This is a genomic window from Paenibacillus naphthalenovorans, assembly GCF_001465255.1.
Lineage (GTDB): Bacteria > Bacillota > Bacilli > Paenibacillales > NBRC-103111 > Paenibacillus_G > Paenibacillus_G naphthalenovorans.
Window position 1 is genome coordinate 2,526,293 of the sequence record NZ_CP013652.1, and the last position, 115,343, is coordinate 2,641,635.

Genomic DNA, 115,343 nt, shown 5'->3' on the forward strand with positions numbered 1-115,343 from the left:
ATCATCGGAAGATAACGACTTAGCAGAGAGTTGAATGCGCTCTGGTCGCCTTGAATTACACAAGCGGCCAACTCGGCATCCGTGAATTCATCCATAATTGAAGTCATCCTCCTGTTCTTTTGTTGATTTTATTTGCAACCGGATATCATGATCATTGGACGAACCGCCGGAGAGAAGAGAGATTTTCTCTAGCGCTTACGAGGTCGTCCTTTTGGTCTTGAATGTCGGAAATGGATAAAAAAGGACCCCAAAGGGTCCTGTGCTACCCATTGGCAACCCGGCTGTCATAGCTTATGCCTTAGACCCGTGGCTTTGCGTCCTTATCTTTCGATAAGTATGCCTTTATCAATGTCAATATATATGAAAACATTTTTCCCGAATAAAAACCGGATAGGGAATTAATACCATGTCCAAAGTAACATGTTATCAAAATAATTGTCAATAAAAACAAATTATCTTTTTAAAAATTATACAAATTTCTTATCCGTCATTTGTCCGGCAACAATTAAATAAGACAAGTTGACGGATCTCATTGCCTTATGTAATATAATCGTAATTAAAACAACCCGGGGAGAACCATGACATGGATCAACACATTGAATTGTTAATTGACTTATTCGACAAATATACGGACGAGCAAATCGCCGATTTATCCGACTTTTCTTATGAAGGCCGGAGCATGACCCGGGAGGAGACTCTGGTTGTCGTTTCTACCTTTCGGGCCTCACGCATCGCAAGAGGATATATCAACGGCGGCCGCACAAGACAAAATCAATCCGGCTAGTTTTAATAAACCGGCAAAGGCTGTTCGCAGCTCGTGTCGGTTTATTTTTTAGCAGAAAAATGTCAGCTTAGTCAGCAAAAAAAAACACTCCGCGGAGTGCTATAAAATTATTGTTGATCTTCCGTTCATATAAGCGATCGGGAATTAGGTTATAACCGTTGTAGTGGAGGTAGATGAAGGGGCGAAATTGACCACTTCCAATACTACGGGAGTAGTCGCCTCAATAGGTTCGGATCCTACCGGTACTTCAATCTCAAGCTGTCCTGCCGCGCCATCCGTATACGTCACCAGGTTGTTCATTACTAAAATACCATTGACAAACACATTGACGTAACTATTGTTCGTAGCGAGTGCCGGCAGCGAGGTAGCAGCTACACCAGCATCGGTCTCAAAATCTCCTACAGCAATCGTCAATGTATTTCCGGCTGTTACCTGTGCCGCGACTTCATAAAAAAACCGCTCCACCGTAGGTACTGTTTCCGTCGTTGTTGTCGTAGTCGCCGAAGCAAAAATTTTCAAAATTCTCAGTGCCATTTCCTCACCTCCCATTCTATGATTATTATATTTCTACTTATCATAAATTTCTTAGATTAATGACCCATTTATTAAAAATCGGGCGCAGGCATGTGGATCATCGTTTAAATCACCCTTTAGTGAATCCGTTTGATCGAGAAGCCTACCGCTTCTAAAATGATTAAAGTACTTGCGTAAATCACTTCTTCATTGGAATATATCGTTAAAGCATTGGGGTTTACGTTATATATCTTTCCTTCTTGTAATACGGCATTCACATATAAATTATAATAACCCTCATCGCCCAGCTCTACGAATTCGTTTACTGGTTCCCCATCATCGTTAATAAATCGATTGGCGGGAATCATTTGGGTATTGGAAAGATCGATGTCTGTATCCGCTACGAAAAAGTATCTCCTTACATCAGGTATGATACGAATGGAAGCGTCCCCCGGAGGACCTTGCTGTCCAGGTGGCCCCTGCTGTCCGGGCGGACCCTGTTTATACACGATTCTTGTTACGATGATCTTTTTCTTGCACTTCCTTTTTCTTTTCCGGCAAGGAACCTTTTGGTTTCGCCTTATCCTTTTTTTCCTTTCCGGCACACAAACAACCGCACTTCTACGTTTACCATGTTTTTTAAATTGTCGTTTGTCGGTATAGTCCAATAAACGCTCCTCCCTCCTCCCTTAAAGCAGTTCGAAAGTATTTTGCTTTATTTTATGTGAAAATGTTACGGAAAGGATGGGTTCTTGACCACGATGGCCTTATAAGTAAAAAATGGACCAATGGTACAGGCAACGGCATAGCTTATAGTTGTATAAAAATAAAATGGATTGTATAATTCATATAATGGATTCAATATTTGTTATAACGATGGGGAGGACTATCTTATCATGCGTGATGTCAACGTAAATTCCGTTCGGGCCATCGATCGGGCTATTGATTTATTAAATGTGTTTTCTGTAGAGCACCCCGTTCTAACAATCGATGAGATCGTAGCCAAGACCAAATTGCCGAAAACAACCGCTTATCGAATATTGTATACGCTGGAGCTTCGGGGGCTTATTCAATACGATCAAAAGAACCAAAATTACCGGTTGGGATTAAAATTGTTAGAATATGCCGGTACGCTTACCACTCTCCTTGACGTCAGGCAAGAGGCGGAGGAAATACTTATCAACCTCCAGACTAATACCAAACAAACGGTGATTATGGCGGTCATCGAGCAGGAAACGTTTGTTTATGTTTTTTTACGGGAAAACCCGGTTGGTTTTAAATATTCCTCTTACATCGGACTGCGCCGCCCTATTAATTTTGGAGTTTTGGGACAAGTCATTATGGCCCATTTGACGGAAGATGAGCTTGAGCGTTTATTGCAAAAGCATCCCCTTGTACGAATGACCTCCAAGACCGTCACCGATCTGGACGTGCTTCGCGTCCGGTTCAAAAAAATCAAAGAGGAACGAGTCTATGCGGATATGGAAGAAACGTATGAAGGCGGCATTGCCATCGGTGCGCCTATATATGATGCGGAAGGCAAGCTGATTGCGGCTTTAGCAATTCTTGGACCTGCCGTGCAGTTGGATGGCGACCGGCTGGAGCCGGCAAAATTAATGGTCAAGGAGGCCGCAAGTCAAATATCCTTAAAAATGGGCTTTAAAGAAGCATTCGGCGGGGTCCGGCTTTAAACCTATGATTCCCATGTCCTGTAGGGAAGTCAAAAAACAAAACGGCCCTGCGGGTTCGCGTGTATATTCTTGGCATACACGGCAAATCCCGCAGCGCCGCAAGGTTTAATGCTTAATCGACCCGTGCGGATCGATGACAAATTTCTTGGAAGCCCCTTTATCAAATTCCGAGTAAGCTTGAGGTGCTTGATCCAGCGAAATCAAAGTGGCGTTTACCGCCTTTGCAATCTGTGCTCTACCGTTCAAAATCGACATCATCAATTCTCTATGATACTGCATCACCGGAGTTTGGCCCGTTACAAACGTATGAGCTTTAGCCCACCCCAATCCGAAGCGGATCTTTAACGTTCCGATCTTCGCATCCTCGTCTACGGCCCCCGGATCACCGGTTACATAAAGACCCGGAATGCCAAGTCGGCCTCCTGCACGGGTTACTTCCATAATGGAATTCAATACGGTAGCCGGTGCTTCACCGTGTGCGTGACCATGGCCATGCGCTTCAAAGCCTACGCAGTCAATGGCGCAATCCACTTCGGGAACACCCAAGATTTGTTCGATTTGTTCCCCTACATTGGGATGCTCTTTCAGATTAACCGTTTCACATCCAAAGCTTCGGGCTTGCGCTAATCGTTCGCCGTTCAAATCGCCGACAATGACGACAGCCGCACCCAGCAATTGAGCCGAATGAGCCGCTGCCAAACCCACAGGACCGGCACCTGCTACATAGACTGTAGAACCGGGCTTCACGCCCGCGCTTACGGCACCGTGGTAACCGGTTGGAAAAATATCGGACAGCATCGTCAGATCGAGAATTTTTTCCATCGCCTGGTCTTTATCCGGGAATTTTAAAAGCTGAAAATCGGCATAAGGCACCATTACATATTCCGACTGTCCTCCGACCCAGCCGCCCATATCCACATAGCCATATGCGGAGCCCGGCCGGTCCGGATTCACGTTTTCACAAACGTTGGTATTGCGTTCTTTACAACTGCGGCAGCGGCCGCACGCGATATTGAACGGAACGGAAACGAGATCGCCTTTTTTAATAAACTCAACGTCACGCCCTACTTCGATGACTTCTCCCGTAATTTCATGACCTAAAACAAGACCGCTTGGAGCCGTGGTTCGGCCTCTGACCATATGTTGGTCACTACCGCAAATGTTCGTCGTGACGACTTTCAATATAACCCCATGATCGCATTTTCTGCCCACATTCAGCGGATTCACTCCGGGTCCATCCCGCAATATCAATTCCGGATAACGGATATCCCGAACCTCTACTTTCCCGGGTTCTACATAGACTACCGCACGATTGTCAGCCATGATTCCCATTCTCCTTTACCCTCTTATTTTTTCTCCCAGAATTTAGGTTCCCATTCCACATGCCAGCTTAAATCCGGATCCAGCTTCAGCATAACGGCGCCATCGTTGGTTGTACCTTGATGATCCTCAGGGGTATAGTTTACAACCGCAGTCGTGACGATAAAGTTATTGAATTGAGTTTCCAGCGCATGTTTGACCGCTTCCGGATCATCGCTGCCGGCTTTCTTTATCGCTTCGATAACGGTAAGTATCGAATCGTAGCCAATCGCCGTCACGTGGTCAATCTCCTTGTTGTATTCCTTCTTAAAGTCATCCGCAAATTTGACCATTAACGGCTTCAGCGGATTTTGCTCGCTAAGTCCTTTCCATGCGATAGGGGCAGTACCTGCGAAATACAGCTGCTCCGGAATATAATCTTTGATCGAGTTGGCAAACGCGTAGGAAACCTGGCTAGCATTAAGGATCAGCGGAATATCGAGACCGATTTGCCCTGCATTCTTGATGGCAATAGCCGGTGGCGCACCCGGGCCAACAATTTCAAGCGCCTCAATGCCCGCGCTCTTTAAGCGGGTCAACTGCGGAGTCACATCGATATCCTGCAGCCCCATTCTTTCAATGACATACTCAATGCCGTCTTTCTTGTTCATGGCCTCGATAATCTTTGCCGAAATGTTGCCGCTCGTATCTGTCGTTGCGATCAAACCCACCTTTTTGATTCCCTTCTGTTTATACCATTCATGCGGAATTTCATGAAACGCATCTTGCTTTAAAGAAGTGACGAAGCCAAAACTGTTCCCGGGAGCCGTATACGTGGGGGATAAAGAAAACATAATGACTTTATTCTTATCGGCAACGGACTGGATAGCGCCGGAGGTTTGAGCTGTGCTTGGCCCCAAAATAATCTTGGCGCCGTCCTTTTTAATCAGCTTTTGTGCATTCTGTACCGCTTTCTCCGGATTATTCTCATCATCGTAATAAATCAGCTTCAACTCGCGGCCGTTAATTCCCCCTTCCGCATTCACCTGTTTGGCCACCATGTCAAAAACCTCTTTCATACTTGACCCGAGAAATCCCGCACCTCCGGTCATAGCCATCGTGGACCCCAAGACAATCGGATTCTTCGCATCCGTCTTTGCCGCTTCGCCGGATTTATTCGGAGCCGAAGCCGGACTGCTCGTCTGATTGCCCGCGCAAGCTGCAAGCAGGACGACAACGAATACCATCATAACGGATAGGGTCAAACTCACTTTTCTCAATTTTACTCTCCCCTTTTACTTTATGTATTCGCTTAACCTTAGATTAATGCAAATAGGCCTCCTTAATATCCTCCCTTGCCAGCAATTGTTTAGCGTCCCCTTCCATCATGATTTCCCCGGACTTGATCACATACGCCCGGTTTGAGATCTGCAGTGCCTGAAATATGTTTTGTTCAACTAAAACAATGGTTCGCCCTTCCTTGCCAAGCTTTTGAATCGCTTCAAAAATTTCCTCCACGATCCTGGGAGCCAGGCCCTGGGACGGTTCGTCCAGGATCATCAGCTTCGGCGACATCATCAGGCCTCTGCCGATGGCAACCATCTGCTGCTCCCCGCCGCTCATCGTACCGGCCTTCTGTGTTTTTCTTTCACGCAGCCGTGGGAACATCTCGTAGACCGATTCCATTCTGGCATCCATCTCTTTCTTTGAGCGGGTAAACTTAAACCCGCCCATGATCAAATTGTCCTCCACACTGAGCTCCCGAAATACTCTGCGGTTCTCCGGAACATGGGATATGCCTTCTTTAACTACGGCATGTGCAGGAAGAGACGTGACGTCCTTTTCCCCAAAATACACCTTTCCCGACGTAACCGTTATCCCTCCTGTTATCGCTTTCAAAACCGATGTTTTCCCGGCTCCGTTCGCGCCTAATATACTAACCACCTCTCCTTTTTCAACATGAATCGAGATTCCTTTCAATACGTTCAGCTGATCATATTTCGCATAAATGTCTTTAAGCGCCAGCATGGGCTTTCTCCTTCCCTAAATAAGCCTCGATGACTTTGGGGTCGTTTTGGACGTCTGCGGGGCTGCCTTCGACCAATTTTTGTCCGTAATTTAATACCACGATCTTGTCGGAAATATTCATCACCAGACCCATATGATGCTCAACCAGAAGAATGGATACACCTTCCTTTTTAATGTTCAGAATCAGATCTGACAGCACTTCGGTTTCCATATCATTTAGCCCGGCTGCAGGTTCATCCAGGATCAGCAGGGAGGGTTTGGCTGCAAGCGCACGCCCCAATTCGACAAGACGCTGAATACCGAACGGCAGCTCCGTAACCGGTGTATAGGCAAAGGGTTCGATCCGAAGAAGAGCAAGGATTTCAAAAGTCTCTCTTCCATCTGTTTCTCGTTGCTTCTTGCTTTTCTCAAGCCGATACCGGCAGAAAATAAACCATGGTCGTATTGATGATGCAAACCCAGCATGACATTTTCCAACACATTCATTTTATGGATTGAAAACAACCGAATATTTTGGAACGTCCTCGCGATTCCCATACCTACAAGCTCATGAGTCCTTCTACTGGCCAGATCCGTATCCTTGAACATAACTCTGCCGCTTGAGAGAGGAAGCACTTGGGTGATTAAATTAAGCAGCGTCGATTTCCCGGCTCCGTTCGGTCCTATAACCGAAACAATTTGCTTTTCCTCCACTTCAAAAGACACATTGGAAACGGCCTTCAAATCACCAAAATGCCTGGATATGCCCTCAACTTGCAGTAAACCCAAATCGTTCACTCCTTCCCCATCGATTCTTGATACACCCTGTTTTCCTTTGGGGTCGTCTTTCTTCCTTTTAACGATAACGATACCTTATCGATCGCCGATTGAACGCCTCCCGGAAGAAAAAGAACAACCAGCAGAAAAATAATCCCCTTGATCAAAATCTCGTAGTCCTCCATCAAGGCTGAGATCTGCGGAATAATTTGAAAAACGAAAGTCCCCGTAATCGGTCCGAGATACGAACCAAGTCCGCCAAGAAAACCCATGATCAACATATTGATCGAATTATGCATACTTACAATGTCCGGAGAAATAAAAACCATATAATGAGCGTAGTATCCGCCGGCTAATGCGCCCAAGGTACAGCCCAGAACAAAGACTTTCATTTTAAATCGGAATACATTGACGCCAAAGGAAGCCGCAGCCCCCTCATCGGAATGGATGGCCTTCATCGCTCTTCCTTCACGGGAATTCGCCAGATTTTTCGTCAGAATGAAGATGATCAGCACCGTAATCCAGATCAGATAAAAATGATCGTGGAACGAATGAAATTGATACGATCCAATAGAAAAGCCCGGAATATTGGCAAGTCCGTTGGGTCCTCCCGTGATTTCACCACCGCTGTTGATTAAAGTGAAGAGTACGACCCCAAGCCCCAATGTCCCCAATGCGAGAAAGTAGCCGGACAATCTTAACAGCGGGAACGCAATAAGAAAGGTAAACATCGCGATCAGGATACAGCTCAGCAGAATCGATAAAAACGGATGCACATTCAAATGAATGGACAGATATGCGGATACATAAGCGCCTAAACCAAAAAAACCCGCATGTCCAAGCGCAATGAGTCCGGCATAGCCCAGAATTAAATTCAGGCCGATCACCGCAATGGCATAAATCCCGGCAATATTGACCGTTTCAAAAAAATACGATTCTCCTAAAAGAAAAGGAGCGATGCTGATAAACAGCACTAAACATGCCAGATCCCAAGAAACCCATTTTTTAGTCACTCTATCCCCTCCTGTCGATTTGTTAACATCACATTAAGAATCAGCCGTTCTTTTTATAGAGTGACTTGACGGATACCAAACCGCTTGGCAGAAACACGAGTAAAACAAGCAGGACGATGAACGAAAACGCGTCTTTTAACAATGAAGAAACAAAGCCGGCGGCATAGGCTTCGAATAGTCCGAGGATTAACCCGCCGATGATAGCCCCTCCATAGCTGCCCAACCCTCCCAGAAGAGCGGCAATAAACGCTTTTATTCCTAACATCGATCCCTGATAATAACTCATCGTAATGAGCGGGCCTGCCAAAATTCCGGCCACAGATCCCATAATGGAACCGATAATAAAAACGACAAGGATCATTCGTTTGACATGAATCCCCATTAATCCGGCCGCATACGGATCTCCCGAGATGGCCGTCAAAGCCCTGCCAAAATAAGTGTTTTTATTCACCCATCTGAAACCAAAATAAATGAGCAGCGACACCGCAATGATCAGAATCGTTTGCGAATCCACATTCGCCGAAAATACGGGGATGGATACACTTTTAAACAAAGCCGGTATCGCAAAGTTATCGCTGCCCCAGACCAGAAACGCGGCACCTTTGAGAATTTCCCCGAACGCAACGGTAACCACAATCATCGTAAGAATATCCGGCTTTTTTAACGGGTTAATGGCCATTTTGACCATGAACCACCCAATCACCGAAGCTAATACGACGGTTAACAATAGACCTACCCAATACGGACTGTTTAACGTCGTGACAAAGGAGTACAAGCTCAAGGCGCCGATCATAGTAAATTCTCCTTGGGCGATATTAAGAATCTTGCTGACATTGAAAATGATCGTGAACCCGAGAGCGATAAGAGCATAAATAAATCCGATGGTGATACCGCTCCAAAAGCTTTGTTGAAATAACATCATCTGTGCGTCCAACCCTATCTTCCCCCTTTCACGTCTTACTCTAAATAAATGATGAATTATAAGAACATGCTGAGATTTTTCAGATTGAGTATCGTTTGATCGGGAATAATCGTTCGGGAACAAATCTTAAACCCATCTCCGGCCTTTCGCAGAACATCCATTCGTTCTCCAAATAGTTGTTCGATTTCGGTTTCAGACGCCCGGCTTCGCATCAATAAAAAGTGACTGCGAACGCTTAGTTCCTGATCCGACTCGCTTTCAACCAGAATATTGGATACGAAATGCCGGGTGCGTGGCGCAGGATTTTCCGCCCATGCCGACGTTGTGCTTAACCTTTTTACGCGCAGGTTTAATGAAGTCTTCGTATCTTCAAAGAAAGTCATGTCATTCACGATGTTGGACCCATCCCTCTCTTCACGGGTAATCCGAACCGGCATCCGGTATACAATATCATCCGCAAGCAGATCCAGCCATTCATTAAAAAGCCTGCGGTCCAGTATAGATGCTTCGCGGGTATAAAAATGAGTCACGCGAAAATACGTTTCCATGTTCATCCTGTTCATCTCCTCCGACTATTCCTTGGTCAACATCTCAAACCAGTAGTCATGATACCCTCTGGTCATAAAATCCACATAGTTGGTTGAATAAGCCACACCCGGCCCTGGAAAGGTTTCATCGGGAGCAACATGGTCATATCCCATTAAATAGTTGGAGAAGTTATTGTAATTCAGCGATTTGTCCCGAACCATGAAGCCTTTGCTGGCCTGCACCACCCGTGCCCATATTTCCGTATCGTCCTGCTCTAACGTTCCCGAAGGGCCAAACGAGCCGATATATCCTTTATAAGCATCTTCCTTGTATTGTTCCGGCGCACTTTGATCAATCAGGAACCATGAAATGACTTCCACTTTATCGGGTCCGAGCGGCCGCCAAACACGCACGTTAAAGTAATTGTATAAATGACCTTCGTTGCCGTGAAGCGGGCAGTTAAACGACATATTCGGAAAGCATGTGCCTACAAGCACTTTTACTTTTTCAAACACTTCCAGTTGTTCTTTGGTTAAATTCCGTTCAAACATAGGCCACATTTCTTGCGGCAACCCCTGATATTTAACCGGTCTGGCTTTGGACTTGGGACTGCTTGTGATGACGCAGATCCCGTGTCCGTGGTTACAGGCTACACCATGACCATAGCTTGCATATAACGGATCTTCGGGACTCATGCCAAGCTCAACCGTTGACCGGTGCGAGGTTTGAACATGATAGGGATCTACAAAATTTTCCGATACCATCTTCCAGTTCGCATGAACGACCCAGCGCTGAGGCACGCCCCGCACCTCCATACCTCCATCGCTCCGTCCCAGCATGATATCCAAATACCATCTAAATTCGCCAAGGAACTCCTCCAAAGGCATCGCCTGAGGGTCCAGATTCGCAAAAATCAGGCCTTTATATACCTCTACTCTTGGAATGGGACGGAGTCCCCAGTCTTTCTTATCCATTTCTTCTCCATAAATTTTATCCCCGGCAACAATACCGATCAGGTCGCCGTCAAGGTTATAGGACCACCCATGGTACGGACATGTAAAGCTTTTCTTTTTACCGGCATCGGCCGTACATAAGTGAACTCCCCGATGTGTACAGGAATTCAAAAACGCTTTAATTTCCCCGCCGCCGTTTCGCACCAACAGTACCGGATCATTCACTATCCAACGAGTGACATATTGCCCTGGTTCCCTGATTTCCGATTCATGTCCCAAAAGCTGCCAGGTACGTAAAAAGATCTGCTCCATTTCAATATTGTAAATATCCGGATCGGTCAATACCCATTGGGGAAACAATCCTCGTTCCAGGCTGTTCTCAATGCTTTTCCTTGTCTCTTCATCCAGATGCTTTTTCATGCTTCCCATCCCCCTTGCCCATTTTTTATTTCAATTTGTAATCGGTTTCAAGATATCCATTTCAAAACTAACGTTCTTGATTTATCGGGACAAACTTTCCGTATAACCAATCGACCACACTGTAGTCATCCGTTTTTCGCTGAGATAATATCGCGTTTCGCAGAAGAATGGCTGTATTGTCCTCCGTATGAAGGATATCGCCAAAGACGCGGGCGGTCTGCTGCACTTTGGCGGCTCTTGGAGCCCGTTCCTGCTGGTAGGCCATAAACGCCTGCTGTATTTGGCTTCCATGCGCTTCGAGTTTCTCGCCTAAAACGAAGGCGTCTTCCAACGCCTGACATGCTCCTTGCGCCAGATACTGCAGCATAGGGTGGCCCGAGTCGCCAAGCAGCGCAATCCGTCCTTCCGTCCATGTATGGATCGGCTGTCTGTCGTACAAAGGCCAACGGCGTTGGCGGTGAATAAAGGAAACGGCGTTGAGAACGGACGGACAGCACACGCTGAACCGCTCATCGAGTTCTGCCGTGGTCCCCCAATCGTCGGAGTCTTCCTTGTATTGATAGCTCCTAAAAACGACGACCTGATTGTAAAGCTCCTTCCGGCGTACAGGGTATTGAACCAAATGCAGATTCGGACCGATCCAGCAGACGACGTCATCCAGATTGGCCTCGGGAATCTCAGAGATCGGAATGGTTCCCCGATAAGCTACATAATGCGAACAGACGGCTTTGTCTTCAACAAATAATTTACGCGTTCTGGACCATAGTCCATCGGCGCCGATTACCGCATCGGCCGTGTAAACCGAGCCGTCTCTGCAACTGACCCGGGCCCGGTCCCCCAAATCCTCGACGGACAGCGCCTCTTTGTTGTTCAACAACGTAATCAGATCATGGGAACGACATGCTGCAAGCAGTGCATCCAGCAAATCCGACCGATGCGTCACAATATAGGGATAGCCGTAACGCCGGAGGAAGGCGCCGCCTAAATCCAGGGCGGTCATTTCTTGGCCGGTGATGGCATCCATCAAAACCAGCCTTCGGGGCGCAACCGCTTTTTCCATGACCGTACCCAATACTCCCAGTTTATCCAATACCGCCAGTGCATTAGGCGCAAGCTGCAAGCCTGCACCAACCTCTGCGAATTCCGGAGCCTGCTCCAGCACTTGAACCGGCCGTCCGGTTTTCGCAATGCTTAAAGCTGCCGCCAATCCGCCAATCCCGCCTCCGATAACCATAAAAGGAATGTTGTTTGTTTTTGTCATCCTCGAGTCCTCCATGCATTAAACAGCATCATCTTTAAAATCGACATTCACGCTAAATTCGCCAATCCGATCAATGCGGATTCGGACGCAATCTCCCTTGGTAATGGGTCCAACTCCCTCTGGCGTTCCCGTTGTAATGATATCTCCCGGATACAGCGTCATCGCTTGCGAGGCCTTCTCCAAGCAGGTGCAGCAATCCCAGATGATCTCGCTGAGATTGGTGTTCTGCCGCAGCTCCTCATTTACCCACAGCTCCATTTGAAGATGATGCGGGTTGTTGATCTCGTCGGATGTGACAATCCATGGGCCCATCGGCGTAAACGTATCAAACGACTTTCGCCACGTTCTTTCCTCCTCGCCTCGAACCGTAATATCCATTAAGGCAAAATAACCAAATATATATTCCCCCGCTTCAGCAGCGGTGATATTCTTCGCTTCCTTTCCAATAACAAACGCGAGCTCCGCTTCGTGGTCATGCCGCCGGTCCTTGTAAGGCAAAAGGACCGTTTCGCCCGGCCCGATAATAGACGACGGTGCTTTTAGAAATAAACCAAGCCTTTCAATCGTATAGGGAGCGTTGTTAAATTTGGCGTTCATTTCGGATTGATGATTTAAATAATTTACCGGAGCTGCTAAAATTTTGCTTGGCTTCGGTACAGGGGCTTGTAATTTCACTTCTGTTAACGGATAAGAATCGGAATTTGTTAAGGCCAGCTCCAGCTTCGGTTTCCATTCGTTAAAGCTGCAAATCAACCGCTCTAACGATTCTTGAGGATTGTGAGCATTCCAGGAGACAGCTTCCGATACATCGTAGATCCGGTCATTTTGGACAATACCTAAACGATGTTGATTAAATAGGGCAATTTTCAACGGGCAGCGCCTCCACATCCATTTCGTTTATGCTCCATGCACATTCATCGGTTTCATTCATTCGGATTCCTGAACCACGGGGGTAAAGATGCCGGTGATGGGTTGATTTCCGTTATGCTCCTCATAGGGCTGTTCCTTTTCCAGATCCAACATTTCCAGGACAGGACGATCGTTAATCGAGAACAGATAGGCATCCCGGGAGCCTGCATTCACATGCTCGTGCCAGCTCCATGGCGGAAGAACGAAAAAGTCCCCTTTCGACCATTCAAACTTTTGACCGTTAATGACGGTATAACCGGTACCTTCCAACACATGATAGACGGCCGTGTGCACATGACGGTGAGCCTGTGTATGCATGCCGGGCGGCAGCTTTTGCATCGTTGTACCGATGCGCGGATCTGCGGAACCTCCAGTCAAAGGATTGATATAATCCACCGCATAACCGTCAAATGGATCTGCCTCCTGCAATTGGGATAAATGATGCAATGTCCCTTTCGTCTTTTCCCATTTATAAGCCAACAGCGGTGAAGGATAGCCTCGCTTCTTTCTTTCCGTTACCGGCCGATAGGAACCGCCGGCGTATCGGAGCGTAGAACCGTTATCCGGCTTCGTGACAGGTTGAGCGTTATCGGGATGAGGCTCATAGAAGGAACCGGCAAGGTTGCGGACAAGACCAACGTCTAACCCATCCATCCAAATCATGGGTTCCTTTCCTTCATGTCCATGATCGTGCCATGTCCATGACGGCGTTAAAATTAAATCCCCTTGCTCCATATAGGTTTTTTCGCCGTCGACCGCCGTGAAAGCCCCGTCCCCTTCAATAATAAACCGGATCGCGGATTGAGTATGACGGTGTGCCGGCGCCACTTCGCCCGGAAGCAATAATTGAATTCCGGCATATAAGGTGTTGGTGGCATAGCCGATCAAGCCTTTTTTCATAAGGGAGGGATTCTGCAAATAAACGACCCGCCGCTCACTGTCTCTTCCCAGTGGCAGCAGCTCCCCAGACCTCAAAAGATGCTTGTGGATCGTTTGCCATTTCCAAAGATAAGGCTCCACATCGTGGGCCGGCTCTTTGGTCACCATATACCTGAGCTTGGTCCACAGCGGTCCCAACTGATCCTGTTCAAGCTCCTCATAATATTGGTTGAAAATCTCTTCTTCGCTAACGGAATTGGCCACTTGACTCTCCTCCTTTTGAATCCATACAGTGGATTTATAATTCCACATTATGGTTTGTTGCTTAGATTTTAATATAAGCCATTTCTCTTGTCAACGCTTTCATAGAATTTTTTGGAATACATTCGCTTTTCGATGGCCTGTCATACGGTCTGCAAAAACCGGAACAGCACAAAAAAGAGGAGACATTTCATCTCCTCTTCATCCTATGGCGTTCCAGTTACCCGCCGATATGAGACATCTCGACTTTTTTCTTTTTCGTGATTTCAGGCGTATTGGAGAGCCTTTCTTCGGAATAACGGTCCGTCCGGTGACGCCAAAACTCCGTGATCAATTCCCGGATCTCCGGATCGCTCTTACCCTCTCGCAAAGGGGCGCGGAGATCGGTTCCGGCTGAAGCGAACAGACAGCTGTACATCTTCCCTTCCGCGGAAAGCCTTACTCTGGTGCAAGTGGAGCAGAAGGCTTGAGTGACGGAAGAGATTAGGCCGATCTCCCCTTTTCCCTCCAGATAGCGATATCTTGAAGCCACCTCTCCATAATGATTGGGCCCGACCGGTTCTAGCGGCATTTCACGATGGATCCGCTCAACGATATCCCGGCTGGGAAGCACTTGGTCCAGCCGCCATCCATTGGAGTTGCCTACGTCCATATATTCAATAAAACGGAGGATGTGCCCTTTCTCGCGAAAATATCTGGCCATGGGAAGTACATCCTGATCGTTCGTCCCCTTTTGAACCACCATATTCACTTTAATTTGCAAGCCTGCAGCCGCGGCCGCTTCGATTCCTTCAAGAACGTGGGATACCTTGAATCCCCGGCCGTTCATTTGGCCAAACCGGTCATCATCCAGGCTGTCAAGACTTACCGTAACCCGGTGCAGCCCCGCTTCCTTCAAAGCTTTCGCGTGCTTGGCCAGTAAAGAGCCGTTGGTTGTCATGGCGATGTCTTTGACTCTGCCGACCTTGCTGATCATGTGAATGAATGTTGGAAGATCCCTGCGCATCAGCGGCTCCCCGCCGGTAATGCGCACCTTCTCCACACCCAGAGAAACGAAAATCCGGGTCAGTCTGGTCAGCTCCTCGAAGGTGAGAAGCTTCTCCTTGGGTAGAAATTTGTAATCGGACCCGAATATTTCTTCGGGCATACAATACCGACAGCGGAAATTGCATTGATCCGTAACGGATATGCGCAAGTCACGGAGGGGGCGTTGTAGCTTGTCGACAATTGAACGGGTTGGTTTCTGCATGCGCTAATCACTCCCTCAACGAGCGAAATTAATTCTCGTAAACGATCTGTCCGGACTCCCGGCAGCTGTACCCTCCCAAGGATTCCATTTCTTTTTTAAACGACTCGGATCGAATCGCTTGTAACAGGGTCTCCCCCTCTAGACTATAGTAAAAATGCTTGCTCATCAAGAGATCATAACGTTCTTCCGCTACAGGGATAAAATCAAGGTCCATCGCCTGGGCCGCAGAATAAATACCCAGACCGACATCCGCCGCGCCACCCGCCACTGCCGCCGCAACGCTGAGGTGATTGATGGCTTCCCTGTCATATCCATATATGGTATTCCGGTCGATGCCTTCTTGTTTTAGCAGGTAGTCAAATAAAATCCTGGTGCCGGCCCCCCGCTGCCGGTTCATATAAGTCAGCCGGGACTTGCCAATATCTGCAGCAGACCTGATCCCCAAAGGGTTCCCTTTCGGAACGATCCAGCCTTGTTCGCGATAAACCAGCTGAACCAGAACGACCTCATGGCCTTTCAGATACTTTTCAATATAAGGAATATTGTAGCTTCCCGTTTCCTCGTCGAATAAATGAACACCGGCCGCATGGGCCTCCCCTTTTTGGATCGCGAGGATTCCGCTCAAACTGCCGACATGAGACGAAACCAGAAAACGATCGGGGTATGTCTTCCGCAGCAGGGTATGCAGAACGTCCACGGACAAATCATGGCTGCCGGTAATCACGATCGTACGGTCGATCTGTTCTTTAGGGCGGTACAGCTCAAGCTCTACCATCTCTCCCTGCTCATAGCCCATATGTCCAGCCGGAATGCGAAGCAAGCCGTCCGCACGCACCATCGACATTGTAACTCCAGCCGCGCGGGTCAAAGGATTGGCAATATAGGCTCCATCAATACAGCCTACCGTCATGCGGACAAAGTCGTCGGCTCCCGCATCGGATACGATTCTTCTTCCGAGCTTCACCTGAAGAAGATTGCGCTTCGGCTCGATCAGACCGTAATAATGATGGACCAAAGGACGCGCAAACCATTCCAACGACAGATAGGCCGAAACCGGATACCCCGGCACGCCGATCACCGGTTTCCCGTTCACAACGCCTGTAATCGTAGGCTTTCCGGGTCTCGTGGCCACTCCATGAGTAAAGACCCGGCCTAATTCAGAGATGACATGAACGGTATAATCCTCCGTTCCCGCAGAAGAGCCCGCATTCAGAATAACGATATCGGCCAGCCGGGTCGCTTCCAGCACTTTATCTTTAATTGTATCATACTCATCCTTAACGATACCGAGATAAATCGGCTCCGCACCCCATTCCTTCAGATACGAGGCAAACACGGTTCCGTTAAACTCCACAATCTCCCCGCGTCCTACCGCATCGCGCGGCTCGATGAGCTCGGTGCCTGTGGGAATGATCGCCACCTTCGGCCTGCACAGCACGGCAACCTCGACCCTTCCGCCTGCCAGAATCGCCCCCAAGTCCACCGCACGCAGGGCATGATGAGCCGGAACGATCATTTCCCCCACCACGACATCCTCCCCTATAGGACGGATATGCTGCCAAGGGGCTACCGGTTCCAAAATTTCTATCGTATCCTCGTCCACCTGATGAATATGCTCAATCATGATCACGGCATCGAACCCGGGCGGGATCGGATCGCCTGTATCCACGATTTCATAATCAACACCCCGCTTCAGTCGAACGGGATTTTGTTCATCCGCCCCATAGGTTTTTGCCGCCGCAACGGCGACTCCATCCATGGCAGAAGCATTGTAATTCGGCATCGATACCTTGGCATACACAGGATCGGCCGTGATTCTGCCTAAAGCCTCGGTCGTTCGGACCCATTCCACCTTTCTGTCAAACGTGATTTTCTCCAGAAATTCACGCTGGGCGTCCTGCAGCGGAGTGTCTTCCAAGTAGATTTTTCGCATGGTATACCCCTTCCAAAGCCTTCTGCATTCATTTATTTCATTTGCCGCTACGGTCAGATCTCCTTGCCAAACAGCTTGATCTTTACATGATCTCCTTCCAAAATGCCTTCTTTATTCGCTGAAATTTCCATAATACCGTCGCTTTCGACCATAGTCGTAACCAAACCCGACTTGCCGAAGACAGGTACCGCCCACAGCCCGTCCTCGCGCTCCTCCAGACGAACCCGAATATAATCGCTCCGTCCTACGGCGGAAGGAACATTACGGGATATGCGCGCCTTAAACCGCTTATCAAAGTCATCTTTCGATTCGCCCTGAAGCTGCTTCAGGATAGGGACGCCGAGTAAATCCAGCATGATAAGTGCGGATACGGGATGTCCGGGCAATCCCATGACAGGTTTTCCCTGCGATTTTCCAATAATTGTCGGTTTTCCCGGCTTTGTAGCCACACCATGTACCAGCACGCCCGGTTCACCCAGCGCCTCAATGACTTGAACGGTGAAATCTCTTGTTCCCACCGAGCTTCCTCCCGACAAAAGAAGAAAATCCACCTTGCCGAAGAGGGCACGCGCACGGGCCAAAAACTCCTCATACTCATCCTGCACTATGCCGCCATAAATCACTTCGGCCCCAAGCTGCATAAGCCGGGAACCTATCATCACACTGTTGATATCACGGATCTCTCCCGGGGAAAGCTCCGTTTTGTCCGGAGGAACAATCTCATCGCCGGTGGAGAGAATCCCGACGACCGGGATGGAGGCGACCGCCACCTCCGTTATGCCTATGGCCGCTAACAAGCCCAAATCCTGCGGACGAAGCCGTATCCCCTTGTGAAGGACATGCTCCCCTATCTCTACGTCGTCGCCGGCCCGGATCACATTTTCCCCCGGAGCGACCTGACGGTAGACATTAAGCAGGTCGCCCACCTCTTCCACATGCTCAATCATCACGATGCTGTCAGCGCCCTCCGGCAGCATCCCCCCTGTAGGAATATATTGAGCCTGCCCTTCCAGAAGCGGAATCTCCGCTCTCTTGCCCATTTGAATTTTTCCCGTAATATCCAGAAAAGCGGGCATGGACTCCGATGCGCCATAGGTTGTTTTCGCCTGAACCGCATAGCCGTCTACCGTAGATCTGGCAAAGGGCGGAACCTGTTCCCTGGAATATACATCCTCGGCAAGGACACGGCCCACCGCCTCCCGGATCGAAACCCGAACAGGTTCGTGAATGGGAGCAAAATGCGTTTCGATGATGTTCACTGTTTCGTCTACGGTTTTTACATTGAAGAATTTCATGCGCTCCTCCTGCGGCTAAAAATGGGATCAACTCTGCATCTACACAAAAAGGAAATAAATCCATTATAATGAAAGATAACAAAAGAAGGGAGCTGTCCATATGAAGGTCAAGCTGTTTGCCAATTTCCGTGAAATTTGCCTGGACAAGGTCGTGGAAGTACCCTCTCCTGACGGAAGCTCTGTCATTCAGGTGCTCGAGGATTTAATCAAGCTTTATCCCGCCATGGATGATGAGGTATTTGATCATGAGCGGAAGCTCAAGCCCTTCGTCCATGTGTTTATTAACGGTAGAAACATCATTCATTTGGACGGATTGAATACTCCCGTCAGCGGGGAAGACCAATTCGCTCTCTTTCCCCCTGTAGCCGGAGGATAATCGATGACGGCAGAGCGGACATTGGAATTTCGCGGCATTCCTCTAGAGCATCTGAAGACTTATTTGATAGAACTGGGGGCGGCAAAACAGACCTTTGAATTTCCTTTTGTTTTTCAAGGACCCGATTGGCAGGCACACATTCTAAGCGAAAATCAACTCCGATTTACACCCGTATTCATCGTAAATGCCGTCTTTATCCGTTTTGAAGCATCGTCCCAGGAAGCTCTTCAACAAGTCATTGCAGCCTTCCGCCGAAAAACATTCAGGGCAGGAGGGTAAAGAAAAGGTGGAATCCGGATTCCACCTTTTTTTATGCTTGTTTAGTTTAGATGATTTGCAATTCTTTCAGCTTTTCCTCCGGAACGACTCCGTCCCTCCAACCGCGAACCTGGTAATACTCATCAAGCATGATATCCATCCGGCTTACCGAGCCCGCGCTGTTCCCGGTGGCAGGCTCTTGCGTAAAGCGTTTAGGCAAGTAATCGTCCTCACGCTTGTTAAAGCCGGCGAGATTGTTATAGTAACGCTCCAGATTGTAGATTCTCTCCCCGATTTTCAATACATCGTCGCCCGTAATGTCAGCACCTGTCATCGCAGAGTACTGCTGCGCATAGTGATCGGCATTTTCGGAGAAGGAGGAGAATTTACATACGTTCATCGAATCCGAGAAGGAGTGAAGATCCTGGAATATTTTCAGCAGCGCCCCTTTTCCTTCCGCTACAAGCCGGTCCGTAGGCTCCGGAATTCCCGCAATTTCACTGGCTACGGTGTAGCCGCGCAGGTGACAGGCTCCGCGGTTGCTTGTGGCAAAGCCAAGACCGATCCCTTGAATGCCGCGGGGATCATAGGCCGGAATCGATTGCCCCTTGACGGCCATTGCCAGGTTCGGATCGCCGAACTTCGCAGCTGCACGGGCAGGCCCTTCGGCCAGGATATCGCCAATGCCTTGGCGGAATACCATCTGCTCTACCAGCTCAATCATCCGATCCGCATCGCCCCAGGAAATATTCTCAGAGATAAGCCCCCGTTCAGCGGCTTCCATGGTCACGGAAAGTACATTCCCCAGCTCGATGGTATCCATGCCGTATTCATTACACATATTGATCATGTAAGAGATCGCTGCCGCATCGCTCAATCCGCAGTTCGCGCCCAGCGCCCAGCCCGATTCATACTCGAAGCTTTCGACCTTTGTCTTGTACTTGCCTTCCTTGACCTCCACTTCCTTCTTACAGGCCACGGGACAGGCGTGACAGGTATTGTCCGCCACGAGCAAAGTCGAATTGACCGTTTCCCCGCTGTGGCCTTCCGCAGCATCCCAATTCGTATATTTGGAGTTCATGGTCGGCAATGCCCCGACTTCATTAATCAGGCTCGTAAGCACGTTGGTGCCGTATACGGAAAGTCCGCCCTTCCTGGGAGCGGTAAGCCCGCCTTCCATCACCGCCTTGAGCCCGCTCTGATTCGCTTTCTTATAATCATCGTCCTTGGCCGGAACGGGCATATTTCCTTTCTGTTCGGCCTTGATCACAATCGCTTTCAAATTTTTGTAGCCTGCGACAGCCCCTGTTCCCCCGCGTCCCGCCGCACGGTCGTTTTCGTTCATGAAGCCGGCATAGCGCACGAGGTTTTCTCCGGCCTGCCCGATACACATGACGCTCAGATTTTCTTTTCCGTATCGGTCTTTCATCACCTGAATCGTATGCCGCGTCCCTTTACCCCATACGTCGCTGGCATCCCGCAACTCGGCTTGACCGTTCTCAATGTACAGGTAGACCGGTTTTGCGCTCTTCCCCGTAAAAATAATATTGTCGACCCCGGACCATTTCAGCCTCGCCGCCGTCCATCCTCCCATATGGGAATCGGTAACGGTACCCGTAAGCGGAGATTTGGTAACGACGCATAATCTGCCGCTCATTACCGTTCTTGAGCCGGATACGGGGCCCGTCATAATACAGAGCATATTTTCGGAAGACAGCGCTTCCACCTGGGGCCCGTTATCCAGCAGATATTTTACTCCAAGCCCCCGGCCTCCGATAAATTTCCTTGCCAGCTCCTCATTAATCTCCCTGTAGCTGACGGTTCCGGATGTTAAATCGACCACTACTTCTTTGTTCTTGAACCCGCCTAAGTTCATGCCGCTCGCCTCCTATTCTAATAAAAACAAATTTTCATTAATATTCATACTATTTCGACATATATTAAATAGTTCCTCCTTTTTTTGCCAATGAATTGATCAAAAAAGATTGCTATGAAAGTAACTTCGTAATACATTATATTTTGAAAGCGTTTATTTTATGAAAATTCACTGTGAAGGAGAAGGGTAGCATGCTATCTAACAGAAAAATTCCGGCGTTTTCTTATTTCTTTATTTCCCTGCTCCTGTTGGGCGTAATTACAGGCTGCGGCAGCCCTGTACAAGAAGCAGCTACCACGACCGCATCCGAAGAAAAAAGATCCATTACACTGGCCACAACGACCAGCACTCAAGACTCAGGTCTATTGGATTCCCTTCTTCCAGCATTCGAGCAAAAATCCGGTATTCAGGTCAAGGTCGTCGCCGTAGGTACAGGACAAGCGATTCAATTAGGGAAGGACGGCAACGCCGACGTTCTCCTCGTTCATGCCAGACCTTCGGAGGATGAATTTGTAGCCTCGGGCTTCGGCATCAATGCTTATGATGTAATGGTGAACCAGTTTCTGATTGTCGGACCCCAAGACGACCCTGCGGGCATTAAAGGAATGGCGACGGCGCCCGAGGCGTTTAAAACGATAGCCGAGAAAAAAGCGGCCTTCATCTCTCGCGGAGATGATTCGGGAACCCACAAAAAGGAGCTGTCCATCTGGGAAGCCGCAGGTCTCAAGCCTGAAGGACCATGGTATTTATCGGCCGGCCAAGGCATGGGGGCGACGCTCCAAATGGCGGATGAAAAGAATGCTTATACACTGACGGATGAAGCGACTTACTTGTCCCGCAAAGGAGATCTTGATCTTGTCGTTTTGAAGGAAGGAGATGCTTCCCTTCTCAATCCTTATGGCGTGATCCAGGTCAAATCTACCGAAAAAGCCAAAGAGGCGGAACAGTTCATTCAATTTTTGACAGGCGATGAAGGCCAAAAGATGATTGAAGAGTTCGGGAAGGCCGAGTATGGGAAAGGATTGTTTGTCCCCGGCGCCAAAAAAAGATAAGAAAAAGGGAGTGTAGGGAATCTTTAGCTTACATGTTCTTGAAATTATAGGATTATCCATCCGGGTTTCCACCCTGGCCATCCTCATCGGGATGCTCATCGGCATCCCTTGCGGCGCTTTTCTGGGACTTTATTCCTTTCCCGGAAAACGCTTGATTGTCATTCTGGTTTTTACGTTCATGGGACTTCCTCCTGTTCTTACCGGCGTGATTGTGTATTTCTTGCTGTCCAAATACGGCCTGCTCGGTTTTCTTCAGCTGTTGTTCACTCCGGAGGCGATGGTCATCGCACAGAGCATCCTGGTTGCTCCGATCATTACGGGGTTGACCATGTCTGCCGTTCAGGCGCGGGAAAGAACGTATTGGGAAACGGCCAAAAGCCTCGGAGCCTCCCCTTTCCAGCTGGTATGGACGATCCTCAGGGAAGCCCGAAGCGGAATAGGGTCGGGAATATCCACGGCCTACGGCCGTGCGATATCGGAAGTCGGCGCGGTCATGCTTGTCGGCGGGAACATCGAGCATGAGACCCGGGTGATGACCACGGCCATTATTCTGGAGACCCGTAAGGGGAATTACGATATCGCCTTGCAAATCGGTATGGTCCTTCTGCTGATCAGCTTTATTTTTAACAGCTTTCTCGTTGCAGGCGCGCTGCGGAACTTAAACGACAGGAGGGACCGGTCCCGATGAAGCCCATTGAAGTCGAGCATCTTACCGTTGCTGCCGGCGATCGGATGCTGTTGTCCATCCCCCATGCCGCCTTTGATGAAGGCGCCGTTTATGGCATTGTAGGTCCCAGCGGCGCAGGCAAGAGCACCTTTTTGCGCGTATTGAACTTTCTGGAGAAGCCTCAATCGGGCAGCTTATTTTTTTCCGGGCACCGGGTGGATTTAACTTCCCTTTCCCATTCGGGAGGGCTTCATTTGCAAAGGCAAATGGCGTTTGTCGCGCAAAAGCCCGTCATGTTTCAGACCACGGTTTTTGAGAATGTAGCGTTGGGGTTAAGCTATAGAGGCGTTCCCCGCAGCGAGAAAGCGCGGCTGGTCATGGAAGCCTTGAGGCTGGTCGGTCTCGAAGCCGCGGAGGGACGTAAAGCGGCATCCCTGTCGGGGGGCGAAGCCCAGAGAATTGCACTGGCGCGGGCGCTTGTCCTGCAGCCCAAGCTCCTGCTTTTGGATGAGCCTACCTCCAATCTCGACCCGCCGAACGTATTGATCATTGAACAGATCATTACCCGGATTCGCCGGGAAAGCCCGATGACGATCCTCATGGTTACCCACCATTTGCAGCAGGCCAGACGCCTGTCCGACCGGTGCCTGTTCCTTTATCAGGGACGGATCGTGGAACAAAACGATACGCAAGCCTTTTTTGAATCCCCCCAAAGCGAAGCCCTTCAGGATTTTATCAGCGGCAAAATGATCTATTAACCCTTGCAGGGGTAGAGGAGGTACCTATGGAACCAAATCAGAACGCCCGCTACTCGCGGCAAATGCTGTTTCCCCCCATCGGCCCGTCGGGACAAGAGAAGCTGTCGGGCAGCAGGGTGGCGATCGTCGGGCTGGGGGCGCTCGGCACGGTGCTGGCCAACCATATGGTTCGCGGCGGGGTCGGGTATTTGCGCTGCATCGACCGCGATTTCGTAGAGACCAGCAATCTTCAAAGACAAATGCTCTATGACGAAGAGGATGCCAGGAATCATATGCCGAAAGCCGTTGCCGCCGCGGACAAATTAAAAAAAGTGAATTCGTCGGTTACCATTGAGCCCATCGTAGGGGACGTCCATGCCTATAATGCGGAAGAGCTGCTCAGCGACGTGGACATCATCCTGGACGGAACCGATAACTTTCAGATACGGTACCTGCTGAATGATGTCGCCGTCAAGCACCGCATTCCATGGGTTTATGGCGGTGCGGTAAGCTCCAGAGGCATGTTTGCGGCGATCCGGCCCTACGTCACTCCATGCTACCGCTGCCTGTTCCCCGATCCCCCTGCCGGCCGAGGGGAAACCTGCGATACGGTAGGCGTGATCGGACCTATCGTTCATATTGTTGCCTCTTATCAAGCGGCGGAAGCTTTAAAGCTTATGGTTGGCGCAGAGCATCACCTTAACCCTTACCTGGAGCAATTCGAGCTGTGGACGAACCGGCATATGCAGATGGATATTCGTCAGGGAAAGCACCCCGATTGCCCGGCCTGCGGCAAAGGGGAATTCGAGTTTCTCTATCCGGCTGCGGACAGCCTGGAGGTGTTTACGGCCTTATGCGGCAGAGATACGGTCCAGATCACCCCGAGAGGCGGACGATCGGTTAACCTGGAAGAAGAGGAGAACGTATTTCGCAGGATCGGGAAGGTCGAGCGGAATCCCTTCCTTCTGCGCTTTCACGTCGGCGATTATGCGCTGGTGCTGTTCAAAGACGGCCGGGTGCTGGTGCAGGGAACGCAGGACATTGACATCGCCAAATCGTTGTACGCCAAGTATATTAGCCATTAAAACAACAAGCCGGTGCGGGGATCCTTTTCCTTTCACCAGCTTGTTCATTTCCGTATATTACTTTTGGATCGTGAACCCATTCATTTGCAGATGAGCATGGAACATGTCGTTGACCGAAGGCAAATCTTTCTTTGCAGGCCGGGACTCCGCTTCCCAGACCTTTGATTTCTTCAGTGCTCTCGGACAGTGAATAAAGCACTCCTCCACCTCTACAATGACACCCAATTGAGGCACTTCACTCCATTGCATCGCTGTTAAAATGTCCTCATTGCGCGTGATCCTTGTCCGGCCATTAATCCTTAACACTTCCTCCAGGCCCGGTATGATGAAAAGCATACCTGCATATGGGTTCTCAAGCATATTCAACAAGGAGTCGACACGCCGGTTTCCCGGCCGTTCGGGATAGATCAGATGCCGGTCGTCTATGACTTTGACGAAGCCCGGTTCATCTCCGCGGGGCGATACATCGCACCTCCCCTCTTGATTGGCTGTGGACAGAAAGAAAAGCGGCGACATCGACACATAATTTCGAACATGAGAATCGATTTGTGCAATGCTTTTTTTAAGTACGGCTTCGTGAGGAGAGCCTACCAAATCCCTCAGTTCATCCGCACGGGTAACGATCCCTTGCGACCATAATTCATGAATCATCCGTATAAAACCTCCTTATCCGAAGAATCCCATGCTGCTTTTCTCTTACTATCCATGTTTTCTCTCGATTTGTCCATACTGATTCTTAACGTGAACAGGGATTCCCCCAAAAAACGAACGACTTCACTCCCGGGATACAGGAATGAAGTCGTTTTTTGGAATGGAGGCTTCGCCGGGAATCAGCTGCGTTCGTGCAGCGGGGCGGATGAATTGAATTCTCTGAGCTTAAAGGCATCCTTCAGCCAAACCGCGACCTCTTCAGACAAAGCATTCAGGATCACTTTGCCGGCGGCAGCATTGGCGCCGCCCGGTGTCCCGAAAACGCCGCTGGGGCTAATGGCCTGCACACCCTTGGTCTCGATGGCTTCCAACCATCCTGCTTCTCCTGCCGTATAGCCTGTGACGGCTTCAAACGCGCGTACACGGTGCTCTCCCATGACATGAAGCGCCAGACTCGTCTCAATCGCGCCGGCATGACTGTCCGTAGACGCAAGCTTGAGCCCTGCCTTCACCCCGGCTTGAAACATGACATGCAGGAAACGCCTGAAATCGGTATAAGCGGCTACCTGCATTCCGGGCCATATACTGCTGCAACCGGCCGCATATTTGCCGAGAAACCGGAAATTCCCGCCATGGAAACTGAACAGACCGATACGGGTCAGCCCCATACGCCTCAATGCCGTGATGTATGCCTGAATTACGGCTCCGAGCGTTACGGGACCAAGGGTCACTGTGCCGGGAAAATCCGCGTGATGCTCCGATAGGCCGGCCATGATCGTGGGTGTTACAACGATGGGTTCTCTGCACCGTGCCGCAACCTCGGCCGCCAACACTTCAGCCAATGCCGAATCCGTCACCAGGGGCAAATGCGGCCCATGCTGCTCGAGCGCACCGATGGGGATCAGACCGACCGCGCCGCGGTCCTGCCCAACCGCCCTGGCCTCGGACGACGTCAAATATTTCAGCTCGACAAAACTCATAACAGCTGCGCTTCACCGGAGACTTCCTGATCCGCCATACCAGAAGGGGGAAGAAACACATCATTGAACGTGATTTTGCCGGCTTTACGTTTCTCTTCAGCGTATGGACCGCGGTCGATCAGCTTCAGAGGAGCCCTCTTTTGATGAATTTCCCGCCTTTTCAGCCGAGTGGCTTCCTCGTCAACGACATACTCGGCGGTGAGTCCCTGCATGCGCTTATGAACCACCACACCGTAATCGCGCTCGGCGCTTTCGATGGAAACCAGCTGCCGCAGCACATCCATGCGTACGGCCTCCACATCCCGCTCCAGCGGGTCCCCCCAACCTCCGCCGCCAGGAGTTGTAACCCGGATGATATCGCCCGCTTTCACCGGGATTCCTTCCTGACAGAACTGGATCAGCCGTTCGTCAGCAGTACCGGGATTAATCCATGTTCCCCCGGGCTTGCCCGGCCCGCCGCCGTTAACGCCGTAACAACCGAACGCCGTGCGGTCGACATACGTAACGTAATACCCGTCGGCCAGCATACGAATGTCCTTCACGTAGCCCATCCCTCCGCGATATTTGCCGCATCCGCCTGAATCGGGATTGAGAGCAACCCGCTCGACAATAACAGGATAGCGCTGCTCGATAAATTCCGCCGGAAGGTTCTTGGCATCGTTCACCATGTCTACTGCATCGGTTCCATCCGCATAGGTCCGCGCTCCGGAGCCGCCGCCGAATACTTCGCGGTACAGCCAAGGCTTTCCTTCCTCGTCGTAACCGTAAACGCCATATACCTGAACGCAGTGCATATCCGCCGATACGTTTCCTCCAAAAGCCTGGGCAAGGGCCGCTCCATAAACGCCGAAGCCGCGGAACCAGCACTGCATACGGTTGATCACAGGCGCCGGATACTCCGACGTGAGCACGGTTCCAGGCGGCAGCTCGCAGCGGAATACTCTGGTCACGCCTTCGTTGATCACCGTCCCCGGTGCAAATCCGGCCAGGAACGAGCCTACCCATTTGGACAAAAAGCGTCCGTCGTTGGGCGAGTTCAGAGGACCTTCGGTTTGCGGATTCGTCCCCGTCCAATCCAGAATGATCTTCTCGGGGTCCTTGCGCAGGGTGACCATGAGCTTGACAGGATCGTCCAGGTTGATTCCATCGTTATCGAGGAAATCCTCCCCCGTAAACTCTCCATTGGGGAACATAGGCAGGATCACATCCCGTACCGCCTCCGCGCAGCGATCCATCAGCTTGTACATGGCGGCCTCGACGATATCGGCTCCAAGACGGTCGCAAAGCTGCTTTACTTGACGCTCAATGAGACGGCAGGCGCCGATGAAAGCATCCAGATCTCCGCGCATCGTATCCGGGAAGCGGGTATTGCGGAGCACAATCTTAAAGATATCGTCCTGTAACCTGCCTTGGTTGTACAGTTTGACCGGAGGGATCTGGATCCCCTCTTCAAATATACTTGTGGAAGTGGTCGGCCAACTGCCTACCGACCGGCCGCCCACATCCTCGGTGTGACCAAAGATCAAGGAGAAAGCAATAAGACGACCGCTGTGAAAAATAGGGACGCACACACAGTAGTCGGGCAAATGCGTAATCGTACCATGGGAGTCGTAAGGATCATTGTAGAGAAATACGTCCCCCTCGTGAATCTCCTCAAGAGGAAAGTGGGCGCGTATAGGGTCCGCACTGGCTCCCCAGGAAACCGATGTTACATTATTGCAGTCTACGGTACAAATCGAAGCCCGATAATCGTGCTGCTCACGAATGATGGTCGAGCGCCCGGCAAGCTCAACAGCCGCTTCACCTTCATCTACCGCAGCCTCCAAACCGCCCTCCACGACGTCCAGAGTAATAGGATCCACTTGGGCCTTGAAGCGTTCAATGCGCGCCCATTCCTCTTCCGAACGGAGCCACTCCTGCTGCCGGAACGGCTTATATAATGGCGGCTGGTAAATGGACGCGTCGAAAATCAAAGGTTTGTCGTTTGACATATTAAGATCCTCCTTTAGCGTATCGTGTGAGGAGCAAGTGCCCGAACTCGTTTACCGTAACGTACCACCCGGGTTCCACAACGGTAGTGGTATCGTACTGTTCAATGACCGCCGGCCCGGCAAGCGGCTCCGGGATGGGTTCTGTGGGGCGTGCGTACACCGGACAATCCACGAAATCTGACGCCTCGTTTACATACATCGGCTGTATAGACTTCAGCAAGTCGCTCCACCGGAGCTCCGAGCTTTGCTTTGCATACTGGCGAGGTGGTGCGAGCAGCCCGAAGCCGGTTACTCCGATATTTACGATTTCGACCAGCGTCTTGTTCTCGTAGGAGTACCCGTACTGGTCTTCATGAGCAGCATGGAAGCTTTTGATGGTACCGACAAGCGATCCGGCAATGGAACCGTCAGGAACAGGCAGGGGTACACGAATTTCAAACGCCTGTCCGACATATCGCATGTCGAGAAACGCCTGCAGACGAATGCCGCTGCTGCTGTCAAACCCTTGACGGGCGAGATCCGCCGAGACCCGGTCGCGCAGCTGCAGGAACTCGTCGTTCAGCCGGTCCACATCGAGCGCGTCTTCGCGCTGCACATCGGTAATCACGTGATCCACACGCACATCCGAATAAAGCAGCCCGGCCGCAGCGGTGGCTCCAGGCGCCGTAGGGATCAGAATCCTGCTCATGTCCAGCGCATTCGCAACAGGGGAAGCCATGAGACCGCCTGCGCCGCCAAAGGCGAACAACGCATAATTGCGGGGATCGCGTCCACGGCGGACAGAGACGACGCGTATTCCTGCAGCAATGTTTTGCGTAGCGATCTCGAGAATGCCTGCGGCCGCTTTCTCGACGGAAAGCCCCAAGGGTTCGGCAATTTTGGCTTGTATGGCGTCATAGGCAGCCTGCCGATCCAATGGAATCGAGCCGCCAAGCAGGTAAGGCGGAATCCGGCCCAGCACCAGGTTCGCATCGGTAATTGTGGGCTCTTGGCCGCCCCTTCCATAGCACACAGGGCCCGGAAACGACCCCGCGCTCTGCGGTCCTACCCGCAGGGCTTTGCTGCCGCTCAGCCAGGCGATGGATCCGCCGCCCGCTCCCACGGTCGTCATATCGATCATTGGAGATTTGATGTCGTAGATATCGATCCTGCCTTCAGATAACAGACGGGGGATTCCGCCTTCAATCAAAGCCATATCCGTGCTGGTCCCACCCATATCCAGGGTCAGCACATCATGGATCCCGGCCGCGCCGGAAATGGCTGCGGCGGCGATGACGCCAGCCGCGGGCCCCGAGAGAGAAGCGGCAATAGGCCGTTTGATTAATTCATTGGCGGTGGCGACACCGCCGCTGGATTTCATCACATATAGCGGGGCTTCTATTCCCGCCCCTTGTGCCCGATCGCCCAGCCGGTCAAGATAAGTGGAAAGAAGAGGCATTAAGCCGGTATTCAAGCACGTGGTCAGTGTCCGTTCATACTCGCGATATTCCCGGATGACATCAGCGGAAATGGATACAAAGCATTCGGGATATTCCTCTTGAATGATCTCCCGGGCACGTTCTTCATGAACAGGATTCTGATAGGAATGAAGGAAGGATACGGCAATCGCTTGAACGCCCAGATCACGGTATTCGCGTGCAGCCAATCGAATCTGCAGCTCGTCCAGCGGGCGCAGCTCCTCGCCTCGATAATTGAGCCGTCCCTCAACCTCGCGAACCAATTCCAACGGTACAACCCGGGGCGGTTTGATCCACCAGGTGATGGCGCCAAATTCTCCGGGCACGTTCTGGCGTGCAACCTCGAGCATATGACGGTACCCGTTCGTAACAATAAGTCCGAGGCGTGAATACTTTGCCTCCAATACGGCATTCGTGGCTACGGTGGTTCCGTGAAGCAGCATGGCAACGTCGGAAGCGGATGCGCCGATCTCTGCCAGAACACCTTCGATGCCGGCAAGGAAGGCGCGGGACGGATCATCGGGAATACTCGATGTCTTGAACACCTTCTCCTCACCAGTCACATCATTGAGAGCTACCACATCTGTAAACGTGCCGCCTGTGTCGATACCAATGCGCCAACTCATTCGGTCCTCCCCTTTCTGAATCTTCCTGATTGTGCATAACGCCACAAGGTTGAGATTCTACCTCATCTGCGTTTGCCTGAACCCAGTATAGCAGGGAGGTGACCTGCCGATCTGTTCATTAGTTACATATCCATCATTTTGCCGGTACGGCCCGATTGCGCCGCGTCCCGCTCACCCAATCTCGAAGGCCGCCAACCGCTCCAGCTCCGGCATATTCGTGATGAACAGAACGCCCTTCCGGAGATCGACCAATCCACGCGCGCGCAATCCGTTGAGCACCCGGGTCACCATCACTCTGGAGGTACCCGCCAAAGCGGAAAGCTCCTGATGGGTCATGGACAGCGCCCGCGTACCCTCGGGTTTGCGGGCAAGGATCTCCACCAAAATCCGGGCCAGCCGAACCTCGGAGGGATCGAAGGTCAGGGTCATCATCTGGTTGCTCAGCATCCATACCTTATGGGCTATCGATTGCATCAATGTGAAGGCGAAGTCCGGACGGATGCGAATAATTTTCTCCATGGTTTCCCTGGAAAATGCACTGACCTTGGTAGATTCTACGGCTTCTCCCGTGTACCAGTGATTAGCGTGCTGAAAGAACGGAACGTCCGCAAAAAACTGCCCGGGCTCCGCAAAGGCCAGCACTTTCTCCGTACCGTCCGGACGAACGATGGTAGCCCTTACATGGCCGGCATGCACATAGAAAAAATACTGTGCGGGTTCGCCTTGCCGGATGATAATGCTCCCTCGCGGGAAATACCGGGGAGTTGCAAGTTCACTGACCTCGGACGGCAGCGATCCAAACGCGCGGGGATGAAACGCTTCTTGAACGACGTGCTGCATTTGCATTAGGTTACTCCTTTCCTATAGGGCATGATTAAGCTGTGAGAAATACGTTAATATCTGAATAATCAAAAAATTTTATCAAATAAAAGTCTATGATGCCCGGCATGATAATCTTATTAACGCGCTGATCATGAAATGTTGAATTTTGGACAATGCTTCACGGATCTTAAGCTTTGTCAGGAAAGGGTATTTGCAAGAGTGATGGAGAAGGAAATTGCGGTGCTTTTGCTTTTGAGGTGAGACTGCACGTCGTACTGAAAATAGAATGATTCCTATAAAACGCTATGTATAGATAATAGCTTAATATTTGGGGAGGAACAAGAAAATTCTGTTACAACATATGCGGCTTTACTTTCATCCTGAATTGAACCATTTCAAAAAAAGTGATGGAAAATAAAAAGTATTTCCAACTTTGAGAAAGTCAGAAATACTTGTCCCAGATCATGAACCGCCTGCATAAAAGAATCTTCCGTTCTCTAACACTCCCTACTTCCACGTGGGGCTGCCCAAAATCCTCCCCCGTCCTTGAATCGCGCCGCCGCGGCTAACGTTTTGTCTGTAGACTGCAATGACTGCACCAGCAGCTTTCATAAATTTCGTGTTACGCCGACGTATCGACATCAAGCATGTCCAATAAAAAGATAAAGATCGGAATTCCCACGATCAGGCCCCATGTGCCCAGGTAATGCTCCGAAAAAATGAGAATAATAAACGTATAGAACATAGGAAGGTTCACTTTGGAAGACATCAGCTTCGGGTTCAGGAAATACCCTTCAAGAAAGTGAAGCACAGCAATCATAGATAACACATAGATGACCATCAGATAACCGCCTATCGCATATCCGATAATACTTAAAGGAATTAATGAAACCAAGAAACCTACTACGGGAACCAGACTAAGCAGGAAGATCATGATGGTTAGCGCAAAAAGGTAAGGATAGCCGAGAATCCATAGGCCGGTAACCGTAAAGATGGTATTGCATGTAGCAATAAGAAGTTGAGCCTCCAGCACTTTGCCAAAAGATAAAACGAATTTCTTCCCGAAATACTCAAGCTCTTCATATAACCAGGAAATTTTGCTGTTTTTCAATCTGGATGTAAAGGCGGCAATTCTGTTTTTTTCGAGGATAAAGACAAAGCTCAGCACGATCGCCAGTACGAACGTCGTCCCCCAATTGCTGATTTTAAGAATATATTCGAAGCCTTGTCTTACGTAGGATTGCAAATCCAGGTCTTTTATGGTTTTGTACACATATTGAGACAGCTCATCCTGAGGAACCGGCAAATGCGACAGCCCGATCAGAGTAGCTTTTAATTGTTTGATTTGAACATAAAGCTTCGGCAAATAATTAATGATACCGATGACGATGGTCGTAACTAAAATAAGATACAGCAATATGATAATGACCTTGCTGTTGACCGGGATGTATTTATTGATTTGCTTCGTTAAAAAATGCTGAAGACTGTTCATAATGTAGATGAATAAAAAGGTTAACAGAATGAGGTTCAGCATGTCCCTTATGCTAAACAACAGCAAACATATTACTAAGATGATCAGAAATCGTCTTACCGTCAGATTTAAAAAGAATCGCTTAATATTCTCCATCCATTCGTCTCCATTCACTAACCCTCGAGTTTGTCCTATTCCTCAGTCTACAACAATGAAAATAGTTAGGGCAATAAAATATACAATATTAACTTCATTTCCTTCCGGAAAAGAAAACAGGAAGCCGCAGCTTCCTGTCCATAATTTGTTCTATTCTATTACAAGACTGATGCCCGCAACCTTTTCATTACCCCTTGAACGAAAATGCCGGAAGCCCTTTAACCTGCGCGGCTACGCTGAATATTCCACCGGCCAACGGCTGTTTATCCAACTCCCGTTCATGGAGTCCATGGCGGGCCGTCGTAATATACAGGACATCGAGATCCTTTCCACCGAAAGCGCATGACGTCACCTGAGAGGCTGGAACCCTTATTTCGTCAAGCTGCTTCCCGTTATCCGGATTCCAGCGGGTAACCCGATATCCGCCCCAATGGGCGATCCAAATCATGCCTTCCGCATCGATGGTCATTCCGTCGGGGAGCGCATGATCTAAGGTCAAATCAATCATCACCCTTTGACGGCTCAGCGTTCCTGAGCTCATTTCGTAATCGAAGGCGACCACCTGCTTTGTCGGTGAATCGATGTAATACATGGTACGGCAATCCAGGCTCCAGACAATACCGTTGGAGATACCGATTCCCGTCAGCATCTTGCGGACGTTCAGATCCGTATCCAAACAATACAAGGCACCCGACCGCCCTGTTTCGTTCAAGTTCATGGTTCCTGCCCAGAATCTTCCGGCGGGGTCGCACTTACCGTCATTAAATCGATTCTCCGGCTGATTTTGTTCCGGATCCATGACAGGGGTCAGCACCTCCGTTTCCAAATCAAGCGAGTAAAACCCATTCTGCAGGGCCAGCATAACACCGCCCGCTTCTCTGGGCACAACGGTTCCAACGAATTGGCCAATGGGAATCGAACGGTCGGTATGGTGCTCCGGGTCGAACACATGCAGCGTTTTTCCCGTAATATCCACCCAGTAAAGCACCTGCTTTTCAGCATCCCATATCGCACCTTCACCCAGATCGGCTTTGGCATCCAATACAAGGCTGCATTCTGTCATGATAGTCCCTCCCCATACCCTTTTTTAACCATTCATCCGGCAGGCGGCATCGCGGCCTGCCGGATCAAGCCTTCCTTACAAATTAACCTGAAATAAAAGCTCCGGATTATCGAACAATTCTTTCAACACAAGAGCGCACGATCCGATAAGGTTGGCCTTCGGCCCCAGTTTGGAAAAAATGACCCGCACCCTTTCCTTCGGTACCGGCAGAGCTCTCTGCTGAATCTGCTTCTCAATTTCGGTGATCAGGCGTTCTCCCAAGTGAATCATTTCGCCATGGATAATGATCAGCTCCGGATTGATTGAATTGACAAGATTGGCGATACCGATCCCGAGATATTTGCCCAAATCCTCAATGGCCAGTTGGTATACGACGTCATCTCCCCGGCGGATCGCTTCCCCGATCAGTTCGAAGGTCAACTCGTCCCGCGTTTGCACCATGTCTTTCAGCAGTAACGTGCGCGATAAGTTTTCGTGAATTCTTGACATGAGGGAATTCGACGAAGCGTACATCTCCCAGCAGCCGTCATTTCCGCATCGGCACTTCAAGCCGTCCATTTGAATGGTCGTATGCCCAATTTCTCCAAAGCTGTCGTCTTTGCCCCTCATAATCCGGTTATCGATAATGATCCCCGCCCCGATGCCAACGTCCGTCATGAGGCTGACAAAGGTATCCACGTCTTGGCCTTCGCCAAACATTTTTTCGGCCAGCACCTGGTTGCGGCATTCGTTGTCCACCCAAACCGGCAGATGAAAGGCCGAAGACAGGCTTTCTCCCAGTGAACAACCGTTTAACACTTCTAAATGGGTTGATGTCAGAATCGTTCCGGTGCTTGTCTCAACCAGTCCCGGGCAGCCTACTCCGATTCCTTTGACAGGAATCCCCAACTCCTTCGCCTTTAGAAGCAAAGCACCCGCCAAATCCTTCACCTTGGCAAGCATCGTTTCCGTCGTATCCTTCGGGGTGATCGATACGCGAAGCTCGTGCAGAAGGTTTGCCGAAAGATCCATGAGCGCCGCCTTTATGGTATTCACGGTAAAATACAAGGCAAGAATGCCTCCGCCCCTGGCATGAAAGGCGATTAATTTGGGGCGCTTGCCTCCCTGGTCCGTGGAACTGCCCATTCCGCTCACTTTGATATATCCTTCCAAAATTAATTCTTCCACCAAAGCGGAAACCGTAGGGCGGCTCAGCCCCAATTCCTTGCTGATTTCCGGCTGGGTCGTTTCGCCCGAATTACGGACCCACTGCAAAATACTGAGTTTATTCGATTGTTTGATATCTGTTTTTCTTGAAATGATAAGCAAATTTCACGCAGCTCCTATCCAAATCTATATATATTTTCACAAAATGCCGTACTTATTAAACGCCTCCACGATCCCCATCCCGTTTTCGAGGGCTTTTCTCATTTGGTTCTCTCCGCTCACCTTGTCCGAAGCCTTTGTTACCGTCTCATGGATGATCTCCTTGGGAACGACGACGACGCCGTCATGATCGCCGAAAATCAAATCCCCCGTACGGATGAGCACACCGCCGCATTGAACAGGTACGTTGCAGGCGATCACGTCGGTCCTGCCCTTGGAATCATACGGACTATAGCCACGGGCAAACACAGGAAACTCCATTTGTTTGATTTGCATACTGTCGCGGATCAACCCGTCAATCACCGCTCCCCTCGATCCTTTGATTTTGGCAGCCGTACTGAGCAGCTCCCCCCAAAATCCGCTGCGGGTCGAACCATTGGTCGCAGCAACAAGGACGTCCCCTTCCTGCAGCGCATCGATCGCTTTAAGCTCCTTTTGATAAGGTGCGGACGGAATTTCGTAAACATCCGCAGCGAGCACGGTTAAAGCCCTGCCTGCAAATTTGGAAAAAGGAATCACCGGTCGTATATCATGAGTCATGCACTGCTGCCTGTAACCCATTTCGTCCAGAATATCCGCCAGGACCGCACTGGTTAAAGTTTTTTCCATTTGAGCATAGTTCAAAAAAATCCCGTTGTCCATTCGTATCCCCCATTTGTTCCGTTCATGGAAAAGGAGCGGATAGAACGTAAATATGCTTTCCAGCCGCTCTTCATTGATTATTGTTCCGCTATTTTTTGCAGATCGTCCAATGCCTGTTTGGGCGATTTTTGGCCGAGCAGCGACTGCTGCACCGCCTTGATGGTTTCCAAACGTATTTGAGTAAATTTAGGATCGTTTAACGGATAAAATTTAGCGATCGGCAGTTGGCTGATGAACTGTGCCGCCAACGGATCCTGCTTGGATAGACTTTCCCCGACACTCTTTGTCGCAGGCAGCATACCTTCATTTTTCATGAACTCTTCGTAACGTTGATCCTCATAGAGGAATTCGAGGAATTTGCCGACGGCCTCCTTGTTTTTGGTCGACTTGAACACCATCAGGAAATCCTGTACCCCCAGGTTGAAAGGCTGCTTGCCTGCATTGACCGGAATCGGCGCCACTCCGTATTTCAGGTTCGGCGCATCCGCCTTCAGAATGGTCGGCAGGAAGTTGGCCGTAATCATCATCCCGACCTTCCCGGCTCCGAACACCTTTTGCAGCTCATCCCGGTTGATGGCGGTCGGCTCGGGGTTGGTCACTTTGTCATTACGTACAAGGTTGGTCAAATACTGCAGTCCCTCCACGTTTTCCGGAGAGTTCAGCACCCATTGATCGCCCTTTTTCCAATCTCCTCCATTCCCCCAAATGAAATAGGAGAAGTAGGCTTGCCCTTCGAAGGTCGTCATCGGTACGCCGAAGCCGTCGACTCCCGTTTGTTCTTTAATGGCTTTGGCCGTTTGCCTCAGTTCATCCCATGTTGCCGGGGGCTCTTTAATGCCTGCTTGTTCAAAGAGATCTTTGTTATAGTACAGACCGCGGATCGATGCGAGAAGCGGAAGGCCGTAGCTTTTGCCGTCCAGCTCACCCGCTTTGTAAAACGACTCGTAAAATTTGCTTTTCAGGTTTGGAGAAATCACTTCGTCCAACGGAAGAAGAAGATCATCAGCGGCAAATGCGGCATAATGGTTCAAGTTCAAAATGTCCGGCGTCTGTTGGGTGCTCACCATCGTATTTATTTTTTGCTCCAGAACGTCCCAACCGACAACCTGCAGGTTCACTTTGATATCCTGATTCGCTTGTTCAAATGCACTGACAACCTTTCTGAGAAAAGGCTCGGTCGCATTGCTGTATTGAGCGGCGATGAAGGTGATTTCTTTTTTCTCCCCGCTGCCGCCGCCGGAAGAAGATGGGCCCGGAGAGGGTGGCGGGCTTCCGTCTGTCGAATTGCCCCCGGTACATGCTCCCAATAGAGAGGACATCAGTAATAACAACGTTAAGAATACCGGCGCCCGTTTTAATGAATTCCTGTTGTTCACTTTGAATCCCTCCAAAAGTTACTTTTTGTGAAGCAAGCGTCTGCAAGAGCACGATGGGTCCGTTACGGGATGCTCTCACCCCCTTTAAGTCCGTTTAACAGGCCGATGGACTCCCGAACGATCAGCTCTCCGGCCTGCGGCGTGAGCTGACTGGTTCTTGCGGTTTTGATTTCATATCCTCCTTCTTCAAAAGCGCGTTCCGTAGGCACATATCCTATATAATCGTTCGCCATCCCCACAATCAGGGTATAGAGATAAGGGGACCGTTCTTTTATAGCCAGACCCAGTTCTGCAAAAAGCTCGCACGGCAGGCTCAGCAGCGCATGGTCTCCGATTTGAACCGCTTGAAGCTCCGTTTGCAGAAACTCGGCTTTATGTTGACTGAGGATCAATATTTCTTTGGCATAAGCTTCATCCGGCACGCCGTCAAGCAGAGAGGGAATGCTCCATCCTGCATTTTCCAGAAGCTGCAGGGCGTGCCGGACCTGTTCCTCCGTAATCCTTCTTCTCGGGAGTAAAACCGGTTTCGAAACGCTTTTCAACCGGAGCGCAGCCGAATACTTCAATGTCGGCAGAACATCGAGCACCCGACCCGCCAACCGGCTTCCGATGCGCTCCGCCTCCCCAAAATCGCGCGCCTGCCCCGGATTGGATATATCGATATGATTGATATCCCCTTCGGCGCCGTTCGCAAAGAGCACAACCGTATCCCGGCCGAACCGGTGCTCCAAGCGTTCGGTCAAGCTGTGCACATAGTCCCTCGATATCAACCCATCCTTACCGACCAGTACAGCGGTATGAAGCGTAAAATGAACCAAGATCGAGCGGATGGCCCGCCGTTCGTCCGCAACCGAAATCACGAATACATCCGGGTCGATCGGCCCGGCCGCAGATTTCACCTGGGAGGGATCCAGCCCTTCCCAGTTCATGCGCAGCGTTCCGTCCTGCATCATGATGCGCCGGTTAAAGCTAAGCGCGTCTTCATATCCTTTGCCGATACCGACCGCCGCTTCCCAGACGTTGTCCGTGCATAGGACGGCCCCTTCGATCACTTTGCGGGTCAGTTCTTCAATATACGAGATGACGAGCGGATCGTATTCGTCCTTGAAGGCTTCCATCACATCAGGCCCGGAATGGGTATGTGTGGCGAACAGGATGATGCTCTCGGGCAGGATTCCCGTTCTTTCGCGGATGCCTTCCTTAATAAGCCTTCCGAACGATGCGAAAATGCCGATCAAATCCAGTCCGATGAACAACAAAGCATGCCTTCCGTCGTTCAAATACAGGAAATTGGCATATAAAGGATCATGTACGCCCTTGGACCGGTTATCCTGACGAATGTTTCCGCCGATAGGAGTACCGGTTTGCGGCGTGATATCGATCTTGCAGCAGCCCGCTTTCACCGTTCGATCACCTCGCCTGTCGGTAAGATTTTCTCCACGCCTCTGTCGGTTTCATAGATAACAACCTTTAATTCCTTGCTGATCTTATCCCCTGCGCGTATTTTCTTCGCCGTTCCGTTGCGGATCGCTTCATTAAGGCCGTCTTCCCCGATCGACGGACGGCTGGTGAAAGGTTCGATGACGACCGTATAAGCGTTACCGTACCACGGATAGCCCTTCGTTCCGCCAAACTCCTGCCAAATCCACAGATGGGGAAAATCGTCCACAGGCCACGCCATCCCTATGCCCAGATTCATGCGGCGGTTGGTCAGGGCATACCAGCCCTCCTTATAGGCCGTCGCATAAAACATATCCGTAGTTTCGGCGCCGATGCCTCCAATTTTACGCAAATCCGCCGGTTTTCCATGTACATCGACAGCGTACGGCCAGTCAAAGCGGTTGCCGTGCGGTAGGCGGTTTGATGGCTCCGCTTTGTCCGAGGTAATAATCGTGCAATCCGGAAGCTCGAGAATGCAGTCCTCGCTTAAGAAAGGAGCTCCATAGCTGGGATGATGACCCCACATGAAGTCAAGCTCCGTCCTGCCGTAATTATGGATCGTCTCACGAAATTGGATGACCGGCCGGCCCGCTTCCAGGCGGATTCTTTTCTCCAGAATAAAGGGCGTTCTTAATGTTTTGGTCGTGAGAAGCACCTCTACTGCCTCCGGCTCGTCGACGAGAACGGCAAACTCCCACGGACATGTCGCCACCTCGCCATGAAAGCCAAGATGGGCGCCCTGGTAATAGGAAGGTCCGCTGGCCGAAGGAAACAGCTCCTGCCAGCCTCCGTGATAATAATCCGTAAAAATGCCCTGGGGATTCTGCATGGAAGCGGGGATAGGCGGATGCCTCAGCCCGATCGGGGATCGCCACATGAAATCGACATCCTTGGGCTTATACAATAATTCGAAAATGTCCGATCCCTTATCGAGCAATATCGACATCCGGATCAATTCGTTCTGCAGCACCAGCGTTCTCATGCCTTTGTAGGTCCCGTAAGGATCGATGCGGCATCCGTAATGGGCTTCCCTCATTTGTTTTTTCCCCTTGCTTCAACCGGAATCACGGTTTCCACCTTTCCGTTTCGGATACCGATCAATTCATCCGCCAGGTTTACCGTCGGGCAAACATGGTTGGGAATGATCTCCAGCCGGCCGCCAATGGAGACAGGAAAATCATGTGCAGTAAGCATGACCCCATGTTCCTCGGAAAGCCGGTCAATCCGGACTTGCGGAGCCGAACGAATGCATCCGTATCCCTCCGTATAAGCCCCTTTATCCGAGGAGAGGGTTTTGGAGCCCGCATCGATGACCGCACGGTCTTCCGAAGGTCTGCTGACTACCGTTGTATGGATCGTCAAGGCGCAATCGACAATCCCGGCGAGCCCTAGCGAGACCATCGTCGCGTCGTTGAAAACGTAGGTGCCCGGCCTGATTTCTGTAATGCCTTCAACCTCCTTGCAGTGAAACGATGTCGGCGTCGAACCCACGCTGATCTCCGGAATATCCAGCCCGAGCTTTTCCTCAATAAGCCGTTTGGTTTCCGCCAGCAGCGCTCCTTCCAGTCGGCTGATGCGAATCCGTTCTTCCTGAGAATCCGCCTTGTAGGAGTGGCCCGCATGGGTCATTAGCCCGGTTATGCGAACAAACGGCAGCTTGGCGATATCCCTGGCGAGCTGAAGCGTTTCTTCCCCCGGCTGTCTTCCGCAGCGCTGCAGCCCCGTATCCACATCAATGTATAAGGACATGGTTTTGCCGAGCCGGCGGCCAACCTCGGAAATCCCGCGCGCCGCTTCCACACTGTCCAAAGCTACGGTTACCTCGGCATGAGCGGCCAGCTTCTCCAGCCGCCGAAGCTTCTGCTCTCCGACGATCGGATAGGCGATCAGAATGTCGGTAATCCCGTGCTTTCGCATCACTTCGGCCTCCCCGATTTTGGCCACGGTAATGCCGAACGCTCCATACTGCAGCTGCTTCAAGGCGATCCAGGGGCTTTTATGGGTTTTTACATGCGGCCGAAGACGCACTCCCGCTTCCTCCGCTCTTAAAGCCATCCGCTTCATATTTCTTTCCATGATGTCCAAATCCACGACCAGCGCCGGGGTGTCTATGGATTCGATTCCTAAAGCTGCTTCACTTTCCATCAATGCTTCACTCCTCCTGCCGTAAGTCCGCTAATTAAATACTTCTCGATGCTGAGAAAAAGAATAACGACCGGCACGATCGCTACCAGCGAGGTGGCGAACACATACTGCCATTGGACGTCATACATGCCGAAGAAAGCGTAAATTCCGACGGTCAGCGGCTTCGACGTTTCCGTCGAAATGAAGGTCAACGCGACGGCGAACTCATTCCATGCGGCAATGAAAACAAAAATGACGGTGGTCATGATCCCCGGAACGGCCAAGGGCAGCGTAATCCTGCGCAGGGCCTGCCATTTCGTACAACCGTCCAGCCAGGCGGCCTGTTCAAGCTCATACGGGATCGTCGAGAAATAACCGCTGAGTATCCACACCGCAAACGCCTGATTGAAGGCGGCATTGGTGAGAACAAGTCCCCAGACCGAATCCATCAGACCTAGCCAATGCATTTCGCGGAACAAGCCGACAAGCAGCACGATCGGCGAGAACATCTGCGTTATCATAATCAGATACAAATACATTTGTTTCCCTTTAAATTTCATCCGTGCCAGCACGTAAGCGGCCGGAATTGCACAGATCAACGCCAAAGCCGTGGCGCCGCCCGCAATCACGACGGTGTTCAGCAAATAATCGGCCAACGGCACCATATGCCAAATATCCGCAAAGTTGGAAAATGTCCAGTTGACCGGAAAGAAGGTCGGGGGGATCGAATAGACCTCGGCCTTGCTTTTTAATGAAACGATCAGCATGATCAGGTAAGGAAAAACCATGACAGCAAAGAGAACATAAGCGAACATGGAAAGGAATGCATTTTGAATTCTCATTGACCTTGGCACGGCTATTCCCTCCTCAAGGCAATGGTCGTGTAAATAATGGAAAACAACAATAGAAGAAGAAAACTGATCACGGATACGGCGGCGGCTTCACCCATCTTATGAGCGGCAAAGGCCAGCTTGTACAGATAGGTAATGATGGTATCCGTCTGATGGACAGGATCCCCTTTGGTCATCGACCAGATGATAGGGAACGAATTGAAAACATAGATGGTGTTGAGCACCGTACTGATGGTCAGAGGCTGTCTTAAAAGCGGCAGGGTGACATGATAAAACTGGCTCCAGGCGTTTGCGCCGTCCACACTGGCGGATTCGTACAATTCGGCGGAGATCGACTGCAGGCCGGAGAGGAGCACAAAGCTCGTAAAAGGAATCGTCACGAATATCCCCACTCCGATCATCGCAGGAAAAGAAGTCGACGGCGAAGCCAGCCAGAAGATATTTTCATTAATCAGGTTGAGCTTAAGCAGAATCAAATTCAAGGCACCGTAGTTGTAATCGAGAATCCATTTCCAAATCACGGAGGTAATAATCAAGGATACCGCCCATGGGATAATCAGGGCGGCACGCACCCATCGCCGCCCGGGAAAATCCCTGTTCAGCAGCTGTGCGATTCCCAGTGACAGCACGGTGCTGATGCCGACTACGCTAACCGTCCAGATCAGCGTGTTTTTTAAAACCGTCAAAAATACGGCGTCGCTCAGGACGTTGGAGAAATTGCGAAATCCGATATATCCTTTCTTCACTCCGGATAAGCTGATTTGGGACACGGAAGCGGAAAATAGCTCGTAAATCGGGAAAACGGTAATGAATACGATGAGGCTGATACTCGGAAGCAGCCAGAGATACGGCGTTGTTTTCCCGATGATCCGGCTGCTGCGGCGAATTTTTTGTTCTTTCTTCTTTATTCCTGATCCGACCGTACCTTTTTCAATTTCCATGGCTCACCCCAATTCCATATGACCTTTGTATCCACTATTCCAACGGTATAACGATTTGCCCGGATGCATCAGATTTTATTTGAGAATGGCCACGGCGTCGATTTCCACTTTGATGCCCAGCAGTTGGCTGCCTACGGTTGTACGAACAGGATAAGGCTCCTTAAAGTAGCGTTTATACACTTCGTTAAAGGCCTGAAAATCCCCCAGGTCGCTTAGATGGACCGTCACTTTCACCACATCGTCAAACGTAGCGCCGGCTTGCTCCAATATGTACTTGAGGTTATCCAGCGTTTTAGCCGTTTGTTCTTCGATCGTATCACCTTGAACCTTTCCCGTTTCGGCATCGATCGGTCCTTGTCCCGCCGTATAGATCGTATTGCCGAATTGGATCCCTTGCGAGTAAGGACCCGCAGGAGCCGGCGCCAGACGGGTCAGCAGTTGTTTTTTCATTGTCTATTCCTCCCTTTTTATCAATGGTCATCGGTTGGTCATTCCGTACTGCCGTCAACTCCGCACCATTCCGTCATGGCCAGCGCATACAGCTTCACCAGCAGGAAAAAGTCCTCCACCTCGATATACTCATCAGGAGCATGGGCATTTCCGCCTTTGGGTCCCCAGATGACCGCCGGTGTCCGGCTGTAAAGATTAAATACGAAGGAGTCGCAGGCAAAGGCCGCTCCTTGTACGGGAAGACCGCCGGGATATACGGTTTGGGCCACCTTGGACAGCACCTCTAAAGAAGGATGATCCTCAGGAATGCCTGTCCCCGGCAGAAAACGGATCAATTTCTCAATGACAGGCGGCATATCGCGGAGAATGTCATCATGGGCAGCCTTTTCCCTGTAATAATTTTCGAAGTCGCGGCGCAGCTCCTCTTCCGTTGTCTCCGGATAACACTGAATCCATACATCGATCGTACAGTGGCTTGGCACCCTGTCGCTTAGAGGCGAGTTAACGGGACCCGCTTTCACGCTTTGTACGTACGCGGGCAGGCCGTGGTCATTCACGAACCAACGGGATTGGGATCTCTTTCTGCGGTGATCGGTTTCAAACTGATGGAAGATCGTAAGGAATCTTGCTGCGGCAAAGACGGGATTGATCAAAGGCTCTCCGCTGAAGGAACGGCCCGGACGCCCCCGGAAGGTGATTCGGAACATACTGCCGCCCTGATTGGCCGGGCAAATGGCGAGATTGGACGGTTCCGGCACGATGGCCAAGTCCGCTTCGTAGCCTTTTAACACGCAGGCCAGCGTGGCGTTTGCGCCTCCATACTCTTCATCGACGACGGTCTCGATGATGACGTCTCCCTTTAAGGCAATCTTCAGATCTTCGAGCAGCTGGAGAGCCATCATAGCCGCCGCCATCCCGCCCTTCATGTCGAACAGGCCCAACCCGTACTGCTTGCCGTCTTTTACTGTTCCGGAGAAGGGATCGACCGACCAGGGGTCTTCTCCTCTGGGTACCGTATCTACATGCCCGGTGAAGATCAGCGACCTTCCGCCGCCCTTTCCCCGCTTTCTTGCCACAACATTAGGACGGTTCTCATACTTCCGATTGCCCAGATAGGCTTGATGTTCCGTCAGGCCCGGTACATCGGTCGGCAGAAACATATCCATGTCACAATTCAACGTGCTTAAAAAATGATAGATAAATTCCTGAATCTGTTTTTCGTCGCCCACAGGATAATGATTTTCGCTCGGGATCGAAACCAGGGACCTGTTAAAATCCAAAATATACTGGCGATGTTCATCTACCCACCGGCTGATGTTAGCGAGCATGAATAGCCCCCTTCCCATTCGCTTATTCTTGACAGATCTGTCCGCCGTCTACGACCAATTCCGTTCCTGTTATAAATGACGCTTCCTCTGAAGCGAGAAAAGCAAATGCGTTGGCGACATCCTCCACCTTGCCGTAACGGTTCAAGGGAATTTTGGAAGTGTAGTTTTGGACTTCCTCCTTGGACATGCCGCCTTCCAGCGCCAATTCGGTCAGTATGAATCCCGGACAGACCGAATTGACCCGAATGTTAAACGGCGCAAGCTCGATCGCCATCGATTTGCCAAGCAGGATAACCCCTGCTTTCGTTGCATTATAATGAGCAAGACCTTTTTCGCCCAATATTCCATTCGTCGAAGCCATGTTCACGATGACCCCTGCATGTTGTTGTTTCATTTCGTGTGCAACCAATTGGGAGCACAGAAAGACACCTGTCAAATTCACATTCAGTGTATCCTGCCAATTTTGATCCGTGATGTCCAAGAACGGTTCGAAACGGGCAATTCCCGCATTATTGGCCAGAATATCAATGGATCCGAATGTCGTTTTCGTAAATTTCACCAGCTCCAAAACCTGCTCCCGCTTCGTCACGTCAACCGTAATACGGTGCACAGTTCCATATTCACTCAATTCTTTGGCCGCGTTATGTAATCTTGTTTCTCCCAGATCACAAATGACCACCTGTGCGCCTTCCTGAAGAAACTTCTTGGCGATAGCCTTTCCGATCCCCCGGCCGGCCCCTGTTACAATGGCCGTTTTGTTCTGTAATTTCACACCATCAACTCCTTTAGCCTTATGTTAGTTAGTTAATGTTCTTTTCTAACTAAATAGTACTTCACACACGCTAATAATTCAATAACAATTTTCTAAATTTTTTAAATATTCTGTTGTTTAATGAGGTTAAATATATTTTGTTTTCCGGGGCATGGTGCGGCACATCAATGCGGCAATGCCTAAAAAGCTTAGTAAAGAAGTTTCAGCTTCTTCACTAAGCTTTTTGGTGTTTTCCATATGCATGATTGTTCCGACACGATACCTTGGAGTCAAATCTCTATCCGGCCGTCCATGCCGGATGATTTATGACACTGTGGAATGAACATCTTCGGCGATGACGGCGTCGCTGCTTTCTTTCCCTTTTTTCTTTGAAGCCAATTTTCCAAGAACGATAACAAGCACAGCCAGTCCGATCGGAAGCACATAGTGGCCCGCCGGGAACACCGATTCCAAATAACCTCCCACGGCCTTGTCGCTTAATACCATTTCTCCCGCTGTATATCCAAGCAGTCCGGCACCCAGCCACACAATGATGGGGAACCGGTTCATGAGGCGCATGAGCAATTGGCTGCCCCAAATAATCAGAGGTATACTGATCGCCAGACCCAGGCCGATCAGAACAAGATTCCCGCCGGCTGCTCCGGCTACTGCAAGCACATTGTCCAAGCTCATGACAAAATCGGCAATGATAATGGTTTTAATCGCCTCGGTTATCGTAGATCCGGACTTCAAGTGTTCTTCATCTTCCCCGCCTTTTAACAGCTTAACGGCAATGTACAACAGCAGAAATCCGCCGGCTACTTGTACAAAAGGAATTTGCAGAAGCCAAACGGCGACGAACGTCAAAATGACTCTTAATGCGATGGCGCCAAAACTCCCCCAAACTACGGCCTTTTTCTGCTGGTTCTGAGGCAAATTACGGCACGCTAAAGCGATTACAACCGCATTATCACCACTTAATACAATATTAATCAAAATAATCTTCAGCAGTCCAACCAGAAATGCCCCTTCCATCCACCTGTCGCTCCTTTTATAAATGAAGAATAGAATCATTACCGTAAGGGCTTACATTCAAGATCTACAAGCCTGTGATGCATTTTTTCATTGCAATCCTCCCAGAAGTCAATATGTGTAGCATATATATTACACAATACTATATTTTCTCCTTTTTCAAAAGAAAAAAATTTCCGCTTCATGGCACAATATGCATCCATGCCAGTTCTATACCGGTAAAATCGGGAACAAAAGTAGACAAAACGAGACTCCATTCTCATTTTGTCTACTTTTTATGGGACATGGGCACAAAACGGCCATTGCTGCGGGAGATTTGGTTTGGCACAGTTTTTGCTTAGTTATTTGGTGTGAAGGCGGCGAAACGGATTGCCGCTGCCGCTTATTCACAAGCTGCAGGCCATGTCATTTCAAATTCAAGAGGAGGTTGAACGTATGGTAGACGTTGTGCAGGACAAGAAGATCACGTTAAGCAGAGAAAAAGCCGGCTGGATCTTTCAAAAAATGCTGGAAATTCGTAAGTTCGAGGATAAGGTTCATGAGTTGTTTGCCCAGGGAAAGCTGCCCGGATTCGTTCATTTGTATGCCGGTGAGGAAGCGGTCGCTGTTGGCGTGTGCGCACACCTTGACGATAAGGACAGTATTACCAGCACACACCGCGGACATGGCCATTGTATTGCCAAAGGCTGCGATTTGGATGGCATGATGGCCGAACTGTTCGGAAAAGCAACCGGGCTCTGCAAAGGAAAAGGCGGGTCCATGCACATCGCCGACTTTAATAAAGGCATGCTGGGCGCAAACGGGATCGTAGGCGGCGGATATCCGCTGGCATGCGGTTCTGCATTAACCGCCAAATATAAGAAAACCAATGCGGTAAGCGTATGCTTTTTCGGCGACGGCGCGAATAATCAGGGAACCTTTCATGAGGGAATCAATTTGGCCTCCATTTGGAAGCTGCCTGTTGTGTTCATAGCGGAAAATAACGGCTATGGGGAAGCAACCCCGTTTCATATGGCCTCTAGCTGCAAAACGATCGCCGAACGTGCAATCGCTTACAACATTCCGGGCATCCGGGTCGACGGAAAGGACGTGCTTGCCGTCTATCAAGCTGCGGAGGAAGCCATACAAAGAGCGCGCAGAGGCGAGGGCCCGACATTAATCGAATGTGTCACCTACCGCAACTACGGACACTTTGAAGGAGATGCTCAAAAATATAAAAAAGAAGAGGAGAAAAAAGAGCATCTAAATGAAAAGGATGCCATTCAGCAATTCAGAGCTTATTTGCTGAATCAGCAGCTGTTTACAGAAGCGGATCTGGCTGAAATCGAAACATCCATAGATCAAGCGGTCGAGGCGGCTATCGAATATTCGGAACAAAGCCCCTTCCCTGACGAATCCGAGCTGCTAACCGATGTTTATGTATCTTATTAAAAGGGGGATACCAAGATGGCCAGAAAATTAAGTATGTCATCGGCAATTAATGAAGCGATGAAGCTTGCCATGCGTAAAGACGAAAATGTCATTTTGCTTGGCGAAGACGTGGCGGGCGGAGGCGGCGTTGACCATTTGCAAAATGATGAAGCCTGGGGCGGTGTATTGGGGGTTACGAAGGGCCTGGTCCAGGAATTCGGCCGCGAACGGGTTCTCGATACGCCCATTACCGAGGCAGGATTCATCGGAGCCGCGATGACGGCAGCCGCTACAGGATTAAGACCGATCGCCGAGCTCATGTTTAATGATTTCATTGGCAGCTGTTTGGATCAAGTCCTTAATCAAGGCGCTAAATTCCGCTATATGTTCGGGGGCAAAACGCAGGTGCCCGTCACGATACGTACGACGTATGGCGCCGGCTTCCGGGCGGCAGCACAGCACTCTCAAAGCCTGTACGCGCTTTTTACGAGCATTCCGGGGCTTAAGGTTGTCGTTCCCTCTACCCCTTACGATGCGAAAGGCCTGCTGCTGGCCGCTATTGAAGATAACGATCCCGTGGTCTTTTTTGAGGATAAGACGCTGTATAATGCGACCGGCGAGGTTCCCGAAGGGTATTATACGATTCCGTTAGGCCAAGCGGACATTAAACGGGCAGGCTCCGACCTGACCATTGTGGCGATCGGCAAACAAGTGCACACGGCATTAAAGGCCGCAGAACAGCTTGCGGGCAAAGGGATCGAGGCGGAAGTCGTCGATCCGCGAAGCTTGTCCCCGCTTGATGAAGATACGATACTGGCCTCGGTAAGCAAAACCAACCGGCTTATTGTCATTGACGAAGCCAATCCCCGATGCAGTATAGCGACGGATATCGCCGCATTGGTCGCGGATAAAGGATTCGATAGTCTGGACGCGCCGATTAAACGGATTACGGCACCCCATACCCCTGTCCCCTTCTCTCCTCCGCTGGAGGATATTTACTTGCCGACACCGCAAAAGGTACTGGCCGTTGTGGCTGAGCTTTTGGGGGACAAATCGCTGCAAAGCGTCTAATTTCAACATGATCGGTGGGAAAACCAATGGCTGTAGACATTGTAATGCCTAAATTAGGAATGGCAATGAAAGAAGGAACGGTTTCCATTTGGCATAAACAAGCCGGAGATACGGTTGCCAAAGGAGAAATCATTGCCGATATCAGTTCGGAGAAAATCGAGATGGAACTGGAATGCCCTGCAGACGGAGTTCTTTTGGAGATCGTTGTACCCGAAGGGCAGGGTGTTCCTCCGGGAGCAGTCATCGGCTATATCGGCCATCCGGATGAAAAAGTGAACAGACCTGCTGCAGCTACGGCCCAACCCGCAGCCCAAAATCAAAACTCTCCCGCTGCAAGTGTAGAAACGGCCGCTTCAGCGGAGGCCGCCGGATCTCAAAAGAAAGGGGAGATCAGGATCTCCCCTATCGCTCGAAAAATGGCGGAGGCCGCCGGATTGGATATCGCTTCTATTTCAGGAACCGGCCCGCAGGGAAGGATTACGAAAGAGGATATCGAACGTGAAATTTCGAACAAATCCTCCGCCACACCGGCCCGGCAGTCCGAACCCGATATATCCGAAGACGAAGAGCAAACCGTGCAATCGCCGGTCACCGGCATCCGCAAGGTCATAGCGACCCGGATGCTTGACAGCTTGCGCCATAGCGCCCAACTCACGCTCAACTTAAAAGCCGATGTCACTGAGCTTTTGGCGCTCCAAAAACAGATCAGCGAATTTATCCGGCAGCAATATGAGGTCAAGCTGACAATAACCGATTTTATCGCCCGCGCAGCCGTCCTTTCTCTGCTGCAGCACAAACAAATGAACAGCGCTTATATCGACGATCGAATTCTTACGTACAGCCACGTTCACCTCGGCATCGCTGTCGCCCTGGATAAAGGCCTGGTCGTCCCTGTCATACGCCATGCCGAAAAACGCTCTTTGCCGGATTTGTCCCGACTCATCAAATCCTTGGCTCAGCAATCGCGCGACGGCCAGTTAGGCAGCGTGCATATGCAGGGTTCAACCTTTACCATTACGAATCTCGGCGCTTACGGCATCGAGCATTTCACTCCTGTATTGAACCCGCCTGAAGCCGGAATCCTCGGGATTGGAGCCGTTCAGGATACGCCTGTCTACCTGGGTGAAGCTTTGCAGCGCAGAAGTCTCCTCCCGCTCAGCCTTACCTTCGACCATCGGGTATTGGATGGGGCGCCGGCTGCTGAGTTTCTTCGAACGCTTAAGAGCTTTTTAGAAAATCCTTTGCGTTTGGTTCTGTAGAAAGAAGGGAAATTTCATGAAAACAATAGCTGTTATTGGAGGGGGACCTGCAGGATATGTGGCGGCGATCGTCGCCGCCAGGCAGGGTAAAGAAGTCACCCTTATCGAGCAAAAGGATTTGGGAGGCACTTGTTTAAACGAGGGATGCATGCCGACAAAGTCTTTGTTAGAGAGCGCGGAAACGGCCGAAAAAATCAAACATGCCGCACAGTTTGGCGTACGCCTCCCCTCCCATGAAGCGGAAATCGATTGGGACGGTGTTCAAGGCTACAAAAACGATATTGTAAAAAAGCTTGTCATGGGGATCGGATATTTGATGAAAAAAAATAAAATCAAGGTCCTCAAAGGAAAAGCAAGCTTTGAAACGGATCGCCGTTTATGTGTAGAGCAGGAAGGCAAACAAGTATTCGTTGAAGCGGATAAAATCATTATTGCCGCCGGCTCAGAGCCCGTTAGCCTGCCGTTTGCGCCATTTGACGGATGGGTGGTTCATAGCGGCCAAGCCATGGCTCTCCCTGCAATCCCCTCTTCCCTGCTCATTGTCGGCGGCGGCGTTATCGGCTGCGAATTTGCAAGCATTTACAGCCGGATGGGCACCAAAGTAACGATGGTTGAGATGGCGGATCAGCTTATTCCGGGCGAAGATGCGGATATTGCCGCTATCCTGCGGCAGCAATTGGAAAACTCGGGTGTGACGATCCATACTTCAACGGTCCTGCATCATTTGGATTCCCATGACAAAAAGGCCAGGCTCGAAAACAGCAGCGGCGTCTATGAGCTAAGCGCCGATTATGTGCTGGTCTCCATTGGAAGAAGGCCCCGGACTTCAGGGCTGGGCCTGGAAAATACCCTGGTTGAATTTTCCAAGCAGGGCATCAAGGTCAATGAACATATGCAAACCAACATTCCTCATATCTATGCATGCGGGGATGTCATCGGCGGCATTCAGCTCGCTCACGTCGCATTTCATGAAGGGACCGTAGCTGCGATGCATGCTTGCGGAGGCGATGCAAAAGTGAATTATCGGGCGGTTCCCCGCTGCATTTATACAGCGCCTGAAATTGCCGGCGTAGGAATGACCGAAAATCAGGCAAGACAGCAATACGGAGATATTCGAATCGGGGAATTCCCTTTCACTGCGAATGGAAAGGCGCTCATTCTAAATGAGCCTGTCGGCAAGGTCAAAGTGCTGGTCGAGCCTGAATTTAACGAAATTATCGGCATGTCTATCGTGGGACCCCGGGCCACGGAACTGATCGGGCAAGGCGCGGTCATGCTGCACGCGGAATTGACTGCGGATGTCATGGAGCATTGGATTGCCGCCCATCCGACATTATCCGAAGCCGTTCACGAGGCTCTGCTCAGCGCCATCGGCCCAGCTTTACATGCTTGAATGCCTTCGACAAATTCATTGCAAGGGCGGGGTTCAAATGAAAGCTGCTTTTTGGTACGGTATCCGTGATGTACGTATCGATGAAATTCCTGCCCCGGTCGTTCAACCGGGAATGGTTAACATCAAGGTGGCGTGGTGCGGCATATGCGGCACGGATTTACACGAATATATGGCGGGCCCCATCTTTATCCCCGATCAACCGCATGCCCTTACCCATCAACAGGCTCCTGTTATTTTGGGCCATGAATTTGCCGGCGAAGTCGTTGAAGTCGGCCAAGGGGTAACCAGGGTCAAGGTTGGGGACCGTGTCACGGTTGAACCGATATTGGCTTGCGGCTCCTGCATTCCTTGTCAAAAAGGATTATACAACGTTTGCGACACATTAGGGTTTCATGGTTTAAGCGGAGGCGGAGGCGGCTTTTCGGAATTTACCATGGTGAAAGAGAGCATGGTTCACCGGCTGCCCGATCCTATGTCTTATGAGCAGGGAGCCCTGGTCGAACCGGCTGCCGTTGCCCTGCATGCCATCCGCACAAGCAAATTAAAAGCCGGCGACAGCTGTGTTGTTTATGGGGCGGGTCCCATCGGACTTCTGGTGATCCAAGCGGCCCGCACGGCAGGAGCCAGCCGTATTATTGCTGTAGAGGTTTCAGAAGAACGCCAACAGATGGCCAAGGCCCTGGGAGCCCATCATATCATCCATCCGTTAAAAGAAAATGCGATCCAGGCCGTTCACCGGCTCACCAACGGCGGTGCCGATATTTGTTTTGAGGTCACAGGGGTTGACCGCTGCTTGAATGATGCCATAGATTGCGCTAAAACCGACGGTCAAATCATCATTGTTAGCATTTGGGAAAAGCAGGCGTCCATTTTTCCAAACAACCTCGTACTAAAGGAACGGGAGATCAAAGGCGTGCTGGCTTACCGCAATATTTTCCCGGCTGTCATCGACCTCATATCGGAAGGAAGATTACAGGTCGATCAATTGATTACAAGGAAGATCTCCCTCAATGATTTAACGCAAAAAGGATTTGAAGAACTGATCCGAAGTAAGGAGCACATCAAAATTCTGGTTTCACCGTCATTGGTTTAGTGAATGCCTGACAGCGATTCGCTTGCCTGAGGCTTCCTTCCGGGAGGCGAATCGTTGTCGGGCGCAGACAGAGGATAAATTTGTAATTCCGGCGTTGTAAGCGAAACCATTTTAAGGTTATAATAGGAGAATACCAACCATGCCTACGTAAACTTTGAAGTTATATGCTGCGACATAATTTCAGAGGAGCGGGTAAAATGTTTGAAAGCGCATTCAACCTTGATATTTGGAATCGCTTCGTTCGGGAAGGTGTGCTTGATTCATCGCGCCTCAATCAAAGGATCGTTGAATCTTGGTACCGTTCCAGGAACGCGCATGTGAATCCTCATCTGGATAAGGGCAGATCGATTTTAAACGATGATCTGCTTCGCTGCCAAATGGCCAAAAATGCACTGCTTCAGGATATCGCTCTGCCTCATCTGCAGCGAATGAATTCCTTTGCGAATGATTTGGGCATGATCGCATTATTGATTGATCCGGAAGGTTATGTTCTATCCATTTCGGGCAATAAAGATGTTCAAATGGCCGCATCCAAAATGAATTTTGTCGAAGGAGTTCGATGGACGGAGGGCGAAGTCGGCACGAATGCCATCGGTACAGCTTTATCGACGGAAGAACCCATCATGGTAACGGGTACGGAACACTATTCGGTGGCTTCCCATCGCTGGAGTTGTTCTGCCGCTCCCATTCGCCACGATGACGGAAAGCTCATCGGCATCCTCGATGTTTCGTGTCCGGTCGACCGTGCCCATCCTTATATGCTCGGGATGGTGACTTCCGTTGCTTATTCGATTGAACGTGAAATCAGTATACGCCATCATAAGGATGAGATGGAGCTCATCCAGCGTTCCATGGATATCATTGAAACGGATCGGCCTGTCGTCATTTGCAACAATAAGCAAGTCGTGGTATGCGCCAGCAAACCGATTCGTCATAACATGCCGGGATGGATAGGGTCAAAACCTCATGACTTCATGGAATATGGATACGCGCTTCAAATGGAGATCCCCATCTATTCCAACGTTCATAACGGAATCATCGGAAGTGCCGTCCATTTTATAGAGGCGAAAATAAAGCCGGCCCCCCTGTGTTTCATCTCTCAGGTTCCCTCTACCCCGTTTGAATTTAAAGGAGAAAAAGGTATAAGCCAAGCTTTTCAACGCACACTGGACGAAATGAAACGGGTGGCCCCCTCCGACACCAGTGTTTATATTTCAGGAGAAACAGGAACTGGAAAAGAAGTCATTGCCCGAACCATCCATGAGAACAGTTCGCGGAAAAACGGACCCTTTGTGGCTGTAAATTGCGGAGCGATTCCAAAGGATCTGATGGAAAGCGAATTGTTTGGCTACGCGGAAGGAGCTTTTACAGGCGCACGGCGCCATGGGTATAAGGGGAAATTTGAACAAGCGAATCAGGGGACCTTATTTCTCGATGAGATTGGAGAAATTCCCCATTCGATGCAAGTTGCACTTTTACGCGTTCTCCAGGAACGAAAAGTCGTTCCTCTTGGAAGCGCCAAAGAGATTCCTGTCGATATCAGAATCATTACAGCTACGCATCGCGACCTTGGCCAGCTTGTTAAGGATGGGAAATTTCGTGAAGACTTGTATTATCGTCTCCATGTTTATCCGATCGATGTCCCGCCTTTGCGTGAAAGGAAAGAAGACATACCGTACCTGGTCCGATATTTTTGCGGCAAGCATCAATGGAACATCCCCTTGCATCCGGCATTATTCGAGCGGTTATTGGAATACCATTGGCCCGGCAATATACGGGAACTGATCAATGTGCTTGAACGTTTGCACATTGTATCCCAGGGTGAAGAGATCGCCCCTTTGGAAACAATGCATGTTCTGGACAGATTAAATATCCGCGGAGCTCTATCTTCAAATCCTTCACTGGAACAAAACAACACCCATATCCCGGCAAATGAACCGGCACCCTGCAGCTTGCGTGATCAAATCCAAAAGGAGCAGATGACGGAAGCTTTACAAAAAACGAAAGGCAATGTAACGATGGCCGCTCAATTATTAGGTATACCCCGGAGCACTTTTTATAAAAGACTTCGGAAGTTTAATATATGATTGGCGCCAAAAACAGATTCGCAGCCGCCTCCGTTTCCATACCAGGGGCGGCTGCTTTGCTTCCCGCCTACCCCTCGAAACGATAGGTCGGCGAGCCTTTGATGCCCAGCTTGACGCGGAAAAGTCCCCCCGCATGCGGCTGCTTCTCCAATTCTTCTTCACTTAAACCTACTCTTGCCGTTGTAATATACAGCTCATCCAGATGCTTTCCCCCGAATACAACGGAAGTGACTTTGGAAGCAGGCAATGCAATCGAGTCCAATCTCTGCCCGGTAGCCGGATTCCAACGCGAAACTCGAGCGCCTTCCCATTGCGCCACCCACAGCATCCCTTCGTCGTCAATCGTCATTCCGTCAGGTATGCCTTCTCCCTCCGGTATGGTGACGACCGTCCGCTTGTTACGAATGGAGCCGCTCTCCAGATCATAATCGAAGGCGGCCACCTGCTTCGTTACCGAATCAATATAAAACATCGTTTTATTTTCTTTATCCCAGGCCAAGCCATTGGAGATCCCCACGCCATCAAGTACTTTTCTTACCTGGAGATTCTGATCCAGACAATAAAGCGCTCCGCTAATTTCTTCCTGGTTATGATCCATCGTGCCGGCCCAAAAACGTCCCTTTGCATCACATTTGCCGTCATTGAAGCGGTTGTTGGGCCGACCGGTTTCCGGCTCGGCGATCGGGATCAATGAGTCCGAAGCCGGGTTCAGCCTGTAGAAGCCATGCTGTGCAGCCACAATGAATCCCCCCGAAGCTTTCGGAACTGCGGCGCCAACCATTCGGTCTACTTCAATGAAACGGCTTTGGTTCGTTTCCGGATCAAAGCTCCAAATCTTGCCTTCAATGATATCTACCCAATACAGAAGTTGTCTGTCATGATCCCAGGCCGGACCTTCTCCCAGCGTATTCTTCCCATCAAGCACCAGTTCTGCTGCATGCATCGTATCCTCTCCCCTCCAGAATGAACATCGGGACACCGATCCCTATCCGAGCCTCCATTCATTTCAGCGTGCCACGTTGAGCACGATTTTTAATATATCCGGGTCCTTATTCTCCATGAGCTGGAATGCTTTTTCCAATTCGTGAAGTTCAAACCGGTGGCTGATGAGCGGCGCCGTATTTATTTTACCGGACTGCAGCAGTTCGATCACGGTTTTCCATACGCCGGGACTGCCTAATGACCCATGCATTTCAAGATCGTAGGTTACGAACTGATCCACGTCAAAAGCAGCCCGTTTACCTCCGCACAATCCAAGCAAACTAATCCGCCCTCCCGGCACGATATAGTCCAATAGCGATTCCACAACGGAAGCATTTCCGGTCGCTTCCACCACCGCCGTAAATAAATCCGTCCTTGTCCCGTCTTTTACATTCATCGTTTCGTCCGCACCGAGGCGTAACCCCATTTCCAAACGGCGGTGGCGGATATCGAAGAGAACCACTTTTTTCGCACCGAACGCCTTCGCCATCTGTACGGCAAGCAGCCCGACAGGGCCCGCCCCGATCACCGCCACCGTATCCTCGGGAGTAATCGATATTTTGCTTACTCCACGGAAGGCCACGGCCGCAGGCTCGATCAGGCAAGCTTCCTCATACGAAAGAGAAGCATCAAAACGGTGAAGCGCATGGGCCGGATAAACCATGTACTCCGCAGCCGCTCCGTCTTTGCCCAGCACTCCGTTTTCCAATCGTTTGGGGCACAGATTATACCTCCCCTTTTGACAATAAGAGCAATGCCCGCACGCTATCGTCGTCTCCCCAACGACCCGGTCGCCTACATTAAAATCCTGTACCTCGCTGCCTAAGGCGATGATTTCCCCCGACCACTCATGACCCGGAATGACGGGAAAGGAGGATTGATTCGTTTGAAAATAGACCATCGTCCCTTGATAGATTTCCAAATCTGTAGCGCAGACGCCTAAACAATGGACTTTGACCAGAACTTCATCCTCCCTGCAGACAGGCACTTCCAGTTCGCCGCAGCGAATGATTCTCGGACCTGTGATTTGCACCGCTTGCATCGTTTTCGCCAATCTCATGCCAAGCTCCTCTCTACCTGCTTATTTCCAAGCCGCTTATTATCCGTTCATCAGCAGGAGATCATATGTTTGCCCAAATTGGCTTCGGCCAGCTCAACCATGTGCTGAACCACCGCCGCATCCTGCAAAGTAGATAACGGAGCCTTCCCCTTGTCGATGCATTCATTAATAAAGTATTCAGACTCATAGAAAAACAATTCCTCATATTTGGGATAGGCTTTGCCAAGCGTACCGATCGCCCGGTTATACAGCACATCTCTCCAGGAATAATTCATTCCTCCCTGGGTACCCAACACCTTGACCAGGTACGTCCACGGACTGCTCGTATCGTCGTCACAAGCAAAGCTTGAAAAGAGAACCGCTTGTGCGCCGCCCGGCATTTCCAGCAGCATAACCGATTGATCCTCGCGTTCCAGTGTTTGATAGTGCAGTTTCGTCGCGGAACAGCTCATCGCCTCAGGCTTCCCCAGCAAATAGAGGGTCGTATACAGGTGATGGGTCATGATTTGCCGGATCACGCCCGGATAGTGTGAAGCCAGCTCCTCGCTATGATGAATGATAAATGTGAACCAGGCGCTGCATATTTGCCCGAGCGCCCCTTCTTCGATGTAGCGCTTCATCTTGATCATTTCCGGATGGTAGATATAATTGTGAGCGGGAAAGCATATACGGTTCATTTCCTGCGCCACCCGACCGATCTCGCGGATCTGCTCTACGGTCATGGCAACGGGCTTTTCGATCAGTACGTGCTTGCCGGCTTTCAAAGCCTGAACAGCCTGTTCATAATGGGCCTCCACCGGAGACAGGATATAGATGATGTCTATTTCATCGGATTCAATCAGCGCACGGGCATCGGGATAAGCCTTGGCCTGCCATTCCTTTTCCCTTCTGCTCAGCCGCTCTTGATTCAAATCCGTTATTCCGGCCAATTCCGCATGCTCCAGCTTATCAACGGACAGCTGATGCAATTCGGCCACCGCCCCTGTCCCAATGAAACCTATCCGATGCTTGCTCATTCGTATCCCTTCCCTATCCTTTAGTTTTGGAGGAGCCCATCACATTGGCCGCCACCGCGACAAACAAGACGATGCCCGTAGCCAGGTTTTGCCCGGCGGACCCAACCCCTAGCAGATTTAATCCGTTGACCAGAACGCCCATTAACAATACGCCGACCAGCGTCCTCCACATGCTGCCCACTCCGCCGAACAGCGAGGTTCCGCCCAGGATGACCGCGGCAATCGGAGGAAGCTGCAAACCGACCCCGGCTGTCACCTGAGCACTCCCGATCCGCCCGAGCATGAGAATGCCGGCGAGAGCAGCCAATATGCCGCTGATGGTTAGCACCAGTACTTTATATTTGGCGACGTTGATCCCCGACATTTTCGCCGCTTCTTCATTGCCCCCGATCGCGTAAACATTTCTTCCGAACACCGTCCTGCTTAAGATGATGTGGCTGATCACAAAGATCACTGCAAAAACAAGGACAATGGACGGAATGCCGAATACTTTGCCCGAACCGAACCATTGGAGACGGTCGGGAATGCCGTACAACGGTTGAGCGCCCGAAAACCATAAGCTGATCCCGTCCACGATAAACATCATCGACAGCGTTGCCATAAAGGTAGGTATTTTTAATTTGGCGTTGGCAAATCCGGAAACCGCCCCGACCATAGCCCCGATGAACAATGTGCAGATGATCGCAAGCCAAACCGGCAGCGCAACGCCTAATCCAAAGCCTCCGGTGCTAAGAGCGCCCGCAACTAAACCGCTGAATGTCATAATGCTCGCGATGCTTAAATCAATTTCAGCCGTAATAATGACAAAGGTTACCCCAATGGCCATAATGCCGATAATCGCCGACTGTCTTAAAATGTTAAGGATATTCGCTACAGAAAGAAAGCTTTCGGCAAGGATGGAAAAGACGATGATAATAAGGAACAAGCCGATTAACGGACCTATCGTTGTCATATCCAGCTGCCGAAGTCCTCTGCTCCCGAGAGGGACTTCCGAAGACCGTTGGAGATGTTGGTTCAGCTTACTTTCTTTGTTCGATACAGCCATCTGTTATCCCCCTTTCCCAGCTAGACCACATCCTTGAAGACATGATTCATTATATTTTCCTTCGTGATCTGTTCATTCCTTAGCTCATGGACGATCTTTCCGTGATTCATGACCAATACGCGATCCGCCATGCCGATCAGCTCCGTAAATTCCGATGAAATAAATATAATGGCGATCCCCTGCTCGGCCAGCTCCCTCATCAGTTGATAGATCTCCGATTTCGCTTTGACATCAATTCCTTTGGTGGGCTCATCCAAAATCATCAGCTTGCAATCCAGCGCCAGCCATTTGGCCAAAATGACCTTTTGCTGGTTGCCTCCGCTCAAATTGCGGACCGGAACATGCTCGGAAAAGGTTTTAATATTGAGCTTGCTTATATACTTTTTGGCCTTTTGTATTTCCAGACGGCGATGAAGCAGCAGATGCCTGACCGTATCGCGGATCGTCGTTAAATTAATATTTTCCTTGACCCCCAGGCAGCCGATGAAGCCTTCTTTTTTACGATCCTCCGTAATCATGGCAATTCCCTGTTTAATCGCATCCATAGGGCTTTTAATGACAATGGGCCGGCCGTTGAGATACGTATTTCCCGAGTCCTTCCTGTCTGCTCCGAAAATCGCACGCGCCAGCTCCGTACGGCCTGCCCCGTTCAAGCCGGCAATCCCCAGGATTTCCCCTTTGCGAACCTCCAGTGAAATATGATGAAAGTTTCGTCCGGTATACTGCTCAATTCGAAAAACAATCTCTTCTTGCACGTTTCCCTTCCCGGGATATATCGTTTCTGCATGATGCTCCGTACCCGTCATTAAAGAAATCAGGTTCTTTTCGAGATCCGGACTTTTAATGGATAAATCCAAGGTTTCGATTTGTTGTCCGTCACGCATAATGGTCACCTTGTCAGATATGGCATAAATTTCTTCCAGCTTATGCGTGATGAATATGATCGCTTTGCCGCTTGCCTTCAGCTGACGGAGCGTTTCAAACAATCGGGTCACTTCTTTGTCGCTTAAAGCGGAGGTCGGTTCGTCCAGCAGCAGGATTTCCGCATTCATGGAAAGCATCTTGGCGATCTCGACCATTTGCCGGTCAGCAATACTTAGCCGGCCGACCAAATCATTGGTAGAGATCGTTAAATTCAGCAGAGCAAGAAGCTGCTGCGCATTTTCGTGCAGCTTTTTGTAATGGACCAAGCCGATCGAATTTCGCGGCAAGCGCCCAAGATAGATGTTCTCAGCCACATTCAGCTGCGGGATCAGGCTTAGCTCCTGATGAACCATGCCGATGCCCAGCAGCCTCGCATCCTCGCTGTTTTTCATCTGGGCCCGCCGGTTGTTGACATAGATTTCCCCTTCGTAATCCGTATAAATCCCGTCGATAATTTTAATCAAAGTGCTTTTCCCGGCGCCATTGGCACCCAATAGTGTATGAATCTCGCCTTTGTATATGGATAAATTGATATCCTGAAGCACCGTTATCCCGTTGAACTGCTTGCCAATATGCTTTGTAAACAGCGCGCATTCCTTTTCTACCCGTCGGGACATTCCCGCTCCCCTTTCCATGATCGTTTTCAATGAAAGCGGAAGCTCTACCATGCCCCCGATAGAGCTCCCCGCATGGATTACCAAGCCTTTGTTTTCAGCATGTCATCCGCATTGGCTTGATCGATAAGATCTGTAGGAACCCATACCTGCTCCTCCACCTTCTCCTGATTTAAATGCTTCACTGCTGTCTTTAACCCGTCCCCGAGCATGCTTGGATATTGCAGTGCCGAACCGTATATTTCTCCCGACTTGATTTTTTCTACGGTCGATTTCTGACCATCCATCCCTACCATAATGAGCTGCGTATCGCGGTTTGCCGCCTTGGCCGCCTGCCATGCCCCTTCAATCATCATGTCGTTATGAGCAATGAAACCGTGCAAAGTTTTATTGGCGGTCAGGATATTCTCTGCAGCCCGCATCGCAGTGGTGGATTGAAATTCTCCGTTTAAGCTGGCTACAATCTTCACCTTGGGATTGTTTTCGAGTATATTGTGAATCCCTTTCCCGCGCTCGATCGCCGCAGACGAACCGGGTGTACCTTGAAGCTCAGCCACATTCCATACCGGCTCGTTCGGATATTTTTCTTCCAATCCCTTGAGGAACAGCTTGGCGGCATTTTCCCCCATATCCTCATGGTTGGTCCCGATATGCGCGACAACCTTGGCATCCTTGGAGGTGACGCTGCGGTCTACCGTAAAGACGGGGATGCCCGCTTCATTGGCCGCTTTGATCGCCGGGGTTACGCCTTCGGTTGTAATCGGAATGAGAACGATGGCATTTACCTTTTTGACAATCATATCCTCCACATCTCTGTTCTGCTTCGCCTGATTATTCTCTGCATTGTAGAAGGGCGCTTCCACGCCTAATTCCTTGGCTGTCTCCTGCCATGACTTCTGGGCGGCTACAAAGAACGTAAATTCGAGCGACGGCACCGACGTTCCGATGACGAGCTTCTTATCCGCAGTACCGCCGCCTTGAGGCGCAGGCGTTGGAGGTTGGTTGGTTGCGCTTCCATTGGATCCGGAAGGAGCGGAACCGGAACAAGCCGTTAGAAATACGAGCAATAAAATGAGCATAGCGGTAAATCCTTTTTTCATGATGGCACACCCCTCATATCATGTTTTCATTGCTGAATTCAATGTAACAAAGCCCGGTCAAAATGACTCTACACGATTGTTCCAATATTCTGACTATTCCAACCCTTTTCTAGCATTTATTTGCTACGCTCTGGATTTTTGTTCCAATAGGAAAAAGCCGCTTACGCGGCTTTAAACGATCTGATAATGCCGATGACGAGGCAAATTCAGCCTGATGCAGGTTCCCGATCCCATTTCACTATGAATGGAGATGACGTCAGACGTTTGGTAAAAGATACGCAAACGCCGGATGACATTTTGAATACCAAGTCCCAAGCCATAGGATTCGGAATTTACATTCAGCAAACGTTCAATGGTTTCGCGGGACATTCCCGCTCCATTGTCATGGATCTCGATCTTTTCGCAGCCCTCGTCCCGATAAATGTGAATTCGGATTCGGGTGATCGTTTCCGCAGATTGAATACCGTGAACAAAAATATTTTCGACAATGGGCTGAAGGGTCAACGACGGCATTTCAATATCCAGACAGGCTTCATCCACTTCGAATTGAATGTCAATCTGATCCTGAAATCTGACTTTTTGAATATAAAGGTACTTATGGATAATATCCAGTTCTTCCCGCAGCGTTACCCGGCTCTCTACTTTTTTCAGATGATATCTCAGCAGCTTGGACAGGTTCATCATCAAATCTTCCGTTTTGTAGGCTTTTTCCATGAAGGCCAGCCGGGATATAATATTTAACGTATTGAACAGAAAGTGAGGATTCATTTGACTTTGCAGCGCTTTTAACTCCATCTCCTGCAGTAGCCTTTTATATTCCTCCTGGCTTTTGACTTCTCTTAGCAGCCGCTCGATATTGTGGCCCATGACCACATAGGCCGCCATCAATTCGCCGATCTCATCCTTTCGTTCCAGAGATATGTCGCTTACATTAAAATCGCCCGACGATATTTTGCGGGAGCGCGCCGCCAATTTTCTCAACGGCAAAGAAACACCGTGAAAAATAAACAGGGAATACAGAATACTAATCACAATGGAAACGAAAAACATGGTTCTTCCCATGATCTGAAACAAATGCTTGCTTTCTGTAATTTTAACAAACTGCTCCCGATAGGAGGTCAATTCAGAGCTTGTTATATTTCTCGTGTTGTCCATAATAAATCCGGCCAGCTTGAACGATTCATCATAATGCGCCGTATAGGCATCAATCTCCTGCCTATCATAGTATGTGACGCTCACTTCCACCTCCTGTTGAAAACGATCCAGCAAATGGGTCAATTGAAGTAGCTGGAATTGGCTGTTGTGCAAAAACGTTTCTTGCTCCATGGTTGCTGCGTAATCGTTCAGCAAACGGAGCCCGGCTGTGAGATCATCACGATCTTTCTCGTAGCCCCTGCTTAAATATTGATTCAAAGAGCTTTGCGTGGCTTCCACCGTATTGGCAATGTCGTTCATTCGGACAAAGCTTCTTAAGATCATTTCATAATTATCGAGATGCTGTGTGAAATTATAATAAATGATAAACATCAGCCCGTTAAAAAAGGCGCTGAAAATAATCACATAGATAAATACCTTTTTGTAAATCCGGATAGGCCTTCACTCCTCTCTTGTCTGCAAATAGGCATCCATGGACGAGCGGTCGATAATGAACGATTCCGTATAGTTCATCGGGGATACCGGCTTCCGATGTATAATTCTTCTCATCAATTCCACGCTTTTAAAGCCCATCAAATATGACTTCTGCTGGACTGCCGCTTGAATCACGCCCTGCTTAATCAGCTCTACGGTTTCCGGCAAATCATCAAAAGCAATGATATCGATCTGGCGTGCCGGAAAGTACTTGTTCACCGCTTGCGCAATTCCCGGACCGTCTAAAGCGCTTACACCGAACATCACATTAATGTCCGGGTGCTCCTTCAACATCTCGTATGCCTTTTTTACCGCTTCCAGCTTGCTGATTTGCGAACCCTCCAAAGCGACAATCGTAAAGTCCCTGCGGTCCTTGATGGCCTCCTTGAACCCTTCGATCCGCAGCTTCATATGCTGCCCTTCGGGATTTCCCGAAATGATGCCGATATGAGCAGGATCATGCCGGTGCGCTTTCAGGTAGTTTCCGATTTGCACGCCCGCCCGATAATTGTCCGTGCCGACAAATGCCAATCGCTTGCTCTGAGGGGCGTCCGTGTCAATCGTAATCAAAGGAATGCCGGCTTCCACCGCTTTATTGATGACGGGAACAAACACGTCATCCAGCCCCTGAGTGATGATGCCATCCACTTTAGAAGCGATCGCTCTCTCAATGAGAAGACGATGCTCTTCGATGCTTGCCCGGTAGGGCCCCTGCAGATCAATCCGCAGATCCTCTCCCGCGGCCGCCTGCGCCCCTTTAAGAACCACATCCCAGTAGGGGTGCTTGGCTTCCTCGGATACCAGTAAAATTTGCTTTTGCTTGACCGGATTCGCATTCTCCGTAAAGTGCCGCCTCGCATCCTTCGCCAATTCCCACGATTGATAAAAGGATATCCCTAACCAGAATGAGCCTGACAACAGCGCCGCGAACAAAACGAAATACAGAAACCAGATCTGTTTCACTTTAATCTCCATCAGACCTCGCTTGGGTTCTTCCCCTTGATTTTTTTAAACACGCGGCTAAAATAATTCGGATCATGAAAGCCTACCTGAAAGCTTACCTCTTTAATACTGGCTCCGTTTTTTAGTCTCAATAAAGCGGCCGCCTGCTCGACCCGGTATGCCGTAAGATATTCGGAAAACGTCTCTCCGAAGCTTTTTTTAAACCACTTGCTGAAATAATTTACGGAGAACCGGGCATACGCCGCCATCTCTTCCACCCTTAAGTCCCGGTGATAGTTTTTCCGGATATAATCCTCCACTTTCAGCTTCAATTGATTGTCTCCCCGCAGCTGAAGCAGCACCCTGCGAAAAGCTTCTCTTACTGCCGACAGCTCAGTTCCGACAGGCTGGATTTCCCATACCAGACCTGGCTGCTTTTGGTTTTGGAAGCGCTTTATATTTTTGTCAAGCTCAGCCGTTACCTGCAAAGGAAGTTCGGATGAGAAGATCAGCGCCAGCTTCATTTCCCCCAAAGCCAATTCCAGCACAACAGGAAACAGCACTTTCCACTTTCGAATGAGCTCTTGGGCCGCCTCCATCCCGCTGTTGCCCATTGGCTTGAACGTTACCAGGTATCCGGGCATTTCATCGATGCCGAGCAGCTGTCTCATTTCCTGAAAATTGGCATCATTTAAGGTTCCTTGGATCAGTCCATTGAATAATTCCTTCTGCAAAAAATGGTTCGTTAACTGGAACCGTTCCCGGTTCAAGATGTGTTCCGTTCGTACTTTCCGTTCCCTTCTGCATTCATCCAATGTGCTTCGAACCGTCCTCACGATTTCTTCCCTGCCGGCCGGCTTGACCAAATAATGTTTGACCTCCAGTTGGATCGCACGCTGGGCATATTCGAATTCTTCGTACGCCGAAATCAGGATCACTTTCAATTTAGGAAACGAATCCTTTAATTCGTAAATCAAGTCCAGGCCATTAATCCCGGGCATCTGGATATCTGCAATCAGCAAGTCCGGTTTACAGGCTTCCGCCAATTCCAGTATCCTTCTTCCGCTTGTTTCCCGATACACTGTAAGCTCAGGAAAGGCATCCTTTAAAATCCATTCGAGTGCCTTTGCTTCGATGGGCTCATCGTCCACAATAAAGCAAGTTTCAGCCATTGCAACCTCCTTAACATACAAGAGTTTTAGGAAATATTTTACTATTCACACTTTGATTATACACCATTTTCTGCAAGCGAAAATAAGAAAAACCTGGCCGCTGGCCAGGTCCTTATCTAAACATATACTACGTGCACAGGGAGGCATGGGTATGAACAGTTAGACTCAAGGCTTGACCGCTGTACCGTCCGGCGTACGTGCTAACGTCCACATTGGAATCGTCCCTTGACAAGGGTATTTGTTCGCCTCTTCCTCGATGATATCTATACCAAGCCCAGGCCGGTCGCTCAAGTAAGCATATCCATTTTTAACAATCGGACAGCCTGGAAAAACGGTTTGCAGCTGCTCATTAAGCGGCGTCCACTCCTGAATACCGAAGTTGGGGGTGCTTATAGACAAGTGCAAGTTTGCCGCTGCGCCAACAGGGGAAATATCTCCTGGTCCGTGCCAAGCTGTTCTAACACCGTAAAACTCCCCAAAAACAGCCAATTTTTTGGCGGGCGTAATTCCCCCTATCGCGCTTACATGGGCACGAATAAAATCAATCTGACGCTTGGCTATTAATGGCTTCCATTCGTTCACGTTTGTAAAAAGCTCCCCGATAGCGATCGGTGTACTGGTCTGCTGACGAATCAGTTCGATCCAATCCAAATTCTCAGGAGATGTCGGATCTTCTAAATAGAACAGATGGTAAGGCTCCAGCTTCTTGGCCAATCGAACCGCTTCAATCGGTGCGATTCTTTCATGAACGTCATGGATCAGTTCAATGTTGTATCCAAGGGTTGCACGCAGATGCGCAAATAAATGTTCAATACTTTTCGCGTAGGCTTCCGGGTCGAAATAAACCCCGGGTTGAACATGTTCCGGCGAATGCTTAGACTGAATATTCGATGCCCGTGAAATGACTTTGGCAATCAAACGTGTGTCTTCCGTCCCGCTTCCGCCGTACATCCCCATCTGAACGCGGAGATATTGATATCCCTCATCCATGAGCTGTCTGGCATTTCGCTCCACTTCCATTTCATTGCTGCCATCAACATGGCGGTACAACGCAACCCCGTCACGGCATTTGCCGCCTAACAATTCATAGACCGGCATATCGGCTATTTTCCCTTTAAGGTCCCATAAAGCCATATCGATTCCAGAAAGAGCATTGTTCATAATCGGTCCATTTCTCCAATAGCCGCTTACGTTTGCACTCTGCCATATATCCTCTATTCTAGATGGGTCTTTACCGATTAAGAAAGGCTTCAAATAATTCTCTATCGCAGATTGAACAGCGTAAATCCGTTGGGTAAACGTAGCGCAGCCGAGCCCATACAAGCCCTTCTTATTCGTTTCGACTTTCACTACTACCAAATCAATGCCGCCGGGAGCGGTTAATATGACTTTTACATCTTCAATTTTCAAATTGAGCATCTTGATGGACCTCCTTTTAACGGGTGTAGTTATCCTGCAGCTCTTCTGAAAAGCAGAGGCGTATTTTTTTCTGCGCAGCTAGCGCCCAAGCCAGCCGCCGTCAACAGCAAGCAAGTGTCCATGAACATATCTGGCCCCCTCTGAAGCAAGGAAAACGGCAGGAGCTTTAAAATCGTCTGGATTTCCCCACCTTCCAGCAGGGATACGTTCGAGAATTTGCCTGCTCCGGACAGGGTCATTCATCAAAGCCTCATTCATGTCCGTGGCAATATAACCCGGCACGATCGCATTCACATTAACCCCGTGCGGGGACCATTCGTTAGCTAACGCTTTTGTTAATTGAGCCACAGCCCCCTTTGCGGAAGCATAAGCCGGAACAAGAATACCTCCTTGGAACGATACGAGGGAAGCGATATTGATGATTTTTCCGCTTTTTTGAGGAACCATATATTTACCCGCTTGTTGACAAAGCAGCCATACCACTTTTAAATTGACTTGTATAACGTCATCCCAATCTTCTTCTGAAAAATCAACGGCAGGCGAGCGCCGTTGAATACCTGCATTGTTAACCAGGATATCGATCTTGCCAAAGGTATTGACTACCGCAGGAATAGCTTCTTTCACTTGACGCAGATCAAATAAATCACATGGAACAATAGAACATTTCACGCCCAACTGTTCAATCTCTTGTTTGACGGAAACCTGATCAGGCGAGCGCTGCAGTAATGCAATATCCGCTCCCGCTTCTGCCATCCCTATAGCAATGGACCGGCCAATGCCGCGGGTTCCACCAGTGATTGCAGCTACTTTTCCTTTTAGACTAAATTCATTCATGGTCATGGGGTTCTCGCTCCTATTTTTACGGGTGAAATAATACTTTCAAAGAAATATCCGTATTTTCCATAGTTGAAAAACCTTGCTGAATATCATCCAGCGGAAGCTTATGGGAAATCAGAGAAGCAACATCAATAATTTTTTTCTCCATAAGTCTAATTGCTATAGCAAAATCGTTTGAATTTGCACATCTTGTCGTTGTCAAAGATATTTCTCTGAAGTGCATGGCGGCTAAATCAATGGTTGGCGCTTGCTTATACACACTTACGACCACGATTTTGCCCTGGTATTTGATACATTGAATCATCTGATTGGCTGTAGCCTGAGTTCCCGCAACCTCAAATACGATATCGGCACCAACACCTTTAGTAAAAGAAAGCACCGCTTCTTTAATGTCCTCTTCTTTCGCATGAACTGCCGTAAAGCCCATTTGTTTTGCGACCTGCAGACGGTAAGGACTGATATCCGAAATAAAGATCTCGCTTGCGCCCGCCTGTTTGGCCACCTGGCCAATAAGCAGCCCGATCGGGCCTGCTCCCAAAATAACTACGCTGTCCCCAACCTTCAGGTCCGATCGCCTAACCGTATGTACGGCAATAGCAAGCGGCTCTGTCAGCGCACCCTCTTCATCAGACACGTTGTTAGGCAGATGATGAAGACGGTGAATGGGTACGGCAACGTATTCGGCGAATCCCCCGTCCTTATCAATACCGATGCATCTTAATGTTGCACATACATGATACTGTCCAGCAAGACAAGCAGCGCATGTTCCGCAAGTTAAATAAGGCTCGACGGTTACGCGATCCCCCCGGTGGAAGTGATCATTGTCCGCAATGGACTCAATCGTTCCGCTAAACTCATGACCCAAAACTACCGGAGCCTTAGCCCGTGGATGTTTCCCTGCAAAAATCATCATATCCGTACCGCAAATCCCTGCATAGGCAACTTTAATCAGTGCTTCGCCTTCCCCTGCAACGGGTTTTTCGATGGATTCCGTTTGAACTTTTTTCTCGGCAATGTACATTCCTGCTTTCATTGCATGCGCCTCCAAATGAGTTTTTACAATAAGAATTTCATTTATTTTAGGTTCTTGGTTACTGATGCAACCACCCTAAAGGAGCCAAAACGATTTGAGGAAAAATGGTTAACAAGAGCAGAACCAACACTTCCGCAATTAAAAAGGGCACTACGCCTTTTATGATATCGTCCATTCCAATTTTCCCTACACCTGCTGCTACGTTGAGCACTGTTCCGACTGGCGGGGTTAGTAGTCCGATACAGTTATTCAGCACAAAGAGCAATCCGAAAAAGACAGGATCTATACCTGCATGTTCAATGATCGGCATCAGCACGGGGGTAAGAATCAAGATCGTAGGCGTTAAATCCATGGCCGTACCGACCAAAAATACTAATGCATTTATAGCGAGCAAAAGAAGTACCTTGTTATCCAGAAAAGGTTCGAGAAGTGCGGTCACTTGCCCCGGTATGTTCGCTATTGTAATTAACCAAGCGGACACCATAGCGGCAGCCGCTAAAAGCATAACCACGCTTGTTGTTTTGGCAGCAGCCAACACTACTTTGTATAGCTGGTCAAACTTTAACTCACGGTAAACCACCATACCAACAAACAAGGCGTACACCGCAGCCACTGCTGCCGCTTCCGTAGGTGTAAAGATTCCCCCGCGCAAACCTCCAATAATAATTGCAGGAAGCATCAAGGCCCAGATGGCAGACCGGGTTGCGAGCCACATTTCTTTGGCTGATTTTCGCGGCTGTGTTTCCACTTTTTCTTTTCGCACAATCCATGCCCAGGTAATGGTCAAAGCCACTGCAAGAAGAATACCGGGCACGATCCCTGCCATGAACAATTTGGAAATGGAAACACCACTCGTTACCCCGAATATAATCATAGGAATACTTGGCGGAATAACAGGTGCGATAATGCCCCCTGCGGCAATTAAGCCAGCCGATCGGTTCCGGTCATACCCCGCCTTTGCCATCATTGGGATTAATATAGCTCCCAGAGCCGCCGTATCGGCCACTGCCGAACCGGACAAACCTGCAAACAAAAGGCTGGCGATAATGGCAACGTATCCAAGCCCACCGCGGACATGGCCAACGAGAGCCATCGCTAACGCGATGATCCGTTTGGAAATGCCTCCTGCGTTCATAACCTCTCCTGCCAGAATAAAAAAGGGGATCGCCATAAGAGCAAAATTGTCGGCACCATCAATCAGGTTGGATGCTAAAATTTGCGTATCGAAATTATCCATAACTAGCATGAGCGTTAAACCGCTAATTAACAGAGCGAACGCAATTGGGGTACCCAATGCCATTATTCCTAGCAGTGAAGCTACAAATACAACCAGAGTCACGATGTTCCGCCTCCTATTCTGTCCCCGGTGTTTCGCCGCTCATTCATATGCCCGAATCCAGCTTGCCCTACCAGTTCTTCCGAGTCTGTCGTCATAATCAAATCTTTCTCGCTATATTTATTGAACAAAATACGATATAGATTCGCGAAAACAATAACCATCATTCCAATGCTTGTAACAAGTCCGATGCCGTAGATGAAAAAATAGGGCAGGCCTGAAGCTGGAGCCGTTTGATTTAAATTAATGATGGTCAGCTTCCAGCTTCCGTCAAACAGGAACACAAGTGTAATTAATATTAATAGATTACTGACCACGAAACATATCTTCTTACCCTTATACGAAAGCTTCTTCACCATCATGTCGACACCCAAATGCTCATTATCCTTAAGGCCAAGAATCGATCCTAAAAAAATCATCCAAATAAACAAAAACCTTGATAGTTCCTCTGACCAAGTGAGCCCTGTATTAAAAACGTACCGTAAAACAACGTTCCCGAACACAAATATGGTCATCAATGATAAAGAACAAACGATAAAAAAATTGAGCAGGCCACTGATTCTGTCGATCAACTTTACCACGGTGATCACTCCTTTCCAGTTGTTTAATCAAGTTGTTAATCAATCGCAGCCGTGACGAAATGGGGAGGACTAATGAAAGATGCTCACGACACCCGCTTCACATCTACCCTAATCCTCCCTTCTAAAAAGCTAGGGCTTTCTTGTTTACTTCTCTCCTCTTACTTTTTGAATCTCATCGAACATTTTCTTTACAAGCTCTTCTCCAAGCTCTTTAGAGTACTTGTCAATCACTGGTTTAACGGCTTCTTGAATCTTTTTTGTTTCCTCATTTGAAAATTCACTTACCTGCATGCCTTTGTTTTTCAAATACTCCAGTGACTTTTTCGTTTCTTCCCGGTTTAGCTCACGCTGAAACTTTCCCGCCTCAATGACCGCATCTTGTAAAATTTTCTTTTCTTGATCATTGAGCTTGTCCCAGAATTTCTTACTGGCCATGAAAATAAATGGTGTATACAAATGCTTGGATAGGCTCAAATGGGATTGGACTTCATAGAATTTACTTGATTGAATAGCAGTCAAGGGATTTTCCTGTCCGTCGATGGTTTTCGACTCCATTGCTGTAAACAACTCCGAGAAAGGCATCGGTGTTGGATTGGCACCTAAAGCTTTAAATACATCGAGATGGACTTGGTTTGGAATCGTCCTAATTTTTAATCCCTTGAAATCCTCTAGAGTAGCTACCGGCTTCTTACTATTCGTCAGGTTACGGAACCCGTTTTCCCAATATCCGAGCCCGATTAAGTTATGGGCCGGCAATTTATCCAGCAAAGTTTTTCCTACCGTACCATCTAACACGGCATCGGCTTCTTTTTCATTGTTGAATATAAACGGCAGGTCGAAAATACCGAATTCTTTCACACTTGCTGTTAGTGGCGAGGTCGAAATAATCCCCAACTCCACGGTTCCTGACTGAAGGGAATCGGAAACCTTTTTGTCATCACCTAATTGGTTGTTAAAGTATACGTTTACTTGAAATTTTCCTCCGCTGTTTTTCTCAACGATTTCTTTGAACTTTTTTCCGCCAACGCCTTCAGGATGATCCTCGGTTAACCCGACAGAAAGTTTAAATTTACGTTCACTGATTCCCTTGTTTTCAGAGGTTCCGGATTGAACTGTAGTATTGTTATTTTGACCTCCCCCGCAGCCAATTACCGAAATAAGAAGACCAAAGACGACCAGACCGGAAATCGCTTTTTTCCATAAACTTTTCACTTGTAATGCTCCTCTCACAAAATTGATCTTGTTAAGATATTGAAATACAAATCATCATTCATGATGGCGGTTACATATTATTGTTTAGACATACACATTTACATGTTTTCTGTTTAGCGGCCGCTTATTCTTACTCTTCTTCCAAGCCTTCTCCCATGAAATGGCAGAGGTTAATATAGCGCTTTCAATCGATTGAAGTGCAGTTTAAATGAAGCATCTCCCCCAAATCATAACTATAGTCAGTCTAGCGTCTGTCTCCCCCGTTTCTTATTCTCAATCCATCTCCTATTTATTATATATATTAATACGGATTATATATAATATAACAAAAATCGTCAAGATATTTATATATAAAATTAAACATTATATATAATGTTTTTTCTTCTAAATAAAAAAATGGCCTTCTCCTTGTGAATTTCAATTTCCTAAAGGAAAAGCCATTTATATCACTCATTTTATTCTTGTTTCATTACAAAAGGACATGATATGTTCTCTAAATGCTGCCTTTGATTTTTCTACATCGCCTTGTTCCAATACTTCAACGAGCTCTAAATGGTATTTATAGACTTCTTCAGGTTTTATTTGTATAGTTGGATGGAGGTATGCAATATACCTTCGAATATGAGTGTTCAAAATTCCCCATACCCTGTTATAAATTTCAATTTGAGACCATTCAATAATTTTAGAATGAAAATCCATATCGAAGCCTGATTGTGTTAAATAGTCCGGAGTTCCGCTTTTCATCTTTTCAACTATATCGTACAGTTCCCCTGTATCCCGTCTTGTTAATTTGGGGACAACAATTTCAAGTACGCTGGTTTCTATTTCGGTACGTAAAGAGAAAATATGATAAAGTTCGACTTGATTGATCTCAGTAACAAAGGCTCCTTTGTATTTAACTGTTTTCACTAATCCTTCCTCTTCCAATCCCCTTAACGCTTCACGGACAGGAACCTGACTAATACCATGATTTTTTGCAATTTCTGTTTCTACTATACGCTGTCCAGGTTTTAATGTATTCGAGATAATGTCCTCTCTCAGTTTCTGTTTGATCTCATCTTTTAGAGAAACCAATCGAGTTGACTGGTTATTAATCGGATTCATCTTCTCACTCCTGTTCAATCATTTTTTATAAAAAATCTGTTATTATATATAATTAATTTTATTATATATAAATACCCGAATGAATTTCAATGTTTATATTTTTTCGGGGTATAAAAAAGCCGTACCCGTTGTAGACGAACTACAATCAGGTACAGCTTCTATGCGTTCAAGCGTTTACATGGTCATTCCGCCATCTATCGTAATCAGACTGCCGGTCATGAAGGCGGACTCATCGCAGCAGGCGAATAAAATCGCATGCGCGATTTCTTCCACCCTGCCGAGACGTCCCATCGGCTGTCTTGCGGTAAACATCGCTTCCATTGCCGCCGGATCGGCGGCATTTCTGATCTTTTCCTCAATAGCCTGCGTATATGTCGTGCCGGGGCAGACACAGTTCACCCGGATGTTGTCATTGATATAATCGGCCGCCATGGCTTTCGTCAACGATACCACGGCTCCTTTCGATGCGGAATAGGCACTTCTGTCGGTGTGGCCTTTCAATGCCGCGACAGAACCGTTATTGACAATCACTCCGCCGCCTTGCTTCTTCATTTGCAGTACGGCATATTTCGAAACCAGAAATGTCCCCTTTACATTGACCTGCATGGTTTTATCGAAATCTTCCTCCGACATGTTGTCTACTCTGCCGGGCAGTACAATCCCCGCATTGTTGACCAGGATGTCGATTCTGCCGAAGGCTTGGACGGTTTCCTTTACAATACGTTCGGCATCGGCCGGATTGGAGACATCGCCTTGGACGAATATCCCTTCAGCCCCCGCCTTTTTCAATAGCTCTACAGCTGCTTCCCCATGGCTGGCCGTACGGGAATTCACTGCCACTTTAGCGCCATATTTGCCAAACTGTACGGCAGCGGCAAGTCCGATCCCCGATCCTGCTCCGGTCACCAGCACCACTTTTTTCGAAAAATCCAATGTTAGAATCCTCCTAATCACGGAAAGACAATATTTACTTGCCGAAGATTAAATTTGGAATGAACAACGTTAAATCCGGAATGAAAATAACCGCAATGACGACCAGCAATACGCTTAGCAGCAGCAGCCAGGATTCTTTTATGAATCTCCAGAAGGAGGTTTCAAAGATGGAGCAAACGATATACATGACCACTCCGACCGGCGGCGTTAAAAGCCCGATCGTCAGCGTCAAAACCATCACAATGCCAAAATGAACGAGGTCGATGTTCAGCTGTACGGCGACCGGAATGAGAATGGAGGTCAACAACAGGATCAAGACCGTCGAGTCCATGAACATGCCCACGATCAGCAGGAACACGATGAGAATAAGCATGATGATCCATGGCGTTTCGGAAATGTTCAGCAGCAAGGCCGCCATTTTTTGCGGGATCTGTTCCCAGGTTAAGCCGTAACTGAAGATCGCCGACAGCGCGATTAACAGCATGATCATGCCGATGTCGAGCGCAGTATCTTCCAACGTCCTCACAAATTTTTTCCAGGTAAATTCTTTGTAAACAAGCAGACCGATCACGATCGCATAAATGGCGGCAAAAGCGCCGGCCTCGGAAGGCGTGAATATGCCCGTTCGCAAACCCGCCAGCAGCAGGATCGGAAAGAGAAACGCCCATATGCAATCGATGAAAGTCGTCCAGATTTCTTTGGGAGGAGCCACTTTTGCCCGTTCCGGCTGATAACCTTTACTCCGTGCGGTAACGGAGACCGCGACCATTAACAATACCATCATGAGGAGACCGGGAAGAATGCCTGCGGCAAACAGCCGGCCGATGGAAACTTCGCCTATGCTTCCGTAAAGAACAAGACCGATTCCCGGCGGTATCATTGTCGTAATCATCGAGCTGGTACCGATAACTCCCGCCGCAAATCCTCTGGAATACCCTTTCTCGATCATGCCCGGTCCCAGAACGCGTCCAAGCATGGTGGCGTCGCCGATCGCCGAGCTCGTAATTCCGCCCAGCATCGTGGCCAGCACCATGTTCACTTGTGCCAACCCCGCACGCATATGTCCCGCCAACACGGACGCCAGCTTCATCAGCCGATGCGTAATGCCGGTTTCGTTCAGCAGGTTGCCCGCGAATACAAATAAAGGAATCGCAAGCAGAACAAAGCTTTGTGTCTGAGTTAGCACAAGCTGGACCGGCATCGTGAACGACAGTGTCGGCTGCTGCAAGAAGAAAACGAACCCCGAAATCCCTATCGCAAAGGCTACCGGCATGCCCAGAATCATCAGTAATAAGAACACGATAGTGACCAATAACACGTTTTATGCCTCCTTTCCATTAAAGTGATTACAGAAATTCTTTATTGCTTTCCGTCGTTTGAACACTCTGATAGCCTCTGGCGATTTGCTCTTTGATTTTCACGATCGTGGTGCTTAACATCAACATGCACCCGACGGGCACGCTCAGCGTAACCCAGGTATAGCTGAAGCCCGGAATTCCCTGATACGTTCTGAGCCGTGTCGTATAGGAGAGCCATAAGCCAAAGCCGATAAGTACCGCCAAAAATAAGATAATCAAGATTTGGTTCATGATTTTAAGGTAAAACTGCGCCTTTACCGGCAGGCGGCTTACAACCAGCTCGATGCTCACCAGCTTGTCGTTTCTCATCGCCATATCGGCGCTTAGAAAGACGCACCACGCAAACAGAAAGGTTGCTACATCCACAGCCCATGAGATAGGGTGACCAATGGTTCTTGCGATGGCTGTGGCAAAAACCAATGCCGTTATGATCGCCAACGCCGTTTTGACGATAAAAACCTCTGCTTTGCCGATGTAATCATACAGTTTTTTCATGGTTCCACACCTCCGCATCACGTTCTTATTTTCCAGCCCTGCCCTTGCGGGCAGGCCGGAAAATAAGAATTACGATTTCAGCTCCTGGTTACTTGCCCATTTCTTTAAAAACGGTATCTCTGGCTTGAACCAGATTTAATTTCGTGTAAGCTGCCTCGCCGGCTTTTTTGAACGCTGCAATGTCGATCTCGTTGGCCGGAATGATCGTTACGCCGTGGGCGGCAATTTCTTTCTTGAGCTGTTCCGTTTCCTGCTCCATCTTTTTGGAAATTTCAAGCCCGGCTTTGTTGCATTCCTCGATGAGAATATCCTGATACTCTTTAGGAAGGCTATCGAAAAATTTCTTGCCGACGACCTGGAAATTGATCAGCATGATGTGTGAAGTCTCGCTTACATATTTGGCGGCCTCATACAGCTTTCCTCCCGTCACATTCCGATACACGAGTTCGGCGCCGTCGATCGCGCCCTGCTGTATGCCGATATAGACTTCACCGAACGGAAGCGCTACCGGAGCCGCGCCAAGCGAGCGTACGGACTCCTGCCAAACCGGTACGCCCGGGGTCCGGATACGGAGACCCTGCAGATCCGCAGGCGATTTGACCGGCTTGTTCGTGACCATGTGCCGCAAGCCTTGAATCCAGTTAAACGACAGCACTTTAATATCGTGCTGGTCTTCCAGATCCTTCAGCCATTGCTTGACTGTTGGAGAATCGTTTAGCTTCTCCACATCTTCAATCGTTTCGGCAAAGTAGGGCGCGTTCATCACCGCGATGTCGGGAACATACATGCCCAGACGCGCGGAGTCGGTATTCTGACCTACATTGACGCCCTGCTTCAACTGCTCGATGATGTCCTCTTCCACACCCAACTGGGCGCTCGGGAACACTTGAATCTCCAGGTTGCCGTTCGTTCTCTCCTTCACCGCCTGCGCCCAATTTAAAAATCCTTGGTGAAAGGGCTCGGACTCCGCCAGCACGTGGTTAAATTTTAAAACAAACTTCTGATTGGAACCTTCTTCCGATTTGCCGCAAGCCGAAGCCAGGAAAACCAACACCATCACCATCATGAGACTGACCCATCTTTTTGCCTTTTTCAAAGAACTTCTCCTCCCTTTTTCACACGAATTGTTTTAATTCATCCATACCGGCAACCATTCCGTAAACCGACTGAGCGACTCACCTCCCGTCTATAGTGATAGCAATTTCAATGCTTCAGCATACGAATCAGATTTTGCGTTGAATACAGCGCCATTCTCTCTACCGCTTCCGCCGTATAAGCGCCCGCATGAGGGGTCAGGATGAAATTGTCCAGTTTCAGGAGCTTTTCATCCGGGGACGGCGGTTCTTTGGAAAAAACATCCTGCGCTGCAACGGCAATCCTTTTCTCCTTCAAGGCGGTGTAGAGACTCTCTTCATCGACCAATTCCCCTCTCGAGGTATTGATTAATATCGATGACGGCTTCATCAGTTTCAGCGTATCGCTGTTGATTATGTATTTGGTCTCCGGCGTAAGCGGAAGGTGAAGAGAGATCAGGTCCGACATGGCCAATACAGCCTTCAAAGAATCGCACAGCACGATCCCATACTGCCTGAGAAATTCCGAATCGTTAAAATAGGGATCATACAGCACGACAAACATGCCGAGTCCTTTGGCGCGTTTGGCCACCTCCCTGCCGATCTGTCCGCCGCCGATAACGCCGATGGTTTTCCCGGTCAGTTCGATCCCCTGAACTCTGTCCCAACCCCCGTTTTTTACATTGGCGCTCAAGACGGAAACTTTGCGGGCGGCTTCAAACATCAGCGCAATGGCCAGCTCCGCGACGGATATATTATTGCTTCCGACAGCACTCTCAACTGAAATCCCCAGCTTCTCGGCAGCTTTTAAGTCGATGTTATCCACGCCGACGCCATACTTCGATACCGCTTTCAAATCCCGGCAGCGGCTCAGCACTTTTTCCGTCAATGGATCCACGCCGACGATTATACCGACCACTTGCTCTCCGGCCAGCCCGATGATCTCCTCTTCGGTAAATGTCTTTCCCGTATCGTTTGCGATGATTTCATAGCCCAACTCTTCCAATAGAGGGAAGGTTTGCGCTTTGTAGTCTTTAAACGACTTTGGCGTAATTAATATTTTCATCGCGAGACCCATCCTTTACTTTATATCGAATACTGATGGTAATATTTCAAGTATTTGTCAAACCGTCTTGCAAAGAACTCCCGGCTGCTGCCGTCCGGCAGCCAGCTTCTTTTCAGCTGCGGCTTGATCTCCTTGACTGTAGCGATTTCGCCTGCCGCCTTCAGAGCCATATAGGCCGTTCCGAGAAGCGAGGCATGCGAAAGACGGTCTGCATAAACCGGCAATTCGAATATGGAAGCGGCCATCTGCAGCCAAAACGGCGACTGCTCGATCCCGCCCGAGATGCTGATCAGCTTGGGCGCTTGTCCTACGATGGGCAGCGTAATCTCATAGCATTGCTTCAAATTGAACAGCACGCCTTCTAACGTCGAGTAGTACAAATCGTAGCTGTCATGGTTGATCTTAATATCGAACATCATGGCACTCTTCGTATCGTCCCAGCCCGGGCAGCGCTCCCCTGCCAGAAATGGAAGGAAAATGGGTGCATCACCTTTTTTTAGCGATTTCACAGCTCCCTGATCCAATTGCTTCAAACTGAGGCCGCCATGGGCTCCAAGAATTTTCTTGCCCATCCAATCGACGGTGTTGCCTGCACCGGCGGTGGCGCATCCGGCGATCCACATGTCTTCAACGCCGACATAGCACCAGGTTGACGGGGAATCGGCAAGCACCGGTTTTTCCGTCGATATGCGTATGGCAGCGCTCGTACCTACGGAGATAGACATAATGTTATCTCCAAAACCGCCGACAGCCACCTGGTTCATGCAGCCGTCCGCGCCTGTGATCAGGACCGGCGTGCCTTCTTTAATTCCCAGCATAGAAGCCGCTCCTTCGGATAAAGGAGACGTATATTCGGAACCGACCAATGTCGGCAGCATGCCCTCGTCGATCCCTGCCAGTCTCAATGCTTCCTCGTCCCACTCCAGCGTATGAAGGTTCAGGAACCCTCCGGCCGATGCGGTGCTCCTGGATACGGCAAACTCCCCGGTAAGCTTCAAATACAGATATTCCGGCATGGAAGCGATATAAGAAACGCGGGCCGCATTGCCCGTTTCTTTCTCGTGCATATATTTCCAAAACGTATAAGTCGTGTGAATCGGACACCCCGTACGCCGGTAAAGAGAGGCGAATAGGTCCGAATCCTTCCTGTATTTGTCCGTCGTTGCGGATGCCGCCGTATCGGCCCAGGTGCTGAGCCGGGAGACGGGTCGTTTGTCTTTATCCAGAAGAACGAGACTGTGGCTCCAAATGCTGCAGGCAGCCACCATATCCACATGATGGATCCCGTTTTGCGCAAGCAGCCGCTTACCCGCCAGCATCGTTTCTTCCATGATTTTGTCCGCATCGAATGTGACCGTATCTCCCGCATCGGCGGAATAGTTGATCGGCAATATATCGACTACGCCTTCACCGTTTCGATAAAGCATAGCTTTGGCCGACGCAGTCGATGCTTCCAAGACTAGAATAAGTATGGTCTTTCACCTCTCACCATCGTTAGCTCTGCTCCGGTCAGCTGTTTTGATCCTTCTGGAACATCTCGTAAATGTTTTTCTTTGCATTCATGATATGCAATTCAATGCACCTTCGAAGCTCCGCCTGATCTCCGGCTGCCAAAGCACGATAAATGGCCTCGTGCTCCCGGACTCCCTCGATCATGCTTTCTCTCGGCTGGCGGCCGTAAACGTAATAGGCATAAGCGTGCGTACCCAAATTATTATATATTTGCAGCAATCGATTATTGCCCGAGCACTTCATGAACAATTGATGAAACTCCTGGTCCAACGAATAGTTTTTAAAATATTCGTTTACGTTGGAGACGTTTTCAATCAGACGCTTATGCTCCGACAGGTTTTCGATAAATTTCTGCCGGATTTTCTCGTCCCGGTTAAAGTTTTCGATCGCTTTCTCGATATAGCGCGTTTCGAACATCAGCCTGATGTCGATCAGTTCCTCGATTTCCTCCAATTTGACTTTTCGTACGTTCACACCCCTTCTGGGTGTATTTTCCACCAAGCCTTCGCTGATCAAACGGTTCAAAGCTTGCTTGATGGGGGTTTCGCTGATTCCGTAGCGTTCGTACATTTCTCTGATAATAATCTTTTGTCCGGGAACCAATACTCTTTGCGTAATATCTTTCTTTATTGCTTTATAGGCGACATCTACAAGCGTTTCGGTTTTATAATCCATCGTATCCAACCCGTAGTTCTCCTTCCAGGACATCCATGTGCGCAATACTTTATCGGATTAAAGTTTTAGATCTAAAATTTAAAATCTGTATATATTTACTATTGTACATAAAAATTCCTTGTAATCAATAAAAATTTTTACGGATTTTGGCATTAGAGGAAGCTGCAAACATAAAAATCCGCCATCCTTTTGCAGTAAAATGCAATTGGACGGCGGATTTTGCCGATATGTTTCAAATCCGATCCATAAACCAGACAGCTCCCATGAAAGCTATGATTCCGGAGATGCCGTACACCATTCGGGGATACCACGATATCCGTGCGGCACAGATCAGGGCGGGCAGCAGCACCGCCAGAACTGCCAATTGGCCGACTTCGACGCCGAGATTGAAGGAGAACAAGGCTAACAAATAATCTTCTCCAAGCGCTCCGTGCAATATGTCTGCGAAGCCGAAGCCGTGAATGAATCCAAAAAGCAGCGCAACCAGCCACCGATAGCCGTGCCGTTTCAACCAAATGTTCTCGATGGCGACAAATACGATGCTGAGCGCAATGAGCGGCTCAATAACCGATAACGGCACCCGTACAATATCCAATGCCGACAGTGCCAACGTTATACTGTGGCCGACCGTGAAGGCCGTTAAGATTTGAACATACGCCTTTGTTTTCTGCTTTACGACCAACAGTCCGAGCAGAAACAGAAGATGATCGTAGCCTGTCCAAATATGCAGCATGCCGGTAACGAGAAAATCTCTGAAGGTAAATAACCAGCCCGGAACCGCTATTTCCATCGTTCTCCTCCCGCTCCCATCGCTAATCTTCTCGCTGATGTCGCGCATTTGAGCGTTCAGCACCATTTGAACGGGCTGATTCCCCGTATGGACGGTCACGAAATTTTGGTGCTGCGGATCATCCAGGTCGAAAAAAAACGCATAGTGGATGCCGTACTCCTGAACCGGCCTGTCAAAGGTGCTGGACAGCTCCATGCGGACAAAATCCATTCCGTTCTTCTTCTCTACCGTATGGCTCTTCAGCATAAACCGGCCCTTTTCACCGTTGCCGGTGACCTCAAGCGATTCGCCGATGAGCCGCTGCAGATCCTGCTCGGTCCAGATGGGTCCTGCCGGAGCGGAAGCTGCCGGATCGAGGACAATCACCTTCCTCGTTCGGATGGTCACCCATTGCTCTACTTCCCTGGCTTCCAAATACAGCGTATAGTTTATTGTTTTACCGGCGGCCCGGATATCCGAATAACCGATCGTGCCTATGTGCGCCTCGGCCATAAGCGGCATGCCCGCAGCCTGCACGGCTATAAGCAGGACAAAGGCTGCAATGATGCGAATAAGCCGCTTGCTCATTCCTTATTCACCAATGTCAATATGAGTTTGGCGCTTTCCGCCCGTGTTGCGCTGCCGCTCGGAACGAACTGCCCGCCGGAGCGGCCTTCAATGATATGAAGCGCGGCTGCTTTGCCTACAGCCGACTGGGCCCAAGCGCTGATTTGTCCCGCATCGATAAAGTCCGCTTTCCCTTCGGCCAGCGGTTTGCCGGATTTTTTCTCCATGGCTCTGACTATCATCACCGCCATTTCCTCACGGCTGATGGTCCGGTCCGGCTCGAAGCTAAGCTCGTTTGTCCCTTGAACGATTCCCGATTCATAGGCCGCATTAACGGCCTCCGTATACCAGGCATCGCCGTTCAAATCCTTGAAATGAGCAGCGCCCGGCGAAGCCTTCAAACCAAGAGCCCGTACCAGCAGCGCCGCAAACTCGGCGCGAGTCACAGGGTTCTCCGGAGCAAATAAGCTGTCGGATATGCCATCGGCAATGCCTTTGAACGAAAGCTCCTGAATCAGCGAGTAAGCCCAATGGCTGGAAGGCACATCCTGATAAGTTTTGACATATTCGAATACGCCATAAACACTGAAGTGATTCACATTCGCCGTATAGCTGCCCTGAGCATAAGTTCCCCCGATAAAATGGAATTTTCCATTATCATCGATATAGTAAATGCCCGCCAGCCTCGGATTGGTTACATGCCCGGCCGGAAGCGTAATCGTAACCGGTTTGGCAAACTCAGTCAAACGGGAAACCGTTCCGGTCGAATCCATAACTTCAATCGTCAAATCATACGTCCGGCCTCGGGATAGGAGATGCTCGCCCCTCTTCTCTGCGGCAGGTTCGATCTTGACCATAATCTGACTGCCGCCTCGTTCCCCGGCGGGCAGCAAATTGGCTGCTTGTACCAGTACATCGGACGGAATGGACAGGTGCACCTCGCTTGTCCGAATCGAAATGGAGCTGTTTTCGCCAATGTATTCAGCCGCATTGGCCGGCAAAGAAACGCCTGTCCGGCCGTCCGCAACAGAGATGCTGACGGGTCCGCTCTGACCCTTCAAGTCATCCGGCTTCACGGCTTGCAGACTGCCGTCCGTCCCCGAATTCCGCCCCGGTAACGCACCGCCTGCGCCACCCCCTGCACCGCCTCCGCTGCTGCCGCTTGAGGAATCACTCCCATTGCTTACAGGACCCGTTCCGGTTGTGAATTCATAAATGTCCGAGGTCGTAAATCCGCCGTACGCATCTTCCAGTGTCGTATACCAGTAATACATGCTTGAGCCCTTGTTCAGCCGCCAAGGAACTTCCGCACGGCTGCCGCTAGGCACATTTTTCCTTTCCCCGATTTTCTCTTTGGTATACACGTTGACGCCGATATAATCGGTCGCCACTTGCTTGGCAATCGGCTTTAGATGGATCGGCAAGCTGAATTCTTCCATCTCCGGCTTGTCTTCAAAGTAAATGTAATCGTCGAGCAGCGGCGAATACGTATTGACCATCAGCTGATTATTTTTCATATCGAATTGCAGCAGGCGCATATACCCCAGACCGCCCTGCGGCCCGGATTGATAATCCGCCAGCATCTCAATAACGGTATTGCCGTTATCCCCGTGCCTCACGTTGTAAGCCACCCCGTGTATATGACCGCACAGCACCATGAACACATTTTGATTTTTGGAAACGAGCTTTTTCCACAAGTCTTCGCCTTGACCGGCATAGAAGCCGCCCGGCGCAATGTATTCGTGGGTCGCAATAATGGCATTGCGGTCAGGATACTTTTTCAGTACCTCATCAGCCCATTGAATCGTTTGGTCGTCAATCTGCCAACCCAGATAAAGAATGATGAAATCATTGCCTTTTGCCGAAATAAGATCGTAGTGGTCGCGGTTGTTTTCCAGGTCTCCCCCATACCACGGATTGTTCTCAAAGCGGTGGCGCCCGAAATATTTCCAATATTCGTTATATACCGCCTCATTATGATTAACGTCATGGTTACCCGCTACCACCCCATACGGAATTTGAGCGTCATCCAGCGTTTTCATGCTGGCGTCTGCCGCCGCCCATTGATCCGGCTGGTCAAAGTCGTCCACAATGTCCCCGGTATGGACGACATATTGGATTTTCTTCTCCTGCGCGTGGTCCGCAATCCATTTGGTCATCGTTTTGTAGGTGTCCGGCCAGCTTTCCGAGTAATATTGGGTGTCACTCATCCAAGCAAACGAGAAATCGTACTGATCCGGAGAAGGGATCAAATCCTGCACAAGAACATGAATTTTTTGATCCTTCACCATATCGGCGACGCTTACGTTCGCTTTCAAGGTGAAATCCTCCGTACCCATGCCCGAAGCTGCGGCCTGCCACTTTCCGGTGGTGTGGTTCCACGTATACAGCGTCACCTGCCGTTCCGGCTTGGAATGTCCTCGCCATTGCACCTCTACTTGCTCAATACCCGTCAAATCGTCCGCAATCGTAAATTCAAAACGCTGATAAGGCAATTTCTCGTCATATTCGGTTGAAAAATATTGTCCGTCGATCGCTTTTACCGCTTCGACGGCCTCGCCGGAGAACGGCGTTTCCCCCGCAGGTTCCAGTTCCAGCGGAGGTTCGCGGTCCGCTCCGTTCGAGAAGGCTTGCTTCGGTGTTTTGTCAGTAAAATCATACTGATAGGCTTTGTAGAATGTCACGTCCAGCGGATCGCCGGTCGGATCATTCACGGTAACGGCCAATGAGGCGTTTAAGTCTACTCCCGCTGCACCCTGCGCCGGAGACGGATTGACCGGCTTGTACGGGTGCTCCTCAACCACGGAGAAAGGAATCTTTTTGACGAGCTCGTTGCCGGCTTTATCCGTTACAATCGCTTCAAACTCATGAGTGCCCGGCGTCAAATTCAAAGCATTCACGACGGCAGGCAAAGACAAATCGTTGCCGTCCAGCTTGCCCTCCACGGCTGCAATACCGGAAAGCGCATCGTCCGCACTGATCGAAAATGAAATGCTGCCTTTATACGTTTTGTTTTCCTCGATGGACAAGGCTGTGATGAAAGGCTTGGTGTTATCTACAATTACTTCCGCGGAAACTTTCTTCAGCGGTTCCGAGCCATCCACCTGGATCGAAACCGTATGCGGACCCTCCGCGACTTGGGTCGTATCCCAGGCATACGTGCGGCCGGTCAGCTTGTCATCCGGAATGGTAAATGTCATGTCTGCGCGTTCTTTGGCCGTTACATCGTTGAACGAGCCGTCGCCGAGTGCGATTTTACCGGTTGGTCCCGCTGCATACGAACCGTCTCCCATCTTGATTTGGGTCGATTCGACCGGAATAATTGTTCCGTCAGGAAGAACAAGGCGTACATTTTGAATGGTGAAATCGTCATTGTTATCGGTCGTATCGAGCGGGTCCACGCGATTACCCGAAGAAACGGAAATGACGTTCGCGCCGGCTTTCAAATCGTCAGCCGGAATTTCTACGGTTACGATTTGATTGCCTGTAATATTGGCGTCAAAAATTTTCAATACTTTATTGCCGACCAGCAATCCGTTTTTGTATCCGGCATTAAAGCCGTCCACTTCCATGACGAACGTAGCCGGGCGCACCATCTTGTTGACGGTCGGCACCTTTACGCCGTCGACAAACAGAGAGGTTGCTTCATTCTCGTCACTGCTTGCTCCCAGCAGCATTTGCGTGCCCGACAAGAAATCGCCTGTTTTGACATTCAGGATCAACGGCTCGACAGCCTCATGCTGAATGGTAATGGCATACGGCTTTCCTCCGTTTTGAGCCATAGACGTAACTACATTGTTACCGTCAGACGCTTCAAAATAATATTCCAGCGCTTCCGTTTTCTGAAGGTCATATAAAGAAATGGTCTTGGCTTCGTAAAATCCTTCACTGTTTTTCTCCAGATTCTCGGCTTTAAAAGTATCCTCTTCCTTGTTCTTATGGTAAAAAGTCACGCGTTTGACTAGGTTGTCGTCTGTAATGCCTGCTTTCAAAGTCAGATCAATCGGCGGTGTCGCCAGCAGCGGCATCGTATGGTCAATGACCGGCACCGTTGTATCGTTCACTGCGGATTTCGCCTGCGGCGGCACTTGACCGGCAATGACAGCGGCAGGAGTAGCCGTTTGTCCATACGCTCTCTTCATCATGACTTTGCTGCCGTCTTTCGGATATTCGTACACAATCCCTTTTTTGCTGACGGCTTCATTAGCCTGCTCGCCATCGTTATAGGAAGCGCGGGAAATTTCCGCACCGGTGTCCGTCATAAGCGCAAGCGTTCTTTTCTCCGAATTGATCATGCCGTCGTTCGGGGCGGTTCGGACCATTTGGTCATCGGTAATACTGGAGCCGAAGTTTGCGTTAAAGTCCGCCGTCGTTTTCCCTTGGCTTGCCGTATTGTTAATCCACAGCACCATAGCGCTTTGAGGCTGTACCAGCTTGTTTTCATCCAAATCCCAATCTTTAAACGTATTGTTCGGATAAATATATTTCAGCTTGTAATCTTTCAAGTTGATCGGGCGGTCTGTTGTATTATACACTTCCACATACTCATAGGTTTGTGGAGAATCGGGATTCGGCACAATTTCGGTAATGAGCAGATCCGGAACCACGTTATAATTTACCTCCGGGTAAACCGACAAGCTGAAGGTTTGATCGGTTTGCTCCGGAAGACGCGTTACATTCGTCCCGTCCGACGCCTCGAAATAGTAATGTAACGAGGAAGCGTCATTCAGCTCCGTCTTAGGAATCGTGGCTGAATAGGTCATTCCGGCGACGGTCATGGGCAGAGATGTAAAGCTGCTCTGCTTGTCCGTTTGATACAACAGCTTTATATATACTAGCTGCGTCTCTTCATAGACGGAAGCAGATACGGTGAAGTTCTGCGCTTCAATTCCTGAAGCGGTTGGCGTATGCTCGATGTACGGAGCCCAATAGTCCGCCGGCAAATGGACAGGCGCTGCCGGAGTTTGCCCGGCTGCTAATGTCCCGGGGGTTGGCGCTACCTTCGAGCCAAGCTTGATCATCGTATGGGTTCCGGCCGCAGGCGGCTGATACGTAACTGTCTTGCCATCTGCGGAATCCGAAGTGTCGGTAGAATTCGGAGCGTTGTAGCTTGCCGTTACGATCCGGTTCAGGCCATGATCCAGCGCAAGGGACAGACTGCGACCTCCCGTATTGGCCATTCCTCCCGAATGAAACCGGGTCACCTGCGATTCGGTCAAGCTCGTTCCATATGCCGTATTAAAGTTGCTCAGGTCATCGGTAATCCCGCCATTATTAGCCGGGTCCGTCACATTCCACAGCACCATCACTGCACCCGGGGCCAGCGGCTTGTCCTCCGTGATATCCCATTCCAGCGGAGCCCGGTTATCATAATAATCATAAATAATCTTGTAATCCTTCAAATTGATCGTCTTGTTGCTGTTATTATAAATCTCTATGTACTCATATGGCTCCGCAGACACCCCGGAAGGCTGTTTGGAGTTAAACATAATTTCCGTAATCAGCACATACGGAGGCGCGGCCGCCGCTTCAACCTTCGGAACCGTACCTGCCATTGGAAGGCCGGATACGGCGACGGCGAAAGCTAAAAACAATTTGATCCATTTCCGTTTCAACACATTCTCCCCATCCTTATCATGATTTACCGCACAATCAGAACATACGATCCCGCATTCAAACGTGTGCGTATTTATGGATTATAGCGAAGGTTTGTAAGCGGAATATCATCTCAATTTTAAGAAAAAGTAAACAGATTCTGATATATTTCAGCCCGCAAAAAAGCCACAATGCGAGGGTTGTCGCATTGTGGCTCAGGACAAGTCGTAGCGAAGCCGTAACGATTTCGGCCAAAGTAATCGGTTTCATTTTTTGCGCGTCATCCAACTCTTCCCGGCCTATTTTTACCCGGATGCGTTCTCGTCTTCCAACGCCTGGTCGGCCGCTTTCCACGCATTGAAAATATGCTCTTCCGCTTTTTTCTGGGCCGTTGTTCCATCCCGCTGCAGAATGGCCGAGGCGATGAGCCGATGCTCGTTCAACGTGCTGTACTTGCGTGTGCTGTTTTTGGTCCAAGCCGTCGACCTGATCAAAGTAATCGGATTTTGTAAGCTCTCCAGCATTTTTCTCAGCACTTCGTTTTTGGATATGTAATAAATTTTAGAATGGAATTCGTTGTTGATTTCGGCAATCACTTTATAATTGGTCAGCTCTTTTTCCTTTTCAAAAACAACCTCCATTTCATTTAAAAACGAGTGAAAGTCCGCCAGTTCCTCCTCGGTTGCATTCTCGGCGGCAAGTTTGGCGGCTAAGCCCTCCATAACCGCTCTCGTTTGATAGAAATCGAGTATATTTTTCCTGGACAGTTTGGTTACGAAAATTCTCCGATGAGGCAGCGTTTCCACTAATCCTTCCGATTCCAGCTTGTTCAGGGCATCGCGAATCGGGGTGCGGCTCACCTCCAAATCCTGCGCAAGATTGGTTTCGATCAATCGTTCTCCCGGCCGGTACACCCCGGCTAAAATGTTATTTTTCAGCTGCTCGTATACAACTTCCCTGATCGTTTTAGGCCGAATCATATCTTTTTGTTCTCTCCCTTTTATCTAAACAAGCTTATTAATGGAATCATAACAATAAGTAGAACGACAATCAATAACGTCAGGGAAAATCTTACATTTCGCTTCTGCTTCATCGCCGCCCTGTTCCTTGATCGGTTTTAGGGCAAATTTCATCCTCTCCAAGCTTTTTTAATCATTCTCATGACGAACGGCATGGCCAGTATGCATAAAATCAGAATGAACAACGTCAGTGAAACAGGACGTGTAACGAAAACATCCAGGCTTCCATGCGAAGAAAGCAGGGACTGCCGCAAGGTATTCTCCGCCATGGGCCCCAGGACTAAAGCCAGGACGGCTGCTGCGGGGGAAAATCCGTTCCGCTTCATAAAGTATCCAATGATTCCGCAGATCAACATAATCCAGGTTTCCACGATACTTGCATGAAGAGTGTAGGTGCCCAGCACGCAAAGGACAACGACCATAGGAAGCAGCAAACGGTAAGGAACCTGCATGACCTTTACAAATAGCGGGATGGCGACAATATTCACCAACAGCAGTACGACATTGCCCAAATACATGCTGGATACCAAGCCCCAGACAAAATCGGGATTGCTGTCCATCAGCAGCGGCCCGGGCTGCAGCCCCCACATCATGAACGCGCCAAGGAGAACCGCAGTGGAACCCGAACCGGGAATCCCAAGGGTCAGCAAAGGCACCATCGCTCCCGCCGAGGCCGCATTGTTGGCCGCTTCCGGACCGACCAGGCCCGGCATGGCGCCCTTCCCGAATTTTTCCGGGGTCCTGGAAAGTTTCTTTTCCATAGAGTAAGACATCAGAGATGCAATCGTAGCCCCCGCACCCGGCAGCACTCCGACAAAAAATCCTAAAAGCGACCCGCGGATAAAGGTATATTTGCTTTCCAGATAATCTTTCGCATTGGGCCAGAAGTTTTTCTTAAAGGAAAAAACAATCATTTCTTTCTTTCCTTCCCGATGGGCTCCTTCATGGACGGAACTTAGAAGTTCCCCGATACCGAAAAGGCCGATGGCGACGGGAATAAAGTCGATGCCATTGATCAGTTCGGCCGATCCGAAGGTAAATCTTTGTTGACCCGATACGACGTCAACGCCTACCATGGAAATGGCGAAACCGAACAAAGCCGAAATGATGCCGTTAATCTTGTTGTCTCCCATCATAAAAGTCAACATCAGCAGACCCATCAACATCAGCATGAAATATTCCGACGGGCCGAATGATACGGCAACATCGGCCAGAAAAGGGGCCATGGAGGAAATCAGGATGACCCCGAGTGTACCGCCTATAAACGAAGCCACCGCCTGCATGACAAGCGCGGGGCCCGCCCGACCTTGTTTGGCGAGCGGATACCCATCTAATGTACTTGCGACGGTTGCCGATTCCCCGGGCGTATTAATCAGAATAGAAGTAATCGTGCCTCCATACATGGAACCGTAGTATATCCCGGCAAGCATAATGATTGCCGTTGTGGGATTCAATGAAAATGTCAGCGGCAAAAGGATGGCGATTCCGGCTGATGGACCGAATCCGGGGATGATCCCTACAATCATGCCGATAAACGCCCCTATGGTTACAAATAATAAATTGGTAGGAGTGACTGCTATTGAAAAACCCAATAGCAAATGATCCCAAAATTCCATACTGCTCGCCTCCCACAGCTTTTACATAAATCCCAGTATTCCCTTTGGCAGCCCCGCATTCAGCCAAAGCTCAAACATAGCAAAGACTAACGCCGGAATCGTGATGCTGATGACCGCATTCTGCACATATCGTTTGCGGTTGAAACGAAACAGAATGAAATAAATGTACAATGCCATTGCGGGTACGGCCCCGATATAAGTCATGAGCAGAACAAGCAGAAATGTAAGAAGAATCACCCACCCTATATCGCCGGCATACCCCTCGCTGCCTTCTTCCGATCGTCTGTTCCGCCAATCGTTCATCACCCGAATGCCTGTAAATATGAGAAGCAAAAGACCAATCGTGATGGGAAACAGACCGGGACCCGGCTTGCCGGAGCTTGTGAAAAATTCGAATTCAAGGCTTAACAGAAAAAATACCCAAGTGAACAAAAAGAGAAATGCGGAAAATCCCAGTTTCATCATGCCCACTATTTTATCGCTCCCGTCTCTTTAAGAAGTGTCTTAAAGGTGTTGGTTGTCTCTTCAAGATATTGGGCAAAATCGTCCCCAAATCGTATATCTTCCGTCAAGCTGTTATCACTGATGTACTTTTTCCATTCCGGTGTTTCCGCGACTTTTTTCATCGTCTCAATCCACCAGTTCTGAACGTCATCTGAAACGCCGCCTGCCAAAACAATTCCGCGCGGCATAGGCAGGTTCACGTTGTAGCCGAGTTCCTTGAAGGTGGGGACGTCCGATAAGGACTGTATCCTGCTATTACCGGAAAATGCAAGCGGTTTCATTTTTTCGGCTTTAATTTGCCCCAATACTTCCGATGGATTTGCCATCATGGCATCGATGCTTTTTGAAAGCAGGCCCGAAGTACTTTCTCCTGCAGATTGGAACGGCACATACTCAAAATCGAATCCGGCTTCTTTCGCCAGCATGCGGGGGATAATGTAATCCACATTCACCGCTCCCAACCCTCCGATACTCATTTTTTTGCCGCTTTTTGCGGTTTGGATGAAATCGTCCAGCGTATTGTACGGAGAGTCGCCGTTTACAATAAACACCATGTCGTCCGTTGCCATCAATGCGACCGGGGTAAAAGATTTGTAGTCAAAGCCCGTATTGGAAAGCAGCGGTGTTGTGATAAAGCTTCCGCTGGTGGAACTGATTTGATAAGGATCCCCTTTGTGGCTGTTCAGATACCCCCAACCCGTGGCCCCGCTGCCGCCCTGACGATTTTCAGCCACAATCGGCGGTGTATACAGTTTGTTTTTTTTCAAAATATCGATAATGGTTCTGGACATGATATCGTTTCCTCCGCCGGGTCCGAAGGCGATCGTCCAGTCAAGCGGCTTTTCTGGATATTTGAATTCCGTTTTCGATTGCGTTTGTGTATTCTCTGAAGCGCCGTTGGCGGGTTGGCCGTTCCCTCCGCCCGCTCCCCCGCAGGCGCTTAATGAAAAAGCCGTCAGAGCAGCCAACATCATTTTCCATACTCCACTTTTCATAATAAACTCACCCTTTCAAAGCAGATAAAAGGTGGCGGTCGCCATGGCGACCGGTTTTCCGTCCTGATTCGTCATTCTCGATTCCATCTGGACGATTTTCTTCCCTTTCTTCAAAAAAGCGGCGGTGCATGTAACGATTCCACCATGGACACCGCTCAGATACTGGGTTTTCATTTCCAGAGTAACCGCCGAACCAAGAAATTTTTTGCACAAATGTCCCATAGACACGTCGAGGATGAAGGAAATAACCCCGCCATGCAAAGTCCCCTGCGGATTGAACATGTAATTTTCGACAGGGGCTTCCACGATGCAAACTTCATCCCCGTACTTGAATTTCAAATCAAAAAAACGCGCCAGAAAAAACGTTTCAAAATCATTTGCCTGGGTGGCCATGGCTTCTTCAAATTTGATCCTAGCCTGTTCCATATTTATACCTTCTTCTCTAGGAATACTTGAAGTCCGGTTTACGTTTCTCCAAAAAAGCCCTGACTCCTTCTCGATAGTCTTCCGTGCTGAAGGAATCCTGCCGGAGTCTTTTCGTCTCCTCCGTATCTTCCGCCACGCCTCTCATAATTTCCGAAATGATATATTTCATGCTGCGTACCGTAAATTGCGCATTTTGGCACAATAGTTCCGCAAATTCGTAAGTTTTGCTTACGATTTCTTCCGGGGAATAGACTTCGTCGATCAGGCCGATTCGAAATGCGCGCTGCACATCGATAATTTTGCCGGATAAAAGAATATACTTTGCGTTGGCCGGACCGACCAGATCAACCAATTGTTTGGTCGCGTTAAGGCTGTATACCAGTCCCAATTTGGCGGGGGTGATCCCAAAACGGCCGGTCGTATCGGAAAAACGGAAATCGCATGCCAACGCCAACTCGCACCCTCCTCCGATACAAGGTCCCTGAATCATCGCAATCGTCGGCTTTTTAAAGTGGGCTAATCTTCTTTCCGCTTTATGACAAGCATCGTTGTAAATTTTCGCCCCTTCCGGAGTCGATCTTAATGTTTTGAATTCGCTGATATCAGCCCCGGCGGCAAACGCCATTTCATCCGCCCCGCGCAAAACGAGCACCTTGATCCCCCTGTCCTGCTCGGCATCTTCCAACAGGGAAGGAATCGTTTTCCACATTTCGTGGGTCAAAGCATTCCTTTTTTCCGGCTGATTAAAATAAATCGTGGCAACTTCACCTTTTTTCTCAAGATAAACATGATTCGTAGACATCAAATGATCATCCTTTCCGGATATTTATTGTATACCACATTTTCATTATACAGCTCCTTGATTTCCTCTTCCTGCAATCCCAGCTCATTCAATACCTCGTTCGTATGCTGCCCAAGCCACGGCGCAGGCGTTCGGATCGAAAGCGGCGTCCCGGAGTATTTGACGGGGAACCCTATGGTTTTCATATCCCCCAGGATGGGATGATGAATTTCCAGAACCATGTCCCTGGCCAAAATGTGCGGATCGTTTAACGCTTGTTCGTAAGTGTAGACCGGTCCTCCCGGTACGCCGGATTCATCCAATTTTTCCACCCAATGCGAGGTCGGTTGCTCTTTCAATATTTCTTCTATCATGCTCTCCAGCAAGTCGATATTTTTCATTCTTGTCTGTAAATCGATGAACCGCGGATCGCCGACCCACTCCGGTTTTCCTAAAACCTTATTGCATAAGTTGGTCCAAAGCTTATCGTTTCCGGCTCCAATCGTGACATACCCGTCTTTCGTTTTGTAGGCTTGATAAGGAGTGGACCGTCTATGACGCGCTCCGGTTGCAGCCGGAATTTCCCCGGCCCCAAAGTAAGCCGCTGATTCCCAGAACGTCCATGCCAACGCGGCATCGACCAAGGACGTTTCCAGATACTGCCCTTCCCCGGTTTTAAGCTTATGGATATAGGCGCCCAAAATTCCATAGGCCGCCGTTATGCCGGCAGAGATATCATTAATGGCAATCCCGACTTTCACGGGACGTCCGCCGGGCTCACCGGTCATTCTCATCAGCCCCGTAACGCCTTGGGCAACGATATCAAAACCTCCTTTCTGGCTGTATGGCCCCGTTTGCCCATACCCGGATATGGAGCAATAGATCACCCCCGGATTAACCGCTTTCACCGCATTGTAATCAATGCCCATTTTCGTTTTGACGTCAGGACGAAAATTTTCGATTACCACATCCGCCTTTTCAGCCAGCTGCATAAAAATGTGTTTCCCTTTTTCATTTTTCAAATCGAGCGCGATGCTTCTTTTGTTTCGGTTAGGCATAGCAAAGCAGTAGCCTTCGCCATTTTTAAAAGGCCCGACTCTCCTCGAATCGTCGCCGCCCGGGAATCGTTCCACTTTGGTCACTTCCGCCCCAAGATCGGCCAAAATCAACGTACAGTAAGGACCTGCCAAAAATTGGGTCAAATCCAACACTTTCATTCCATGCAAAGGCAGCATCAAAATCACCTCTCCTCAAAATGTTAAAAAATTCGTTTTGTATACAGTATTCCGTATCCAAAAAAAATATACTTCTGACTCACAGGTCAGAAGTATATTTTGCAATAAAATAAATTGATTAAATTGATAAAAAAGGCTGCATCCAACAATTAATACTGTATTCAGTTTTCATTATGATGGTAAGACCAATAAAACGAGGCTTGGATAAGGCATCCCGTTAACCGTCCCACTTCCTCCAGTTCCCTATTTGTACGGTTAACGGGATGCCCGTTCCTATTCCCAAATCCAATTGCCCAGTTCATCGAATTGAAGAAACTTGGGCTCATGATTTAACTCGATATTTGGCTGATTTTTGATCTCCTCATAAATGGCTTCGGTTACCCACAGACGTTCGATATGAAGGGTATTCCGGATCACCATCATACGCAGCTTGGCCGCATCATCGACCCGCAGCATTTGTAATGCCCCGTCAACAAGCGCCCGGTCATCGGCAAATGTCATCGGAACAGCCGCCCGAATCACGAAACCGCTTGTTGCGCAATTCAAATAAGTAGCCGTTTTATCCATTTCCTTCACCAGCGCTTCCGTTGTCAAATCGGCAAGCCCAATCCCCGTGGCATTGCCGTGGGACGGTTCGGATAAACGGAGTACTCCGATATAGGTGAAGTAAGGTTTTTGCGGTTCCGGTACGCCCTGAATACGAAGCCGGCCGATGATGTTCGTATCCATCCCGGTACCGCTGAAATTTTTTCCCATTTCTCCGACAATAAGCAAATCTGCCTGATCGGCAGGGAGGCTTGGCATAAAGCTTTTTGCTTGTGCCAAAAGAACCTTCTCCCTTTCAAAGATCCGGTCATAAGGTATGCCTTCCACGATTGCCGTTTGCTCTTTCGCATTCTCTACGACGCCAATCCCGCCGATGATCGGGGCATGCTCCAATATGCGTCCGCCGATCAAAGGAATCATATCGGCCAGGTGACCGGCGCCAAGGCTGTGGAACATGTCGGCTCCCTTCGCCCGTCCCATGCCAACCGTCATCATCTTTAATAAACCGCTTTCGTAGTCACCCCGAAACGAAGTATGCGGTTTGATCCGATTCACGACCACAACCCCGTCCGCCTCGAACGCTTCTTTCGCACAATAAACCGGAATTTGCCGTCCAAACGCTTCAAACTCGTCGATCAACTGCACATCCCTGGAGCAGGAAACCCGACAGCCCAGAGCCTCTTCTTTAATTCCCATGCTGTCCAATACTTCTTTTTGCCCCTCGGCTTCCCCGCGCCCGTGGCTGCCCATGGCCGAAAAGACAAATGGGAGATATCCTTTGGACTGAAGTACGCTCACTACCTTCCGCAAAATGTCTACATAATTGGCAATCCCGCGGCTTCCGGCCGTTACCGCGATCGACGCTCCCGGCTTCAAACGCCGGGAACGGTCGTTTTGCAGTATGTTTTCTACGGCCTGCTCTATCGATTTTGAAATATCGCCGACAACCGGGGTCTGGGAATGAACCTGAATCGGATAAAGTTTAATTGAAGCTGCTTTAATCGACATGCTTTTCTCCTCCTAATATCGTTAGCCTACATTTCAATATCCGACGATAGTGCTTCTTTTTTCTTCTTGAACCCGGCCAGAATACTAAGGATCATAATCACGATGGAAAGAATCAGCAGGGTGCCGGAAAGAGGTCTCGTAAACAAGGCGAAAAAGTCTCCTTTATAGATCGTCAGCGACTGCATCAATGCATCTTCCATAAGTTTCCCCAAAACGAACGTCAGCACGATAGGCGCCAACGGGATATCGACTTTTTTGAAGATGTAGCCTACGATGCCAAAGGCTACCATGACACCCACATCAAACAAACTGTTGCTGACGCTGTATGCCCCTACGGCCGCCACCGCCAAAATGATCGGGAACAGCAGCTTGAACGGTATCATCGTAATTTTGGCCCAAAATCCGGCCATCGGCAGGTTCATGATCAAAAGTATGAAATTTCCGATAAACATGCTGGCAATAACCGCCCATACGAAGTCCGGATTTTTCTGGAAAAGCTGCGGTCCCGGTGTCAGACCATGCATGATAAACGCTCCAAGGAGTACGGCAATCACCGGGGAACTCGGAATCCCCAAGGTAAAGAGGGGAATCAGGGCCCCTCCGCAATACGAGTTGTTCGCCGTTTCCGGACCGGCCACACCTTCGATCGCCCCTTTCCCGAAGCGGCTCGGATCTTTTGCCAGCTTCTGTTCAAGGGAATACGACAAGATCGCCGGAATCACCGAATTCGTCCCCGGGAGCAAACCGATGATGAAGCCAAGTCCGCTTCCACGCAAAATGGCGGCTATCGTCGGCTTCCATTCTTCCCGCCTCGGCAGAAGCCCTTTGACCTTCGGCGGTTTTTCCGCCTTCAAATTTTTTTCCGCGCTGATCAAAATTTCAGAGATCCCAAACAGCCCCATGGCTAAAGGCACAAAATCAAAGCCGTTCATCAATTCCATTCGATCAAAGGAAAAGCGAACGACACCCGTTACCGGATCCAATCCGATCAGGGCAAGATTTAACCCGATGACTGCGGCAATCATGCCGCGGATGACCGATTTGCCCATCAGGCCGATGACCATGGTCATCCCGAGTATCATTAAGGCGAAAAATTCCGGCGGACCGAACTGCAGCGCCAGCCGGGCAATGGGCGGTCCAATGAGCGCGAGACCGATAATGGACAGCGTCCCCCCGATGAAGGAGCCGATTCCGGCCACACCCAAGGCGGTTCCCGCCCTGCCTTGCTTGGCCAACGGATGGCCGTCAAGGCATGTAATGACGGAGGCGGCTTCCCCCGGCGTGTTGATCAATACGGATGTAATCGTCCCGCCATACATCGCCCCGTAATAAATCCCGGACAACATAATAATCGCGGAAATCGGCTCCATGCCAAACGTCAGCGGCAAAAGGACAGCGGTCCCGGTGGTCGGGCCCAGGCCCGGCAGGACACCGACAAGCATCCCGATCGTAACGCCGATGAAACAATACAATAAATTCCACCAACTGAAAGCTGTTTCAAATCCCGAAAGCAAATATTCCATCGCGGCTTCCCCCTTTATAACCCGAATACATTTTCAGGCAGGGGAACGTTTAATAACGATTGGAAGACATAAAAGATCGCCAATGTTACCGCCACCGAAATGCCTAATCCCCAATACCACTTATATTCCCTGAAAAACAATATGAACAGCATGACAATGCTCGCGATGGTATAGCCTGTGTAGGGTATTATAATCAGAAACACGATGAAGGCCGCAAATATCGAAGCCACTTTCCTTAATCCGGCACCTTTAGGAAAAATGTCACTTAATTTGATCCTTTCTTTTCGAATCGATTCCACAATATACAACAAGGAAAGAAGGATTAAAAATCCGCTCAGCCAAAGGGGCAATAATCCGGGACCCGGTCCATAATTGCTGTAATAGTCATAGGATAATGACTGCCAAAAGAGGGTGCCGGCAATAATGAGAATGACCAAACCGACCCAAACGCCTGCATTTTTCAATTCTCTCACGTCCTTTGTCTCCTTTGATTTGGCCAGCGAGGATTGACCTGACAGTGACACTATCGTTCCAACTGAAGGGGGATTACCATCCAAGTAAATCTCTTAATGCAAGCACATCCTGCTCATCTTTTTCCAGCAGATCCATATAATCTTTTCCGTCTTTGTAGTCCACTTGAAGGCCGGATTGGCCTTGCTTATCGATCTGTTCCTGATTTTTGATGCCTTTTTCCAATGCCGCACGTAAAATTTCCAGCTTATGCGGATCGATGTCCTTCGGAGCGGCAATTCCCCGGGCGGAACCGGAAATAATCCCGCTGAATCCGCTTTCCTCCAATGTCGGAATATCGGACAAGAAGGGGGAACGTTTTTCGGCCATCACGGCCACGACCTTGATCTCGCCGCTGTTATGAAGCGACGTGACTTCCCCGACATTCGCGAATAAAACATCCACATGACCGCCGATCACTCCGGTCTGGCTTTCTGCGGCTCCTTTGGTATGCACGGCCGTGAATTTGGTACCCAAGGCCTTATTCATTTTCAATATGGCATAATGATCATCGCTACCCACTCCGGTAGAAGTGGCGGTTAATTCATTATTCCTGGCGTATTCAATTAAACCTTTGATATCCGTAAAACGGTTCTCATCTCTGCGGATGGCGATGGCCCCAGGATCCGTAACATGGTTGGCGATCGGGGCGAAGCTTTTCAGATTCTCCTTGCGTTTTTGCTTTGGATCCAGGTAACCCGTCATCAGGTTTGGGGTATTAATATACCCGATGGTATAGCCGTCCGGCTTGGCATTCGCCAGCTCCGTCCAACCGATCCAACCGCCGCCGCCGGGCTTATTTATGATATTGATCGGCACGCCGAGTTCTTTTTCCACGTAAGGCATAAGCATGCGCGCTCCGACGTCCGTACCGCCGCCGGCCGCATAAGCAATGATCAGATTGATCGGCTTATCCGGCCATTTTTCCTTTTGCGGTTCCGGATCCGGGGATGAACCTTGGACGGAAGATGATTGGCTTCCGCCTCCGCCACAAGATGTAAGCGCTAACGTTAAAATGACCGCCAAAGACAGGTTAATCCATTTTTTCACAGCCATTCACCCTGCTTTCCTAATTTTAAAATTAAGTCATTCTGGTAATGCAAAACTGCTCATCATGCCCCAAAATTTCCGCCTTGACCATTTTTCCGGAGGCCACCTCGAGAATTTCGCGGTAAATTTCTTCTCCCATTTGCTGCAGCGTCTTTTTGCCAAGCAATACTTCACCCGCGTTGATATCTATATTTTCTTTCATCTTTTCATAGGTTTTGGGGTTGCCTGTAATTTTCAGTACGGGAACGCCCGGAAATCCCGTCGGCGTCCCTCTGCCGGTCGGGAATACAATCATCTGCGCTCCCGCCGCTACCTGCCCGGTGCTGACCTCCCCGTCGTGCCCGGGAGAATCCATCAGCAAAAGCCCCTTCACTTTCGGCGTTTCGGCATACTGAATCGTACCGCTAAACGGGGCATTCCCGGACTTTTTCATACTGCCCAATGATTTTTCCACAACACTGGACAATCCTCCGTCATAATTTCCTGTCGAAATAAGATGAGTCCTCTTCACATTGCTGGACTCGCGAGTCTGCCGCTCAAGCTTTTTTTCCGTACGGGAGACGATCTCCTTGATCTCCTGCGCTACTTGCTCATTCACGGCTCTTCTCGCCAAAATATGCTCTGTACCGAGAAGCTCGGTAATTTCAGCAAGAATAGAGGAGCCTCCTTGGGATACCAGCATATCGGAGGCAATGCCTAATGCAGGATTTGCGACCAATCCCGATGTCATATCAGACCCCCCGCAATTCAGACCGATCATCAAATGACTGACATCCGCTTCCTCCCTCTGCTGTCTGGAGGCCATTTGCTGCATCTTCCTGGCGTATTTAACGCCCTGCTGGATCGCTGCCAGAGAGTCTCCTTCCTTTTGGATGACCACGGTCTCCAGCATCTTTTGTGCCGGGGCTATCCCCTCCGCCAACTCGTAGGGACTAAAACGTTCGCAACCCAAACCCACTACAACGACGCCGGAAAAATTAGGATTTCTTCCGATTTGAATCAATGTTCTTGCGGTAATCTCCAAATCCTCGCCAACCTGGCTGCAGCCGACGGGATGACGAAAGTAAACGCTTCCAGGCACCTGATAGGCAATCCTTTCAGCCACTTTCGCGGAGCAGAAGACAGATGGGATGATCGCAATCAAGTTGCGAACCCCTACGGACCCGTCTTTTCTCCAATACCCCATAAACTTATCGGCCATGCTTCATTCCCCTTTCGCAATACATATTGTGGCTGTGTATCCAACCGCCTTTTGGAACCGGAACTTTCATTTTCCCGATTTCCTCGCCGTACTTATAAACGCTTTCGTCCCGGCCAATGGGCTGCAAAGCGATTTTGTGACCAAAGGGGATATCCTCAAGAACAACAATCGATTCCTCCCGGTTCTCTTTTCTGACTATGCAAAGATCTCCTTTGCTCAAATCCGTCAAAGCAACAGCTGTGTTGTCTTTCGGGTCTATGACAAGCGCTGCTTTCTCTTCATGGCTTGCGGCAAGCTTTACATCGTCCATACGCCTACTCCTATCTGAATAATTTATGATGGTCCGACCTATGAATGAACAAAAGAATGACATGTGGGATTAAATCCAATTCAATGGTATTATATTTACATTAATATGACGGGGTAATGTCGATATGAAAAAAAGTTACAATGTCAAAGCTTCACCGCGGATGTTCGAGCAAGTTGCCAGGCAAATAGCCGATTATATTCAGGCAGAGCAGTTGGAGCCGGGATCCAAGCTGCCCACCGAAAGGCAGTTAAGCGAGCTGCTTCAAGTCAGCCGTTCCTCTGTGCGCGAAGGCATACGGGTGCTGGAGCTGCTCCGTTTTCTGGATTCGAAGCAAGGGGAAGGAACTTTTGTATCCGATCCTCCTCCCTTTCTCATCCCTGACCGGGTGATCGGGCAAAAACTTGAACCACAAGCTTTGCGCCATTATTTTGAGATCGCCCTCATGTGCGCGGAAACCGTTCTTATGCTGTCGATTCAACATCACGTCCGCTATAGTAACGTTTTAAGCGGGAAAACATTCTGGGAAAACCTGCTGTTTTTCATTACCGGTTTAGGGGAATCATTGGAAAATCCTTACTTTTTCGTTCTGTTTTCCGAAACCTTCGGGCTCGTCCTGCAATCCGGAGAATTGCCCGAAACAAGCGCGCCTTTTGAAATGCAGGAAATCATCGATGCTTACCATGCTTCCGATATCCATAAACTCAAAAAACTAATAAATTTATTATCTGAACATATATCCTTTCTGTAAACAGCTTCCTAGATCGATTTAATCATTCCGCCGTCAATGAGGATGGAGCTGCCCGTCATGTAGGTGCTGGCGTCAGATACCAGAAAAACAACCACCTTCGCAAATTCTTCCGGGGTACCGTAACGGCCTAATGGAATTTGCTTCTTGGACTGTTCTTCTACCTGCTCCCGAGTTTGTCCGGTCTTTTTCGCCTTCAATTCATCGAGAAAAGCGACGCGATCCGTTGCAATACGCCCAGGCGCAACCGTATTGACGAGAATATGGTAGGGTGCCAGTTCTTCGGCCAGGGTCTTGGTTAATCCGACGATTCCCGTACGGAAAGTATTGGAGAGAATTAATCCCGGAATCGGTATCTTAATGGAAGAGGATGCCAAATTGACAATACGCCCGCCTGCCTGCTTCAAATCGGGCAGCACTTCCCGAATGATCCGGATATAGCTTAGAAGATTGAGTTCAAAGGCTTTCTGCCAGTCTTCATCAGAAAACTGTTCAAACGATCCTCCGGGAGGCCCGCCTGCATTATTGATCAGAATGTCGATTTTTCCGAATGTTTCACGAGTGGCTTGGACAAGATTTTTGATCGATTCGGCACTGGTAATATCGGCAGGTTGCCAGGCCACCTTTCCTTTTCCCAGCTGCTCGAGTTCTTTATGAACCGCCTGCAATTTTTCCGGATTACGGCTTGTCAGCATGACGTGTGCGCCTTCTTTCACCAGTTCGGCGGCGACCGCCTTTCCCAAGCCCTGGCTCGAGGCGACGACCAAAGCGGCTTTTCCTTGTAAATTCAAATCCATGAAGCTCTTCCCCTTCCTATTTAACCTTCAAATCCGTTACCGGATTAACCAATTTTTCAAAACCGTCAATATGGCATTCTACGACATCGCCGTCCCGAATAACGACAGCTCCCGGGGTTCCGGTGGAAATAATGTCTCCAGGCAGCAGCTTCATGACTTTGGAATGGAAGGATACGAGGTACCAGGGACGGAAAGTCATATTGGAAACTACGTTTTTCCGGTGAATTCTGCCATTGATGACAGTCGATACATTCAAATCGAGCACTTCATCCACTTCATCCGGAGTCACCAAATGCGGACCGAAGCTGAAGAAGGTGTCAAAGCTCTTCGAACGAGTAAGATAGCGGGGATTTTGCGCCAATATATCTTCAGCTGTCATATCGATAATGGTCGTAAAACCTGCAATGACGCTTTGCGCTTCCTCTTCGGATACATTCTTACATGCTTTGCCGATAATAATTCCCAATTCCGACTCCGCTGTTGTACGGTCGGATTGGAATGGAATTTCGATGGTATCGCCAGGGCCAATAATCGCGGTATCCGGCTTCATAAAGCTGGCAGGTTCCGTATTTGGCGCTTTTTCATGAAGATCGGCGGCGTGTTCGACATAGTTGAGTCCAATGCCCCAAATTTTTCGCGGGTGGCGATAAAGCGGCCCGTATTCCACCTGATCCGCTGGAATCGCATCGCTTTCTATCCTTTCCAACTGCTGCTTGCCTCCGTTTTGATACCAATGTTTCATTTCGTCCAATTGATTGGTTTGAATGATTTCAAAAAGACTGGTGGACCAATGTTGGTTGAACCTTTGATTTACGGTTTCCACCGGTACAACCCCTGCTTTTGTAACAACCGCAGCCACTTCAGCTCCATTTTTCTTCACTGTTGCAAGACGCATTGCTTATCCTCTCCTTTTTCATCATGCTATTCTGCTAATCTACGATTCTTGCCGTTTCTATGTTATTCACAACAAACCGGGGGGCATCCCCCTCTTCCACCCGCTTTATATTTTGGAACGCGAGATGAAGCACTTTATTCAGCGTATCTCTTGTTCCTGCGCCAAGATGAGGGCTGGCAATCACATTGTCCAATGTTAATAAAGGATTACCGGGATCGGTCGGCTCGAATTCCCACGCATCGATCCCTGCTCCGGCTATGATTCCTTCTTTCAAGGCATGGTATAATTCGTCTTCCTTGACGATTCCCCCGCGTGCTACATTGATCAATACCGCCGACGGCTTCATTAATTGCAATTCCTTTAGACCGATCATCCCCCTGGTTTCGGGCAACAATGGAAGATGCAAACTCAAGATATCCGCCTTTTTCAATACTTCTTCCAGCGGAAGATAGGTTGCCCCCAGCTGCCGTTCGAACTCCTCGGAAACCCGGTATTTATCATAGTATATAATTTCGGTTCCGAAAGCTTTGGAACGCTTGGCCGTCTCTCTGCCGATATTGCCCAGGCCGATAAAACCATGCGTCTTTCCTTCCATCTCGTAAGAGGATGGACGAAGTTCCCACATCAACCATTGCCCGTTTTTGGTGGCTTGATTGACTTGCGGAAGCTTTCGGTATAATGCAAGCGTTAACAAAATGGTTAATTCTGCAACTCCGGTCGAATTGCCGCCCGGCGTATTGGATACTGGCAAGTGGAATTGCGTTGCCGCTTCGATGTCGATATTGTCCACCCCGACCCCCGTTTTCTGAATAAAGCGGGCATTCCTGGCCCCGGATAGAATGGTTTTATCCAATGGGCGGGTAGCGACCAGCAAATAGTCTGCTATAGCCAGCTTATTCTGCTGCTCCTGCGGATTCATTTCCTCCCAGTACCATAATTCAAAGCCTGCCGGCTTGTGTTCCTCCAGGAGCTGCTTGAATTCATCAAACACCTGGTCAAAATAAATAATTTTTTTCTTCGACATCTCTTATCCCCAATCTCAAAGGTATGATAATCATTATTAAAATAATGATTTATTATGGTCAGACCATTTTATGAGGAAAAGAAATATTCGCTCTCAAGTTAGCCCATATTTTTTCCTCATTGCGGATCAGATGATGGCGCATCGCTCTGGAGGCCCCTTCCGAATCCCGCTTAAACAAGGCTTCCATAATATCCTCATGCTCCTGATAAGCCTGCAGGAACAATCCCGGCGTTTTCATCGATTGCATTTTACTGATGCGCATCGCTTCTTTCAATTTTGGCGATACGGCTTTAAAGATATCCCTGTAGATCGAGTTATGGGAAGCAAGGATGATCTCCTCATGGAAATTATAGTCTTCATCCACCCCGATTATGCCCGCTCCGTTTGCTTCGACCATATCTTCATGCGCCTTCCTGATTTTCGCAAATTGCTCTTCCGTACCACGAGTGGCGGCCAACCCGGCGGCTTCCACCTCCAACCCTCTGCGAAAATCAAGGATCTCCTGCAGCTCCCCTTTTTCCATCAAATTGGAGGTTACCCTCACAACGATGGATTCACCATGAATATCCTTCAAATAAATGCCGGAACCCGGTCTGGTTTCGAGAATTCCGTTCGCGTTCAAGACACTCATCGCTTCTCTGACCGCCGTTTTGCTGACGTTAAAAATGGAAGCCAACTCGTTCTCAGATGGAAGCTTTTCACCCGGCTGGATATTTTCTTCCTGTACATATTGTTCAATCGCAACAATAATCTCTTCAAAGAGCCGCTTCTTCTTAATCGGCTTTAAAGCCATAGAATCACCTTTACATTTATGATGGTCTGACCTGTGGATCATATTTATTAAACCCCGAATTCCAAAATGTGTCAACCATTATTTCATCGGACATAGCTTCAGAGATGACCATATTAATAAAACTAGAATAACGAACCAACGTCCATTATAGACTAAACAGGATGTATGTTCGTGTCGACGCACAAGCGCTTTATTTCGTTAAAATCAAAAAGACCTCGATCAAGTTAAAAATAAGACGATAAGCCAAACCGCTTATCGTCAGGAATAACTTCATGATTCCAACACATGCATTAACCTGCTCCGACAAATTTTCATTGTCCTAATAGCTATAATTATATCCTCCACTTTAACGAAACGTTCCAAGTAACATAGTCCGCAATTGCCCAAGCAATCCTTAACGATAGCGAAGTCATTCAATGGATTGCAAACCGATATTCGATGCGATAACACGTTAACACCAGAAAGCAATCTCGCGTTAATTCACATATTTGCAAATGTTTCCCAGCGTATTATATAATACTGCTTAATCAAACATTAACTGAATCTCAGTACAAGCGATGAAGGAAAGAGTAAGCAGATTATCGTTTACAGGGAAGGCGTGCCGCTGACTGGAAGCACCCGAACGAACGTCTGCCGAAGTTCACTCCTGAGCTGGTTCCTGAACGGCTGCCTGTCCTTTGGCATCCCTTAGGGATACCCGTATTCCCTGCGTTATAGGGCTGAAAGTGAGAAATGTACTCCGTTACAGGCGAGAACATTTCTAATAAGGGTGGTACCACGGCTCCTCGTCCCTTGCGATGGGGGGCTTTTTTGTATTTTCATACTCAATTTTGTAAAGGAGCGAATGAAAATGAGCATGGGAAAATTAGAACAGTTACGAGGACAATTGGATTCTATAAATATTCAGCTTTTAGAACTGCTATCGAAAAGGGCGCACATAGTTCAAGAGATCGGGCAGGAGAAAGAAAAGCAAGGGGTGCCCAAATTTGATCCCGTTCGTGAAAAAAATATGCTGGAGGAGCTTGTTTCCCGCAATAACGGACCTTTCGATCATGAGACGGTTCGTCACCTGTTCAAACAAATTTTTCAAGCATCATTAAAGCTACAGCAAACGGAAAACAAAAAGCAGCTGCTGGTCAGCCGCAAAAAGCAAAAGGAAAATACGGTTGTACCCTTAGGAGATATTACCATTGGAGGCGGCAAGCCGTTGATCATTGCGGGCCCATGCTCTGTCGAAAGCTACGAGCAAGTGCGCCAAGTAGCTGCCGCTCTAAAAGCTTCCGGCATCACCGTCTTGCGCGGAGGCTCATTTAAGCCCAGAACATCGCCTTATGATTTCCAAGGCCTGGGGATTGAAGGTCTAAAAATTTTAAAAGAAGTAGCAAGCGAATTCGGCCTTAAAACGATCAGTGAAATCGTAGATCCTGCCCATATCGAGCTAGCCGGCAGCTATATTGACGTCATTCAGATCGGGGCCAGAAATATGCAAAACTTCGAATTGCTGAAAGCGGCGGGCGATGTACGCACACCGATCCTGTTAAAACGCGGAATGGCCGCCACAATCGATGAGTTCCTTCATGCAGCGGAGTACATCGTATCTCGAGGCAACACACAAGTTATGCTGATCGAACGAGGCATCCGCACTTATGAAAAAGCGACCCGCAATACACTCGACATTTCTGCCGTACCGATTCTCAAACAGGAAAGCCATCTACCGGTTCTTGTCGATGTGACCCATTCTACAGGACGAAAAGACATCCTGGCTCCATGCGCAAAAGCGGCGCTGGCCGCAGGAGCCGACGGCGTTATGGTCGAGGTTCATCCGGATCCCGCCACCGCTTTGTCCGACGCGGCACAGCAGCTTAACATCGACGAATTTAACCGCTTCTACGCAGAGGTCAAGCAATCCGGCTTGCTCTAGGCAGCACTAATACAAAGGGCGATGCCCTATATCGAACGATGTCCCCGTCCCAATTTGACGAGCGGGGATCTTCATACGCATATGCTGCTGTCGCCGGACACCTGCGAAATTCACTTCGCTGCTCGCTCTCTTCTGCATCGGTCTTCGCCAGGGCATTCCGGGCTAATGTTTACCCAACACAGGGGAACAAGGATCGGTTTATTCCCTTTCAATAATCGTTGCTATGCCCTGGCCTCCGCCGATGCACAGCGTAGCAAGACCATACCGGGAGGACCGGCGTTTCATTTCATAAAGCAGGGTAACCAGAATCCGGGCGCCGCTCGCGCCAATGGGATGTCCCAGCGAAATCGCACCTCCGTTTACATTTAGCTTGTTTCTATTGAATTTGAGCTCCCGGTCAACGGCAAGGGCCTGCACTGCAAAAGCTTCATTCGCTTCGACCAAGTCTATGTCTTCGAGGGTGAGACTTACTTTTCGCAGCGCTTTCCGTGTGGCCGGCACGGGACCGAGCCCCATGACACTTGGCTCAACCCCTGCGGAAGCGTTGGCTTTTATCACTCCCAGTGGAGGTATTCCGAGCTTTTGCGCCTTTTCCCTGCTCATTATAAGCAGGCATGCGGCTCCGTCATTGATGCCCGAGGCGTTGCCCGCGGTCACGGTTCCATTCTTCAAAAATGACGGTTTTAATTTGCCGAGCTCCTCAGCCGTTACGCCTTTACGGGGAAATTCATCCGTTTCAAAGACAAGGGAGTCGCCTTTTCTTTGCGGAATCAGAACAGGAGCGATTTCATCCCTGAATTTCCCTTGTGCTGCTGCCGTTTCCGCTTTTTGCTGGCTCCAGGCTGCGAATTCATCCTGCTCTTCCCGGGAAATGGCGTACTTCTCGCGCAGGTTCTCTGCCGTGATACCCATGTGATAGTCATGAAAAGCGCACCATAATCCGTCGCGGATGAGGCTGTCGACCACCTGCTGATCCCCCATCCGGAAGCCGCTTCTAGCGTTTTCCAACAAATACGGCGCTCTGCTCATATTTTCCATTCCACCCGCCATAACGGCCTCGGCTTCTCCAGCCCAAATGGCCTGTGCCGCCAAATGCACGGCTTTCAGACCTGAACCGCATACCTTATTAATGGTCATCGCCGGAATGGTTTCAGGCAGGCCGGCTTTGACCGCAGCCTGACGGACGGGATTTTGTCCCAGTCCGGCCTGGTATACATTTCCCATGATAATTTCGTCCACTTCATGGGCAGCGATTCCTGAACGGTCAAGCGCGCTTTTGATCACAACCGATCCAAGCTCCGTAGCCGGTACAGCGGCTAAGCTCCCGTTAAAACTGCCGATGGCCGTACGAACGGCGCTCACAATAACGGCGTCCCTTCCCGTCATTGCGTACCCTCCTCTCCATTACTCCAACATAAAAAATCCGCCGTTTCCATTCAGCGCTTGAACCGGAATCGTTTATGCGAGAGCACGCTCCACGATTTCTGAAATATCCAGTGTCGCGACCCGCTCTTCCGCTTCTTTGGCTTTGACGCCATCGCTCATCATCGTCATGCAGTACGGACAGCTGCTTCCGATCGCTGTCGGGCTCATGCGCAGCGCCTGCTCGGTCCGAGCGAGGTTGACGCGTGTACCCTGCGTTTCCTCCATCCACATCATGCCGCCGCCGGCCCCGCAGCACATCGAATCCTGCCGGTTCCGCTCCATCTCCAGCAGCTTCACACCCGAAATGGACTGAAGTATTTTTCGCGGAATCTCATACATGCCATTGTACCGGCCGAGGTAACACGAATCGTGATAAGCGACGGCTTCATTGACCCGTTGAGACGGTTTGATTCTCCCTTCTTCCATCCAGGTCCAGATCAGCTCCGTATGGTGATAAACTTCCGCCTCCAGTCCAAATTCCGGATACTCATGCTTGAACGTATTATATGTATGCGGGCAGATCGTTACGATTTTCTTCACCCCATACTTTTTAAAATTGGCGATATTTTTCTCGCACAACTGCTGGAATAGAAATTCATTGCCCATCCGGCGGGCCGTATCCCCCGAATTGTGCTCCTCATTTCCCAGAATAGCAAATGGAATTCCAGCCGCATTCATGATTTTGGCGAACGACTGCGCCACCTTCTGCGTTCGCTGATCGTAAGAGCCCATCGAGCCGACAAAGAATAAATACTCGAATTCATCCACTTCCTTCACCGTCGGGACGACGATATCCTCACGCCCCTCACGCCATAGGATCCGCTCTGTCCGGCTGATTCCCCACGGATTGCTCTGCCGCTCGACGTTCTGGAAATAACGGACCGCTTCTGACGGCATGCGGCCTTCCGTTAATACGAGATGACGGCGCATATCGATAATCATTTCGACATGTTCATTGGCCACCGGGCACTGATCTTCGCAGTTCCGGCAGGTCGTACAGGCCCATAATTCCTCCTCGGTGATCACCTCTCCGACCAGATTCGTCGTCTCCGCCTTCTTGAGCAGCGTATCCGCTCCGGTGTCTTTGAAGACGAAACCAGGCATCCACGCTGTCCGGGAGGTGATGGCCGCTCCCTTTTCCGTCAAATGATTCCTCATCTTGGTGATGACGTCCATCGGCGACAGCGTTTTTCCCGTACCCGCAGCCGGACACATCTGGGTGCAGCGCCCACACTCGACACAGGCATACAGATCCATCAACTGGTTTTGGCGGAACTCTTCTATTTTGCCAACCCCGTAGGTTTCCTGCGTTTCATCCTCAAAATGGATAGAAGTCAGCTTTCCAGCCGGTTTCGTATCCCGCAGATAGACGTTCACGGGTGCAAAAATGATATGCGCGTGCTTGGACTGCGGGACATAGACAGCAAACGCCAGCAGGGTGAGCAGATGAATCCACCAGAACACATAGAACCATACACCCGCCGCAGCCGGACTGACGCCGGCAAACCAACCCGCGATAATCGAAGAAATCGGAGCATGGGGGCTTCCCGTATTCCCGAGCCAAAGTTGCTCAAAAGCCAGGCTCATCAAGACCGAGAACATCAAAATCGTGAGGAAAAGGATGACAAGGCCCGCCTTGAACCCCCTTTTCAACCGCGTCAGTCTTTCGATATAACGGCGGTAAAAGGCATAAAGCGCAGCAAGTAGGACGAGCAGCGTAGTGACTTCTTGGAGAACGCTGTAATAGGGATGAAATTCCCCGATCGGATATTCAAAGCCTTTGATCAATCCTTTTAGGATGAGCTCGACAGCCCCGAACTGAAGGATGATAAAGCCGTAAAACAGAATAAAATGCATGATGCCGCTTTTGGCGTCCTTGAAAAGTTTTGGCTGCCCGAATACCTGAACGAGAAACTCGTTGAGCCGGACCGCGGTATCTTTTCGCAGGTTCGATTTTTTACCTAGTTGAATGAACATGATGCGGCTGTATATGACATGAGCGGCAAGGTACAGCGCATATCCGGTTACAGCGAGAAAGGCTATGAAATTTAAAAGTGACAGCATGATCATTCCCCCATCCTCTGCGGGTACCTACTTGTCGCCGATTGTTTTTACATCCGGGTCTTCCGTCAGCGGTCAACCCGCCGCATCGATCAGGGTTTGCTTAAAGGCCTCCGTCAGCATAGGGACAACTTCAAACAGGTCGCCCACGATGCTGTAATCCGCAATCTTGAATATCGGGGCCTCGCGATCTTTATTGATGGCGACAATCACCTTCGAATTGGACATGCCGGCCAGGTGCTGAATCGCACCGGAGATGCCGCAGGCAATGTACAAATCCGGGGTTACCACTTTACCCGTCTGACCGATTTGCAGCGCATAGTTGCAGAATCCCGAATCACATGCCGCCCGGGAGGCGCCCACAGCAGCTCCCAGCACATCTGCGAGCTCACGAAGCGGTTCGAAGCCTTCTGCACTCTTCACTCCCCGGCCTCCGGCAACAATGATTTTGGCTTCGCTCAAATCCACGCCGCTCGACGTTTTGCGAACGATGTCTTTGACCAGCACTTTCAGATCTTTGACATCCGGGTAGAAAACCGCCGCAGCGGTCTGGGCGGGAGCTTCGGAGACGTCAACGTTATTCGGACGCAGAGTGGCACAGATCGTTCCGCTGCGGAATGTCTTTACTTGGAACGCTTTACCGGAATAGACCGCCCTTGTAAAGAAAACGTCTTCTCCCGCCACTTCCAATCCAATGCAATCGGAGATCAATCCGACACCCATCCGCTCCGCGAGTCTGGGAGCGATATCCCTGCCTGAGGACGTATGTCCCATCAGCACGGCATCGGGATGTATCTCCTGAATGAGTTGAGAAAGTGCTTCGGTGCAGTATTCGTTAGTCGGATTGGCGCCTGCACCGGAAATCGCATAAAGCTGTTCTGCGCCGTACTTGCTTAATTCCTCAGCATACGATTCAGCGTCTGACCCAAAGAGTGCGGCTATCAACGGTCCGCCGTCCGCCATTCTTCTTCCGGCCGTCAAAGCTTCGAATGTTACATTTCGCAAATGCCCGTCTTTTATTTCCCCGACTACCAGCACTTTTCTGCTCATCATCAATCTCTCCCTATACGATCTTTTCTTTGCTGCGCAGCGAATGTACCAGTTCCTTCACCTGATCCTTCAACTCTCCCTGGAGCATGCGACCTTCCTGCTTGGGGGAAGGCAAATATTGATCAACAACCTCGGTATACGGCTGCAATTCTTCCGCCTGCATATTCAGACCGGCGACGGTCAGCTGTTGAAGCGGCTTCTTCTTCGCCTTCATGATGCCGGGAAGAGACGGATAACGAGGTTCATTTAATCCTTGCTGGGCTGTCGCCAGAAAAGGAAGGTCGACCTCCACTACCTCTACGTCACCCTCTACATCACGCTCAATGGCGGCACGATTGCCGTTGAAGGTTAGTTTCGTAATCGTCGACACGTGGGGAATCCCGAGCCGTTCGGCGACACGTACGGCAACCTGGCCGGCTCCCGAATCAATGGCCATATTTCCGGCAAGAATCAAATCGTAGGCTTTCCCGTCGATGGCTTTGGCGATGATGCCGGCAATCACCGCTTCATCATCCTGGCTTTCCTCGGATATCACGTGTATCGCTTGGTCCGCCCCCATAGCCAGCGCAGTCCTCAGCGCGCTTTCGGCTCTGGACGGTCCCACGGTAAGCAAGGTCACTTCACCGCCGAATTCGTCTCTCCAACGGATCGCTTCCTCCACCGCATATTCGTCATAAGGATTGATCACAAATTCCGCGTCGTCCTCTTTGATCTTCCTGTTCTCGATGAAAATTTTTTCTTCCGTGCCAAATGTCTGTTTCAGCAAAACCAAGATGTCCATCCTTCACCCCTCCTCCGCAATCAATCAGGAAAACGAAAGTCAATAAGACCGTGGCAGACCGAGATCATGCTGCGAGATATAATTCAAAATCATTTCTTCAGATACGGGAGCGATTTTGAAAAGTCGGACGTCGCGCCACAACCGTTCAATGTGGTATTCTTTCGCATAGCCATACCCTCCCATGACTTGCATGGCCTGGTCGCAGGCATGGAAGGCGGCTTCGGCCGCGATTAATTTGGCCATGTTCGCTTCGGTGCCGTTCGGCTTCTTCTGATCATAGAGCCATGCGGCTTTATAATTCATCAGCTGCGCCAGCTCCAGTTCGGCACGAATTTTCGCAAGCGGGAATTGGATGCCCTGATAAGCGCCGATCGGCGTATCGTTAAACACCACCCGTTCTTTCGCGTAATTCACCGCAAGCTGCAAAGCGAGCTGTCCCGTCCCAATAAGCCCGGCTGTCGTCACAATCCGTTCCGCGTTAAGCGTATCCAGAAGGTAAGACCAGCCTTTGCCTTCTTCTCCGATCAGGTTGTCTTTATGCACTCTCAAATTTTCTATAAATACCGTATCGGACCGTACACAGTGGGTTCCCACTTTTTCAATCGGCTGGAGCGTAATGGCGGGGTCCCGGGTATCCACCAGGAAGAGGCTGATTCCATCGGTTTTTTTCTGCACTTCGCTGCGCTTTGTCGTCCGGGCGACGATAAGCATTTTATCGGCCACATCGGTGCCGGAGATCCAAATTTTTTGACCGTTGATCACGTAATGATCTTCTTCTTTCCTGGCAGTCGTCGTGATTTCAAGCGAGTTGCTGCCTGCGTTCGGCTCCGTCAGCGCCATGCAGAAATTAAGCTGACCGGCGGACATCTTCGTCAGATACTGTTCCTTTTGCGCTTCGCTGCCATGAAGATCGATCGTCACCCCGCCGAAAACGGGAGTGAGCATAAATAGCTGTGCTACCGTGGACCCAGCCCCTCCTTTAGCCAGCTCCTCGATCACCATGGTCATTTCCATCATTCCAAGTCCGACGCCGCCGAATTTTTCCGGAACGGCCACACCGATATAACCGTTTTTGCCGAGTTCGCTCCACAATTCATGGACGAATTCGTGCTTGTCATCCTTTTCCCGCCAATAGTCCAAACCGAAATCCTCGGCGATTTGTCGAACGCCGTCGCGCATCATCTTTTGTTCGTCGGTTATTTCAAAATTCATTCGGTTTCAGCCTCCTTCTATTCCCTCAATAGTCTTTTAAGAACTTTACCGGACGGATTCCGCGGAAGTTTATCTATGAATTCTACTTCTTTCGGCACTTTGAATTTGGCCAGTCTGGACATACAATGCACTCGAATTTCTTCTGCGGTCAGGGTTTCACCCGGCTTCACGACTACAAACGCCTTAGGCACTTCCCCCCATCTTTCGTTCGGTATCCCGATGACAGAAGCTTCAAGTACGGTAGGAAGTTCATAGAGAACGCGCTCCACCTCCAGCGATGAGATATTTTCTCCGCCGCTGATGATCATATCTTTCTTGCGGTCTACGATAAACAGGAAGCCGTCCGCGTCCAATCTGCCCATGTCTCCTGTAAAAAACCAGCCGTCTTTGAACGTTTTTCCGGTAGCCTCCGGGTTTTTCCAATATCCTTTTGAGATTTTCGGTCCGCGCAAAACGATTTCGCCTACCTCGCCCGGCGGAACTTCCTTCCCCTGCTCATCTACGATTTTCAGATCGAGATGCAGGCAGGGACGTCCGACCGATCCGAGCTTCTCAATCGTCATGCTCCTCGGCATGAAGGTGTCCCCCGACACCGTTTCGGTTAAGCCGTACGCGTCGCAAAACCAAGCGTTTCTAAACAACTGCTGGATTTTTTGGATGAGCGGCTCCGGCATTCGTTCCCCGCCCGCGATAATGTAGCGGATCGAATCCAGTATATACTGATCCGTGGTCGGTTCCTGCAGGATCATGTTGACCATGGCGGGAGCCAGCCAGAGGTTCGTCGGCTTTTCTCTTTGGATCGTTTCCAGCACTTCGACCGTGTTGAACTTGTTGATAATGACGATGCTGCCGCCGCGATAGAGGGTGCCGGTCGCCGTCAAGTCGAGCGCTCCGACGTGATACAGCGGACCGGAGATTAACGTTTTGTCGTCGGGTGTAATATTGAATTCCCAAATATGGCCGATATTTTTCCAGTACAGATTCCCATAGGTAATCATGACGCCTTTAGGCCGGGAAGTCGTGCCGGACGTATACATCAAGCGGTGCAGGTCGTCCAGTTCGACGTGCGCATCCGGAACGTCGGCTCCCCGGTTCGTTTCTATTATTTGCTCGTATCGGATCCAACCGGACAGTTCATCGGCGGACAGCGTAATATAATGCTGAAGCTGCTGCACATTCCCCCGAATGGAATCCAACGTTTCATGGAAGGAATCTTCTGAAAAAATAACTTTGGCATCGGCATTGTCTGCAATGTATGCGATTTCATCAGCGGCTAGGCGGAAGTTTAGCGGCAAAAAGATCGCCCCGATCCGGTTAGCGGCAAAAATAATTTCAAAATATTCGGTGTGGTTAAATAAGAGAATCGCCACCACATCGCCCTTCTTTACTCCGAGGTCCAGCAGCCCTTGCGCTAAGGCGCTGACTCGCTCCTGAAGCTTTCGGTATGTCATTCTTTGCTGCTTGAAGGTGATGACTTCTTTGTTCGGGTTGTTTAAAGCGCCTCGGGTTACAATAGATGAAAAATTGTTATTTCCGATATATTTCATAAATCAACCCTGCCTTCTGCTTATTTGCCTTGATAATGGGGCTTGCGTTTTTCAAGAAAAGAAGTTAAACCCTCTACTCTGTCCTCGGTGCTGAAGTTGACAAGCCATGCTTCCGCTTCCAGAACCAGGGCCTGGTCCAGAGAAATTTCGCTTCCTTGATTAATCGCTTTTTTCGCCTGCATGACGGCAATCGGACTGTTTTCCATTATTTTTTGGGCCAGCGTCCGGCAGTAGGTCATCAATTCTTCATGCTTCACTACTTTGTTCACAATTCCGAGTTCCCTGGCTTCTTCGGCGGAAATGCGCTCTCCGGTAAAGACCAGTGTTTTGGCAATTCCTTTACCGGCGAGCCTTACCAACCGCTGGGTGCCGCCCCATCCGGGATAAAGGCCGATGCATACTTCCGGCAGCCCTAATTTGGCTTTCTCCGAGGCAATTCGGATGTCGCAGGCCAGAGCGAGCTCCAGCCCTCCCCCGAGCGTATAGCCGTTAAGCGCCGCAATGACGACTTTTCGCGAGTCTTCTATTTTCTTCAATACTTCCTGTCCGCGGTACACAAATTTCTCGCCTTCCAGAACACTCATCTGCCGCATCGCAGCAATATCCCCGCCGGCAACAAACGCTTTATCCCCGCCGCCGGTAATCATCACCACCCTTGTCTGATCGTCCCGCTCCAGCATCGTGAACGCTTGATCCAGCTCATCCAGAACCGCGTCGTTTATGGCGTTCAAGGTTTCCGGGCGGTCCAGGACAATCGTGGCGAGCCCGGAGCTGTTTTCCAACCTGAGATATTGAAAAGACTGCATACAAATCTCTCCTTCACGGTTAAGAATGGATGCCGCGTCCCATGCTCGCAAGAATCGCCTCGAGCAGCACTTCCGACAGCGCAGGATGCGGGTGAATGGCTAATGCAAATTCCTCTGCGGTTGCCTCCAGATGGACGGCCATGATCGCCTCTCCGATAAGTTCGGATGCGTTCGGGCCGATGATATGGATACCGAGAATTTCACCGTACCGGGTATCGCGCAGTACTTTTACAAAGCCTGCGGTTTCCCCGTAAGTCATTGCCCTTCCGTTGGCTTCAAAAGCATATTTGCCGATCCGGTATTCCCGTCCCTGCTCTTTGGCCTGCCGTTCGTTCAAGCCTACAGATGCGATCTCGGGAGACGTGTATATACAGCGGGCAACCGTGCGGTAGTCCATTGTGGAAGGCCTCCCCATGGCGGCTTCGGCTGCGACGATTCCTTGAGCGGAGGCTGCATGGGCCAAGAACTCGATTCCCGTGACGTCCCCTACGGCGTAGATAGAAGGGATGCTCGTTCTCATCTGATCGTCTACGGCAATTTTTCCGCCCTCCAGCCGGACCCCGAGCTCCCGCATCTGCTCCACATCCGGTCTCCTTCCTGTCGCGACAAGAATGGCATCGGCCTCAATGGTCTGTGAACCCTGACCGGTTTCTACATGTACGATCTTTCGGCCGCCATGGATACCGATTCGTGTAACGGTTGCAGAGGTCAGAATACGCACCTGCTCTTGATGCAGGGATTGCGCGAGAACGCGGGCCAGATCCCGGTCCATCCCGGGCAGGATTTGATCGGCGCTTTCAATCAGGGTAACTTCTGTACCCAAAGGGGCATACATGCCGGCAAATTCGCACCCGATCGCTCCGGCACCTATAATGGCCACGCTTCTCGGCCGTTCTTTTCCGGCAAGCGCTTCGGTGCTGGTCATCGGGCCAGCCTCCT

General features: G+C 49.6%; 104 protein-coding genes, 1 riboswitch and 1 other annotated feature (2 of these 106 running past the window's edge). Of the genes, 16 read left to right on the plus strand and 88 right to left on the minus strand.

Annotated features, from left to right (window positions below):
- A protein-coding gene (locus IJ22_RS12590; RefSeq protein ID WP_054817895.1) for a sigma-70 family RNA polymerase sigma factor crosses the window boundary here: on the minus strand, nucleotides 1–95 show its 5' portion. The gene continues 508 nt to the left of window position 1, outside the view; the window shows 95 of its 603 coding nt (coding positions 1–95); its start codon is at nucleotides 93–95; its stop codon lies beyond the left edge, outside the window.
- A gap of 173 nt (nucleotides 96–268) precedes the next feature.
- Nucleotides 269–351, minus strand: a riboswitch (cyclic di-GMP riboswitch).
- 232 nt (nucleotides 352–583) lie between these two features.
- On the opposite strand from IJ22_RS12590, the gene IJ22_RS12595 reads away from it, so the two are divergent.
- On the plus strand, nucleotides 584–784 hold the full coding sequence (locus IJ22_RS12595) for a hypothetical protein (protein ID WP_054817894.1): 201 nt from the start codon (nucleotides 584–586) through the stop codon (nucleotides 782–784).
- Between the two features lie 144 nt (nucleotides 785–928).
- Here IJ22_RS12595 and IJ22_RS12600 read toward each other — a convergent pair whose 3' ends face one another.
- Together IJ22_RS12600 and IJ22_RS12605 are read right to left on the minus strand one after the other, a co-directional pair.
- Entirely contained in the window at nucleotides 929–1,318 is a 390-nt protein-coding gene (locus tag IJ22_RS12600; RefSeq protein ID WP_054817893.1) for a DUF4183 domain-containing protein, read from the minus strand.
- A 116-nt stretch (nucleotides 1,319–1,434) separates the two neighbouring features.
- Nucleotides 1,435–1,965 (minus strand): DUF4183 domain-containing protein, encoded by a 531-nt coding sequence (locus IJ22_RS12605; RefSeq protein WP_062409054.1) that lies wholly within the window; start codon nucleotides 1,963–1,965, stop codon nucleotides 1,435–1,437.
- A 228-nt stretch (nucleotides 1,966–2,193) separates the two neighbouring features.
- Between IJ22_RS12605 and IJ22_RS12610 the strand changes: the two genes are divergently transcribed.
- Nucleotides 2,194–2,988, plus strand: a complete 795-nt coding sequence (locus IJ22_RS12610; RefSeq protein ID WP_062409055.1) for an IclR family transcriptional regulator — start codon at nucleotides 2,194–2,196, stop codon at nucleotides 2,986–2,988.
- A 105-nt stretch (nucleotides 2,989–3,093) separates the two neighbouring features.
- On the opposite strand, the gene fdhA is transcribed toward IJ22_RS12610, so the two are convergent.
- The 15 genes from fdhA to IJ22_RS12685 all read right to left on the minus strand — a co-directional run bounded on the left by fdhA (nucleotide 3,094) and on the right by IJ22_RS12685 (nucleotide 18,694).
- Complete coding sequence (gene fdhA, locus IJ22_RS12615) at nucleotides 3,094–4,311, minus strand: formaldehyde dehydrogenase, glutathione-independent (protein WP_054817940.1); 1,218 nt, start codon at nucleotides 4,309–4,311, stop codon at nucleotides 3,094–3,096.
- Between the two features lie 23 nt (nucleotides 4,312–4,334).
- A complete protein-coding gene (locus IJ22_RS12620) occupies nucleotides 4,335–5,558 on the minus strand; it encodes an ABC transporter substrate-binding protein (RefSeq protein ID WP_235594344.1) in 1,224 nt (407 codons plus the stop codon).
- A gap of 52 nt (nucleotides 5,559–5,610) precedes the next feature.
- Nucleotides 5,611–6,315 (minus strand): ABC transporter ATP-binding protein, encoded by a 705-nt coding sequence (locus IJ22_RS12625; protein WP_054817887.1) that lies wholly within the window; start codon nucleotides 6,313–6,315, stop codon nucleotides 5,611–5,613.
- Nucleotides 6,302–6,676 carry an ABC transporter ATP-binding protein C-terminal domain-containing protein gene (locus IJ22_RS27210; protein ID WP_418007120.1) on the minus strand — a complete coding sequence of 125 codons (375 nt, stop codon included), beginning with the start codon at nucleotides 6,674–6,676 and terminating at the stop codon, nucleotides 6,302–6,304. The genes IJ22_RS12625 and IJ22_RS27210 overlap by 14 nt, the downstream gene beginning before the upstream one ends.
- Nucleotides 6,559–7,083 (minus strand): ATP-binding cassette domain-containing protein, encoded by a 525-nt coding sequence (locus IJ22_RS12635; RefSeq protein ID WP_062409058.1) that lies wholly within the window; start codon nucleotides 7,081–7,083, stop codon nucleotides 6,559–6,561. Before IJ22_RS12635 ends, IJ22_RS27210 begins: the two co-directional genes overlap by 118 nt.
- Before the next feature lie 5 nt (nucleotides 7,084–7,088).
- On the minus strand, nucleotides 7,089–8,084 hold the full coding sequence (locus IJ22_RS12640) for a branched-chain amino acid ABC transporter permease (RefSeq protein ID WP_062409059.1): 996 nt from the start codon (nucleotides 8,082–8,084) through the stop codon (nucleotides 7,089–7,091).
- A gap of 40 nt (nucleotides 8,085–8,124) precedes the next feature.
- The gene (locus IJ22_RS12645) at nucleotides 8,125–9,018 is read right to left on the minus strand and encodes a branched-chain amino acid ABC transporter permease (protein ID WP_062409060.1); all 894 of its coding nucleotides are present in this window, start codon (nucleotides 9,016–9,018) and stop codon (nucleotides 8,125–8,127) included.
- 44 nt (nucleotides 9,019–9,062) lie between these two features.
- On the minus strand, nucleotides 9,063–9,560 hold the full coding sequence (locus IJ22_RS12650) for an aromatic-ring-hydroxylating dioxygenase subunit beta (protein WP_062409061.1): 498 nt from the start codon (nucleotides 9,558–9,560) through the stop codon (nucleotides 9,063–9,065).
- 18 nt (nucleotides 9,561–9,578) lie between these two features.
- A complete protein-coding gene (locus tag IJ22_RS12655) occupies nucleotides 9,579–10,907 on the minus strand; it encodes an aromatic ring-hydroxylating oxygenase subunit alpha (protein ID WP_062409062.1) in 1,329 nt (442 codons plus the stop codon).
- Nucleotides 10,908–10,974: 67 nt separating this feature from the next.
- Nucleotides 10,975–12,168 carry an FAD-dependent monooxygenase gene (locus IJ22_RS12660; RefSeq protein ID WP_062409063.1) on the minus strand — a complete coding sequence of 398 codons (1,194 nt, stop codon included), beginning with the start codon at nucleotides 12,166–12,168 and terminating at the stop codon, nucleotides 10,975–10,977.
- An 18-nt stretch (nucleotides 12,169–12,186) separates the two neighbouring features.
- Entirely contained in the window at nucleotides 12,187–13,038 is an 852-nt protein-coding gene (locus IJ22_RS12665) for a fumarylacetoacetate hydrolase family protein (RefSeq protein WP_062409064.1), read from the minus strand.
- 57 nt (nucleotides 13,039–13,095) lie between these two features.
- Complete coding sequence (locus IJ22_RS12670) at nucleotides 13,096–14,220, minus strand: cupin domain-containing protein (protein WP_062409065.1); 1,125 nt, start codon at nucleotides 14,218–14,220, stop codon at nucleotides 13,096–13,098.
- 217 nt (nucleotides 14,221–14,437) lie between these two features.
- Nucleotides 14,438–15,466, minus strand: a complete 1,029-nt coding sequence (gene moaA / locus IJ22_RS12675) for a GTP 3',8-cyclase MoaA (protein WP_062409066.1) — start codon at nucleotides 15,464–15,466, stop codon at nucleotides 14,438–14,440.
- 28 nt (nucleotides 15,467–15,494) lie between these two features.
- Nucleotides 15,495–17,399, minus strand: a complete 1,905-nt coding sequence (locus tag IJ22_RS12680; protein WP_062409067.1) for a molybdopterin biosynthesis protein — start codon at nucleotides 17,397–17,399, stop codon at nucleotides 15,495–15,497.
- Between the two features lie 53 nt (nucleotides 17,400–17,452).
- Nucleotides 17,453–18,694, minus strand: a complete 1,242-nt coding sequence (locus IJ22_RS12685; protein WP_062409068.1) for a molybdopterin molybdotransferase MoeA — start codon at nucleotides 18,692–18,694, stop codon at nucleotides 17,453–17,455.
- A gap of 100 nt (nucleotides 18,695–18,794) precedes the next feature.
- Between IJ22_RS12685 and IJ22_RS12690 the strand changes: the two genes are divergently transcribed.
- Nucleotides 18,795–19,070 (plus strand): ubiquitin-like small modifier protein 1, encoded by a 276-nt coding sequence (locus IJ22_RS12690; RefSeq protein ID WP_054817882.1) that lies wholly within the window; start codon nucleotides 18,795–18,797, stop codon nucleotides 19,068–19,070.
- Nucleotides 19,071–19,073: 3 nt separating this feature from the next.
- Nucleotides 19,074–19,349: a MoaD-like domain-containing protein gene (locus IJ22_RS12695; RefSeq protein ID WP_062409069.1), complete on the plus strand. Its 276-nt coding sequence runs from the start codon at nucleotides 19,074–19,076 to the stop codon at nucleotides 19,347–19,349.
- Between the two features lie 46 nt (nucleotides 19,350–19,395).
- On the opposite strand, the gene IJ22_RS12700 is transcribed toward IJ22_RS12695, so the two are convergent.
- Nucleotides 19,396–21,204 (minus strand): aldehyde ferredoxin oxidoreductase family protein, encoded by a 1,809-nt coding sequence (locus IJ22_RS12700; protein WP_062409070.1) that lies wholly within the window; start codon nucleotides 21,202–21,204, stop codon nucleotides 19,396–19,398.
- Between the two features lie 191 nt (nucleotides 21,205–21,395).
- On the opposite strand from IJ22_RS12700, the gene IJ22_RS12705 reads away from it, so the two are divergent.
- From IJ22_RS12705 to IJ22_RS12720, 4 genes are read left to right on the plus strand one after another with little or no spacing between them, the layout of a single operon-like run.
- Complete coding sequence (locus IJ22_RS12705) at nucleotides 21,396–22,256, plus strand: ABC transporter substrate-binding protein (protein WP_062409071.1); 861 nt, start codon at nucleotides 21,396–21,398, stop codon at nucleotides 22,254–22,256.
- Between the two features lie 58 nt (nucleotides 22,257–22,314).
- Nucleotides 22,315–22,944 carry an ABC transporter permease gene (locus IJ22_RS12710; RefSeq protein WP_256380600.1) on the plus strand — a complete coding sequence of 210 codons (630 nt, stop codon included), beginning with the start codon at nucleotides 22,315–22,317 and terminating at the stop codon, nucleotides 22,942–22,944.
- Nucleotides 22,941–23,681: an ATP-binding cassette domain-containing protein gene (locus IJ22_RS12715; protein ID WP_062409073.1), complete on the plus strand. Its 741-nt coding sequence runs from the start codon at nucleotides 22,941–22,943 to the stop codon at nucleotides 23,679–23,681. Before IJ22_RS12710 ends, IJ22_RS12715 begins: the two co-directional genes overlap by 4 nt.
- Nucleotides 23,682–23,707: 26 nt before the next feature.
- Nucleotides 23,708–24,745 (plus strand): ThiF family adenylyltransferase, encoded by a 1,038-nt coding sequence (locus IJ22_RS12720; protein WP_062409074.1) that lies wholly within the window; start codon nucleotides 23,708–23,710, stop codon nucleotides 24,743–24,745.
- A 57-nt stretch (nucleotides 24,746–24,802) separates the two neighbouring features.
- Here the strand turns inward: IJ22_RS12720 and IJ22_RS12725 are convergent, their stop codons facing one another.
- The 19 genes from IJ22_RS12725 to IJ22_RS12815 all read right to left on the minus strand — a co-directional run bounded on the left by IJ22_RS12725 (nucleotide 24,803) and on the right by IJ22_RS12815 (nucleotide 46,265).
- Complete coding sequence (locus IJ22_RS12725; protein ID WP_054817880.1) at nucleotides 24,803–25,396, minus strand: MSMEG_1061 family FMN-dependent PPOX-type flavoprotein; 594 nt, start codon at nucleotides 25,394–25,396, stop codon at nucleotides 24,803–24,805.
- Between the two features lie 179 nt (nucleotides 25,397–25,575).
- Nucleotides 25,576–26,376, minus strand: a complete 801-nt coding sequence (locus IJ22_RS12730; RefSeq protein WP_054817879.1) for a creatininase family protein — start codon at nucleotides 26,374–26,376, stop codon at nucleotides 25,576–25,578.
- Nucleotides 26,373–28,367: a hydantoinase B/oxoprolinase family protein gene (locus IJ22_RS12735; protein ID WP_062409075.1), complete on the minus strand. Its 1,995-nt coding sequence runs from the start codon at nucleotides 28,365–28,367 to the stop codon at nucleotides 26,373–26,375. Before IJ22_RS12735 ends, IJ22_RS12730 begins: the two co-directional genes overlap by 4 nt.
- Nucleotide 28,368: 1 nt before the next feature.
- Nucleotides 28,369–30,450 carry a hydantoinase/oxoprolinase family protein gene (locus IJ22_RS12740; protein ID WP_062409076.1) on the minus strand — a complete coding sequence of 694 codons (2,082 nt, stop codon included), beginning with the start codon at nucleotides 30,448–30,450 and terminating at the stop codon, nucleotides 28,369–28,371.
- A 171-nt stretch (nucleotides 30,451–30,621) separates the two neighbouring features.
- On the minus strand, nucleotides 30,622–31,296 hold the full coding sequence (locus IJ22_RS12745) for a Crp/Fnr family transcriptional regulator (protein WP_062409077.1): 675 nt from the start codon (nucleotides 31,294–31,296) through the stop codon (nucleotides 30,622–30,624).
- Between the two features lie 598 nt (nucleotides 31,297–31,894).
- Nucleotides 31,895–32,899: an AI-2E family transporter gene (locus tag IJ22_RS12750; protein WP_062409078.1), complete on the minus strand. Its 1,005-nt coding sequence runs from the start codon at nucleotides 32,897–32,899 to the stop codon at nucleotides 31,895–31,897.
- A 187-nt stretch (nucleotides 32,900–33,086) separates the two neighbouring features.
- A complete protein-coding gene (locus IJ22_RS12755) occupies nucleotides 33,087–33,962 on the minus strand; it encodes an SMP-30/gluconolactonase/LRE family protein (protein WP_062409079.1) in 876 nt (291 codons plus the stop codon).
- A 75-nt stretch (nucleotides 33,963–34,037) separates the two neighbouring features.
- The gene (locus IJ22_RS12760; RefSeq protein WP_062409080.1) at nucleotides 34,038–35,270 is read right to left on the minus strand and encodes an ROK family transcriptional regulator; all 1,233 of its coding nucleotides are present in this window, start codon (nucleotides 35,268–35,270) and stop codon (nucleotides 34,038–34,040) included.
- Nucleotides 35,271–35,306: 36 nt separating this feature from the next.
- A complete protein-coding gene (locus tag IJ22_RS12765; protein ID WP_062409081.1) occupies nucleotides 35,307–35,969 on the minus strand; it encodes an RraA family protein in 663 nt (220 codons plus the stop codon).
- 77 nt (nucleotides 35,970–36,046) lie between these two features.
- Nucleotides 36,047–37,345, minus strand: coding sequence for an ABC transporter substrate-binding protein (locus IJ22_RS12770; RefSeq protein ID WP_062409082.1), 1,299 nt, complete (start codon nucleotides 37,343–37,345; stop codon nucleotides 36,047–36,049).
- Between the two features lie 62 nt (nucleotides 37,346–37,407).
- On the minus strand, nucleotides 37,408–38,748 hold the full coding sequence (locus IJ22_RS12775) for a hypothetical protein (RefSeq protein WP_062409083.1): 1,341 nt from the start codon (nucleotides 38,746–38,748) through the stop codon (nucleotides 37,408–37,410).
- Nucleotides 38,745–39,821, minus strand: coding sequence for a DUF4432 family protein (locus IJ22_RS12780; protein ID WP_062409084.1), 1,077 nt, complete (start codon nucleotides 39,819–39,821; stop codon nucleotides 38,745–38,747). The genes IJ22_RS12775 and IJ22_RS12780 overlap by 4 nt, the downstream gene beginning before the upstream one ends.
- Nucleotides 39,818–40,930, minus strand: coding sequence for a D-TA family PLP-dependent enzyme (locus tag IJ22_RS12785; RefSeq protein WP_062409085.1), 1,113 nt, complete (start codon nucleotides 40,928–40,930; stop codon nucleotides 39,818–39,820). The genes IJ22_RS12780 and IJ22_RS12785 overlap by 4 nt, the downstream gene beginning before the upstream one ends.
- A complete protein-coding gene (locus tag IJ22_RS12790; RefSeq protein WP_235594315.1) occupies nucleotides 40,930–41,763 on the minus strand; it encodes a carbohydrate ABC transporter permease in 834 nt (277 codons plus the stop codon). The genes IJ22_RS12785 and IJ22_RS12790 overlap by 1 nt, the downstream gene beginning before the upstream one ends.
- Before the next feature lie 2 nt (nucleotides 41,764–41,765).
- Nucleotides 41,766–42,701 carry a carbohydrate ABC transporter permease gene (locus IJ22_RS12795; protein WP_082660795.1) on the minus strand — a complete coding sequence of 312 codons (936 nt, stop codon included), beginning with the start codon at nucleotides 42,699–42,701 and terminating at the stop codon, nucleotides 41,766–41,768.
- A gap of 75 nt (nucleotides 42,702–42,776) precedes the next feature.
- Nucleotides 42,777–43,151 (minus strand): RidA family protein, encoded by a 375-nt coding sequence (locus tag IJ22_RS12800; RefSeq protein WP_062409086.1) that lies wholly within the window; start codon nucleotides 43,149–43,151, stop codon nucleotides 42,777–42,779.
- Nucleotides 43,152–43,189: 38 nt separating this feature from the next.
- On the minus strand, nucleotides 43,190–44,479 hold the full coding sequence (locus tag IJ22_RS12805) for a M20/M25/M40 family metallo-hydrolase (RefSeq protein WP_062409087.1): 1,290 nt from the start codon (nucleotides 44,477–44,479) through the stop codon (nucleotides 43,190–43,192).
- A gap of 22 nt (nucleotides 44,480–44,501) precedes the next feature.
- Nucleotides 44,502–45,251, minus strand: a complete 750-nt coding sequence (locus IJ22_RS12810) for an SDR family NAD(P)-dependent oxidoreductase (protein ID WP_062409088.1) — start codon at nucleotides 45,249–45,251, stop codon at nucleotides 44,502–44,504.
- A gap of 303 nt (nucleotides 45,252–45,554) precedes the next feature.
- Nucleotides 45,555–46,265, minus strand: a complete 711-nt coding sequence (locus IJ22_RS12815; protein WP_062409089.1) for a TerC family protein — start codon at nucleotides 46,263–46,265, stop codon at nucleotides 45,555–45,557.
- A gap of 432 nt (nucleotides 46,266–46,697) precedes the next feature.
- On the opposite strand from IJ22_RS12815, the gene IJ22_RS12820 reads away from it, so the two are divergent.
- The 6 genes from IJ22_RS12820 to IJ22_RS12845 all read left to right on the plus strand — a co-directional run bounded on the left by IJ22_RS12820 (nucleotide 46,698) and on the right by IJ22_RS12845 (nucleotide 54,575).
- On the plus strand, nucleotides 46,698–47,693 hold the full coding sequence (locus tag IJ22_RS12820; RefSeq protein WP_062410974.1) for a thiamine pyrophosphate-dependent dehydrogenase E1 component subunit alpha: 996 nt from the start codon (nucleotides 46,698–46,700) through the stop codon (nucleotides 47,691–47,693).
- Nucleotides 47,694–47,708: 15 nt separating this feature from the next.
- Nucleotides 47,709–48,743 (plus strand): alpha-ketoacid dehydrogenase subunit beta, encoded by a 1,035-nt coding sequence (locus IJ22_RS12825; protein WP_054819504.1) that lies wholly within the window; start codon nucleotides 47,709–47,711, stop codon nucleotides 48,741–48,743.
- A gap of 26 nt (nucleotides 48,744–48,769) precedes the next feature.
- A complete protein-coding gene (locus IJ22_RS12830; protein WP_062409090.1) occupies nucleotides 48,770–50,002 on the plus strand; it encodes a dihydrolipoamide acetyltransferase family protein in 1,233 nt (410 codons plus the stop codon).
- A gap of 16 nt (nucleotides 50,003–50,018) precedes the next feature.
- Nucleotides 50,019–51,395, plus strand: coding sequence for a dihydrolipoyl dehydrogenase (lpdA, locus tag IJ22_RS12835; protein WP_062409091.1), 1,377 nt, complete (start codon nucleotides 50,019–50,021; stop codon nucleotides 51,393–51,395).
- 37 nt (nucleotides 51,396–51,432) lie between these two features.
- Entirely contained in the window at nucleotides 51,433–52,488 is a 1,056-nt protein-coding gene (locus IJ22_RS12840) for a 2,3-butanediol dehydrogenase (RefSeq protein WP_054819503.1), read from the plus strand.
- Nucleotides 52,489–52,685: 197 nt separating this feature from the next.
- The gene (locus IJ22_RS12845; RefSeq protein ID WP_062409092.1) at nucleotides 52,686–54,575 is read left to right on the plus strand and encodes a sigma-54-dependent Fis family transcriptional regulator; all 1,890 of its coding nucleotides are present in this window, start codon (nucleotides 52,686–52,688) and stop codon (nucleotides 54,573–54,575) included.
- Between the two features lie 67 nt (nucleotides 54,576–54,642).
- Here IJ22_RS12845 and IJ22_RS12850 read toward each other — a convergent pair whose 3' ends face one another.
- The 38 genes from IJ22_RS12850 to IJ22_RS13040 form a co-directional block, all read right to left on the minus strand.
- Nucleotides 54,643–55,518 (minus strand): SMP-30/gluconolactonase/LRE family protein, encoded by an 876-nt coding sequence (locus tag IJ22_RS12850; RefSeq protein ID WP_062409093.1) that lies wholly within the window; start codon nucleotides 55,516–55,518, stop codon nucleotides 54,643–54,645.
- 63 nt (nucleotides 55,519–55,581) lie between these two features.
- Nucleotides 55,582–56,616, minus strand: coding sequence for a zinc-dependent alcohol dehydrogenase (locus IJ22_RS12855; protein WP_062409094.1), 1,035 nt, complete (start codon nucleotides 56,614–56,616; stop codon nucleotides 55,582–55,584).
- A gap of 50 nt (nucleotides 56,617–56,666) precedes the next feature.
- Nucleotides 56,667–57,632, minus strand: coding sequence for a Gfo/Idh/MocA family protein (locus IJ22_RS12860; RefSeq protein WP_062409095.1), 966 nt, complete (start codon nucleotides 57,630–57,632; stop codon nucleotides 56,667–56,669).
- A gap of 13 nt (nucleotides 57,633–57,645) precedes the next feature.
- The gene (locus IJ22_RS12865) at nucleotides 57,646–58,677 is read right to left on the minus strand and encodes an ABC transporter permease (RefSeq protein ID WP_062409096.1); all 1,032 of its coding nucleotides are present in this window, start codon (nucleotides 58,675–58,677) and stop codon (nucleotides 57,646–57,648) included.
- Between the two features lie 20 nt (nucleotides 58,678–58,697).
- Nucleotides 58,698–60,269, minus strand: a complete 1,572-nt coding sequence (locus IJ22_RS12870; RefSeq protein WP_062409097.1) for a sugar ABC transporter ATP-binding protein — start codon at nucleotides 60,267–60,269, stop codon at nucleotides 58,698–58,700.
- 26 nt (nucleotides 60,270–60,295) lie between these two features.
- Nucleotides 60,296–61,315, minus strand: coding sequence for a D-ribose ABC transporter substrate-binding protein (locus tag IJ22_RS12875; protein WP_062409098.1), 1,020 nt, complete (start codon nucleotides 61,313–61,315; stop codon nucleotides 60,296–60,298).
- Between the two features lie 171 nt (nucleotides 61,316–61,486).
- Nucleotides 61,487–62,875 (minus strand): sensor histidine kinase, encoded by a 1,389-nt coding sequence (locus tag IJ22_RS12880; protein WP_062409099.1) that lies wholly within the window; start codon nucleotides 62,873–62,875, stop codon nucleotides 61,487–61,489.
- Between the two features lie 36 nt (nucleotides 62,876–62,911).
- Nucleotides 62,912–63,907 (minus strand): sugar-binding protein, encoded by a 996-nt coding sequence (locus IJ22_RS12885; protein WP_160327379.1) that lies wholly within the window; start codon nucleotides 63,905–63,907, stop codon nucleotides 62,912–62,914.
- Nucleotides 63,908–63,918: 11 nt separating this feature from the next.
- Complete coding sequence (locus IJ22_RS12890) at nucleotides 63,919–65,058, minus strand: response regulator transcription factor (protein WP_062409101.1); 1,140 nt, start codon at nucleotides 65,056–65,058, stop codon at nucleotides 63,919–63,921.
- 165 nt (nucleotides 65,059–65,223) lie between these two features.
- On the minus strand, nucleotides 65,224–66,477 hold the full coding sequence (locus IJ22_RS12895) for an enolase C-terminal domain-like protein (protein WP_062409102.1): 1,254 nt from the start codon (nucleotides 66,475–66,477) through the stop codon (nucleotides 65,224–65,226).
- Nucleotides 66,478–66,555: 78 nt separating this feature from the next.
- A complete protein-coding gene (locus IJ22_RS12900; RefSeq protein ID WP_062409103.1) occupies nucleotides 66,556–67,317 on the minus strand; it encodes an SDR family oxidoreductase in 762 nt (253 codons plus the stop codon).
- A 19-nt stretch (nucleotides 67,318–67,336) separates the two neighbouring features.
- On the minus strand, nucleotides 67,337–68,347 hold the full coding sequence (locus IJ22_RS12905; RefSeq protein ID WP_062409104.1) for a zinc-dependent alcohol dehydrogenase: 1,011 nt from the start codon (nucleotides 68,345–68,347) through the stop codon (nucleotides 67,337–67,339).
- Nucleotides 68,348–68,405: 58 nt separating this feature from the next.
- Nucleotides 68,406–69,686 carry a TRAP transporter large permease gene (locus tag IJ22_RS12910; RefSeq protein ID WP_062409105.1) on the minus strand — a complete coding sequence of 427 codons (1,281 nt, stop codon included), beginning with the start codon at nucleotides 69,684–69,686 and terminating at the stop codon, nucleotides 68,406–68,408.
- Nucleotides 69,683–70,264: a TRAP transporter small permease gene (locus IJ22_RS12915; RefSeq protein WP_062409106.1), complete on the minus strand. Its 582-nt coding sequence runs from the start codon at nucleotides 70,262–70,264 to the stop codon at nucleotides 69,683–69,685. The genes IJ22_RS12910 and IJ22_RS12915 overlap by 4 nt, the downstream gene beginning before the upstream one ends.
- 144 nt (nucleotides 70,265–70,408) lie before the next feature.
- Nucleotides 70,409–71,476 (minus strand): TRAP transporter substrate-binding protein, encoded by a 1,068-nt coding sequence (locus IJ22_RS12920; RefSeq protein WP_235594316.1) that lies wholly within the window; start codon nucleotides 71,474–71,476, stop codon nucleotides 70,409–70,411.
- Between the two features lie 450 nt (nucleotides 71,477–71,926).
- Nucleotides 71,927–72,580: a GntR family transcriptional regulator gene (locus tag IJ22_RS12925; RefSeq protein WP_062409108.1), complete on the minus strand. Its 654-nt coding sequence runs from the start codon at nucleotides 72,578–72,580 to the stop codon at nucleotides 71,927–71,929.
- Between the two features lie 174 nt (nucleotides 72,581–72,754).
- Nucleotides 72,755–73,513, minus strand: a complete 759-nt coding sequence (locus tag IJ22_RS12930; RefSeq protein WP_062409109.1) for an SDR family NAD(P)-dependent oxidoreductase — start codon at nucleotides 73,511–73,513, stop codon at nucleotides 72,755–72,757.
- Between the two features lie 34 nt (nucleotides 73,514–73,547).
- Nucleotides 73,548–74,831 (minus strand): TRAP transporter large permease, encoded by a 1,284-nt coding sequence (locus IJ22_RS12935; RefSeq protein WP_062409110.1) that lies wholly within the window; start codon nucleotides 74,829–74,831, stop codon nucleotides 73,548–73,550.
- 28 nt (nucleotides 74,832–74,859) lie between these two features.
- Nucleotides 74,860–75,366 carry a TRAP transporter small permease gene (locus IJ22_RS12940; RefSeq protein ID WP_062409111.1) on the minus strand — a complete coding sequence of 169 codons (507 nt, stop codon included), beginning with the start codon at nucleotides 75,364–75,366 and terminating at the stop codon, nucleotides 74,860–74,862.
- An 88-nt stretch (nucleotides 75,367–75,454) separates the two neighbouring features.
- Complete coding sequence (locus IJ22_RS12945) at nucleotides 75,455–76,462, minus strand: C4-dicarboxylate TRAP transporter substrate-binding protein (protein WP_137670237.1); 1,008 nt, start codon at nucleotides 76,460–76,462, stop codon at nucleotides 75,455–75,457.
- A 107-nt stretch (nucleotides 76,463–76,569) separates the two neighbouring features.
- Nucleotides 76,570–77,505 carry a phosphoglycerate dehydrogenase gene (locus IJ22_RS12950; protein WP_062409112.1) on the minus strand — a complete coding sequence of 312 codons (936 nt, stop codon included), beginning with the start codon at nucleotides 77,503–77,505 and terminating at the stop codon, nucleotides 76,570–76,572.
- A 20-nt stretch (nucleotides 77,506–77,525) separates the two neighbouring features.
- Complete coding sequence (locus IJ22_RS12955) at nucleotides 77,526–78,962, minus strand: gluconokinase (RefSeq protein WP_062409113.1); 1,437 nt, start codon at nucleotides 78,960–78,962, stop codon at nucleotides 77,526–77,528.
- Between the two features lie 52 nt (nucleotides 78,963–79,014).
- Complete coding sequence (locus IJ22_RS12960) at nucleotides 79,015–79,692, minus strand: GntR family transcriptional regulator (RefSeq protein WP_235594345.1); 678 nt, start codon at nucleotides 79,690–79,692, stop codon at nucleotides 79,015–79,017.
- A gap of 232 nt (nucleotides 79,693–79,924) precedes the next feature.
- Nucleotides 79,925–81,049, minus strand: a complete 1,125-nt coding sequence (locus IJ22_RS12965; RefSeq protein ID WP_062409115.1) for a HupE/UreJ family protein — start codon at nucleotides 81,047–81,049, stop codon at nucleotides 79,925–79,927.
- Nucleotides 81,046–86,646: an S-layer homology domain-containing protein gene (locus IJ22_RS12970; protein WP_062409116.1), complete on the minus strand. Its 5,601-nt coding sequence runs from the start codon at nucleotides 86,644–86,646 to the stop codon at nucleotides 81,046–81,048. Before IJ22_RS12970 ends, IJ22_RS12965 begins: the two co-directional genes overlap by 4 nt.
- A 282-nt stretch (nucleotides 86,647–86,928) precedes the next feature.
- On the minus strand, nucleotides 86,929–87,603 hold the full coding sequence (locus tag IJ22_RS12980; protein WP_062409118.1) for a GntR family transcriptional regulator: 675 nt from the start codon (nucleotides 87,601–87,603) through the stop codon (nucleotides 86,929–86,931).
- 149 nt (nucleotides 87,604–87,752) lie between these two features.
- Entirely contained in the window at nucleotides 87,753–89,258 is a 1,506-nt protein-coding gene (locus tag IJ22_RS12985) for a tripartite tricarboxylate transporter permease (protein WP_062409119.1), read from the minus strand.
- A 21-nt stretch (nucleotides 89,259–89,279) separates the two neighbouring features.
- Entirely contained in the window at nucleotides 89,280–89,723 is a 444-nt protein-coding gene (locus IJ22_RS12990) for a tripartite tricarboxylate transporter TctB family protein (protein WP_235594346.1), read from the minus strand.
- A 5-nt stretch (nucleotides 89,724–89,728) separates the two neighbouring features.
- The gene (locus IJ22_RS12995) at nucleotides 89,729–90,757 is read right to left on the minus strand and encodes a tripartite tricarboxylate transporter substrate binding protein (protein WP_074727505.1); all 1,029 of its coding nucleotides are present in this window, start codon (nucleotides 90,755–90,757) and stop codon (nucleotides 89,729–89,731) included.
- 15 nt (nucleotides 90,758–90,772) lie between these two features.
- A complete protein-coding gene (locus tag IJ22_RS13000) occupies nucleotides 90,773–91,183 on the minus strand; it encodes a PaaI family thioesterase (RefSeq protein ID WP_062409122.1) in 411 nt (136 codons plus the stop codon).
- 16 nt (nucleotides 91,184–91,199) lie between these two features.
- Nucleotides 91,200–91,985 carry an enoyl-CoA hydratase-related protein gene (locus IJ22_RS13005; protein WP_062409123.1) on the minus strand — a complete coding sequence of 262 codons (786 nt, stop codon included), beginning with the start codon at nucleotides 91,983–91,985 and terminating at the stop codon, nucleotides 91,200–91,202.
- Nucleotides 91,985–93,199, minus strand: coding sequence for a CaiB/BaiF CoA transferase family protein (locus tag IJ22_RS13010; protein ID WP_062409124.1), 1,215 nt, complete (start codon nucleotides 93,197–93,199; stop codon nucleotides 91,985–91,987). Before IJ22_RS13010 ends, IJ22_RS13005 begins: the two co-directional genes overlap by 1 nt.
- 273 nt (nucleotides 93,200–93,472) lie before the next feature.
- A complete protein-coding gene (locus IJ22_RS13015; RefSeq protein WP_062409125.1) occupies nucleotides 93,473–94,753 on the minus strand; it encodes a nickel pincer cofactor-dependent isomerase, group 22 in 1,281 nt (426 codons plus the stop codon).
- Between the two features lie 26 nt (nucleotides 94,754–94,779).
- A complete protein-coding gene (locus IJ22_RS13020; RefSeq protein WP_062409126.1) occupies nucleotides 94,780–96,276 on the minus strand; it encodes a tripartite tricarboxylate transporter permease in 1,497 nt (498 codons plus the stop codon).
- A gap of 14 nt (nucleotides 96,277–96,290) precedes the next feature.
- Nucleotides 96,291–96,749: a tripartite tricarboxylate transporter TctB family protein gene (locus tag IJ22_RS13025; protein WP_062409127.1), complete on the minus strand. Its 459-nt coding sequence runs from the start codon at nucleotides 96,747–96,749 to the stop codon at nucleotides 96,291–96,293.
- Nucleotides 96,750–96,822: 73 nt separating this feature from the next.
- Nucleotides 96,823–97,836 (minus strand): tripartite tricarboxylate transporter substrate binding protein, encoded by a 1,014-nt coding sequence (locus IJ22_RS13030; protein WP_160327380.1) that lies wholly within the window; start codon nucleotides 97,834–97,836, stop codon nucleotides 96,823–96,825.
- A 31-nt stretch (nucleotides 97,837–97,867) separates the two neighbouring features.
- Nucleotides 97,868–99,037: a UxaA family hydrolase gene (locus IJ22_RS13035; protein WP_062409129.1), complete on the minus strand. Its 1,170-nt coding sequence runs from the start codon at nucleotides 99,035–99,037 to the stop codon at nucleotides 97,868–97,870.
- On the minus strand, nucleotides 99,027–99,347 hold the full coding sequence (locus tag IJ22_RS13040; protein WP_054818812.1) for a UxaA family hydrolase: 321 nt from the start codon (nucleotides 99,345–99,347) through the stop codon (nucleotides 99,027–99,029). The genes IJ22_RS13035 and IJ22_RS13040 overlap by 11 nt, the downstream gene beginning before the upstream one ends.
- 124 nt (nucleotides 99,348–99,471) lie before the next feature.
- Between IJ22_RS13040 and IJ22_RS13045 the strand changes: the two genes are divergently transcribed.
- Nucleotides 99,472–100,095, plus strand: coding sequence for a FadR/GntR family transcriptional regulator (locus IJ22_RS13045; protein ID WP_062409130.1), 624 nt, complete (start codon nucleotides 99,472–99,474; stop codon nucleotides 100,093–100,095).
- 8 nt (nucleotides 100,096–100,103) lie between these two features.
- Here IJ22_RS13045 and IJ22_RS13050 read toward each other — a convergent pair whose 3' ends face one another.
- Genes IJ22_RS13050 through IJ22_RS13065 form a run of 4 tightly spaced genes read right to left on the minus strand, consistent with a single transcriptional unit; the run spans nucleotide 100,104 to nucleotide 103,601 of the window.
- Nucleotides 100,104–100,889: an SDR family oxidoreductase gene (locus IJ22_RS13050; protein WP_054818810.1), complete on the minus strand. Its 786-nt coding sequence runs from the start codon at nucleotides 100,887–100,889 to the stop codon at nucleotides 100,104–100,106.
- A 16-nt stretch (nucleotides 100,890–100,905) separates the two neighbouring features.
- A complete protein-coding gene (locus IJ22_RS13055; protein WP_054818809.1) occupies nucleotides 100,906–101,784 on the minus strand; it encodes a fumarylacetoacetate hydrolase family protein in 879 nt (292 codons plus the stop codon).
- A gap of 34 nt (nucleotides 101,785–101,818) precedes the next feature.
- Entirely contained in the window at nucleotides 101,819–102,808 is a 990-nt protein-coding gene (locus IJ22_RS13060) for a 2-hydroxyacid dehydrogenase (RefSeq protein ID WP_062409131.1), read from the minus strand.
- Between the two features lie 58 nt (nucleotides 102,809–102,866).
- Complete coding sequence (locus tag IJ22_RS13065) at nucleotides 102,867–103,601, minus strand: FadR/GntR family transcriptional regulator (protein WP_062409132.1); 735 nt, start codon at nucleotides 103,599–103,601, stop codon at nucleotides 102,867–102,869.
- A gap of 548 nt (nucleotides 103,602–104,149) precedes the next feature.
- Nucleotides 104,150–104,397 (plus strand) — a binding site (T-box leader).
- Nucleotides 104,398–104,451: 54 nt separating this feature from the next.
- On the opposite strand from IJ22_RS13065, the gene IJ22_RS13070 reads away from it, so the two are divergent.
- Entirely contained in the window at nucleotides 104,452–105,522 is a 1,071-nt protein-coding gene (locus tag IJ22_RS13070; RefSeq protein WP_062409133.1) for a bifunctional 3-deoxy-7-phosphoheptulonate synthase/chorismate mutase, read from the plus strand.
- A gap of 198 nt (nucleotides 105,523–105,720) precedes the next feature.
- On the opposite strand, the gene IJ22_RS13075 is transcribed toward IJ22_RS13070, so the two are convergent.
- From IJ22_RS13075 to lpdA (IJ22_RS13110), 8 genes are all read right to left on the minus strand, one after another.
- A complete protein-coding gene (locus IJ22_RS13075; protein WP_062409134.1) occupies nucleotides 105,721–106,908 on the minus strand; it encodes an acetyl-CoA C-acetyltransferase in 1,188 nt (395 codons plus the stop codon).
- A gap of 72 nt (nucleotides 106,909–106,980) precedes the next feature.
- Nucleotides 106,981–109,011 (minus strand): (Fe-S)-binding protein, encoded by a 2,031-nt coding sequence (locus IJ22_RS13080; RefSeq protein WP_062410976.1) that lies wholly within the window; start codon nucleotides 109,009–109,011, stop codon nucleotides 106,981–106,983.
- Between the two features lie 72 nt (nucleotides 109,012–109,083).
- Nucleotides 109,084–110,058 carry an electron transfer flavoprotein subunit alpha/FixB family protein gene (locus IJ22_RS13085; protein ID WP_062409135.1) on the minus strand — a complete coding sequence of 325 codons (975 nt, stop codon included), beginning with the start codon at nucleotides 110,056–110,058 and terminating at the stop codon, nucleotides 109,084–109,086.
- 13 nt (nucleotides 110,059–110,071) lie between these two features.
- Nucleotides 110,072–110,839: an electron transfer flavoprotein subunit beta/FixA family protein gene (locus IJ22_RS13090; RefSeq protein ID WP_062409136.1), complete on the minus strand. Its 768-nt coding sequence runs from the start codon at nucleotides 110,837–110,839 to the stop codon at nucleotides 110,072–110,074.
- A gap of 39 nt (nucleotides 110,840–110,878) precedes the next feature.
- Entirely contained in the window at nucleotides 110,879–112,051 is a 1,173-nt protein-coding gene (locus tag IJ22_RS13095) for an acyl-CoA dehydrogenase family protein (RefSeq protein ID WP_062409137.1), read from the minus strand.
- A gap of 17 nt (nucleotides 112,052–112,068) precedes the next feature.
- The gene (locus IJ22_RS13100) at nucleotides 112,069–113,598 is read right to left on the minus strand and encodes an acyl-CoA synthetase (RefSeq protein WP_062409138.1); all 1,530 of its coding nucleotides are present in this window, start codon (nucleotides 113,596–113,598) and stop codon (nucleotides 112,069–112,071) included.
- 20 nt (nucleotides 113,599–113,618) lie between these two features.
- Nucleotides 113,619–114,404 (minus strand): enoyl-CoA hydratase/isomerase family protein, encoded by a 786-nt coding sequence (locus IJ22_RS13105; protein ID WP_062409139.1) that lies wholly within the window; start codon nucleotides 114,402–114,404, stop codon nucleotides 113,619–113,621.
- Between the two features lie 19 nt (nucleotides 114,405–114,423).
- Nucleotides 114,424–115,343 carry the 3' portion of a dihydrolipoyl dehydrogenase gene (gene lpdA / locus IJ22_RS13110; protein ID WP_054818817.1) on the minus strand. 757 nt of this gene lie beyond the right edge of the window, so 920 of the gene's 1,677 nt are visible here — the last part of the coding sequence; its start codon lies beyond the right edge, outside the window — the gene reads right to left on this strand; it ends in the stop codon at nucleotides 114,424–114,426.

Bases quoted from the DNA above. Each gene is read 5' to 3' on its own strand.
- IJ22_RS12725 (WP_054817880.1), bottom strand. From the start codon at position 25,396: ATGATTCATGAATTATGGTCGCAAGGGATCGTTACCCGTGCGGATGAA.
- IJ22_RS12785 (WP_062409085.1), bottom strand. From the start codon at position 40,930: ATGGAAAGTGAAGCAGCTTTAGGAATCGAATCCATAGACACCCCGGCG.
- IJ22_RS13005 (WP_062409123.1), bottom strand. From the start codon at position 91,985: ATGTCTACGAATCATGTTTATCTTGAGAAAAAAGGTGAAGTTGCCACG.
- IJ22_RS12890 (WP_062409101.1), bottom strand. From the start codon at position 65,058: ATGGCTGAAACTTGCTTTATTGTGGACGATGAGCCCATCGAAGCAAAG.
- IJ22_RS12715 (WP_062409073.1), top strand. From the start codon at position 22,941: ATGAAGCCCATTGAAGTCGAGCATCTTACCGTTGCTGCCGGCGATCGG.
- IJ22_RS13015 (WP_062409125.1), bottom strand. From the start codon at position 94,753: ATGTCGATTAAAGCAGCTTCAATTAAACTTTATCCGATTCAGGTTCAT.
- IJ22_RS13105 (WP_062409139.1), bottom strand. From the start codon at position 114,404: ATGCAGTCTTTTCAATATCTCAGGTTGGAAAACAGCTCCGGGCTCGCC.
- IJ22_RS12845 (WP_062409092.1), top strand. From the start codon at position 52,686: ATGTTTGAAAGCGCATTCAACCTTGATATTTGGAATCGCTTCGTTCGG.
- IJ22_RS12700 (WP_062409070.1), bottom strand. From the start codon at position 21,204: ATGAACTTAGGCGGGTTCAAGAACAAAGAAGTAGTGGTCGATTTAACA.
- IJ22_RS13085 (WP_062409135.1), bottom strand. From the start codon at position 110,058: ATGAGCAGAAAAGTGCTGGTAGTCGGGGAAATAAAAGACGGGCATTTG.
- IJ22_RS12940 (WP_062409111.1), bottom strand. From the start codon at position 75,366: ATGAAAAAACTGTATGATTACATCGGCAAAGCAGAGGTTTTTATCGTC.
- IJ22_RS13000 (WP_062409122.1), bottom strand. From the start codon at position 91,183: ATGGAACAGGCTAGGATCAAATTTGAAGAAGCCATGGCCACCCAGGCA.
- IJ22_RS13080 (WP_062410976.1), bottom strand. From the start codon at position 109,011: ATGCTGTCACTTTTAAATTTCATAGCCTTTCTCGCTGTAACCGGATAT.
- IJ22_RS13090 (WP_062409136.1), bottom strand. From the start codon at position 110,839: ATGGACATCTTGGTTTTGCTGAAACAGACATTTGGCACGGAAGAAAAA.
- IJ22_RS12750 (WP_062409078.1), bottom strand. From the start codon at position 32,899: ATGGAGAATATTAAGCGATTCTTTTTAAATCTGACGGTAAGACGATTT.
- IJ22_RS12730 (WP_054817879.1), bottom strand. From the start codon at position 26,376: ATGAGTTTTGTCGAGCTGAAATATTTGACGTCGTCCGAGGCCAGGGCG.
- IJ22_RS12965 (WP_062409115.1), bottom strand. From the start codon at position 81,049: ATGAGCAAGCGGCTTATTCGCATCATTGCAGCCTTTGTCCTGCTTATA.
- IJ22_RS12815 (WP_062409089.1), bottom strand. From the start codon at position 46,265: ATGGAAGGGGCATTTCTGGTTGGACTGCTGAAGATTATTTTGATTAAT.
- IJ22_RS12720 (WP_062409074.1), top strand. From the start codon at position 23,708: ATGGAACCAAATCAGAACGCCCGCTACTCGCGGCAAATGCTGTTTCCC.
- IJ22_RS13050 (WP_054818810.1), bottom strand. From the start codon at position 100,889: ATGGATTTGAATTTACAAGGAAAAGCCGCTTTGGTCGTCGCCTCGAGC.
- IJ22_RS12595 (WP_054817894.1), top strand. From the start codon at position 584: ATGGATCAACACATTGAATTGTTAATTGACTTATTCGACAAATATACG.
- IJ22_RS12695 (WP_062409069.1), top strand. From the start codon at position 19,074: ATGACGGCAGAGCGGACATTGGAATTTCGCGGCATTCCTCTAGAGCAT.
- IJ22_RS12795 (WP_082660795.1), bottom strand. From the start codon at position 42,701: ATGGAAATTGAAAAAGGTACGGTCGGATCAGGAATAAAGAAGAAAGAA.
- IJ22_RS13065 (WP_062409132.1), bottom strand. From the start codon at position 103,601: ATGGCTTTAAAGCCGATTAAGAAGAAGCGGCTCTTTGAAGAGATTATT.
- IJ22_RS12690 (WP_054817882.1), top strand. From the start codon at position 18,795: ATGAAGGTCAAGCTGTTTGCCAATTTCCGTGAAATTTGCCTGGACAAG.
- IJ22_RS13075 (WP_062409134.1), bottom strand. From the start codon at position 106,908: ATGACGGGAAGGGACGCCGTTATTGTGAGCGCCGTTCGTACGGCCATC.
- IJ22_RS12805 (WP_062409087.1), bottom strand. From the start codon at position 44,479: ATGCTCGCTAACATCAGCCGGTGGGTAGATGAACATCGCCAGTATATT.
- IJ22_RS12855 (WP_062409094.1), bottom strand. From the start codon at position 56,616: ATGAGATTGGCGAAAACGATGCAAGCGGTGCAAATCACAGGTCCGAGA.
- fdhA (WP_054817940.1), bottom strand. From the start codon at position 4,311: ATGGCTGACAATCGTGCGGTAGTCTATGTAGAACCCGGGAAAGTAGAG.
- IJ22_RS13040 (WP_054818812.1), bottom strand. From the start codon at position 99,347: ATGGACGATGTAAAGCTTGCCGCAAGCCATGAAGAGAAAGCAGCGCTT.
- IJ22_RS12735 (WP_062409075.1), bottom strand. From the start codon at position 28,367: ATGTCAAACGACAAACCTTTGATTTTCGACGCGTCCATTTACCAGCCG.
- IJ22_RS12985 (WP_062409119.1), bottom strand. From the start codon at position 89,258: ATGGAATTTTGGGATCATTTGCTATTGGGTTTTTCAATAGCAGTCACT.
- IJ22_RS12755 (WP_062409079.1), bottom strand. From the start codon at position 33,962: ATGACAGAATGCAGCCTTGTATTGGATGCCAAAGCCGATCTGGGTGAA.
- IJ22_RS12765 (WP_062409081.1), bottom strand. From the start codon at position 35,969: ATGGACAACGGGATTTTTTTGAACTATGCTCAAATGGAAAAAACTTTA.
- IJ22_RS13010 (WP_062409124.1), bottom strand. From the start codon at position 93,199: ATGCTGCCTTTGCATGGAATGAAAGTGTTGGATTTGACCCAATTTTTG.
- IJ22_RS13060 (WP_062409131.1), bottom strand. From the start codon at position 102,808: ATGTCGAAGAAAAAAATTATTTATTTTGACCAGGTGTTTGATGAATTC.
- moaA (WP_062409066.1), bottom strand. From the start codon at position 15,466: ATGCAGAAACCAACCCGTTCAATTGTCGACAAGCTACAACGCCCCCTC.
- IJ22_RS12685 (WP_062409068.1), bottom strand. From the start codon at position 18,694: ATGAAATTCTTCAATGTAAAAACCGTAGACGAAACAGTGAACATCATC.
- IJ22_RS13070 (WP_062409133.1), top strand. From the start codon at position 104,452: ATGAGCATGGGAAAATTAGAACAGTTACGAGGACAATTGGATTCTATA.
- IJ22_RS12740 (WP_062409076.1), bottom strand. From the start codon at position 30,450: ATGAGTTGGCGCATTGGTATCGACACAGGCGGCACGTTTACAGATGTG.
- IJ22_RS13020 (WP_062409126.1), bottom strand. From the start codon at position 96,276: ATGGAATATTTGCTTTCGGGATTTGAAACAGCTTTCAGTTGGTGGAAT.
- IJ22_RS12840 (WP_054819503.1), top strand. From the start codon at position 51,433: ATGAAAGCTGCTTTTTGGTACGGTATCCGTGATGTACGTATCGATGAA.
- IJ22_RS12745 (WP_062409077.1), bottom strand. From the start codon at position 31,296: ATGCAAATGCAGCACGTCGTTCAAGAAGCGTTTCATCCCCGCGCGTTT.
- IJ22_RS12655 (WP_062409062.1), bottom strand. From the start codon at position 10,907: ATGAAAAAGCATCTGGATGAAGAGACAAGGAAAAGCATTGAGAACAGC.
- IJ22_RS12870 (WP_062409097.1), bottom strand. From the start codon at position 60,269: ATGGTAGAGCTTCCGCTTTCATTGAAAACGATCATGGAAAGGGGAGCG.
- IJ22_RS12800 (WP_062409086.1), bottom strand. From the start codon at position 43,151: ATGAAAAAACAACTGCTGACCCGTCTGGCGCCGGCTCCTGCGGGTCCT.
- IJ22_RS12650 (WP_062409061.1), bottom strand. From the start codon at position 9,560: ATGAACATGGAAACGTATTTTCGCGTGACTCATTTTTATACCCGCGAA.
- IJ22_RS12660 (WP_062409063.1), bottom strand. From the start codon at position 12,168: ATGACAAAAACAAACAACATTCCTTTTATGGTTATCGGAGGCGGGATT.
- IJ22_RS12950 (WP_062409112.1), bottom strand. From the start codon at position 77,505: ATGAAAATATTAATTACGCCAAAGTCGTTTAAAGACTACAAAGCGCAA.
- IJ22_RS12820 (WP_062410974.1), top strand. From the start codon at position 46,698: ATGGTAGACGTTGTGCAGGACAAGAAGATCACGTTAAGCAGAGAAAAA.
- IJ22_RS12865 (WP_062409096.1), bottom strand. From the start codon at position 58,677: ATGGCTGTATCGAACAAAGAAAGTAAGCTGAACCAACATCTCCAACGG.
- IJ22_RS12625 (WP_054817887.1), bottom strand. From the start codon at position 6,315: ATGCTGGCGCTTAAAGACATTTATGCGAAATATGATCAGCTGAACGTA.
- IJ22_RS12875 (WP_062409098.1), bottom strand. From the start codon at position 61,315: ATGAAAAAAGGATTTACCGCTATGCTCATTTTATTGCTCGTATTTCTA.
- IJ22_RS13100 (WP_062409138.1), bottom strand. From the start codon at position 113,598: ATGAAATATATCGGAAATAACAATTTTTCATCTATTGTAACCCGAGGC.
- IJ22_RS12895 (WP_062409102.1), bottom strand. From the start codon at position 66,477: ATGCTCAATTTGAAAATTGAAGATGTAAAAGTCATATTAACCGCTCCC.
- IJ22_RS12980 (WP_062409118.1), bottom strand. From the start codon at position 87,603: ATGATTCGGCCTAAAACGATCAGGGAAGTTGTATACGAGCAGCTGAAA.
- IJ22_RS12900 (WP_062409103.1), bottom strand. From the start codon at position 67,317: ATGACCATGAATGAATTTAGTCTAAAAGGAAAAGTAGCTGCAATCACT.
- IJ22_RS12830 (WP_062409090.1), top strand. From the start codon at position 48,770: ATGGCTGTAGACATTGTAATGCCTAAATTAGGAATGGCAATGAAAGAA.
- IJ22_RS12960 (WP_235594345.1), bottom strand. From the start codon at position 79,692: ATGGATTATAAAACCGAAACGCTTGTAGATGTCGCCTATAAAGCAATA.
- IJ22_RS12860 (WP_062409095.1), bottom strand. From the start codon at position 57,632: ATGAGCAAGCATCGGATAGGTTTCATTGGGACAGGGGCGGTGGCCGAA.
- IJ22_RS12825 (WP_054819504.1), top strand. From the start codon at position 47,709: ATGGCCAGAAAATTAAGTATGTCATCGGCAATTAATGAAGCGATGAAG.
- IJ22_RS12780 (WP_062409084.1), bottom strand. From the start codon at position 39,821: ATGAGGGAAGCCCATTACGGATGCCGCATCGATCCTTACGGGACCTAC.
- IJ22_RS12850 (WP_062409093.1), bottom strand. From the start codon at position 55,518: ATGCATGCAGCAGAACTGGTGCTTGATGGGAAGAATACGCTGGGAGAA.
- IJ22_RS13055 (WP_054818809.1), bottom strand. From the start codon at position 101,784: ATGCGTCTTGCAACAGTGAAGAAAAATGGAGCTGAAGTGGCTGCGGTT.
- lpdA (WP_062409091.1), top strand. From the start codon at position 50,019: ATGAAAACAATAGCTGTTATTGGAGGGGGACCTGCAGGATATGTGGCG.
- IJ22_RS12680 (WP_062409067.1), bottom strand. From the start codon at position 17,399: ATGCGAAAAATCTACTTGGAAGACACTCCGCTGCAGGACGCCCAGCGT.
- IJ22_RS12905 (WP_062409104.1), bottom strand. From the start codon at position 68,347: ATGAAAGCAGGAATGTACATTGCCGAGAAAAAAGTTCAAACGGAATCC.
- IJ22_RS13045 (WP_062409130.1), top strand. From the start codon at position 99,472: ATGAAAAAAAGTTACAATGTCAAAGCTTCACCGCGGATGTTCGAGCAA.
- IJ22_RS12600 (WP_054817893.1), bottom strand. From the start codon at position 1,318: ATGGCACTGAGAATTTTGAAAATTTTTGCTTCGGCGACTACGACAACA.
- IJ22_RS12995 (WP_074727505.1), bottom strand. From the start codon at position 90,757: ATGAAAAGTGGAGTATGGAAAATGATGTTGGCTGCTCTGACGGCTTTT.
- IJ22_RS12610 (WP_062409055.1), top strand. From the start codon at position 2,194: ATGCGTGATGTCAACGTAAATTCCGTTCGGGCCATCGATCGGGCTATT.
- IJ22_RS12705 (WP_062409071.1), top strand. From the start codon at position 21,396: ATGCTATCTAACAGAAAAATTCCGGCGTTTTCTTATTTCTTTATTTCC.
- IJ22_RS12990 (WP_235594346.1), bottom strand. From the start codon at position 89,723: ATGATGAAACTGGGATTTTCCGCATTTCTCTTTTTGTTCACTTGGGTA.
- IJ22_RS13095 (WP_062409137.1), bottom strand. From the start codon at position 112,051: ATGAATTTTGAAATAACCGACGAACAAAAGATGATGCGCGACGGCGTT.
- IJ22_RS12925 (WP_062409108.1), bottom strand. From the start codon at position 72,580: ATGAATCCGATTAATAACCAGTCAACTCGATTGGTTTCTCTAAAAGAT.
- IJ22_RS13035 (WP_062409129.1), bottom strand. From the start codon at position 99,037: ATGGCCGATAAGTTTATGGGGTATTGGAGAAAAGACGGGTCCGTAGGG.